At 63.5% G+C, this 112,987-nt stretch carries 110 protein-coding genes, 1 tRNA gene, 2 pseudogenes and 1 riboswitch (2 of these 114 cut by a window edge); of the genes and pseudogenes, 46 read left to right on the forward strand and 67 right to left on the reverse strand.

All coding sequences use genetic code 11. The features are described 5' to 3' along the window. The 4 genes from iolE to IG197_RS21675 all read left to right on the forward strand — a co-directional run. Window positions 1-10, forward strand: the end of a protein-coding gene (gene iolE, locus IG197_RS21660) for a myo-inosose-2 dehydratase (protein ID WP_182575638.1). The gene continues 908 nt to the left of window position 1, outside the view; the window shows 10 of its 918 coding nt (coding positions 909-918); the start codon falls outside the window, past its left edge; the stop codon is at window positions 8-10. A gap of 148 nt (window positions 11-158) precedes the next feature. Further along, window positions 159-362 carry a hypothetical protein gene (locus IG197_RS21665; RefSeq protein ID WP_067958695.1) on the forward strand — a complete coding sequence of 68 codons (204 nt, stop codon included), beginning with the start codon at window positions 159-161 and terminating at the stop codon, window positions 360-362. A 4-nt stretch (window positions 363-366) separates the two neighbouring features. Continuing rightward, on the forward strand, window positions 367-1,179 hold the full coding sequence (gene iolB / locus IG197_RS21670) for a 5-deoxy-glucuronate isomerase (protein ID WP_154386433.1): 813 nt from the start codon (window positions 367-369) through the stop codon (window positions 1,177-1,179). A gap of 43 nt (window positions 1,180-1,222) precedes the next feature. Then, window positions 1,223-2,029, forward strand: a complete 807-nt coding sequence (locus IG197_RS21675) for a 3-methyl-2-oxobutanoate hydroxymethyltransferase (protein WP_192314932.1) — start codon at window positions 1,223-1,225, stop codon at window positions 2,027-2,029. Between the two features lie 37 nt (window positions 2,030-2,066). Here IG197_RS21675 and IG197_RS21680 read toward each other — a convergent pair whose 3' ends face one another. From IG197_RS21680 to IG197_RS21700, 5 genes are all read right to left on the reverse strand, one after another. After that, the gene (locus IG197_RS21680; RefSeq protein WP_192314934.1) at window positions 2,067-3,689 is read right to left on the reverse strand and encodes a GNAT family N-acetyltransferase; all 1,623 of its coding nucleotides are present in this window, start codon (window positions 3,687-3,689) and stop codon (window positions 2,067-2,069) included. Window positions 3,690-3,724: 35 nt separating this feature from the next. Next, complete coding sequence (locus IG197_RS21685) at window positions 3,725-5,068, reverse strand: HlyD family type I secretion periplasmic adaptor subunit (protein WP_192314936.1); 1,344 nt, start codon at window positions 5,066-5,068, stop codon at window positions 3,725-3,727. 12 nt (window positions 5,069-5,080) lie between these two features. Then, window positions 5,081-7,672, reverse strand: a complete 2,592-nt coding sequence (locus IG197_RS21690) for a type I secretion system permease/ATPase (protein WP_192314938.1) — start codon at window positions 7,670-7,672, stop codon at window positions 5,081-5,083. A gap of 21 nt (window positions 7,673-7,693) precedes the next feature. Further along, window positions 7,694-9,739: a type I secretion protein gene (locus tag IG197_RS21695; RefSeq protein ID WP_192314940.1), complete on the reverse strand. Its 2,046-nt coding sequence runs from the start codon at window positions 9,737-9,739 to the stop codon at window positions 7,694-7,696. Between the two features lie 141 nt (window positions 9,740-9,880). Further along, on the reverse strand, window positions 9,881-11,683 hold the full coding sequence (locus IG197_RS21700) for a hypothetical protein (RefSeq protein WP_192314942.1): 1,803 nt from the start codon (window positions 11,681-11,683) through the stop codon (window positions 9,881-9,883). A 709-nt stretch (window positions 11,684-12,392) separates the two neighbouring features. Here IG197_RS21700 and IG197_RS21705 point away from each other — a divergent pair. Beyond that, window positions 12,393-13,208, forward strand: coding sequence for a response regulator transcription factor (locus tag IG197_RS21705; protein WP_192314944.1), 816 nt, complete (start codon window positions 12,393-12,395; stop codon window positions 13,206-13,208). 7 nt (window positions 13,209-13,215) lie between these two features. Then, the gene (locus IG197_RS21710) at window positions 13,216-13,698 is read left to right on the forward strand and encodes a hypothetical protein (protein WP_067958723.1); all 483 of its coding nucleotides are present in this window, start codon (window positions 13,216-13,218) and stop codon (window positions 13,696-13,698) included. A gap of 15 nt (window positions 13,699-13,713) precedes the next feature. Here IG197_RS21710 and IG197_RS21715 read toward each other — a convergent pair whose 3' ends face one another. The 3 genes from IG197_RS21715 to IG197_RS21725 form a co-directional block, all read right to left on the reverse strand. Next, window positions 13,714-14,271 (reverse strand): transglutaminase-like cysteine peptidase, encoded by a 558-nt coding sequence (locus IG197_RS21715; protein WP_192314945.1) that lies wholly within the window; start codon window positions 14,269-14,271, stop codon window positions 13,714-13,716. A gap of 275 nt (window positions 14,272-14,546) precedes the next feature. Next, window positions 14,547-15,209 carry a hypothetical protein gene (locus tag IG197_RS21720; protein ID WP_192314947.1) on the reverse strand — a complete coding sequence of 221 codons (663 nt, stop codon included), beginning with the start codon at window positions 15,207-15,209 and terminating at the stop codon, window positions 14,547-14,549. A gap of 74 nt (window positions 15,210-15,283) precedes the next feature. Further along, window positions 15,284-16,870: an ABC transporter substrate-binding protein gene (locus IG197_RS21725; RefSeq protein WP_192314949.1), complete on the reverse strand. Its 1,587-nt coding sequence runs from the start codon at window positions 16,868-16,870 to the stop codon at window positions 15,284-15,286. A 289-nt stretch (window positions 16,871-17,159) separates the two neighbouring features. Here IG197_RS21725 and IG197_RS21730 point away from each other — a divergent pair, with 289 nt between their 5' ends. After that, window positions 17,160-18,083, forward strand: a complete 924-nt coding sequence (locus IG197_RS21730) for a sulfurtransferase (RefSeq protein WP_192314951.1) — start codon at window positions 17,160-17,162, stop codon at window positions 18,081-18,083. Window positions 18,084-18,188: 105 nt separating this feature from the next. Beyond that, a complete protein-coding gene (locus IG197_RS21735; RefSeq protein WP_192314953.1) occupies window positions 18,189-19,400 on the forward strand; it encodes a YeeE/YedE family protein in 1,212 nt (403 codons plus the stop codon). A gap of 67 nt (window positions 19,401-19,467) precedes the next feature. On the opposite strand, the gene IG197_RS21740 is transcribed toward IG197_RS21735, so the two are convergent. After that, a complete protein-coding gene (locus tag IG197_RS21740; RefSeq protein ID WP_192314955.1) occupies window positions 19,468-19,707 on the reverse strand; it encodes a hypothetical protein in 240 nt (79 codons plus the stop codon). Window positions 19,708-19,728: 21 nt separating this feature from the next. Between IG197_RS21740 and IG197_RS21745 the strand changes: the two genes are divergently transcribed. Then, window positions 19,729-20,337, forward strand: coding sequence for a hypothetical protein (locus IG197_RS21745; protein ID WP_067966218.1), 609 nt, complete (start codon window positions 19,729-19,731; stop codon window positions 20,335-20,337). Window positions 20,338-20,397: 60 nt separating this feature from the next. Here the strand turns inward: IG197_RS21745 and IG197_RS21750 are convergent, their stop codons facing one another. The 3 genes from IG197_RS21750 to IG197_RS21760 form a co-directional block, all read right to left on the reverse strand. Then, the gene (locus IG197_RS21750; RefSeq protein ID WP_192314957.1) at window positions 20,398-21,501 is read right to left on the reverse strand and encodes a serine hydrolase; all 1,104 of its coding nucleotides are present in this window, start codon (window positions 21,499-21,501) and stop codon (window positions 20,398-20,400) included. Window positions 21,502-21,528: 27 nt separating this feature from the next. Beyond that, entirely contained in the window at window positions 21,529-23,127 is a 1,599-nt protein-coding gene (locus tag IG197_RS21755) for an ABC transporter substrate-binding protein (protein ID WP_067958742.1), read from the reverse strand. Between the two features lie 79 nt (window positions 23,128-23,206). Further along, entirely contained in the window at window positions 23,207-24,355 is a 1,149-nt protein-coding gene (locus tag IG197_RS21760) for an FAD-binding oxidoreductase (protein WP_192314958.1), read from the reverse strand. Window positions 24,356-24,475: 120 nt separating this feature from the next. Here IG197_RS21760 and IG197_RS21765 point away from each other — a divergent pair, with 120 nt between their 5' ends. After that, entirely contained in the window at window positions 24,476-25,099 is a 624-nt protein-coding gene (locus IG197_RS21765) for a helix-turn-helix domain-containing protein (RefSeq protein ID WP_067966221.1), read from the forward strand. A 45-nt stretch (window positions 25,100-25,144) separates the two neighbouring features. Here IG197_RS21765 and IG197_RS21770 read toward each other — a convergent pair whose 3' ends face one another. The 6 genes from IG197_RS21770 to phnC all read right to left on the reverse strand — a co-directional run bounded on the left by IG197_RS21770 (window position 25,145) and on the right by phnC (window position 31,361). Then, window positions 25,145-26,281 carry an alpha-D-ribose 1-methylphosphonate 5-triphosphate diphosphatase gene (locus tag IG197_RS21770; RefSeq protein ID WP_192314960.1) on the reverse strand — a complete coding sequence of 379 codons (1,137 nt, stop codon included), beginning with the start codon at window positions 26,279-26,281 and terminating at the stop codon, window positions 25,145-25,147. 1 nt (window position 26,282) lies between these two features. Beyond that, window positions 26,283-26,990, reverse strand: coding sequence for a DUF1045 domain-containing protein (locus IG197_RS21775; protein WP_067958747.1), 708 nt, complete (start codon window positions 26,988-26,990; stop codon window positions 26,283-26,285). 99 nt (window positions 26,991-27,089) lie between these two features. After that, on the reverse strand, window positions 27,090-28,481 hold the full coding sequence (gene phnE / locus IG197_RS21780; RefSeq protein ID WP_067958756.1) for a phosphonate ABC transporter, permease protein PhnE: 1,392 nt from the start codon (window positions 28,479-28,481) through the stop codon (window positions 27,090-27,092). Window positions 28,482-28,485: 4 nt separating this feature from the next. Beyond that, on the reverse strand, window positions 28,486-29,439 hold the full coding sequence (gene phnE / locus IG197_RS21785; protein ID WP_246765214.1) for a phosphonate ABC transporter, permease protein PhnE: 954 nt from the start codon (window positions 29,437-29,439) through the stop codon (window positions 28,486-28,488). A gap of 76 nt (window positions 29,440-29,515) precedes the next feature. Next, a complete protein-coding gene (gene phnD, locus IG197_RS21790; protein WP_067966223.1) occupies window positions 29,516-30,427 on the reverse strand; it encodes a phosphonate ABC transporter substrate-binding protein in 912 nt (303 codons plus the stop codon). A gap of 91 nt (window positions 30,428-30,518) precedes the next feature. Further along, the gene (gene phnC / locus IG197_RS21795; protein WP_192314962.1) at window positions 30,519-31,361 is read right to left on the reverse strand and encodes a phosphonate ABC transporter ATP-binding protein; all 843 of its coding nucleotides are present in this window, start codon (window positions 31,359-31,361) and stop codon (window positions 30,519-30,521) included. Window positions 31,362-31,640: 279 nt separating this feature from the next. On the opposite strand from phnC, the gene IG197_RS21800 reads away from it, so the two are divergent. After that, entirely contained in the window at window positions 31,641-31,985 is a 345-nt protein-coding gene (locus tag IG197_RS21800) for a GFA family protein (RefSeq protein ID WP_192314964.1), read from the forward strand. 76 nt (window positions 31,986-32,061) lie between these two features. Here IG197_RS21800 and IG197_RS21805 read toward each other — a convergent pair whose 3' ends face one another. Then, window positions 32,062-32,400: a helix-turn-helix domain-containing protein gene (locus tag IG197_RS21805; RefSeq protein ID WP_192314965.1), complete on the reverse strand. Its 339-nt coding sequence runs from the start codon at window positions 32,398-32,400 to the stop codon at window positions 32,062-32,064. A gap of 146 nt (window positions 32,401-32,546) precedes the next feature. Here IG197_RS21805 and IG197_RS21810 point away from each other — a divergent pair, with 146 nt between their 5' ends. The 5 genes and pseudogenes from IG197_RS21810 (at window position 32,547) to IG197_RS36845 (ending at window position 36,509) form a co-directional block, all read left to right on the forward strand. Next, window positions 32,547-33,440 (forward strand): NAD(P)-dependent oxidoreductase, encoded by an 894-nt coding sequence (locus IG197_RS21810; RefSeq protein WP_192314967.1) that lies wholly within the window; start codon window positions 32,547-32,549, stop codon window positions 33,438-33,440. Then, window positions 33,433-33,846, forward strand: a complete 414-nt coding sequence (locus IG197_RS21815) for a GFA family protein (RefSeq protein ID WP_192314969.1) — start codon at window positions 33,433-33,435, stop codon at window positions 33,844-33,846. Before IG197_RS21810 ends, IG197_RS21815 begins: the two co-directional genes overlap by 8 nt. Window positions 33,847-34,100: 254 nt before the next feature. Next, window positions 34,101-35,123, forward strand: a complete 1,023-nt coding sequence (locus IG197_RS21820) for a Tim44 domain-containing protein (RefSeq protein WP_192314971.1) — start codon at window positions 34,101-34,103, stop codon at window positions 35,121-35,123. A 183-nt stretch (window positions 35,124-35,306) separates the two neighbouring features. Further along, window positions 35,307-36,040 (forward strand): annotated as a pseudogene (locus IG197_RS36840) (sodium/glutamate symporter). Between the two features lie 100 nt (window positions 36,041-36,140). After that, window positions 36,141-36,509 carry a sodium/glutamate symporter gene (locus IG197_RS36845; RefSeq protein WP_371746478.1) on the forward strand — a complete coding sequence of 123 codons (369 nt, stop codon included), beginning with the start codon at window positions 36,141-36,143 and terminating at the stop codon, window positions 36,507-36,509. Window positions 36,510-36,598: 89 nt separating this feature from the next. On the opposite strand, the gene IG197_RS21830 is transcribed toward IG197_RS36845, so the two are convergent. The 7 genes from IG197_RS21830 to phnG form a co-directional block, all read right to left on the reverse strand. Then, on the reverse strand, window positions 36,599-37,216 hold the full coding sequence (locus tag IG197_RS21830; RefSeq protein WP_192314973.1) for a DapH/DapD/GlmU-related protein: 618 nt from the start codon (window positions 37,214-37,216) through the stop codon (window positions 36,599-36,601). Beyond that, window positions 37,213-37,920, reverse strand: coding sequence for a phosphonate C-P lyase system protein PhnL (gene phnL, locus IG197_RS21835; protein WP_192314974.1), 708 nt, complete (start codon window positions 37,918-37,920; stop codon window positions 37,213-37,215). The genes IG197_RS21830 and phnL overlap by 4 nt, the downstream gene beginning before the upstream one ends. A 67-nt stretch (window positions 37,921-37,987) precedes the next feature. Beyond that, window positions 37,988-38,764, reverse strand: coding sequence for a phosphonate C-P lyase system protein PhnK (gene phnK, locus IG197_RS21840; RefSeq protein WP_192314975.1), 777 nt, complete (start codon window positions 38,762-38,764; stop codon window positions 37,988-37,990). Then, complete coding sequence (locus IG197_RS21845) at window positions 38,761-39,654, reverse strand: alpha-D-ribose 1-methylphosphonate 5-phosphate C-P-lyase PhnJ (RefSeq protein ID WP_192314976.1); 894 nt, start codon at window positions 39,652-39,654, stop codon at window positions 38,761-38,763. Before IG197_RS21845 ends, phnK begins: the two co-directional genes overlap by 4 nt. Further along, window positions 39,651-40,760 carry a carbon-phosphorus lyase complex subunit PhnI gene (locus IG197_RS21850; RefSeq protein WP_192314977.1) on the reverse strand — a complete coding sequence of 370 codons (1,110 nt, stop codon included), beginning with the start codon at window positions 40,758-40,760 and terminating at the stop codon, window positions 39,651-39,653. Before IG197_RS21850 ends, IG197_RS21845 begins: the two co-directional genes overlap by 4 nt. Window position 40,761: 1 nt before the next feature. Then, the gene (phnH, locus tag IG197_RS21855; protein WP_371746479.1) at window positions 40,762-41,367 is read right to left on the reverse strand and encodes a phosphonate C-P lyase system protein PhnH; all 606 of its coding nucleotides are present in this window, start codon (window positions 41,365-41,367) and stop codon (window positions 40,762-40,764) included. Then, window positions 41,367-41,831 carry a phosphonate C-P lyase system protein PhnG gene (phnG, locus tag IG197_RS21860; RefSeq protein WP_192314978.1) on the reverse strand — a complete coding sequence of 155 codons (465 nt, stop codon included), beginning with the start codon at window positions 41,829-41,831 and terminating at the stop codon, window positions 41,367-41,369. The genes phnH and phnG overlap by 1 nt, the downstream gene beginning before the upstream one ends. A gap of 88 nt (window positions 41,832-41,919) precedes the next feature. Here phnG and phnF point away from each other — a divergent pair, with 88 nt between their 5' ends. From phnF to IG197_RS21910, 10 genes are all read left to right on the forward strand, one after another. Continuing rightward, window positions 41,920-42,705, forward strand: coding sequence for a phosphonate metabolism transcriptional regulator PhnF (gene phnF / locus IG197_RS21865; protein ID WP_154386853.1), 786 nt, complete (start codon window positions 41,920-41,922; stop codon window positions 42,703-42,705). Window positions 42,706-43,124: 419 nt separating this feature from the next. Next, entirely contained in the window at window positions 43,125-44,234 is a 1,110-nt protein-coding gene (locus IG197_RS21870) for an extracellular solute-binding protein (protein WP_192314979.1), read from the forward strand. Window positions 44,235-44,478: 244 nt separating this feature from the next. Beyond that, the gene (locus tag IG197_RS21875) at window positions 44,479-45,468 is read left to right on the forward strand and encodes an ABC transporter permease (protein WP_192314980.1); all 990 of its coding nucleotides are present in this window, start codon (window positions 44,479-44,481) and stop codon (window positions 45,466-45,468) included. Then, entirely contained in the window at window positions 45,468-46,262 is a 795-nt protein-coding gene (locus IG197_RS21880; RefSeq protein ID WP_067958813.1) for an ABC transporter permease, read from the forward strand. Before IG197_RS21875 ends, IG197_RS21880 begins: the two co-directional genes overlap by 1 nt. Then, window positions 46,262-47,347, forward strand: a complete 1,086-nt coding sequence (locus tag IG197_RS21885) for an ABC transporter ATP-binding protein (protein WP_067958817.1) — start codon at window positions 46,262-46,264, stop codon at window positions 47,345-47,347. Before IG197_RS21880 ends, IG197_RS21885 begins: the two co-directional genes overlap by 1 nt. A gap of 110 nt (window positions 47,348-47,457) precedes the next feature. After that, on the forward strand, window positions 47,458-48,957 hold the full coding sequence (locus tag IG197_RS21890; RefSeq protein ID WP_192314981.1) for an NAD(P)-binding domain-containing protein: 1,500 nt from the start codon (window positions 47,458-47,460) through the stop codon (window positions 48,955-48,957). Between the two features lie 10 nt (window positions 48,958-48,967). Further along, on the forward strand, window positions 48,968-49,468 hold the full coding sequence (locus tag IG197_RS21895; protein WP_067958823.1) for a CMD domain-containing protein: 501 nt from the start codon (window positions 48,968-48,970) through the stop codon (window positions 49,466-49,468). Further along, entirely contained in the window at window positions 49,465-50,040 is a 576-nt protein-coding gene (locus IG197_RS21900) for a peroxidase-related enzyme (RefSeq protein ID WP_067958829.1), read from the forward strand. Before IG197_RS21895 ends, IG197_RS21900 begins: the two co-directional genes overlap by 4 nt. A 30-nt stretch (window positions 50,041-50,070) precedes the next feature. After that, window positions 50,071-50,685: a helix-turn-helix domain-containing protein gene (locus IG197_RS21905; RefSeq protein ID WP_067958831.1), complete on the forward strand. Its 615-nt coding sequence runs from the start codon at window positions 50,071-50,073 to the stop codon at window positions 50,683-50,685. A gap of 70 nt (window positions 50,686-50,755) precedes the next feature. Then, window positions 50,756-51,835: an NAD/NADP-dependent octopine/nopaline dehydrogenase family protein gene (locus tag IG197_RS21910; RefSeq protein ID WP_192314982.1), complete on the forward strand. Its 1,080-nt coding sequence runs from the start codon at window positions 50,756-50,758 to the stop codon at window positions 51,833-51,835. A gap of 93 nt (window positions 51,836-51,928) precedes the next feature. Here IG197_RS21910 and IG197_RS21915 read toward each other — a convergent pair whose 3' ends face one another. Further along, window positions 51,929-52,810 (reverse strand): LysR family transcriptional regulator, encoded by an 882-nt coding sequence (locus IG197_RS21915; RefSeq protein ID WP_067958837.1) that lies wholly within the window; start codon window positions 52,808-52,810, stop codon window positions 51,929-51,931. A gap of 205 nt (window positions 52,811-53,015) precedes the next feature. Between IG197_RS21915 and IG197_RS21920 the strand changes: the two genes are divergently transcribed. The 4 genes from IG197_RS21920 (at window position 53,016) to IG197_RS21935 (ending at window position 60,049) form a co-directional block, all read left to right on the forward strand. Further along, the gene (locus IG197_RS21920) at window positions 53,016-55,454 is read left to right on the forward strand and encodes a penicillin-binding protein 1A (RefSeq protein WP_192314984.1); all 2,439 of its coding nucleotides are present in this window, start codon (window positions 53,016-53,018) and stop codon (window positions 55,452-55,454) included. Window positions 55,455-55,503: 49 nt separating this feature from the next. Beyond that, window positions 55,504-57,126, forward strand: a complete 1,623-nt coding sequence (locus tag IG197_RS21925) for a penicillin-binding protein 2 (RefSeq protein WP_192314985.1) — start codon at window positions 55,504-55,506, stop codon at window positions 57,124-57,126. Window positions 57,127-57,223: 97 nt separating this feature from the next. Next, window positions 57,224-58,840 (forward strand): pilus assembly protein, encoded by a 1,617-nt coding sequence (locus tag IG197_RS21930; protein WP_192314986.1) that lies wholly within the window; start codon window positions 57,224-57,226, stop codon window positions 58,838-58,840. 282 nt (window positions 58,841-59,122) lie between these two features. Beyond that, window positions 59,123-60,049 (forward strand): LysR family transcriptional regulator, encoded by a 927-nt coding sequence (locus tag IG197_RS21935; RefSeq protein WP_192314988.1) that lies wholly within the window; start codon window positions 59,123-59,125, stop codon window positions 60,047-60,049. Between the two features lie 181 nt (window positions 60,050-60,230). Here IG197_RS21935 and ugpC read toward each other — a convergent pair whose 3' ends face one another. The 5 genes from ugpC to IG197_RS21960 all read right to left on the reverse strand — a co-directional run bounded on the left by ugpC (window position 60,231) and on the right by IG197_RS21960 (window position 65,121). Next, a complete protein-coding gene (ugpC, locus tag IG197_RS21940; protein ID WP_192314990.1) occupies window positions 60,231-61,370 on the reverse strand; it encodes a sn-glycerol-3-phosphate ABC transporter ATP-binding protein UgpC in 1,140 nt (379 codons plus the stop codon). 12 nt (window positions 61,371-61,382) lie between these two features. Then, on the reverse strand, window positions 61,383-62,279 hold the full coding sequence (gene ugpE, locus IG197_RS21945; RefSeq protein WP_192314992.1) for a sn-glycerol-3-phosphate ABC transporter permease UgpE: 897 nt from the start codon (window positions 62,277-62,279) through the stop codon (window positions 61,383-61,385). 14 nt (window positions 62,280-62,293) lie between these two features. Continuing rightward, a complete protein-coding gene (locus tag IG197_RS21950) occupies window positions 62,294-63,178 on the reverse strand; it encodes a carbohydrate ABC transporter permease (RefSeq protein ID WP_067958858.1) in 885 nt (294 codons plus the stop codon). A 76-nt stretch (window positions 63,179-63,254) separates the two neighbouring features. After that, a complete protein-coding gene (locus IG197_RS21955) occupies window positions 63,255-64,586 on the reverse strand; it encodes an extracellular solute-binding protein (protein WP_192314993.1) in 1,332 nt (443 codons plus the stop codon). A gap of 160 nt (window positions 64,587-64,746) precedes the next feature. Beyond that, window positions 64,747-65,121 (reverse strand): hypothetical protein, encoded by a 375-nt coding sequence (locus IG197_RS21960; RefSeq protein ID WP_067958864.1) that lies wholly within the window; start codon window positions 65,119-65,121, stop codon window positions 64,747-64,749. A gap of 195 nt (window positions 65,122-65,316) precedes the next feature. On the opposite strand from IG197_RS21960, the gene IG197_RS21965 reads away from it, so the two are divergent. Further along, on the forward strand, window positions 65,317-66,246 hold the full coding sequence (locus tag IG197_RS21965; protein WP_192314994.1) for a sugar phosphate isomerase/epimerase: 930 nt from the start codon (window positions 65,317-65,319) through the stop codon (window positions 66,244-66,246). A 168-nt stretch (window positions 66,247-66,414) separates the two neighbouring features. Here the strand turns inward: IG197_RS21965 and IG197_RS21970 are convergent. After that, a tRNA-Met gene (locus tag IG197_RS21970) sits at window positions 66,415-66,491 on the reverse strand. 285 nt (window positions 66,492-66,776) lie between these two features. Here IG197_RS21970 and IG197_RS21975 point away from each other — a divergent pair. Further along, window positions 66,777-67,730 carry a Gfo/Idh/MocA family protein gene (locus IG197_RS21975; protein ID WP_192314995.1) on the forward strand — a complete coding sequence of 318 codons (954 nt, stop codon included), beginning with the start codon at window positions 66,777-66,779 and terminating at the stop codon, window positions 67,728-67,730. Window positions 67,731-67,791: 61 nt separating this feature from the next. Here the strand turns inward: IG197_RS21975 and IG197_RS21980 are convergent, their stop codons facing one another. The 3 genes from IG197_RS21980 to mnmA all read right to left on the reverse strand — a co-directional run bounded on the left by IG197_RS21980 (window position 67,792) and on the right by mnmA (window position 69,776). Further along, a complete protein-coding gene (locus IG197_RS21980; protein WP_192319915.1) occupies window positions 67,792-68,166 on the reverse strand; it encodes a YkvA family protein in 375 nt (124 codons plus the stop codon). A 29-nt stretch (window positions 68,167-68,195) separates the two neighbouring features. Next, the gene (locus IG197_RS21985; protein WP_192314996.1) at window positions 68,196-68,468 is read right to left on the reverse strand and encodes a hypothetical protein; all 273 of its coding nucleotides are present in this window, start codon (window positions 68,466-68,468) and stop codon (window positions 68,196-68,198) included. A 117-nt stretch (window positions 68,469-68,585) separates the two neighbouring features. Then, the gene (gene mnmA, locus IG197_RS21990; RefSeq protein WP_192314997.1) at window positions 68,586-69,776 is read right to left on the reverse strand and encodes a tRNA 2-thiouridine(34) synthase MnmA; all 1,191 of its coding nucleotides are present in this window, start codon (window positions 69,774-69,776) and stop codon (window positions 68,586-68,588) included. Window positions 69,777-70,044: 268 nt separating this feature from the next. On the opposite strand from mnmA, the gene IG197_RS21995 reads away from it, so the two are divergent. Further along, a complete protein-coding gene (locus IG197_RS21995) occupies window positions 70,045-70,320 on the forward strand; it encodes a DUF1153 domain-containing protein (RefSeq protein ID WP_013529904.1) in 276 nt (91 codons plus the stop codon). 102 nt (window positions 70,321-70,422) lie between these two features. Here IG197_RS21995 and IG197_RS22000 read toward each other — a convergent pair whose 3' ends face one another. Then, window positions 70,423-70,890, reverse strand: coding sequence for a paraquat-inducible protein A (locus IG197_RS22000; RefSeq protein ID WP_192314998.1), 468 nt, complete (start codon window positions 70,888-70,890; stop codon window positions 70,423-70,425). Between the two features lie 90 nt (window positions 70,891-70,980). Next, complete coding sequence (locus tag IG197_RS22005; protein WP_192314999.1) at window positions 70,981-71,907, reverse strand: NADP-dependent oxidoreductase; 927 nt, start codon at window positions 71,905-71,907, stop codon at window positions 70,981-70,983. Window positions 71,908-71,984: 77 nt separating this feature from the next. Here IG197_RS22005 and IG197_RS22010 point away from each other — a divergent pair, with 77 nt between their 5' ends. Continuing rightward, window positions 71,985-72,413, forward strand: coding sequence for a winged helix-turn-helix transcriptional regulator (locus IG197_RS22010; RefSeq protein ID WP_371746481.1), 429 nt, complete (start codon window positions 71,985-71,987; stop codon window positions 72,411-72,413). A gap of 88 nt (window positions 72,414-72,501) precedes the next feature. Here the strand turns inward: IG197_RS22010 and IG197_RS22015 are convergent, their stop codons facing one another. Continuing rightward, a complete protein-coding gene (locus tag IG197_RS22015; protein ID WP_067959155.1) occupies window positions 72,502-72,879 on the reverse strand; it encodes a flagellar export protein FliJ in 378 nt (125 codons plus the stop codon). Between the two features lie 451 nt (window positions 72,880-73,330). On the opposite strand from IG197_RS22015, the gene ctrA reads away from it, so the two are divergent. Further along, on the forward strand, window positions 73,331-74,026 hold the full coding sequence (gene ctrA / locus IG197_RS22020; RefSeq protein WP_067959158.1) for a response regulator transcription factor CtrA: 696 nt from the start codon (window positions 73,331-73,333) through the stop codon (window positions 74,024-74,026). A 99-nt stretch (window positions 74,027-74,125) separates the two neighbouring features. Here ctrA and IG197_RS22025 read toward each other — a convergent pair whose 3' ends face one another. Then, window positions 74,126-74,494, reverse strand: coding sequence for a response regulator (locus IG197_RS22025; protein WP_067959161.1), 369 nt, complete (start codon window positions 74,492-74,494; stop codon window positions 74,126-74,128). A gap of 213 nt (window positions 74,495-74,707) precedes the next feature. Beyond that, window positions 74,708-75,337 (reverse strand): histidine phosphotransferase ChpT, encoded by a 630-nt coding sequence (gene chpT, locus IG197_RS22030; RefSeq protein WP_067966240.1) that lies wholly within the window; start codon window positions 75,335-75,337, stop codon window positions 74,708-74,710. Between the two features lie 344 nt (window positions 75,338-75,681). Here chpT and IG197_RS22035 point away from each other — a divergent pair, with 344 nt between their 5' ends. Both IG197_RS22035 and IG197_RS22040 read left to right on the forward strand, forming a co-directional pair. Further along, complete coding sequence (locus IG197_RS22035; RefSeq protein WP_067959164.1) at window positions 75,682-76,263, forward strand: DUF1134 domain-containing protein; 582 nt, start codon at window positions 75,682-75,684, stop codon at window positions 76,261-76,263. Window positions 76,264-76,368: 105 nt separating this feature from the next. After that, window positions 76,369-77,511: a hypothetical protein gene (locus tag IG197_RS22040; RefSeq protein WP_192315000.1), complete on the forward strand. Its 1,143-nt coding sequence runs from the start codon at window positions 76,369-76,371 to the stop codon at window positions 77,509-77,511. Window positions 77,512-77,513: 2 nt separating this feature from the next. Here IG197_RS22040 and IG197_RS22045 read toward each other — a convergent pair whose 3' ends face one another. From IG197_RS22045 to IG197_RS22065, 5 genes are all read right to left on the reverse strand, one after another. Beyond that, window positions 77,514-78,317, reverse strand: coding sequence for an RNA methyltransferase (locus IG197_RS22045; RefSeq protein WP_192315002.1), 804 nt, complete (start codon window positions 78,315-78,317; stop codon window positions 77,514-77,516). Window positions 78,318-78,379: 62 nt separating this feature from the next. After that, complete coding sequence (locus IG197_RS22050) at window positions 78,380-78,676, reverse strand: helix-turn-helix transcriptional regulator (RefSeq protein ID WP_109575469.1); 297 nt, start codon at window positions 78,674-78,676, stop codon at window positions 78,380-78,382. 130 nt (window positions 78,677-78,806) lie between these two features. Next, the gene (locus IG197_RS22055) at window positions 78,807-79,571 is read right to left on the reverse strand and encodes a HugZ family protein (RefSeq protein ID WP_185910341.1); all 765 of its coding nucleotides are present in this window, start codon (window positions 79,569-79,571) and stop codon (window positions 78,807-78,809) included. A 146-nt stretch (window positions 79,572-79,717) separates the two neighbouring features. Then, complete coding sequence (locus tag IG197_RS22060) at window positions 79,718-80,479, reverse strand: 3-hydroxyacyl-CoA dehydrogenase (RefSeq protein ID WP_192315004.1); 762 nt, start codon at window positions 80,477-80,479, stop codon at window positions 79,718-79,720. 66 nt (window positions 80,480-80,545) lie between these two features. Further along, entirely contained in the window at window positions 80,546-81,082 is a 537-nt protein-coding gene (locus tag IG197_RS22065) for a GNAT family N-acetyltransferase (RefSeq protein WP_067959181.1), read from the reverse strand. A 273-nt stretch (window positions 81,083-81,355) separates the two neighbouring features. On the opposite strand from IG197_RS22065, the gene IG197_RS22070 reads away from it, so the two are divergent. Beyond that, window positions 81,356-82,345, forward strand: coding sequence for a glutathione S-transferase family protein (locus IG197_RS22070; protein ID WP_192315005.1), 990 nt, complete (start codon window positions 81,356-81,358; stop codon window positions 82,343-82,345). 285 nt (window positions 82,346-82,630) lie between these two features. Here the strand turns inward: IG197_RS22070 and IG197_RS22075 are convergent, their stop codons facing one another. Next, window positions 82,631-83,125 carry an NUDIX domain-containing protein gene (locus tag IG197_RS22075; protein ID WP_192315007.1) on the reverse strand — a complete coding sequence of 165 codons (495 nt, stop codon included), beginning with the start codon at window positions 83,123-83,125 and terminating at the stop codon, window positions 82,631-82,633. A 53-nt stretch (window positions 83,126-83,178) separates the two neighbouring features. Here IG197_RS22075 and IG197_RS22080 point away from each other — a divergent pair, with 53 nt between their 5' ends. Continuing rightward, on the forward strand, window positions 83,179-84,114 hold the full coding sequence (locus IG197_RS22080; RefSeq protein ID WP_192315009.1) for a metallophosphoesterase: 936 nt from the start codon (window positions 83,179-83,181) through the stop codon (window positions 84,112-84,114). Here IG197_RS22080 and IG197_RS22085 read toward each other — a convergent pair. The 9 genes and pseudogenes from IG197_RS22085 to IG197_RS36850 all read right to left on the reverse strand — a co-directional run. Then, window positions 84,104-84,706 (reverse strand): hypothetical protein, encoded by a 603-nt coding sequence (locus IG197_RS22085; protein ID WP_067959191.1) that lies wholly within the window; start codon window positions 84,704-84,706, stop codon window positions 84,104-84,106. The two genes, IG197_RS22080 and IG197_RS22085, sit on opposite strands and share 11 nt — an antisense overlap. Window positions 84,707-84,860: 154 nt before the next feature. After that, window positions 84,861-85,661 (reverse strand): alpha/beta fold hydrolase, encoded by an 801-nt coding sequence (locus tag IG197_RS22090; RefSeq protein ID WP_192315011.1) that lies wholly within the window; start codon window positions 85,659-85,661, stop codon window positions 84,861-84,863. 130 nt (window positions 85,662-85,791) lie between these two features. Further along, window positions 85,792-87,561 (reverse strand): M48 family metallopeptidase, encoded by a 1,770-nt coding sequence (locus tag IG197_RS22095; RefSeq protein ID WP_192315013.1) that lies wholly within the window; start codon window positions 87,559-87,561, stop codon window positions 85,792-85,794. A 136-nt stretch (window positions 87,562-87,697) separates the two neighbouring features. Beyond that, entirely contained in the window at window positions 87,698-89,365 is a 1,668-nt protein-coding gene (gene leuA / locus IG197_RS22100) for a 2-isopropylmalate synthase (protein ID WP_192319917.1), read from the reverse strand. A 387-nt stretch (window positions 89,366-89,752) separates the two neighbouring features. After that, the gene (locus tag IG197_RS22105; protein WP_067959199.1) at window positions 89,753-90,055 is read right to left on the reverse strand and encodes a hypothetical protein; all 303 of its coding nucleotides are present in this window, start codon (window positions 90,053-90,055) and stop codon (window positions 89,753-89,755) included. A gap of 83 nt (window positions 90,056-90,138) precedes the next feature. Beyond that, window positions 90,139-91,221, reverse strand: a complete 1,083-nt coding sequence (locus tag IG197_RS22110) for an AbrB family transcriptional regulator (protein WP_192315014.1) — start codon at window positions 91,219-91,221, stop codon at window positions 90,139-90,141. 62 nt (window positions 91,222-91,283) lie between these two features. Beyond that, entirely contained in the window at window positions 91,284-91,970 is a 687-nt protein-coding gene (locus IG197_RS22115) for a Stf0 family sulfotransferase (protein WP_192315016.1), read from the reverse strand. A gap of 54 nt (window positions 91,971-92,024) precedes the next feature. Further along, on the reverse strand, window positions 92,025-92,711 hold the full coding sequence (locus tag IG197_RS36270; protein WP_246765215.1) for a hypothetical protein: 687 nt from the start codon (window positions 92,709-92,711) through the stop codon (window positions 92,025-92,027). Between the two features lie 204 nt (window positions 92,712-92,915). After that, window positions 92,916-93,287, reverse strand: a pseudogene (locus IG197_RS36850) (glycosyltransferase family 4 protein); the annotation flags it as partial. Window positions 93,288-93,334: 47 nt separating this feature from the next. On the opposite strand from IG197_RS36850, the gene IG197_RS22125 reads away from it, so the two are divergent. From IG197_RS22125 to IG197_RS22140, 4 genes are all read left to right on the forward strand, one after another. Beyond that, a complete protein-coding gene (locus IG197_RS22125) occupies window positions 93,335-94,054 on the forward strand; it encodes a hypothetical protein (protein ID WP_192315020.1) in 720 nt (239 codons plus the stop codon). Window positions 94,055-94,184: 130 nt separating this feature from the next. Further along, a complete protein-coding gene (locus IG197_RS22130; protein ID WP_192315022.1) occupies window positions 94,185-95,171 on the forward strand; it encodes a tripartite tricarboxylate transporter substrate binding protein in 987 nt (328 codons plus the stop codon). 559 nt (window positions 95,172-95,730) lie between these two features. Then, a complete protein-coding gene (locus IG197_RS22135) occupies window positions 95,731-96,873 on the forward strand; it encodes a multicopper oxidase domain-containing protein (protein ID WP_371746482.1) in 1,143 nt (380 codons plus the stop codon). Continuing rightward, window positions 96,870-98,075: a ZIP family metal transporter gene (locus tag IG197_RS22140; RefSeq protein ID WP_192315026.1), complete on the forward strand. Its 1,206-nt coding sequence runs from the start codon at window positions 96,870-96,872 to the stop codon at window positions 98,073-98,075. Before IG197_RS22135 ends, IG197_RS22140 begins: the two co-directional genes overlap by 4 nt. A 5-nt stretch (window positions 98,076-98,080) precedes the next feature. Here IG197_RS22140 and IG197_RS22145 read toward each other — a convergent pair whose 3' ends face one another. From IG197_RS22145 to IG197_RS22185, 9 genes are all read right to left on the reverse strand, one after another. Continuing rightward, window positions 98,081-98,386, reverse strand: coding sequence for a putative quinol monooxygenase (locus IG197_RS22145; RefSeq protein ID WP_192315028.1), 306 nt, complete (start codon window positions 98,384-98,386; stop codon window positions 98,081-98,083). 129 nt (window positions 98,387-98,515) lie between these two features. Continuing rightward, the gene (locus IG197_RS22150) at window positions 98,516-99,472 is read right to left on the reverse strand and encodes a cation diffusion facilitator family transporter (protein WP_182575821.1); all 957 of its coding nucleotides are present in this window, start codon (window positions 99,470-99,472) and stop codon (window positions 98,516-98,518) included. A gap of 68 nt (window positions 99,473-99,540) precedes the next feature. Then, complete coding sequence (locus IG197_RS22155; RefSeq protein ID WP_192315030.1) at window positions 99,541-101,730, reverse strand: anthranilate synthase; 2,190 nt, start codon at window positions 101,728-101,730, stop codon at window positions 99,541-99,543. Between the two features lie 243 nt (window positions 101,731-101,973). Further along, on the reverse strand, window positions 101,974-102,981 hold the full coding sequence (locus IG197_RS22160) for an iron ABC transporter permease (RefSeq protein WP_192315031.1): 1,008 nt from the start codon (window positions 102,979-102,981) through the stop codon (window positions 101,974-101,976). A gap of 54 nt (window positions 102,982-103,035) precedes the next feature. Continuing rightward, a complete protein-coding gene (locus IG197_RS22165; protein ID WP_192315032.1) occupies window positions 103,036-103,980 on the reverse strand; it encodes an ABC transporter substrate-binding protein in 945 nt (314 codons plus the stop codon). Between the two features lie 16 nt (window positions 103,981-103,996). Continuing rightward, window positions 103,997-104,812 (reverse strand): ABC transporter ATP-binding protein, encoded by an 816-nt coding sequence (locus tag IG197_RS22170; RefSeq protein ID WP_192315033.1) that lies wholly within the window; start codon window positions 104,810-104,812, stop codon window positions 103,997-103,999. A 107-nt stretch (window positions 104,813-104,919) separates the two neighbouring features. Beyond that, window positions 104,920-105,130, reverse strand: a riboswitch (cobalamin riboswitch). A gap of 32 nt (window positions 105,131-105,162) precedes the next feature. After that, on the reverse strand, window positions 105,163-106,329 hold the full coding sequence (locus IG197_RS22175) for an MFS transporter (protein WP_192315034.1): 1,167 nt from the start codon (window positions 106,327-106,329) through the stop codon (window positions 105,163-105,165). A gap of 133 nt (window positions 106,330-106,462) precedes the next feature. After that, window positions 106,463-106,633, reverse strand: a complete 171-nt coding sequence (locus tag IG197_RS22180) for a hypothetical protein (RefSeq protein ID WP_183194950.1) — start codon at window positions 106,631-106,633, stop codon at window positions 106,463-106,465. A 101-nt stretch (window positions 106,634-106,734) separates the two neighbouring features. Further along, complete coding sequence (locus IG197_RS22185) at window positions 106,735-109,164, reverse strand: membrane-bound PQQ-dependent dehydrogenase, glucose/quinate/shikimate family (protein WP_192315035.1); 2,430 nt, start codon at window positions 109,162-109,164, stop codon at window positions 106,735-106,737. Between the two features lie 179 nt (window positions 109,165-109,343). Here IG197_RS22185 and IG197_RS22190 point away from each other — a divergent pair, with 179 nt between their 5' ends. Continuing rightward, entirely contained in the window at window positions 109,344-109,796 is a 453-nt protein-coding gene (locus IG197_RS22190) for a MarR family winged helix-turn-helix transcriptional regulator (protein WP_067959237.1), read from the forward strand. Between the two features lie 200 nt (window positions 109,797-109,996). After that, complete coding sequence (locus tag IG197_RS22195) at window positions 109,997-110,764, forward strand: isocitrate lyase/phosphoenolpyruvate mutase family protein (protein WP_192315036.1); 768 nt, start codon at window positions 109,997-109,999, stop codon at window positions 110,762-110,764. Window positions 110,765-110,807: 43 nt separating this feature from the next. Here IG197_RS22195 and IG197_RS22200 read toward each other — a convergent pair whose 3' ends face one another. Both IG197_RS22200 and IG197_RS22205 read right to left on the reverse strand, forming a co-directional pair. Then, window positions 110,808-112,190, reverse strand: coding sequence for an FAD-containing oxidoreductase (locus IG197_RS22200; protein ID WP_192315037.1), 1,383 nt, complete (start codon window positions 112,188-112,190; stop codon window positions 110,808-110,810). Next, complete coding sequence (locus IG197_RS22205; protein WP_192315038.1) at window positions 112,187-112,648, reverse strand: DUF4126 domain-containing protein; 462 nt, start codon at window positions 112,646-112,648, stop codon at window positions 112,187-112,189. Before IG197_RS22205 ends, IG197_RS22200 begins: the two co-directional genes overlap by 4 nt. Window positions 112,649-112,799: 151 nt before the next feature. Here IG197_RS22205 and IG197_RS22210 point away from each other — a divergent pair, with 151 nt between their 5' ends. Then, window positions 112,800-112,987 carry the start of a sugar O-acetyltransferase gene (locus IG197_RS22210; RefSeq protein ID WP_192315039.1) on the forward strand. Its footprint extends 367 nt past the window's final position, so only the first 188 of its 555 coding nucleotides appear in the window; the start codon lies at window positions 112,800-112,802; the stop codon falls past the right edge of the window.

Genomic DNA, 112,987 nt, shown 5'->3' on the forward strand with positions numbered 1-112,987 from the left:
CGCCGCATGACCCCGAAAGTCGGCGTCGATTTGTCGGGATGGCTGCCTCCATCACGGCGTCCTTTGCGGGGCTCCGACGCGCGGCGCGTAGTGCTTGAGCGTCGCGCGGGGGCCGGCTACCATCCGCAGAAATTGATCGGCGAGGCAACACGCAATTGATGAACGACCAGAACCATCCGTTCCTTCGCCCGTTGTGGAGGCGCATAGCGCTGGTCGGCTTCTGCGCCGCCTGGTCGATCTTCGAGTTTGCCACCGGATCCGCATTCTGGGGCACGCTCGCGGGTGGCATGGCTGCGCTCGGTGCCTACCAGTTCCTCATCGCCTACAAGCCTGGCGACGACGCCGCCACCGACAAGGAGTGACGAGATGTCGAGACTGCTGATCAAGCCGAAGCACGGCACCGGGCGCGTCACGCACGTCACGCCTGAATCCGCCGGCTGGACTTATGTCGGTTTCGACCTGCACAAGCTGGAACCCGGCGATACCTTCGGCGACTGGACGGCCGACCGCGAAACCTGCCTGGTGCTGGTTTCGGGAAAGGCGCATGTGCGGGTCGGCGAGGACGATCTCGGCATGCTCGGCGAGCGCATGTCGCCCTTCGAAGGCAAGCCCTGGTCGGTCTATGTGCCGGCTGGCGGCGACTGGTCGGTCAGGGCCGACACGAATGTCGAGCTCGCCGTCTGCACGGCTCCCGGCCTCGGCGGAAACCTGCCGGTACGGGTGATCGGTCCCGACGACGTCAAGCAGGAAACGCGCGGCAAGGGCACCAACACACGCTACGTCACCAACATTCTGCCCGAAGGCGATCCGGCGGATTCGCTGTTGGTGGTCGAGGTCATCACACCAGGCGGCCACACCTCGAGCTATCCGCCGCACAAGCACGACGAGGACAATCTCCCCGCTGAATCACTGCTGGAGGAGACCTATTACCATCGGCTCAACCCGCCGCAGGGTTTTGCCTTCCAGCGCGTCTACACCGAGTTCAACGATGCCGGGCATCGCGAGATCGACGAGGCGATGGCAGTGGAGGATGGTGACGTGACGCTGGTGCCCAAGGGCTATCACCCTTGCGCTGCCTGCCACGGCTACGACCTTTATTATCTCAATGTCATGGCGGGGCCGAAGCGGACCTGGAAGTTCCACAACGCCAAAGAGCACGAGTGGCTTCTGAAGGCCTGAGGCGTCAGAAAGCCCAATATATTCCAGGAGCGAGGACGAAACGATGGCACGCAACAGGCCAACGGTCGCGGATCTGCGCGCGTTGAAAGGCAAGAGGCAACTGTCGAAGCTGCGGGTGACGTCGCTGGAGGAGGCGGAGGCGGCCGAGCGCGCCGGCATCGACCTGTTGTCCGTCACCTATGCGCTGATGCTCGACCCGCGCTTCCGCGATGCGGCCCCAACATGTTTTGCCGTGCCCGGCGACGAGTACGGCATGATGGGGGCGACATCAGACGAGATCCTGCGCACGGCGGTGAAGCTCAAGGCGGCGAGCGCCGATGCGGTCTACTGCTCGGCGAGCGACCGGACCATCCGCCGGCTGGCGGACGAACATATCCCGGTCTGCGGCCATGTCGGGCTGATCCCGACGCATTCGACCTGGACGGGCGGCTTCAAGGCGGTCGGCAAGACGGCAGAAACGGCCGAGCTCGTCTGGCGGCAGGTCAAGGCGCTGGAGCAGGCGGGCGCTTTTGCAGCCGAGATCGAGGTGGTGCCGGCCGAAGTGGCGAGCGCGATCTCCAGGCGCAGCTCGCTGGTGCTGATCTCGATGGGCGCCGGTGCGGGCTGCGATGCGCAATACCTGTTTGCAGAGGACGTGCTCGGGCTCAATCGCGGCCATTATCCGCGCCACGCCAAGGTGTATCGCAACCTCGCGGCTGAGTATGACCGCATCCAGCAGGAGCGGATTGCGGCGTTCAAAGAATATGCCGGCGACATTGCCAGCGGCGCCTATCCGGCGGCGAACCATATGGTCGGCATCGACGCCGGAGAGATGCGCAAGTTCGAGGATTTTCTGAGCGGGCAGGCCTAGGCCTGCCCGCTCCGGAAGGCGGTTCGCATATCGGCGTCTAAAGCGCCGTACTCAGAACGCGCGTCACCGACTTCCGATCCGGATTGAGCATGATGTAGCTCGGCCGGCTTTCAAGTTTCAGCCGCTTGAGCATGATCCTGGTCTTGGCCAGCAGCGTGTCGTCGCGCGAGGCGGCTTCAAGCTTGTGCTCCAATGCTTCCAACGTTTCGATGGCGTTCTCGATGCGGTCGAGTGCTGCGAGGCTCTTGGCGAGCGAGAATTCGGCGCCGGCGAAATCGGGTGAGAGTGACAGCACCTTGCGGAAGGCTTCCGCCGCTTCGATGTGCCGGGACAGCGCCTGCAGCTCCATGCCAAGCCTGAGCCAGGCCTTGGCCGATGTCGGCACCGAATTGGCGAGCGTCTGGTAGTGGACCAACGCCTCGCGGTGTTCGCCCTTGGCCGACAAAAGCTGGCCGATGCCGTATAGCGCGCGGGGATGAGTGGCGTCGGTGGCGAGGATCTGGCGGTACCCGTTTTCCGCCCGTTCCAGCTGCCCCTGCTGATGCAAACGCGTGACCTCGGCGAAGATGCCGTTGAGCGACCGGGTATCGAGGCGATCACCGTTGTTGCGTCCGCTCTTTGTGTAGATCTGGGCGCAGTTGATCTTGCTCTCGGTCACACCGAAGGCGAATTTGTAGGGCTCGTCGCCGCGCAAGAAATCATAGGTGGTGAGGCCGTTCTCGATCGCCAGCTTGATGCAGTGGCCGTGCAGTATCAGGCCGGTGGGGACGGAGGTGACGGCCTCGTCTCGGCCGGCCATGAAAAACAGCAACGCCTTCTTGACCGGATCGACGAAGATGGCGAGCCCACCCAGCGGCCGGTCGCCCTGCCACAGGACCGGCAGGTAAAGCGTGCCGTTTCGGAAACTGTCCCGTAGCACGCGGCGATTGTTGTGCAGGATGGCGGCGAGCCGGTCGCCCTTGCGGGCGCCCCATTTTATCCGCCAAAGGTCGAGCAGCGTGTCGATGTCGCGCTCATAGGTGTCGGCATCGGCGCGGGTGATGCGCAGTTCCCCCGCATCGACCTTGCGCAGGAAGCGCCGCAGCTTCTGCCTGGTGTTCGTGCTGAGCACATTGTCGAGATAGCCGTCGAATGTGTCGGGCAAGGCGGCCGCGAAGCAGCGGCAGTTGTCGACATTGTCGGCGGCATTGACGCGGCTGAACTCGCGCATGGCAAAGATGTCGCGCGAGAACTGGCCGATGAAGGCAAAGACGCGCTCGCGCGACATGCGCAGGTTTTCGAGATTGAGCCGCGCCCAGCCCATCTGGGCAACGTGGCGGCCGAAGGCCTTCAACGCCATTTCGGCATGGACGGGATCACAGATGGCGCCGGTGTAGTCGGCGGCATTGTTGCCGGCCATGCTGATCTCGTTGAAGAATAGTCCGGTCTTGCCGCTCATGCGGGTGCGCATGCGCAACGGCATGAGCGCGACATAGGGCGATCCCGGATTGCCGAGGCGAGCGGCAAGCACGAACCAGGCGCCCTTGTAGAAACGCATGTAGGGCACCAGCCAAGCCCAGGAGACGAAGAACTGCGCCTCCGGATCGGCCTTGTACAGGCGCTCCCAGTCCTGCCGCATCTTGGCCAGCGTTTCAACATCGGTAATGACGTCGACCTGCATCTATGTCCCCCTCGATGACATGGTTTCCCCTTCGCTCAACGTTCCATGAAGGCGCGCGACATGCTGTCGGCAATCGGCTTGGTCAGATAGCGGAAGAAGGTCCGCTCCTCGGTCTGGACCAGCACCTCGGCGGGCATGCCGGGCGTCGGCGAGAAGCCATGGACGCGCGAGATCTGGTCCGCCGACAGGCTGACGCGAGCGACATAGACTTCGCGTGCGACGGGACCCGACGTGTCCGGCAGCGCGTCGGCGGAGACGTAGATCACCTCGCCTTCGAGCACCGGCGTGGTGCGCCGGTTAAGCGCGGTAAGCTGTACCGTTGCCTTCTGGCCGACACGGACACTGTCAATGTCGGTACGGGAGATCAGCGTCTCGATGACGAGCGGCACGTCCGACGGCAGGATCTCGACGATCGGCTTGCCGCTTTCGATGACGCCGCCTGATGTGTGGTAATACATGCGCACGATGGTGCCGGCGACCGGGGCGTTGATCGTCACGCGGCTGAGGATGCTCTTGGCCTGGCGAAGCTGCTCGCGGATCGTATCGAGGTCACCCTCCAGGTTCTGCAACTGCTCGAGTGCAGCCTGCTTGTAGGCTTCTTCTGCCTGTTTGATTTGCTGGTCGAGCTTGATGACCTCGGCGCCGATCTCGGAAACCTGAGCGGCAAGGCGGCCGATCTGCCCCTCGGCATCGGCCATGGCGCGCTGGATCGCCTTGATTTCAGTAGCCCGGAGCAGACCCTTGTCGAGCAACTTCTTCTTGCCTGCATATTCTTCCTGCATGAGCGTCAATTGTCGACGCACGGCAGCCAGTTGTTCGTCGTAGCCGCCCGATCGATAGACATAGGCGGCAATGTTCTGCTTCAGCAGGCCGATCTCGCTTTGCAACTTGCTGCGTGCGGCGTCAAAGGTCAGTTGCTGACCGTCTACGATCGGCTTGATCTCGGGGTCATCGAGGTTGTCGGTGACGCTCTTTGGAAACGAGATGTTCGCCGCTCCACTGATCTCGGCATTCAGCCGCGCGGCGATGGCATCGAGGCGAACCTGACGCAGGAAGAGCTGACGCTCGCTGGCTTCGGCTGCTGTTTCATCGAGGCGGACGAGAGGCTGATCGTAGGTGACGACGTCACCTTCGCTAACCAGCAGTTCCTTGATGATGCCGCCTTCCAGATGCTGCACGATCTTGTTCTGGCCGGCGGCGACGAACGAACCCTGGGCGATGATGGCGGCAGCGAGCGGAGCCGTGAGAGCCCAGGTGCCGAAGCCGCCAAAAGTGAGCGCTATGAGCAGGAGGCCGATCTTTGTCTGCTTGCCGATCGAGCGCGGTACGTCGGCGTACCATTCGAGGTCATGGACCTTGACGATTGCCGTATCGCTCATGACTTTGTCCCCTTACGGAATCTGATGGCCGAACGAGCCGCCCTCGATGCTCAACCCGCGCTGGGCAAGTGCCTGGAGCACGTCCTGTCGCTTGCCGAACAGGGCCACCGTGCCGTTGACCAGCAACAGAATCTTGTCGACGCTCTGCAGAAGTGCCGGACGCTGCGTGATGGTGATGACGGTGATCTTGTTGTCCTTGGCGTGCTGCAGTGCACGGGCAAGTGCCACGTCGCCGGCGGCGTCGAGGTTCGAGTTTGGCTCGTCCAGCACGACCATGCGCGGGTTGCCGAAGAAGGCGCGGGCGAGCGCGATACGCTGCTTCTGGCCGCCGGAAAGCGGTGCGCCGTCGGCTGCGACGAAGGTCTCGTAGCCATGCGGCAAGGTGGCGATCATCTCATGCACGTCGGCGAGCATGGCCGCCTGGTAGATATCGGCGTCGCTGGCATCCTCGCGCATGCGGGCAATGTTGGCCTTGATCGTGGCAGGGAACAGCTGAACGTCCTGCGGCAGATAGCCGATGTTCTCGCCGAATTGGCGCTGGTCCCAGTTGCGCAGGTCCATCAGGTCGAGGCGCACATTACCCGAAGTCGGCAAGATCGAGCCGACAAGCATCTTGCCGAGCGTGGTCTTGCCTGCGCCCGAATTGCCGATGATCGCAAGGGAGTCGCCCGGGGCCAGGGCAAAGGTGATGCCGTTGAGCACGACCCGCTTGGTGCCCTGGGGCACGAACAGCAGGCGTTCGACGTCGAGGCGGCCTTCCGGCCGCGGCAGGTTCAGCCGTTCGAAATTGAGCGGCGAGGTCTGCAGCAGGCTGGCGATGCGGCCATAGGCGGCGCGCGATTGTACGACCTGGTTCCAGCCTTCGATGGCACCCTCGATAGGGCCGAGAGCGCGGCCGGCGATGATCGACGCGGCGATGACCATGCCGCCGCTGAGATGGCCATCCAGGGCGAGATGCGCACCCCAGCCGAGCATTGCGACTTGCGTCAGCAACCGCACTGCCTTGGATGTTGCGGCGAAGGCGATGTTGCGGTCCTGTGCGAGGACTTGCGCCCTGAGCGAGCCGGCCGTGTCCTTGCCCCAGATGCGCACGGCTTCCGGGATCATGGCGAGCGCGTTGATGATCTGCGAATTCCGCGACATCGAGTCGAGATGCAGGTTGGCCTTGCTCTGGAACGAATTGGCTTCGCTGAAGGAGGCAGCCGTCGAGCGCTGGTTGATGATGGTGATAACGAGCAGCAGCAACGCCGATGTGACGACGATGAAGCCGAGATGCGGATGAACAAGAAACACGGCAAGCACGAACAATGGGGCAAGTGGGGCATCCAGCAGGGACAGCAAGGTGCCCGAAACGAGGAATGAGCGCAGTTGTCCGAGGTCGCTGAGCGTCTGGTATTCACGACCGTTGCTGTGCAGCGCGGCGCGCGCCGCGGCACTCAGGATCGGTGCGCCGAGTTGTGCGGCCACCTCGACGGCGGTCCGCATCAGGATGAAACGACGGATCGCGTCGAACATCGCCTGAAGGATCACGGCGCCGACGATCACGATCGTCAGCATGACCAGAGTGTCAACCGAACGGCTGGTCAGCACGCGATCGGATATCTGGAACAGATAGAGCGGGATTGCGAGCACGAGCACGTTGCTGGCCAGCGTGAACAACATGACGATCAGCAGGTTGCGCTTGACGACGTTGAGGCCGCTCTTCAGCGAGGCAGAGAAGTCGATCGGGCCAAGGCGCTTGTGGAAGACGCCGCCGCCGCCGCCACCGCCACCGCCGCCGCCACCGCCGCTGTCGATGTCGCCGCCGTTCGGGCCTTTGGCTTCAGGCAGTTTTTCCTTCGGCTTGATCGGGCCGTTGTCGGCGTCGATCACCTTGCCAACCGGCATCGAGGTGTCCTTCATCTCGGTCTTGGCTGGTCCCTGCGGCTCGCTTACGCGCATCTCGGGGCGAGGGGCAGCCGATGCCGTCGTGGCGGCCGGCTTCGGCGCCTCGACGGGCGCTGGCCTGGCCTGAGGCGCCTCGGCATCGGGCTGGGGCGCGGCAATGGGTTCCTCCGGAGCCGCACGCTGAGCCTGTTGCGGCGGCGTGCCGGGCGCTGTTTCGGCGGGGGCAGACGCTGGGGGGCGTTGAGCCGTAGCGCTCCGCTCCGGAGGTATGATCGAGGGCTCTGATGGCCTATGGGATGGCTGGTGCGCGGTTGCCGGCCTGGGGCTCGGCTGCGCGGATTGAGGAGCCTGCGCCGGCTTGGAGCTTGCCTGCTGAGATGGCGCAGCGGGCGCCGCGTTGGGAGCAGCCTGCGGAGACTGCGGCGCTGGCACCTGGGCCTTCGGCACCGGACGTTCTGAGGGAGGCGCAGGTTCAACCGGGGCGGCCTTGGCGTCCAGCTTGTCGCCGGCAGCGGCGTGCAAATCGTCGACAACCTTGTTGATGTAGCGTTCCAGCCTGTCGAGTGCTTGCTCCTGGGGAGCTACTGCACTCGACAACCGCGCCTGAGGCAAGGGCTTGGGCTCCGATGTCCGCAGAACTGCCGGCGAACTGTCCTGGTTGTCGCCTTCATCAGGCAAACTATGAAAACCACTCCAGCCTTCACGGTCGTCAGTCATCTTGTGCCCCTCTCATTCTGCTCAGCCCAGCATGTGCTGCATGACGTCGGCCGATCCGGAATCGGCGGCTTGCGGTGCGATGTTGGTGCCTTGAGAAGCGTCGCCGGTGTCGTCGCCATTGCTGTCATCGAGGAAAGCCACGGCTTCGTTGACGAGTGTGTCCGGATCCTGCCCGCCCAGATCCGGCTCGCTCGACACGAGGTTGGCCTGAATCAGGATCTCGTCGGAGTAGCTGTCGCCGCCGACATAGATCTTGGACGCACCATCTACGTCGACGATGGTGGCATCGTTGACCAACTGGTTGCCGCCGGTGGTGATCGTCCATTCCGCATCGGGATTGGCGACCATCTCGTTCATGGCAAGCGCTACCTGGTCGCTGTCGCCCACCACGGTCGTCTGCTTGATGTATTGCAGATTGTATATGTCGCCCGAGATGTAGAGTACGCGCAGCACGCCGATGCCTGCGAAGGCGGCGTCCTGAAGAATGGACGTCGGCAGTTCCTTGTTGCCGGCAGCGAGATCAGCCGAGGCGGTGTCATACCCATCCGGCAGCGGCTCGCAGGTGCCTGCACCGACATTGACGATGCTCGCCTGGTTCCACAGCAGGTTTCCGCCCGTCGAGGCGGAACCTTCGCCAGTCGTCTCGAAGCCGTCGACGGCACCGATCATGTCGTTGTCGATCAGCAAGTTGAGCTGGTGAATGATGCTGGCGTCGTAGACGTTGCCACCAACTATGATGAGGTCGTAGTAGCTGCCGAGTTCGTACAGGCTGAGGCCATTGAAGGCGGTGTTGTCGCCGGTCGAAACGACCGACTGTACACCGGACGAGGAAGCGATGATGACGTCATTGTCCATGACGAATGCGTATTGCTCGATCCAATTCATCATGAGCAGGTCGCCCGAAATTTCGGTGACCACGTAGTAGGCCGGGAAACTGGGCGGCGCGTCGGGAGTCGCGTCGGCTTCTCCTGCCGAAGGATCGATGTGCTTGAACATCGCGATGTTGAAGCTCTGGTTGTCGCCACCAGGATCAAACGGCCAACCGCCGACCGCAGAGCCGACGCTGTCGACATCGCATGTGCCGTTGATCTGCACGATGGCGTTCAACGAGATGTGGTCGCCAATCACGGCCATGACCTCTGCCGAGACCCATTCGTTGACCACGACAGCGTTGTTGATGACTGTGTTGCCGCCGGCCGTTATCTCGACGCTCGGGTTCACCGTGCCGTCGCCCCAGCCGTCCATGAATTCGCTGGAGTCTGGGGGCGTATCTGTGTCTAGCGGGCCGTCAGGGCCGCCTTCGTCCTCATCTTCGTTGTCGTCCTTGAGGAAATTGACATAGTCTTCCATGTCGGGGACGTCGGCTTCATCGACAAGCTGGCCATTAAAGTAGGTGCCTTCGAGTGCGTCGCCCTTTGTGGTGAAAACATCCGCGTTGCCATGACCATCGCCACTGAAGCCGGTAAGCCGCGCCTGGGCGGTGGTCACGAAGGTGGCCATTTCTTCGGTCGTGCCTGGAAGCGTCAGGTCGTCGATCGGCGACAGGTCGGCCGCAGCCTGTTGCAACTCGTCGAGCGAACTGTTGTCCAGTGCCGCCGGGGTGAATTTCAACCCGCTGCCGCCAAAGCCGACATAATCGTTGTCGGACAGCCGGATTTCCTGATTGACGATAGCGGCCAAATCGCCGGGCGGCTCAATCTGAGGCAGGACGACACCGCCCGATCCGACCGTAGTGCCATCGGGAATGCGCGTGAAATTGTGAAGGAACGGTCCGTCGGGAATCTCTATGTCCGGAGGGGTGAAGGCAACCTTCGACCAGACGGTGACCTGCTCGATCTCGGGCCTCAGCCCCAGATACGGTATGTGAGGATCGAAGTCCTTGAGGGTATGGGAGGCATCGACCTTGATGGCGACAGTCTGCGGGTCCGGAAGCTCTTCTTCGGCCTGTTGGCTCGCCTTGAACCCGTCATAGGCCTGCTTCTGTCGCGCTTCCTCGACGTTTGTCTCGAACAGCCCGACGAAATGGGCGATCGCTTCAGAAACCTTGTCCAAGTAAACGGAATTCATCTGCCTAGCCTCCGCCCTTTGCGAACGGAACAGCAGTGCCTAGGCGCTGCCGCCGGTCACGTTTGAAGACTGCGCGGAAAACTCCGCGCAGTCCGTTTCGTTTGGCTGTTGGTCGCAAATCATTCGACCGGCGCCAGGCGATCAGGCGTTGTCGTCTTCGCCTGTCAGCGTCTCGGTGAAGTTGCCGCCGACAACGGTCATGTCGACCGTATTGCCTTGCAGGTTGGCACCCATCACGATCTGCTGGTTGAAGGCGCTGGTGTCAATGATGGCGTCGGCGCTGGCGAAGCTTTCACCAGTGACATAGCCGTCGTCGGAATTGCCGGAGCCCCAGTTGCCGCCCGCGCCACCTGCGCCACCGGCTCCACCAGTTGCTGCGCCGACCGTGCCGCCGCCGCCGCCGCCGCCAGCCCAGGCTGCGCCGCCAGTCGCATTGCCGCCAGTACCGTCAGCCCAGGCACCGCTCAGCGCGTTGCCGCCGTCGCCGTCGCCATAGGCCCATGCGCCACCGCTGGTGCTTGCGCCACCTGTTGCTGCGCCTGCGGTCGCCGAACCACCGGTCCCTGCGCCGCCACCGCCGCCGCCGCCGCCATTGCCTTCACCGGAGCCTTCGCCATAGCCTGCGCCGAAGCCGGCACCGAAGCCTGCGCTGAGTGCATCGCCGGTATCGCCCTTGGCGTCGCCGCCATTGGCGTTGGCGTCGCCACTGTCGGCGTCTGCCTTGCCGGAATCGGCGTCGCCGCCGCGGCCGGTGTCGGAGTTGGCGTTGCCGCCGTCTCCCTTGGCGTCGCCGCCTTCACCGAAGTTCAGGACCGGGATGATCGGCACGAATGCGTCGATGCCGTCGCCAGCGTCGCCCTTGGCGTCGCCGCCTTCGGTATCGTCGATGTCGCCACCGCTACCTGCGTCTGCCTTGCCGGAATCGGCATTGGCGTCGCCGCTGTCGGCCTTGGCGTTGCCGCCGTCACCCTTGGCATCGCCCGAGTCAGCTTCGCTCGCGCCGACGCCAAGTCCAGCACCCAGGCCGAGACCGAGACCGAGACCGAGGCCGGTACCACCGTCGCCACCCCTGCCGCCGTCGCCCTTGCCGCCGTCAGCGTCGGTGTCGGCGCTGCCGCCCTTGCTGTCGCCGCTGTCGGCCTTGGTGTCACCCTTGGCGTCGCCGCCCAAGGCTGCGCTGAGCGCCAGGCCACCTTCGCCCTTGCCGCCATCGGCTTCGCCGCCCTTGGCGTTGCCACCGTCGCCGCCGTCGGCTTCGCCGCCCTTGGCATCGCCGCCGCCGCCGCCGCCGCCGTCGGCATTGATGCCTTCTTCAGCGGATGCGTGGCCGCCCTTGGCGTCGAAGTCTTGCTTGAAGTAGCCGTCGTTCTTGACGGTCGCTTCTTCAAGCTTGTCGTTGTCGACCATGTCGGCGGTCTGGGTGATGACGAATGCGTTGCTGTTGGCGCCCATCGCGCCGGTCAAGACGTCCTTGAAGCTGATATCGTCGCCCGGATTGTAGTTGACGTCGCCGTCCTTGCTGAAGAGCACGTCGCCCTTAACGTTGCCGTCGATGTCGGCGAAATCATTGTCTTCCTTGTAGTCGCCGAGACGGCCGTCGAGCTCGACATCAACGTCGACGTCTACCTCGACCTTGGTCTCGTTCTTGTTCTCGTTGGTGTTCTCGTTCTTGGATTCGTTCTTGTTCTCGTTTTCGTTCTTGTTCTCGGACTCGTTCTTGTTTTCGTTCTCGTTCTTGGATTCGTTCTCGTTTTCGTTCTTGGATTCGTTCTCGTTCTTATTCTCGGACTCGTTTTCGTTCTTGTTCTCGTTGTCGGACTCGTTTTCGTTCTTGTTTTCGTTTTCGTTCTTGTTTTCGTTCTCGCTGTCGCCGCCCAAATCAATGTCGTTGCCGACGAATTGCAGGCCAAACGCGTTGAGATTGTTGCTGTTACGATCAGACATCGTCTTGTCCTCGGTTGGGACCGCGATCACTTGACCGTTTTCATCTCTAACACGGTCTCGGGTTCACGCGGACGGTTGAGTTTTCGATGGAGAAACGAAGGGTTGCCTGGCTTAGGGGACTGATAGCCGGGTGCCCTGAACTCATTCTGGTCGGTGGAAACCCTCCCCTTGCTGGCGGGGTGGGAGACTTGGATTCTCACAATGTCGTGAACGCAAGGCCGCTACAGCTGGCCCAAATCGCGACTTATTGCGGATTCTCAAGCACCCACGCCCATGTTGCTTGAACCAACAAAGTCTGTGGCCGTGACCCCGAAATTGTAAGCTGACAGTTCGCGCTAGGCTGTTTGGGCGGGCGGCCCAAGAACTCGCGATAGCGATCTAGCCTTTGCAGCCGAGAATCGGCGGGAAATATTTGAGCTATTGCAATCACTGTACAATTACGTGTCGTCGATCTGGGAAACGGCCAAGTTCCGGCTGCTTGTTGCGGATGAAAAAACGCAGCGTTGATCGCTCGATCGGGCAGGTCAGCTTAGGCCGAAGGGCTAGCTCGCGCGGCGGTCCAATTGACCGGATGGGCTACATCAGCGCCCTCGATAGCTCAACTTGGATATACCGAACCGTTAACAAGACGTATATGCTATTAACTAATGCTCCCCTTAGGCGGCAATGGGGGAAGAAATAGCTTTGTGAACATTGGGTGGGAGACCTCATGTACCGAGTGGCTATTCCCAGCGCACGCCGCGCTAACGGAGCAGATGGCTCCGCACAGAAGACCTGCAAGACGTTGCTGATCGTCGCTCCGGCCGATTTCGTGTCGGAGAGCCTGATTTTCGCAATCGAACGCGAATTTCACTGGATCACTGTCGAGCAGGTGCCGACGCTTGCCGATGCGTGCGTCGGCTTCGAGGCTCCGGTTTCGCTGATCCTGGTCGAAGCCAAGCAACTGCCGCAGGTCGCTGCCCAGTCCGAACGGCTGGCGCTTCTGCACCCCTCGGCACAGGTCATGCTGATCCAGGAAGACGGCAGGCAGGAGGTTTCGATCCGTGATGTCGTCACGGCACGGAACGTTCGTGGTGTTCTGCCGATGAACCTGAAGCTTGACGTCTGGCTGTCGGTGGTGCGCCTGGTGTTGCGCGGCGGCGAGTATTTCCCGCTGTCCTTGTTCGAGCCGATCGTCGAACGACGCCGCGCCGGAGTGCTCGGACCGATCGCCAATCTTGAAGCCCCGTCACCGAAGGCGCCCGTCGCGCAGGACGGCGAAACCGACGATTTCGACGAACTCACGGAGCGCGAGCTGCAGATCCTGGCGATGGTTGCACGCGGCCTGCAGAACAAGCTGATCGCCGCGGCGCTCGGGCTGTCCGAGCATACGGTGAAGATCCACCTGCACAACATCATCACCAAGCTTGGCGCGCACAATCGCACCGAGGCGGCGGCGGTCTATCACAAGCGGCGCGACAGCGGCGGCGATCGTCGCGTCAGCAGCGATGGCGTCGTGCCGCACGCTCAGCATACCTTGTCATGAGCGTGCGATGCCGCGTTTCCAGGACGTGCTGCTTACCGTTGGCCAGCTGAACTACACCTGGACCAACACCGAAAGCCTGCTCATCTATCTGATCGCCGGTCTTGCCAAGGTCGACAAGGAAACGGCGATCATCATCTTCCTCACTCTTAATACGACGCGTGCGCGCCTTGATCTCGTTGAGCGCCTCGCAAAGATGGCGAAGACACCGCAGGCCTGCCGCGACGCCGTGCTGTCGGTGGCCGACCAACTGACCCACCAGGGCAAGCTGCGCAACAAATACAGCCACTGCATCTATTCTTTCGACGAGACCGGCACGCGCGCCAGCACCCAGCTGATGCGCATCTTCGACAGCAAGGACAGCGTCCGCTACGGCAAGAACGAGGAGCTGGACGACAACGAGATGCATCGCATCTCGGCCTCGATCGAGGCGATCAGGGACATCAACCGGCAGATCTGGAAGATCGTCGAGGAAAATCAGTTCCCGCACTGAGCGGGCTGGGCATCCTCAAACGCCGATCCGCGTCCACCTTCCGCTTTCCGACTGCGACTGCCGCGCAAAGTAGCGGTAGGGCGTGCTTTTCCAGTTCCTGATGGCGCCGGTGCGGTTGTCCAGGATGAGGTCGCCGCTGTCGGTGCGGACCGTCAGCACCGTGTGTCCGGTGCCGCCATAGGTGGCGACGGTCAACAGAAGCGTGGATGCCGGCCAGCCGAGCTTGCGCAACTCGTTCTTCTTGAGAATGGCGATGTCCTCGCAGTCGCCCACCGATGTCGGCAGCCGCCAGTCGTCGTCACGTCCTGTCGTGGCGATGTCCTCGCGCTGCCGGATGCGCTGGTTGACCGAGGCATTGACCCGCTTGAGGTCGTTCATGCGCGCCTCGGTCAGCGCCATCACCTTGGTCTTGCCGGCGGTGCTGCATAGTCCCGGTTGTCTAGTGCAAAAGGTATTTGCTGCCGGCGGGGCAAAGGCATAGCCGACCGTACTCATGCTTGATCCGGAGGTGGCGGACTTGCTGCAGCCAGCCGAAAGCAAGGCGAACGCAACGAGCGCCGCGAACTTGTGCATGTGCTGTTCCCCTCTCAATGGGTACTAGCAGACAGCATATTAGAGCTAGATAAATCAACCCATGCGGGCGGCCTTTGCACCGATTTCAAAAGGTTGTATGCTTAACAAAGTGTTTCCGATGATCGGAACGCGTGATCATAGCGCCAGTTTGGGGACGGGCGCGTTTTTTCCCTCAGGAGGAAGAAATGACGACGTACCCAACCTGCGTGCGCAGGATTCACACGATTCTGCTGGTTTCCTCGGCTCTTGCGGCGGTCAGTTTTGTTTTCCCCGCATCAGCCCAGAGCAACATCCGGCCACGCATGACGGCCGCGCAATGCCAGCCACTTTCCCAAAGCAATTATGAAATGTGCTGCATCGCGCTCAATCGCAGCAGCATCATGTCGGCTGACGAACTGGCGCAATGCCCACCACTGACCACGTCGCTGATCGCGGCCGTATTGGCCGGTAGCGAGAATGACGGCGATGACGGCGGCACCGGAAGCGACGGTGATGGCGGTGGTGATGGCGACGGCGACGGCGACGGCGACGGTGATGGCGACGGCGACGGTGATGGCGACGGCGACGGTGATGGCGACGGCGACGGCGACGGTGATGGTGATGGCGACGGCGGCGGTGGCGGCGGTGGCGGCGGTGGCGGCGGTGGCGGCGGCGGCGGCGGTGGCGGCGGCGGCGGTGGCGGCGGTGGCGGCGGCGGCGGCGGTGGCGGCGGCGGCGGCGGCGGTGGCGGCGGCGGCGGCGGCGGCGGTGGCGGCGGTGGCGGCGGCGGCAGCGAAGATGGCGATACTGGTGGCGGCGGTGCCGGTGGAGCCGGTGGCGGCTCGGGCGGCGGTGCCGGTGGAGCCGGTGGCGGCTCGGGCGGCGGTGCCGGTGGAGCCGGTGGCGGCTCGGGTGGCGGTGCCGGTGGCTGAGCCTGACCGAACCTGATCGGGCAACATGCTGGAGATCCCGGGCGGCGGCAGCCGCCCGGTTTATTGTTGGATGCAGCGGATATAGCCCCGGCTGGGGCCGTTTATTTGGATACCGCCCAATAGCGGTCGTCGGCAAAGGTCGTGCCCATCATCAGGCCCTTGACCCGCGCGCTGACGCCGACCTTGCGCACTTCCTGGAACATCATGATGAAGGGGGAGGTGTCCGTATGCACCTTCTGGATCGCCTCATACATGGCCTTGCGCTTGGCCGTGTCCTGCTCGCGCACCGCAGCCATGGCATCGGGCGAAAGCCGGCCGGCGTTCCAGCCGAAGCGGTCGGCCAGGCTGTCGGAGCCGTCGGGAGCATCCTGTTTGTTGACGGCGAAGGCCTTGGCGTTGGAGTGCGGGTCGGGATAGTCCGGCCCCCATAGCCCAAGCCAGATGTCGAGGTCGTGGTTGCGGTAGCGCTCGAGCCATTCGCGGCCGCCGATCACCTGCAGATTGAGATGGACGCCCGCCTGCGCCATGGTGGCCTGGATTGCCTTGGCGAAATCGGTGAAGGGTTGGGTGTCCCACACCACCATGTCGAGCGAGAACTCGCCGCTGACCCCGCCTTCGGCCAGCACCGCCTTCGCCTTTTCGACGTTGAAGCTGAACGGCGTATAGGCGATGGCGCCGAGGAAGCCGTTGGGCACCAGCGTCTGGTGCACTTCCATGGTGCCGCGTGAAATGGTGTCGACGATGCCCTGGTAGTCGACGAGGTACTTCATCGCCTCGACCACCTTGGGATTGGCGAGATACTGGTTCCTGACGTTCAGGCCCATGTAATAGATGTTGCCCGAGCGACCATGGACGATGGACAGCTTCGGGTTGTTGGTGAGCGTGTCGAAATCGTTGGGCCCGAGCCGGTTTGCGATGTCGATCTCGTCGGTTTCGAGCAGCCAGCGCTGGGCCGAGCTTTCGGCGACATGGCGGATGAGCACATGCTCGACCTTGGCCGGCTCGCCCCAATAATTGTCATTGCGGGTCAGCAGGATCGACTCCCTCGGTTGCCATTTGCTGAGCGCAAACGGCCCCGATCCTGCGGAGTTCTGTGCCTTCAGCCAGCCATTGCCATAGTCGCCGTTTACTTCCTGCGCCTTGACGATCTTGCTGTCGACGATTGCGCCCATGTAGGACGACAGGCAGTAGAACAGGAAACTCGGCGAATAGGTTTCGGCAAGGGTGATGACCAGGGTCTGGTCGTCCAGCGCCCTGATGCGGTCGTCGACATTGTCAGGCGAAAAGCCGAACTGGCCGATGATGAAGGCCGAGCGCGACTTGAGGTGAATGACCCGCCTCAGTGAGAATTCGGCGTCCCACGCCGTCACCGGATTGCCCGAGGCAAAGCGCGCCTTCGGGTTCATCTTGAAGGTAAAGGTCTTGCCGTCGGGCGAAATCGCCCAGCTTTCGGCGAGCAGGCCCCTGATGCGGGTCGGGTCGTCGACGTCGAAGGTGAGCAGCGACTGGTAGATCTGACTGCTGGTCAGCACGCCGCCGACCTCGCCGACCTCGCCCGGGTCAAGGGTCACGACGTCGTCGATGGCATCGGCGACAACAAGCGTATCGTCAGGCGTATGGGCGAACGCAACCGAAACGGCGAGCGCCATCCCCAACATCGCCGCAACCATCGCCTTGAACAAACGCATGCCTCTTGTCCCCTCATGAGCCGTTGCTGCGGCCCAAATCATCGGCTCGGCGGCGTCGATCAGAAAGTCGTCGTAATAGGCCGATTTGTGAAGGGGTTATATTCTTTTGCTCGCATATGAACATGCGGCATGATGCATGGAATTGTTTCCCAATTTTATCCAAGTTTCGCGTATTCTGTTTCGAAATCCCCGCCGCTTTGGGTCTCGGATGGCGTGTTCATGCCGCGATTCCGGATTACTGTTGCTCTCAATGTCTGTTTTTGGAATCGTTTTCTCCTGGAGTTGTCCTATGCGCTTTTCTCTGTTGGCTGCAGTCGTTACTGCCGGGTTGGCTTTTGCCACCGGCGCGCAGGCCGAACGCCTGACCGACAAGCCGCTTGTCGACGCCGCCTGGCTCAAGTCCAACCTCGGCAACAAGAGCCTCATCGTGATCGACGTGCGCGATGCCGCCAAGGATGGCGCCAACCCCTACGCCAAGGGCCACGTGCCCGGTGCCGTCAGCGCTCCCTATTCGACGGTCGGCTGGCGGGCCGAGGTGAATGGCGTTCCCGGGATGCTGCCGCCGCTCGAGACCATCACCAAAACCATCGGCGACCTTGGCGTCAGCAATGACAGCCATGTCGTCATCGTACCGAATGGCACCGACTCCTCGGAATTCGGCGGCGCCACCCGCGTCTACTGGACCTTCAAGGTGCTCGGCCATGACGCCGTGTCGATCCTCGACGGCGGCGCCCGCGCCTGGGAAGCCGCCGGCGGCGAACTGGCAACCGATGTCACCAAGCCCGCGGCGGTCGCCTTCACGGGCGAGCTGAAGAAGGAGCTTCTGGCCACGACCGCCGATGTCGAAAAGGCACGCGCCGAAGGCATCAAACTGATCGACGGTCGCCCGGCCGTGCAGTTCAAGGGCGAGGCGAAGAGCCCTGTCGTCCGTGTTGCCGGCACCATTCCCGGCTCGAAGAATCTCGAAAACAGCAAGCTCTATGACGCGGAAAAGGCGTCCTTTGCGTCGAAGGAAGCGGTTGGAAGCCTGTCGCAGTCCGTTGGCCTGGCCAAGGACGAGCAGAACATCGCCTTCTGCAACACCGGCCACTGGGCGTCGGTGGTGTGGTTCGGCCTGAGCGAGGTCGAGGGCAACAAGAACACCAAGATGTATGATGGCTCGATGGCCGAATGGGCCGCCGATCCGGCACGCCCCGTGCAGCCCGGCAACTGATCGCCAGAGGGCAGGGCCGACATGACGATGTCCGGGAGCGATCCTGGACATCTTCGTTTGCAGCGGCCACGCCTACACTTCCAGAATGTCCCGGACTGATCTGAAATGACTGAGATAAATGCCACCGCGCCGGCACCTGTCGCTGGCGTCAACCTCGACAAGGGACCTGTCGTCTTTGTCGGGCTTGCCTTGATCCTCGGCGGGCTCGCCATCGGCCAGGTGATCGACACGCGCCAGGCGGTGCTGTTTGTGATCGGCGGCCTGCTTGGGCTGACGCTCTACCACGCCTCCTTCGGCTTCACTGGCGGCTGGCGCCGCTTCGTCGTCGAGAAGCGTGGCAATGCCATCCGCGCCCAGATGCTGATGATCGCCGCGGCAGCGGTCGTCTTCATTCCGCTTTTGTCGCTCGGCAGCTTCAACGGCCAGGCGCTCGTCGGCGCCTTCGCGCCGGTCGGCGTGTCGGTGCTGGTGGGTGCCGCGATGTTCGGTCTCGGCATGCAACTCGGCGGCGGCTGCGGCTCGGGCACTTTGTTCACCGTCGGCGGCGGCAGTTCGCGCATGCTGGTGACGCTGATCTTCTTCATCGTCGGCGCTGTCATCGGCACGGCGCATCTGCCGTGGTGGCTGGCGCTGCCGTCGCTGCCCGAGATCAGTCTCGGCAAAACACTTGGCGTGACGGGCGGAGTGATCGTTACACTTGTCGGCCTGGCGGCCGTCGCCGGCCTCACCGTGCTGGTCGAGCGTCGTGCCCATGGCGCCATCGAGACGGCAAAACCCGCGCCACGCCAGGGCTTGGGCCGCTTGCTGCACGGTCCGTGGCCGCTGATCGGGGCAGGGCTTCTGCTCGCCGGGCTCAACGTCGCGACGCTGGTCACTGCCGGCCATCCGTGGTCGGTGACCTTCGGCTTTGGCCTGTGGGGCGCCAAGGTGGCGCAGGCGGTCGGCGTGCCGGTCGAGACCTGGGCGTTCTGGACCTGGCCCGGGCCGGCCAAGGCGCTGGGCTCCAGCGTGCTCGCCGACATCACCTCGGTGATGAATTTCGGCATCATCCTGGGAGCCGCGCTGGCCGCAGGCTTCGCCGGCAAGTTCGCGCCCAAGGTGCATGTGCCTTTCGCCTCGTTCCTGGCGGCGGCCATCGGCGGCGTGCTGATGGGCTATGGCGCGCGGCTGTCCTTTGGCTGCAATGTCGGTGCGCTGTTTTCCGGCATCGCCTCGGGCAGTGTGCATGGCTGGCTGTGGTTCGCCTCGGCCTTTGTCGGCAGCCTCGGCGGTGTCGCTCTACGTCCGCTCTTCGGTCTCGATGGGTTCAAGAAATGAGCGCGCGCAACACTCTGCTGTTCGGCACGGCCTTCCTCGCCGCCACCTCGGCCGTCGCCGTCGACCATTACCGCTTTGCCGTGCCGAAGGCTGCACCCGCTGCCGCCGCGCCGGCAACGCCCTGCGCCGCCGGTAACCCGTGCGCTGCAAGCTCGCCTTGTGCCGCAGCTTCGCCTTGCTCGGCGGCACCCGCTCCGGCGGCCGTCGCCCCTTGCGGCGCTGCCTCGCCCTGCGCGGCAGCTCCCGCATCTCCATGCGCTGCCGCTCCCGCAGCCTCGCCTTGCGCGGCCCAGCCGCAATAGGCCAAGCTGCGGCCCGGAGGCCAAGGATGGACGAGGTGAGAGTGGAGGCGGCGCGACAGGCGCTGTTTTGCGAGCAGGTGCTGGCGAAATCCAGCAGCAACGTGCTGCTCGAGACGCTGCGCGAGGCCAAGTCGGTGGCCGCCTGGGAGCATTTTCCCCAAGGCGACGTGTTCGACGCTGAGACGGGTGCGCAGTGGTATTACCACAGCCACCCGCCACAGGAGGGGCAGGCCGAACACGGTCATTTCCATTGCTTCGTCAGGCCGGAAGGCGCCAACGGGCCGATCCACCACGTGGTGGCGGTCGGCGTCGACGCCTATGGCCGGCTGCTGCGTCTGTTCACCGTCAATCAATGGGTCGTCGGCGACAACTGGTTGGAAGCCGAGGCGACGATCGCGCTCTTGCCGCGCTTCGACCTGCATTTTGCCCGGCCGTCCTACCTGGTCAATCGCTGGCTGAGTGCCGTGCTGGCGCTCTATGGCGAGGAGATCAGGGCGCTGATCCGCGAGCGCGACCGCGTACTGGCCGCGCATCATCAGGCGAATGGCGCTCCAGCGCGCGACGACCGCGCGCTGGAGGTGACGTCCGAACTCGGCGTTGACCTTCGCCAGATGGCCGCCGGCCTGGGCGTCTGAACGCATTGGAACTGCGCGTCGTGCTTTCCTGAAATCGGTCCCGATTTCGGGGCCGGTGCGCTATCGCCTGAGGATGATCCTGATGGCCTGGTCGAACACGGTGTGCATGCTGCTGGCATAGAAGGACAGGCGGTTGCCCGAGCCGGCATTGCAGGCCATGGCCACCGTCAGGCCGGACCTGGGCTCGTGCTGCATGACGGCGACGTAGCCCGGAATGCTGCCTTGGTGGCCGAAGAACGGGCGGTCAGCGTAGCTGCTCTGGAACAAGCCGGCACCTGTCTCGCGCATCCGGGTTCCGGGAAAGCTGACTTCTGCGCGGTTCTCGCTCATTTCGCGGAACAGCGGTGCCGGCAGGAGGCTGCCGTCAAACAGCCCGCGCATGAAGACCACCATGTCACTCGGCGTCGACACCATGTCGCCGCAGCCATAGGCGCCGGAAAAGGGAAAGCTGTCCGAGGAGTCCTGCAAATCGTCGGAATAGGGCAGCACGCCGTCCATGCGCCACATCTCGCCGCCGTCGGCCAGCGTCGCGCTGGCACCTGTCACAGGCTTCGGACGATGATAGTAGCCGCGCACGATGCGCCCGGACGGAAAACTTTCGGTCGCCGGCGACCATGTGTCCTCGAGGCCGAGCGGTCCGAGGACCTTTTCGCGGAGATAGGCGCCGAGCGACAGGCCGGATGCCGCTTCGATCAGCATGCCGGCCAACACATAGCCGGTGTTGTTGTAGACCGCCGGGCCGCTGGGTGCGGTCTGCCCGCCGACGTTGAAGGCGAGCTCGACCAGTTGGGCCGGCGTCCAGGTCCGACTCGGGTCCATCGGGATGTCGTATTCGAACTCCGGCAAGCCGCCGCGATGGTTGATCAACTGGCGCACCGACACCTCGCCCGATCGCGGCAGGTCGGGGAACCAGGCTGAAATCGGCGCGCCGAGATCGACCTTGCCGTCCTCGGCGAGCTTCATCAGCGCCGCCGCGACGAAGGTCTTGGTGCAACTGCCGATCTTGAACAGCTGGTCCGGTGTGACGGGCAGGTTGAGCTGCTTGTCCGATACGCCCGCGGTGACGGCAACGACCTCGCCGTCGCCACGCGCGAAGGCGAGGGAGGCGCCTACCGCGCCCTCGGCGCGGTAGGTTTCGAGCAGACGGTTCAGGTCTTCGCGCATGACTGTCTGCTTTCTCCGTTGCTTGCCTTACTCGGCGACGTCGACGGCGGCGAAATTCTGCCGGCCGAACGGATCCATCACATAGTTGAGCACGCTCTTGCGCACCGGGATCGAGACCACCGAATGGGCGATCGGCGCTTCAGGCACCTCTGCCTTCAGGATCGCCTGAGCGGCGCGGTAGATCTCGGCGCGCTTCTCCGGATCTGATGTGACGCGGCCGGCAGCGAGCAGCTTGTCGAACTCGGGATTGCACCAGCGCGAACGGTTCGAGCCACCCTTCACACCGTCGCAGGCAAAAGAGAAGGACAGCATGTTGTCGGGATCACCGTTGTCGCTCGAACCGCCGAGCAGATAGGCGTCGTGCTCGCCCTTGCCGGTCCGGGTCAGGTATTCGCCCCACTCGAAGGTGACGACCTCCGACTTGACGCCGACAGCCGCCCAGTCGGCCTGGATCATTTCGGCCATGCGGCGGGCATTGGGGTTATAGGGGCGCGACACCGGCATGGCCCAAAGCTTGATGTTGGTGCCGGCGTCGAGGCCTGCTTCCTGCAGCAGCTTCTTGGCGCCTTCCGGATCGTAGTCGATCGCGGCGTCGGTGACCGCACCCAGTTGCATCGGCGGCACCATGCTGCCGGCCAGGCTGCCGGCGCCCTGATAGACCGCTTCGACGATGGCCTGGCGGTTGATCGCCTTGGCAAGCGCTGTGCGCACGCGCACGTCGCCGAGCGGCTTGTGCTCGGTGTTGAAGCCGACAGAGCCGATGTTCTGGCCCGGCTGGCTGAGGATATCGATCTCGGGATTGTCCTTGATCTCGGCAAGTGCTGCGGCCGGCGGCGGGGCGGCGACTTGGCACTCATTGGCCTTGATGCGGGTGACGCGGACCACAGGCTCCGGCGTGATGGCGAAAATCAGCGTGTCGATCTTGGGCGCGCCGTTCCAGTAGTCCTTGTTGGCGACGTAACGGATCTGGGCGTCCTGCTGGTAGGCCTGCAGGATGAATGGGCCGGTGCCAACCGGGCGCTGGTCGATGATTTCGGGCGTACCGGCGGCGACCATCTTTTCGGTCTGCTCGAGCGACAGGATCGAGAGGTAGTCGAGCGCGACCCCGGCGAGGAAGGTGACGTTGGCTTCGGTCAGGGTGAAGCGCACCGTGTAGTCGTCGACTTTCTCGATGCTCTTGATCATCGAGCCCATGCCGAGGCCGAAGAAGTACTCGTAAGATGCGTTCGACAGCTTGTGATAGGGGTTCGCGGTGTCGCGCTGGCGTTCGAAGGTGTAGAGCACGTCGTCGGCGTTGAACTCGCGCGATGGCGTGAAGGTGTCGTTGGAATGGAACTTCACGCCCTTGCGGAGATGGAAGGTGTAGACCTTGCCGTCTTCGGAGACGTCCCATTTCTCTGCCAGGGCAGGTCCGACTTCGGTGGTGCCCGGCTTGAATTCGACGAGGCGGTTGAAGATCGTCTTGGCGGCCGCATCCATGGTGGAGTCCGCCACCGTCAGCATCGGGTTGAAGGTCTCGGGGCTGGCCTCCGAGCAATAGACAAGTGTCTTGGCGTAGGCCTGGCCGCCGAACATCATGGTCGAGGCGACAAGCGCCGAACGCAGAAACATGCCAGAAGAAGTCATTGTTATCGCTCCCTTTATGGTTGGTTGTGGCGCGCAGCGGTTCTCCTCCCACAGCGCCGAGATGCTTGCTGCCTGAGGTCTACGTGCCCACGGCGCTGATGCCGTTCGCCTGCACGAAACGGTCCGGCGCGAGCGCGCCATAGGTTACGCCGAGTTCGACGAGATCATCAGGCAACGGCTCGCCGCGCATCAGTGCCGATCCCAAACGGGCCAGTGTCAACGACACCTGGAAGCCGTAGCCGCCTTGGCCGCCGAGCCAGAAGAAGCCGGGCAGGCGCGGGTCGAAGCCGACGACCGGCGTGCGGTCTGGCGCAAAGGTTCGCAAGCCGGCCCAGGGCGTCGACGGCCGGCCGACATCGAGGCCGGTCGCTTCCTCGATGTTGTAGGCGGCGGTGGCGACGTCGATGTCCTCGGGATAGGCGTCGCAGGGTTCTGTGTCGGCCTCGTCGGCGAGTGAGCCGATCAGGCGGCTTGCATCAGGCTTGAAATAGAAGCGCTCGTGCAGGTCGACGACGAGCGGCCATTTGCGCACATCGACGCCGGCGGGCGGGTCGAACAGGAAGGCGGTGCGCCGCTTGGGCATGAAGCCGAGGCCGGACAGGCCGGCACGGCCGGCGATGACGTCGACCCAGGCGCCTGCCGCGTTGACGACGATGTCGCCGTCGTGGATGCCCGACGCCGTGACGACGCGGAAGCCTTCCGGCGTGCGCTTGATTTCGAGCACATCAGCGCCGGTAACGATCTTGCCGCCCGATACCTTCAGTGCCGAGGCCTGGGCCTGGACCATCTTGCCGGTGTCGATGTCGACGGCACCCGGTTCGTAGACGGCACCGCAGGTCCGCTCCGGCGCGATCAGCGGCACCAGCTCGCTAACGTCCCGAGGCGACAGCCGCCGCACTGATGGCACCAGTGCCTGGTACTCTGCAGCGAGCTTGTCGATGGCATCGTCGTCGTCGGGGCCGCCGAAATGCAGGGCGCCACGGACATGCTCGATGAAGCCGCCATCGATGATGGCCTGCCGGCTTGCCACCGACAGGGCGCGGACCAGCGTGTTGCCGTAGGTTTCGGTGAACAGGGCAGCGGAGCGCCCGCTGGCGTGGTAGCCGAGCTGGGATTCGCGTTCGATCACCGTCACCTCGGCCCATTGCTGGACTGCGGCTGCGAGCGAAAGGCCGGCAATGCCGCCGCCAATGACGATAACTCTGGGGGGGTGGGACGTAGAATGCATGGCCATTCGTAAAATCATTTTCTGATCTGGTCAATAATTAGCGGATAGGAAAAATATGGGTGAATCTTGCGACAAGGAAGGAGTTGGACTAGCTAACATAGTCAGGTGATGGAGATGCCAATGTCCGAACAGCCGAATCTCGGCGACTGCCTGCGCAACCTGAGACGGCAACATGGCTGGACGCTTCAGGACGTCAGCCACCTCACCGGCGTCGCGGTGTCGACGTTGTCAAAAGTCGAGAACGACCAGATGTCGCTGACCTACGACAAGCTGCTGCAGATATGCGGCGGGCTCGGCATCCATGTCACCGAACTGTTGAGTGGCGATTCAAAGCAGCCCGCGGCGCGTACGCGCCGGTCGGTGACGTCGAAGAGCACGACGCTGCGCCAGCTGACGCGCAACTACGACTATTATTATCTCGCCACCGATCTGGTGCGAAAGCGGATGGTGCCGATTCTGGCCGATGCACGGGCGCGCACACTCGAGCAGTTCGGTCCGCTGACCAGCCATGCCGGCGAGGAGTTCCTGATCGTGCTGAAAGGCGAGATCGAGGTCCACACCGAGCAATATGCGCCGGTGCGGCTCAAGGCTGGCGAAAGCGTCTATATCGACAGCACCATGGGCCACGCCTACCTCTCGGTCGGCGAGGGCGATGCGGAAATGCTGTGCGTCTGCTCCGGCGACGAGCCCGATATGGAGCAGACCCTGATCGGCCTCAATGAGGAAGAGAAGGTCGGCGCCTAGGGCGTCTTGCTGGAAGTTGCAAAACGCGCCAGTTCCTGGAGTGGCTTAGGCGACGCGGCGGCCTTCGCGCCAGACGGTGCGCACGACCGGCACATGCTCGTCGACCCGCACTCGCACCAGATCGCCACGGCGCCCGGCTTCGACGACGCCGCGGTCGGTCAGGCCGACGGCGTCTGCCGGGTTCTTCGACACCATCGCCATCGCTTGCGGCAACGAGATGCCGTCGACGACTTCACCGAGGAAGAAGGCCGACTGGATCAGGCTGAAGGGGATGTAGTCCGACGACAGGATGTCGAGCAGGCCATGTTCGGCAAGGGCGCGGGCCGAGACGTTGCCGGAATGCGAGGCTCCCCGCATGACGTTGGGTGCGCCCATCAGCACGCCGAGGCCGGCCCCCTTCGAGGCGTTGGCGGCTTCGAGCGTGGTCGGAAATTCGGCGACGCGGATGCCCTGCGCGATCGCCTCATCGACATGGGCCGATGTGGCGTCGTCATGGCTCGCCAGCACGATGCCGCGCGCGTGGCAGGCAGCTGAGATCGCCTGCCGGTTCGGCGCCGAATTGCGGGCGGAATCGCCCATGCGCTTGTCGCAGAATGTCTGGAACTCGACGTCGTTCAGCTTGAGCTTGCGCTGGTAGTAGTAAGCGTAGGTTTCGAGGTTGACGAACTGGCGCTGGCCGGGCGCGTGGTCCATCAGCGAGGCCAGCTTGACGCGGTCGTCGCCGTCGAAGACGGCAAAGCTGTCCTGGCAGTCGCCGGCGGAGACTTCGCAGCGCAGGTGGATGAAGTGATCGGCGCGGACGCGGTCGGCGCGCACGCTGTCTTCGATCGCATCGGCAAGCAGGCGCATGTCGGCGGCCGTCATGTCGGCATCCTCGTCCATGCCGACGCGCAGCGCGTCGAAGACGGTGGTGATGCCGGCCGACGCCACCTGTGCGTCATGGGCGAGCACGGCGGCAATCGGGTTCCAGCGCACGCGCGGTCGCGGCGCGTAGTGGCCTTCGAGGTGGTCGGTGTGAAGCTCGACGAGGCCGGGAATGACGTAGTCGCCGGCCATGTCCTCGCCGATGGCGCTCGGGCCGGTCGAAATCTCTGTTATCCTGCCGTCACGGACGACGATCGAGCCGTCGATCACCTCGTCGGCCAGGACGATGCGGGCATTCTTCAGGACAAGGTCGGTCATCTCAGGCGGTCTTTCTTTCAGCTTGCTTGCCCAGTGCGCGATAGGTCCGCACTTCGAACGGCGCACCCGGAGACGGCTCGACGAACACGGCCAGGCCATCCACCGGCACCGGCTTGTCGAGTGTGTCGCCCAGGCATTCCTCGATTGCGACGCGCACGCGCGCGGCTTCTTCGGCCGCGATGCGGCCGGTCAGGGTCATGTGGAAACGGAAGGTGTCGAAAACGTAAGGGTAGCCCCACTGGCTGAGGTTGCGGCATTCCCTCGGCGACAGCGCATCGGGGTTGCGGCGGGCAATCTCGGCGTCGCTCAACGGTGCGCGGAATGGTTCGAACGCCATCACCACATCGCCGGCGAAGCGGTCGAGCTCAGGCAGCGGCTCCGCCGGCACGAGGGCGAAGAAGCCGTCGATCTGGGCGAGTTTCAGGCGTGGTATGTCGAACGGCACGGTGGCATTTGCAAAGGCGTCGACCGCATCGATGAGGCCAACCTCGGTCATGCCGTCGGCGAGGCGGAACGGTGCCTTGAGCGTGGCATGGAAGCCGTAGCGCCGGGCTGCCGCCGTATGGAACGCAACCTCCGCGGCCGACAGCGCGCCAAACGCCTTTGCTGCCGTGACTGCGCCGCCAAACGCATCGCGCCCGAGCCAGCCGGCCGCGATGCGGCACAGCGGATCATCGTGCTCAGGCGTGAAATAGATGGCATAGCGCATGGAAAGGTTCCTGGAAGGCCGTGCGATAGATGATTTGCGTGACAGTTTGACGAAGTAGTGGCCGACTTTGCTGCCTTTGCAAGGGCCGGCCACATTTGTTCAGTGACTGGCCTTGTTGCCGATCAGGCGTTGGCGCAATGCAGTCGAGATGTTGTCGAAGATGAACACCACGACAAGGATCAGCAGCACCATATAGGCGACGTTTTCCCAGTCGGAATTGGTGCGCATCGCTTCCCACAGCTTGAGGCCGATGCCGCCGGCGCCAACGGCGCCGATGATGGTGGCCGAACGGGTGTTCGATTCCCAGAAATAGAGCGACTGGCTGATCAGCACCGGCAGTACCTGGGGCACGACGCCGTAGCGCTGGACTGAAACAGGCGAAGCGCCGACCGAACGCATGCCTTCGCGCTGCTTGTCGTCGATGTTTTCCAGCGCCTCGGAGTAGAGCTTGCCGAAGGTGCCGGTGTCGGTGAAGAAGATCGCCGAGATGCCGGCGATCGGGCCGGGGCCGAAGGCGCGGGTGAAGAACAGTGCCCAGATCAGCATGTCAACCGAACGCAGGAAGTCGAAGAAACGCTTGGCGACCTGGTTGACCAGGCGGTTCTGGGTGATGTTGCGGGCTGCCAGGAAGGCCAGCGGGAAGGCGAGCAGGCTGGCGAACAGCGTGCCGACGAAGGCCATGACGATGGTCTGCAGCATCTTGATCCAGACATCGCCATGCTGCCATTCGGAGTTGTTGACAATATTGTTCCAGGCAAGTGCTGCGTTCGAAGTCTTCGGGTCGATACGTTCGCCTGACAAGACCAGCGACACGATCTCACCGGTCGACTTGCCCCAATAGGGCGAATGGCCGTCGAAGAAGAAGTTTTCCCAGCCGAAGAAGCGATGACGGACGTTGACGTCGTCGGCGTCGATCTGAGCACTGCCGGCAAATCCGAAATCGACGGTGATCTTTTCGCCCGGCTTTTTCTGGGTCGCCCAGGACGGAAGTTCGCCTGTAACAGTGATGCTCTTTGCCGGTACGATGGCGATATCAAGCGTCTCGCCGCCGTTTGTCACGACGACACTGGTCGGGGTGACCTCGATGCGGTCGCTGCCGTCGATCTCGACGGTCACGCGGCTGGCCGACGCCTTGTTGGCCGAAGCGGTCGAAGCAGTTGCCGATGGCTGCTCGAAGCTCAGCCACTGCGGATGCCGGTCGGCGCGGTAGGCCGAAAACCGGGGGTAGCTGATGTCGAGGCGGTCGTCCTTGAAGTCGATCTGCGGCCGCACCTCGTAGGAAACCCAGTCGGCGAGGTAGGTGCCGGCGATGCCCCAGTTGCCGCCGGCAAGCACGGCACCGACGGCGAAGAACCACCAGGCGAAGGCGAGATAGGCGACAAGGCCCAGACCAACAGCCCAGCCGGTCAGGGCCTTGCGCCAGGAGCCGGCGAAAACGTCGGGATGGCGCTCGGAGATCGCCTGCATGTCGGTCAGGGAAAGGGTGGTCATGATCTTAGTCCCCACGGCCGAAGGCGAAGGCCTGTTCGCCAACCAGTCTCTTGCGCAGCCAGGCCGAGAACTGGTCGACCGCTACGATGGTGCAGAACAGGAGGATGATGATGGCGATGGTCTTGGCTTCGTGGTTGCGGCTGATCGACAAGCGTAGTGCTTCGCCGATGCCGCCGCCGCCGACAGCGCCGATGATGGTCGAGGCGCGGACATTGATCTCGAGGCGCAGCAGGCCGTAGCTCAGGAAATTGGGCATCACTTGCGGCACGATGCCGAACCAGACACGCTCGGGCCAGTTGCCGCCGACGGCGCGCAGGCCTTCGTCGGCCTTCATGTCGGCATTCTCGACCACCTCGAAGAACATCTTTCCGAGCGCGCCTATAGTGTGCAGCGACACCGCGATGATCGCCGGTATCGCGCCCATCGACAGGATGGCGAGGAAGAAGCCGGCGATGACGATCTCGGGGAAGGCGCGCAGGATTTCGAGGAAGCGGCGGACGAAAAAGCGCAGCCAGCGCTGGGTGACGAGGTTGGAAGCCGCCAGGAAGCAGAGCAGGAAGCCGACGGCGAAACCGATCAGCGTCGAGACCAGCGCGATGTTGATCGTCTCCAGCATCTTGTAGACGTATTCGGGCATGTAGACCGAGCCGAACAGATACATCCGGCCTTCGGGGTAATCGAATTTCAGGCTGCCGTCGGCATAGGGCGAAGGCAGGTCGAACATGGCGCGCCAGACCTCGAGGCCGTCGCGCGGGATCAGCTGGTCTACGAAATCGAAGAAATGCGGCAGCCGGTCGAAGAACTTGCCGGCGTTGCTGTCATTGGCGAACCAGAGCGATCCGGACAGCGCGATGAAGAGGAAGAACAGGCCACCCGCCGTATAGAGGCGGCGGCGACTGGCGAGTTCGCGCCAGTGCTGCTCGACCGCGAGGCCGGCTTCCGAGAGGGGCATTGTCATTGGGGTTCCGTCCGATCCCGGATAAAAAGGGACGCGCCGCGATTGCTGCGCGGCGCGTCCGAGTTGCCTTCGGGGCTTAGCTGCCGATCTGCGCCTTACGGGCGTCGATCACAGGCTGGTAGAATTCCGGGGTGACTTCGGTGAAGCCCTTGAAGTCGCCGCCCTGGATGGCAGCGAAGCAGGCCGGATCTGTCTCCGGCAGCTTGACCATGTAGTCCTTGAACTTGCTCTTGATGTCTGCGTCGAGCGATGTGCGCACGACGATCGGGCCGTTCGGGATAAGCGGCGACTTCCAGACTTCGACCAAGTCGTCCATGTCGAGGATGCCCTTGTCGACCATCTTCTTCAGGTTGCCCGAGGTGTAGCCATCCTTGAACTCGCCGACGCCCGAACCAAAGGTCGTGCCGGCGTCGAAGGTGCCCTTGAGCACTTCGAGGACGAGGTTCTCATGGCCGCCGCCGAAGCCGGTCTCGGCGACGAAGTCCTTGACGGCGACGCCGCCGAGGTCCTTCGGCAACGAGGTGACCGGGATCAGGTAGCCCGAGGTCGAGTCAGGATCGGCGAAGCCGAGCTTCTTGCCCTTGAGGTCTTCGAGCTTGGTGATGCCCGAGTCCTTCTTGGCGACCATGATCGAGTAGTAGCCGGTGGCGCCGTCGGTCTGGACGGTGGTCAGGATCGGCTCGACCGCGTCCTTGTTCTGCAGGTAGATCTTGGCGTAACCCGAAGCGCCGAGTTCGGCGTAGTCGAGCGTGCCGCCGAGCAGTCCCTGGATGGTGCCGTCATAGTCGGCGGCCGGGAACAGCGACACCTTCTCGACGCCGATGGCCTTGGGCAGCTGGTCGACGAGGCACTGGAAGTTGCGCAGGCGGTCGGCTTCGTTTTCGCCGCCGATCAGGCCGATGCGGAATTCCTTGAGGTCGGCGGCATTGGCCGAACCGATCGCCAGCACGGCGAGCGAAGCGGCACCCAGAAGTGCTTTCTTGAACATCACAGTTCTCCAGTTTGGCCCAGCACCTTGCCGGGTCATTGCAGTTGATGATTACCGGCCTTTGACGTGGGCGAGACGAACGCGAGCAGCCTCAGGCCGGGGCGTAGGCCGGTTCGAGAGGTGCGGCGGATACGGGAACCCTGACCTTGACCGGGCGGATGCTGGTCGAGGTGATGGCTTCGGAAATTTCAGTGCCGTCGGCGTCGGCACCGTAGACGAGGCGCACGGCCTCGATGGTGAGGTCTTCGGGCGCGCCGTCGAACACGACAGCGCCGCCCTGCATGCCGATGATGCGGTTGCAGTAGGTGCGTGCGGTGTCGAGCGTGTGCAGATTGGTGATGACGGTGATGCCGTCGCGCAGGTTGATGTCGCGCAGCGCGTCCATCACGACCTTGGCGTTGAGCGGGTCCAGCGAGGCGATCGGCTCGTCGGCGAGGATCAGCTTGGGCTCCTGCATCAGGGCACGTGCAATGGCGACGCGCTGCTGCTGGCCACCGGACAGGGTTCCAGCCGGCTGGAGGGCGGTGCGGGCGATGTCGAGGCGCTCAAGCGCGGCGATCGCCCGGATGCGCTCCTCACGCGAGAAGATCGAAAGCAGGTTGAGCGCGGTCGAACGGTGGTTGAGGCGACCGAGCAGGACGTTGGTCAGCACGTCGAGACGCGGGACCAGGTTGAACTGCTGGAAGATCATGGCGCAGTCGCGCTGCCAGCGGCGCAACTGGGTGCCACGCAGCGACGACACTTCGGTGCCGTCGAAGACGATCGAGCCCTGGCTCGGATCGATCAGGCGGTTGATCGTCTTGAGCAGGGTCGACTTGCCGGCACCGGAGCGGCCGATGATGCCGACCATCTGGCCCGGCTGGATCTGGAGGTTGACGCTATTGACGGCGACATTCTTGCCGAAGCGGCGCGTCACGTTGCGGATTTCGAGCATCTTGGCTTCCCTGTCCCGGCGGGCTTTTTCGCCCTTGTCTGCGATGGGCCTAGACCCGGGACGTGAAGCTGCAATGTCGGGACCGTGTCAGTTTTGTTACGATGCACAGGCCGGTCAGCGAAAAACGCGGCTTTTGCAGCCAAAAACCGCTGTTTTGGGAATCCCACAGCTCATTGGGCGCAGCGCCAGATGCGGTAGCGGCCGTTTTCTGAGGCGATTGCCAGGCCTGTGGATGGGGGCTAAGTCTCGCTCGCAATTCAAATGCGAGGGGGAGAAGGTATGGCCAAAGGTAGCTGCCACTGCGGCAATGTCTCGTTCGAGGTCGAGGGCGAGCCGGAAAGTGCAATCGAATGCAACTGCTCGCATTGCAGTCGCAAGGGCTACCTGCTGTGGTTCGTGCCGCGCGACAAGCTGACCGTGACGCCGCCGCCGGAGCGTCTTGCCACCTACAAGTTCAACAAACACGTCGTCGACCACATGTTCTGTGTGAACTGCGGCTGTGCGCCGTTCGGCATGGGTGTCAGCCCGAGCGGAGAGAAGACCGCGGCGATCAATGTACGCTGCATCGAAGAGATCGATCTGACGATACTCAAGCGCATCCCGTTCGACGGTCGCAGCCGCTGAAGCCTTCGGCGGAGCGGCAAATCGTCCTGCAATCAAGCGTTGGCGCGGTCTCCTGCCTGCTTGATCGCTGCCTGCGTCAGGCTACTTGCCGCTGATCTTTCCATGTCTCGTGCTGCTTGCCCCATGCTGACATCGCAGTCACGGCATCGTTCAGGCTGAAGCCTAATGGCGTGATGGAGTATTCCACGCGTGGCGGCACCTGGTCATAGGCGTGCCGGCTGATCAGCCCGTCAGCCTCCATCTGCCGTAATTGCTGCGTGAGCACCTTCTCGCTGATGCCAGGCAGCAGCCGGCGCAATTCCGCAAAGCGGTGGGGCCGCAGGTGCAGTTCCCACAACAAAGGGGTTTTCCATTTCCCGCCGATAGCCTGCATCGCGGTGGCAAAACCGCAGCTGTCGGGTTCCTTGCGCCTCATTTGGCAGCTCCTGTCATGAACTCAGTAGCTTACTTCAAGGTGCGTACTTCACAACGCGGTGACAGTACATATGTTCGGACCGAGCGCGCGCCAAACATAAACCAGCCCCTGGTTGAGAGGGGCATTCGCTTGTCGGAGAAATCGTCGTGAAATCAAATGTCTGCGTGCTCGGTGCGGGCCGCATGGGCTCGTCTATTGCCAGAACATTGCTCGACCGGGGTTACCCAACATCGGTCTGGAACCGGACTGCTGCAAAGTGCGAAGCCTTGGCTGCGCTGGGAGCGAGGGTCGCATCTTCGGTGGAGGATGGTGTCAGGGTGGCCGATGTCGTGATCATCAATGTTCTGGACTATGTGGCCAGCGAGGCTTTGCTGAGGTCTGACAACGTCCCTGCGACGTTGGCCGGCAAAGCCGTCGTACAGCTCACCTCCGGCTCGCCGCGTCTGGCCCGGGAAGAAGCGCGCTGGGCAGAGGCGCTTGGTGCCTGCTATCTGGACGGAGCAATCATGGCGACTCCGGATTTCATCGGCAAACCCGAGGCGACCTTGCTTTATTCCGGCTCCCGCGAGATCTACGACAAGCACAAGCTGCTGCTTTTCGCGCTCGGCGGCGGCACGAGTTATGTCGGCGAAGTGCCCGGGCAAGCCTCTGCGCTCGACACCGCCTTGCTCACCCAGATGTGGGGCGGGCTCTTCGGCGCGCTCCAGGGCATGGCTGTCGCCGAGGCCGAGGGTCTCGATCTGGAGACGTTCAGGAGCCTTCTCACGGCGTTCAAGCCAGTTGTCGATGCCGCGCTGTTCGACGTGGTCGACAGGACAAAGGCGCGTCGCTTTGCCGGCGACGACGCAACGCTCGCGTCATTGGGCGCCCACTACAGCGCCTTCCAGCACCTGCTCGAAGCATGTGAGGAGCGAGGGCTCGACGCGTCCATGCCGCGCGCCATGGACGCGATCTTCCAACGGGCGCTTTCGCTCGGGAGTGGGGTCGACGATTTTGCATCGCTTTCCCCGTTGCTTCGAAGGGAGCCGGCGAATGCATAGCGGTGAGACGAGGCGAACCGCGACCTGCTCATGCCGAGGCGTCGAGCTTGTCCTCACTGGGGAGCCGCGGCGTGTCTATGCGTGCAGTTGCACGGAGTGCCAGAGATGCACTGGGGCGGCGTTCTCATACCGGGCTATCTATGCGGATTCCGCTGTCGTCGGCCAGAAAGGCGAGACCAGATCCTGGCGGCGAACCGGCTCGTCAGGACAATGGTTAGAGCAAACATTCTGCGTCATGTGCGGATCGGTGGTATTCATGCGAGCAGAACGGCTGATAGGTGCGTTGTCGGTATCGGTTGGCTGCCTGGAGGACCAGGATTTCCTGGCACCGACAATGCTCCATTGGCCCAACAGAAAGCATAAATGGCTTTGCCTGGAAGGCGTTGGCGAAGCAGCCACGCCATGAACGGTCGGATCGCGAAAGGTAGCGTGATAACAAGCCCCCGCTGCGCTGATCGCATCCCGCGTTTGACCGGCGCAACCGCAAAGCGCCTCTGCGGAGCCACAAATGATGGCCTGATCTGCAGCTAAAACCATTGTAAATCAATGTTTTGGCGAATTTCGGCAAGAATCTGCCAAAACTTGACGTTCAAACCCTGACACTACAGTTGTTAGTCATTATATGAGGGTCGACATTACCGCTCTACGAGGGAACTGCCGATGACGATGTCCAGAACGACCCGCTTTGCCACACTGTTCGCAGGGTTGTTCCTTGCATTCTCCATGGTCGCCGTCGACCAGGCCGATGCGCGTCGCGGCGGCAGCTTCGGCAGCAGGGGAGCGCGCACATTCCAGTCGGCACCGCCGACCCGCACCGCGCCGCAGCCGGCAGCGCCAGTCGAACGCTCGATGACGCCGACCACCGGCCAGGCGACCAACCCGGCCACCAATGCCGCACGTCCGGCCGCTGCCGCCCAGCAGCGTCCCGGCTTCATGGGCGGCTTCGGCGGCGCAATGATCGGCGGCCTGCTGATGGGCGGTTTGCTCGGCATGATGATGGGCCAGGGTTTTGGCGGTCTCGCGGGCATGTTCGGCATGCTGATGCAGATACTGCTGATCGGCGGCGCCATCTGGCTCGCTTTGCGCTTCTTCCGCTCGCGCCAGGTGCAGAATTCCGGTCCGGCGATGGCTGGAGCCGGTGCCGGAGGCGGCAACTTCAACTATCGTGATGCGGCACCTGCTGGAACCGGCAAGGCCAATGGCGGCAGCCGCTCGTTCACCATCCCGAGCATCGGCGGCAGCCGCACTGAGGCAGTGCTGCAGCAGCCGGTGAGCAAGGACATCACCGTATCGGGCGAAGATCTCGACACCTTCCAGCGCATGCTGACCGAGGTGCAGGAAGCGTTTGGCCGCGAGGACCACAAGGCGCTGCGCCGCCTGGTGACGCCGGAGATGGTGTCGTATCTCTCGGAAGAACTGGCCGACAACGCCCAGAACGGTGTGCGCAACGACGTGACCGACGTCCAGCTCTTGCAGGCCGACATCGCCGAAAGCTGGAACGAAGGCGACCGCGACTATGCCACGGCGGCTATGAACTATTCGTCGATCGACGTGACCCGCAACCGCACGACGGGCGAAGTGGTAGACGGCGACGAAAACGAGCCGACCGAGACGACCGAACTCTGGACCTTCGTGCGCCAGAACGGCGGCGCCTGGCAGCTGTCGGCGATCCAGGAAGCCTGAGCCGACCCCCTGATTCTAGCGCCCGCAGTTGTCCCTAGCAGGGGATGGCTGCGGGCGTTTTGATTCTTGCGGTAGCCGCAAAGCGCGCCGTTGGCCCCACTGCAATTCCGATTGCTCTCGAATCCATTCTAGGCAAGGTTGCGAGTCGGAAGGTCGGTGTTTCCACGCGATGCCAGGATGGCCATGGCCGACAATACTCTCGTCTCGCCGGACTTCCTGACGCTGACGCTCGGAATCGTCGTTTACTTCGTCGGCGTGATCCTGAACCGCCGCATCGCTTTCCTGCGCAACTACAACATTCCCGAACCGGTCACCGGTGGGTTTCTGGCTGCCGGAGCCATCGGGATACTCCATGGACTGACCGGCCTGCAGGTCATCTTCGAGATGGCGACCCGCGACAAGCTGCTGGTCATCTTCTTTGCCACCGTGGGCGTCAATGCGCGGTTGTCCGACTTGCGCACGGGCGGGCGGACATTGTTCGTACTGGCCGTACTGACCGCCGTCTTTGTCTTCGTGCAAAACATCGTCGGCATGGCCGGCGCCGGGCTTTTCGGGTTGCCGTCATCGGCGGGGCTGATCATGGGTCGATATCTCTCGTCGGCGGACATGGCACGACCATCGCCTGGGCGCCGACGATCGCCAACGAGCACGGCTTTCCTACGGCCGTCGAAGTGGGCATCGCGGCCGCGACGATGGGGCTCATACTGGCGAGTGTGCTGGGCGGGCCGGTGGCGAAGTTTCTCATTGCGCGCGGCAAGCTCAACGCTGTGCCACAAAGCTCCGTTGTCGAGGAGTCCGCCGAATCCGTTGCCGCGCCGATCGATACGGCCAACTTCATGCAGGCGCTGCTGCTGGTCCAATATCGCCGTGATCCTCGGCTATCTGGTTCACGGGACGATGCTTCACATGGGCATTAAGCTGCCGCTGTTCGTGCCGTGCCTGCTCATGGGCATCGTTTTGTCCAACACCGTGCCGCTCGCCTTTCCAAGCCTGACATAGCCGGCGCGCACGCCGGCGATGACGCTGATCTCGGAATATTCGCTGTCGGTGTTCATTGCCATATCGCTGATGAGCATGCATCTGTGGACCCTGTCGGGTATAGCCGGGCCGCTGCTCGTGGTCGTCGTCGTCCAGGCATTCGTCGTCATCGCCTATGTCTGGATCGTGCTGTTCCCGCTGCTTGGTCGGGACTACCAGTCGGCTGTTCTCAGCGCCGGCTTTGTCGGCCTGTCGCTGGGCGCGACGCCAACGGCGGTCGCCAACATGACGGCCGTGGCCAGGCACTATGGACCTTCGCCAAACGCCTTCATCATCCTGCCGCTGGTTTCCGCCTTCTTTGTCGACCTGATCAACGTGTTGGCGATCCCGTTCTTCCTGGCGTGGTGAAGCGGCTCACAAGCCGCGCGTCCAGCTGGACGCGGGCCATAACACTTCGAATCCGTGCATGATTCCGGGCGAAAATCGGTTTTCGGGCACTAGCCGCTGTGCTTCTCCAGGAATTCCTCTGCCGACAGGTTGCGGAAGTCGTCGAGCGCAACACGCAGCCTGGCGTGATCCCAGTCCCACCATGCGAGCGCCTGGAAGCGGTCCGCCGTCTTGCGGTCGAAGCGCTCGCGCAGCGGTTTGGCCGGCACGCCGGCGACGATGGTGTAAGGTGCGACATCCTTGGTGACGACCGCGCCTGAGCCGACCGCCGCACCGTCGCCGACGGTAACGCCCGGCAGCACCGTCGAGCCGTGGCCAAGCCAGGTGTCGTGGCCGATGGTCACCGCGTTCGACCGGCGCCATTCGAAGAACTCGGTCTCGTGGCTGGCATCTTCCCAATAGTCCGAGGCGCGGTAGGTGAAATGATGCAGCGTCGGCCGCCAGGTCGGATGGTTGGTGGCGTTGCAGCGCACGCTTGCTGCGATGTTGGAGAATTTGCCGACCGTCGTGCACCACAGGCTGCAGTCCTGCATGACGTAGGAGTAGTCGCCGAGCGAACTTTCGCTGATGCGGGTGCGCTCTGAGACTTCGGTCCAGCGGCCGAGCGTCGACTGCGTCACCTCGGCCGATGGGTGGACGTAAGGCTGTTCGGACAGCTTGCGGCTCATGCTGCAACCTTTCCGGCGGCAAATGTGGTGACGTCAATGATGCGGTCGGCGACCGCCTCGCGCACGTCGGCGTCGTGGAAGATGCCGAGCAGGGCCACACCCTTCAGCTTCTTCTCCTCAATCAGTCCGATCACCACCTCGCGGTTGGTGGCGTCGAGCGATGCCGTCGGCTCGTCGAGCAGGAGCACCGGATGGTCGGTGATGAAGCCACGGGCGATGTTGACGCGCTGCTGCTCGCCGCCGGAGAAGGTGGCGGGCGGCAGGCTCCACAGACGTTCCGGCAGGTTCAGCCGGCCGAGCAGTTCCGAGGCGCGGGCATGAGCCTCGGAGCGTTCGGTGCCGCGGGCGACCAGCGGCTCGGCGACGACGCCGAGTGCCGAGACGCGCGGAACGGTGCGCAGGAACTGGCTGACATAGCCGATGGTGTCGCGGCGCACTGCCAGCACCGTGCGCGGGTTGGCGGTGGCGAGGTCGACAAGCTGGCCATGGTGATCGACGATGATCTGACCCTGGTCGACGCTGTAGTTGCCATAGACCATCTTCAGGATCGAGCTCTTGCCGGCGCCAGAGGGGCCGCCGAGCACGGCGCATTCGCCAGCCCGGATCGAGAACGAGACGTTGGCGACCACCGGCAGGCGGATGCCGCCGCGCAGGTGCATCGTGAAGGCCTTGGCGACCTCGGAGACGATGAGTGGGGTGGCCATGTTTACAACCCTTTCCTTGTGAGCATGATCTTGTCCGAAAACCGGGAGCCACTTTTCGGGATCATGCTCAGACCTGCAGGATGGAGGAGACGAGGAGCTGGGTGTAGGGCGCGCGCGGATCATCGAGCACACGGTCGGTGAGGCCGGCTTCGACGACATGGCCGTCCTTCATCACCATCATGCGCTGCGACAGCAGCCGGGCGACGGCGAGGTCATGCGTGACCACGATGGCCGCCAGCCCGAGATCGGTGACCAGTCCGCGCAACAGATCGAGCAGGCGCGCCTGCACCGACACGTCGAGCCCGCCGGTCGGCTCGTCCATGAACACCAGCCGCGGGCCGGTAACGAGGTTGCGGGCGATCTGCAGGCGCTGGCGCATGCCGCCCGAGAAAGCGCGGGGTTCGTCGTCGATGCGCTCCTCGTCGATCTCGACGCGGCCGAGCCAATCGACTGCAGTAGCGCGAATGTTGCCATAGTGGCGGTCACCGATGGCCATCAGCCGTTCGCCCACATTGGCGCCGGCCGACACCGTCATGCGCAGCCCGTCGGCCGGGTTCTGATGAACAAAGCCCCAGTCGGTGCGCATCAGGAAGCGGCGCTCGGCCTCGCTCATGCGGTAGAGGTCGCGCCACTGGCCGTCGCGCATGCGGTAGCTCGCAGTGCCCGACGTCGGCAGCAGCCGCGTCGACAGGCAGTTGAGCAAGGTGGTCTTGCCCGAGCCGGATTCACCGACGATGGCCAGCACCTCGCCCGGCCAGAGGTCGAAGGAGATGTCCTCGCAGCCGATGCGCGAACCGTAATATTTGGACAGCGCCGTAACGCGCAGAAGCGGTTCATCGGTCATTGGGCAGGCTCCAGGATATCGGGCGAGAGGTGGCCGCGATGGCCGCAGGCCTGGCGCGTCTCGCAATGGTCGGTGTCGGAACAGACGAACATGTGCCCGCCCTTGTCATCGAGGATGACCTCGTCGAGATAGACCTGCGCGGCCCCGCAGAGCGCACAGGGCTGGTCGAAGGTCTGGATCTCGAAGGGATGGTCCTCGAAATCGAGGCTGACCACCCTGGTGAAGGGCGGCACGGCATAGATACGCTTCTCGCGGCCAGCGCCGAACAGCTGGAGCGCGGGCGACATGTGCATCTTGGGATTGTCGAACTTCGGTGTCGGCGAGGGGTCCATGACGTAGCGGCCCTCGACCTTGACCGGATAGGCATAAGTCGTGGCGATGCGGCCGTGCCTGGCGATGTCCTCGTAGAGCTTGACGTGCATCAGCCCGTATTCCTCGAGCGCGTGCATCTTCCGTGTCTCGGTCTCTCGCGGTTCGAGGAAGCGCAGCGGCTCGGGGATCGGAACCTGGTAGACCAGCGTCTGGCCCTCGGTCAGCGGATATTCCGGGATACGGTGACGGGTCTGGATGATCGTCGCCTTCGCCGTCTCGGTGGTCACTGCGACATCGGCGACCTTCTGGAAGAAGGCGCGGATCGAGACGGCATTGGTCGTGTCGTCGGCGCCCTGGTCGATGACCTTGAGCACGTCCTCAGGACCGATGATCGCGGCGGTCACCTGCACGCCGCCGGTGCCCCACCCATAGGGCATCGGCATTTCGCGGCTGGCGAACGGCACCTGGTAGCCGGGAATGGCAATGCCCTTGAGGATCGCCCTGCGGATCATCCGCTTGGTCTGCTCATCGAGATAGGCGAAGTTGTAGGTTGCGATGTCTGTTTCAGGCGTGCTCATTCCGCCGCCTCCCGCTGTTCGGTTCCGTTGGTCTGGTTGCGCTTCTCATGCTCGCCGCGCATGCGGCGGACGAGGTCGAGTTCGGCCTGGAAGTCGACATAATGCGGCAGCTTCAGGTGTTCGACGAAGCCGGTCGCCTGGACGTTGTCGGAATGCGAGACGACGAACTCTTCGTCCTGTGCCGGTGCGGTGATGTCCTCGCCCAGTTCGCCGGCGCGGAGCGCCCGGTCACATAGCGACATGGCCATGGCCTTGCGCTCCGACTGGCCGAAGACCAGCCCGTAGCCGCGGGTGAACTGCGGTGGCGCCTTGGCCGAGCCCTTGAACTGGTTGACCATCTGGCACTCGGTTACGCGGATGCGGCCGAGGCTTATGGGGAAGGGCAGTTCAGGAACGTCGAGCTCGAGCTCGACCTCGCCGATGCGGACCTCGCCGACGAAGGGATGGCTGCGGCCATAGCCGCGCTGCGTCGAGTATCCGAGCGCCAAAAGAAAACCCTCGTCGCCGCGCGACAGCGCCTGCAGGCGGATGTCGCGCTCCATCGGAAACTCGAGCGGCTCGCGGGTGATGTCACCCGTGAGGTGGTCCTCGGGCAGCTCGCCGTCGGCCTCGATCAGCCCTTCATGGGCGAGGATCTCGGACACACGCGCCATACGCTGGCCGTCGCCTTCGCGCTGCTCGGGAGTAGCCACTTCGGCATCGGTGGCGAGTTCCGGGTCGAGCAGGCGATGGGTGTAGTCGAAGGTCGCGCCGAGCAGCTGGCCGCCGGGCAGGTCCTTGTAGGTCGCCGAGACACGGCGCTCGACCTGCATGGCAGCCGTGTCGATCGGCCTCGTGTAGCCGAAGCGCGGCAAGGTGGTGCGATAGGCGCGGACGAGGAAGATCGCCTCGATCAGGTCGCCGCGCGACTGCATGATGGCGAGCGCGGCAAGCTCACGGTCATAGAGCGAGCCTTCCGACATGACGCGGTCGACGCCGAGCGCCAACTGTTCGACGATCTGCTCGATGCGCAGCGACGGCACCGAGCGGTCACCGCGGCGGCGGTCGGCGAGAAGGCGATGGGCGTTGGCGATGGCGGCTTCGCCGCCTTTGACAGCAACATACATATCAGGCCTCCATCGTTTTGATGCGGACAGTGCGGGGCAGGCAGGCGACCGCTCCGGGCGCCGCCAGGATCACATCGACGCCGCGCGGGAAGCGGGCGCCGTTCTGCTTCCACTGCTCGACGAAATGGCGCGGCAGAGGCGTCGGCGCGATGCTGTCAGTGGTCTCGATGCCGGGGCCCTCGAGATGCAGAGGTGCACCATCGGTCAGGCTGTCGACCTGCAGGATCAGTGTCGTCGAGCGATCGGGATATTCCTGCGTTCCTTGCGCAAAGTTTTCGAGCGAGATCAGGTTGGCCGGGTTGGCGACAAGGGTGAAATGCGCGTCGGCCGGTGTCGCGGCCAGCGGCGCGCCGGTGTGGAAGCCGAGCCAGGACTTTGCCGCCGAGACCTGCAGCCCGGCATCGAGCCAGAGCGGAGTGTCGTGGTCGCACAAGGTCAACGCCACCGCACCCGCGGTGGCCGCCAGCGGTGCAGGCGGCTGTGCCAGGCCAGCTACCCGCTGGACCGTCCCGGGACGCGCCATGGCGTCCATGACGGCGCGGAAAACCGTCTGGGCATTAAAAACCGGGTTGGCAAAGCCGCCGTCAATCACATCCATCTGATCCATCAGTCCTCTCCGCGCACCATGGTGAAAAAGTCGACCTTGGTCGCTGCCGTCTCGGCACGACTGGTCGCATCGGCTTCGGCTTGTGCGGCACGCAACGGTGCGATGACCTTCTCTTCGATGTCGGCGCGGCGGTCGGCATTCTGCCAGAGGGCATCGGTGATGGCCGAAAGGCGGGCCTTCTCCTTGTCGCGGCCGAGGGCATAGGAATGGCCGATCTCGCCGCCTGGCAAACGCACCGTGGCGCGAGTCACCGTCGCCTCGCCGAAGTTGAACGGCGCGCCGCCGCCGCCGATACGGCCGCGAACCGACACGAGGCCGGTCTCGGGTCCGCGCAGCATCTCGGCTTCGCCAGAAATGCCTGCCGCCGCGCACAGCCGCTTCAATTCGTCCACTGGTGCCAGCGAAAGCGCTGCCATGGCCGCCTTGCGCGCCGTCTCCAGTTCTCTTTCCTGCCGTCGGTCCATCTCTTTCGCGCCGCTCCATTTCGAATTTGTCTATTGTTCTATACAATCGAACAACTTACAATGGGCTTGTAGCGAGGCTCCGTGACGGATGCATGACAAGTCGCAAACTGGGACGGTGGATTTGAGCGGGCAGGGACGGGAACAGGCGGTGACACGCAAGAGCGGGGTGGCGCTGTGGCGCCAGATCGCCGACCAGATCAGGCAGGCGATATCGGCTGGAACTCTGGGCGCCGATGGCAAGCTGCCGCCCGAAATGATCCTGTCCGAACGCTTCGGCGTCAATCGCCATACCTTGCGCAGCGCCATTGCCGCGCTTGTCCAGGAAGGTGTGTTGCGCGCCGAGCAGGGGCGCGGCACTTTCGTCGAGAGCCGCCAGAAGCTCTCCTACCCAATTTCGGCGCGGACGCGCTTTTCCACAGGGCTGCGCGAGCAGACACGCGAGCGCCGCAGCATCCTCCTGGCCGACGCCATAGAGCCTGCCCTCAGCCGTGTCGCCGAAGCCCTGGGGCTTGCGCCGGATGCGCCGGTGCTCCGGCTGGAAACGCTGAGCGAGGCCGACGGCCGGCCGGTGTCGCGCGCGACGAGCTGGTTCGACGCCGAGCGCTTCCCCGACTTCGCACGGGTCTACGCCGAGACCGCGTCGATCACGCTCGCTTTCCAGCATTTTGGAATCGAGGACTATTTCCGCAAGTCGACACTGGTTTCGGCGCGCCATGCCGATGCCGCCGACCTGACCGATCTCAAGCTGTCCGCCGGCGCCATCGTACTCGTCGCCAGGGCGATCAACGTCGACACCGCAGGCGTGTCGGTCCAGTACGCTGAAACCCGCTTTGTCGCCGACAGGGTCGAGCTCAGCGTCTCGACGGAGGCCTGAGGTTCCAACTATTTGCCGCGGCCGCCAAGGCGCATGGCGGTTCATCTCAGCGTATCGTCGATTCCTGGCGTTTGGATGCGATTCCCATGGCCGTGCTTAGTTGGCTGCCAGCGCAAACCTATGCGGGGTCTGCTGGCTGCATATGTTGGTGGGCAAACAAGATTCTTTCTAACAATGCTTGACATTTGTCCGGTTTAGAGAAAAATTCCAGTTTAGTGGAATTTGCGGACGGAATGTCGGAATTCAGGACTGGCTTGGTGGAGGACTTTGCGCCAGTTCATTAGTAGTCTGTAAAACACCGCTGAGAATACCTCTTCGCCGGCTTGTCGGTCGCGCAGTCCTTTCGACTGCGTGAGGGCGGGTTTTATTGCGCGGCGAAAGCCGTGCGCGTGATCGATATTATCCAAATGGGGAACATAATGAACAATATTCTGGTACCGAACCGCCGTACGGCGCTGAAGATGCTTGGTGGTGGCGCCGCAGCCCTTGCGATGCCCGCCGTCTTCCGCCCGACCCCCGGCTGGGCCGCGAACGGCGTGCTCAACATCACCACCTACGACAAGTTCCTGCCGCAGGAATTCCTCGACAAGTTCCAGAAGGACAGCGGGATTCAGGTCAACATCCGGCTGACCGACGACCAGGGCAAGCAGTACAATCTGCTCACCGCCGAGGGCGCAAGTCCTTCGACCGACATCGTCACCGTCGCCGGCCATCGTTATTCGCAGTTCATCAGCTCGAAGCTGCTGCAGCCGCTCGACACCGGCAAGATTCCGAACTGGAAGAACCTCAACCCGGCCTACCAGAACGCTGCCTGGGCGCGCGTCGACGACAATCTCTGGGGCCTGCCGATCCTCGCCGGCTATGAGGGGCTCGCCCGCAATGTCGACTATGTGAAGGAAGCGCCGAGCTGGGAGATCATGTTCGACCCGCAGTACAAGGGGCAGACCTCCTATATCGTCAGCGATTTCATGACCATCGTCATGCAGTATCTCGGCCATGACGGCGACTTCGTCAGCTATGTCGACAAGGCCGACGTGGCGCAGAAGGCGACCAACGAAGCGCGCGATTTCCTGATCAAGCACAAGGACATGGTGCGCAAGTACTATGACGCCGGCTCGGAAGTGCAGCAGATGTTCATCAACGAGGACATTTATCTCGGCCATTCCTGGTCGGGTCCGGCTGCCAAGCTGATCATGGACGGTCATCCGATCCAGCTGTCGGTGCCGAAGGAAGGCACGTTCGGCTTCTGCTATACGCTCAACGTCGTCAACAACGCGCCCAACGCCGAGAACGCCTACAAGCTGCTCGACGCCGTGCTGGCAAGCCCGGAGGTGGGTGCCGCAATGACCCGCCAGTCGGGCTACAGCTCGACGATCAACGGCGTCGCCGACCTGCTCAACGACCGCGAAAAGCTTGCCTCGACGCTGCCGCAGGAAGAGCTTGAGCGCATCGTCTTCTTCTCATCGGTCAATCGCGACATGAAGAACGAGATGATCGACCGGGCGACCGCTGAGGTCAAAGCGGCCTGACGAGGCGAAAGCCTCGCACGGCCCATCGCCTGTCCCGGAGCGCTGCGACGATCTCCGGGACAGGCTGCCGGCCTGTCATGTGCATGACCCTCGAAAATCGGGCACGATTTTGGAGTGGGCTCATGCACCGGTTCAGAGAGTTACAGCGTTCTGAGCGAGGCGCTGTAGTCCCACAACGCGCGATGACTGACCTGCCGGCAGTGCCTGGCGGTACAAGTTGGGCTGCGCCAACCGAGATTGTTTGATGGTGAGTAGCAACACGACAGCCGGCTATGAGGCAGGGCGCGGCGACGCGCCGGTGCCCAAATATTCGACCGGCATCGCCAAGGTGGTCAATTCCGCGCTCTACCGGCATACGCTGGGGGCCGCGGTCGAGTCCCGGATCGGCCGGATCATCCTTCTGGCCGGGGTGCCGCTGGTCTGGCTGATCATGCTGCATGTCGGGCCGATCTATCAGATGCTGAAGATCAGCCTGATGTCCCACTACCCGGTGCTGCCGGGTGTGGAATCGCACTTCACCCTGGACAACTACGCGATCTTCTTCAAGGAATCGCTCTACTTCACGCCGCTGATCAAGAGCTTCATCTTCGCCACGGCAGCGACGGCGGTGACGCTGGTTGTGGTCTACCCGGTGGCCTATTACGTCGCCAAGGTCGTCAAGCCGGAGGGCCGTTCCAAGGCGCTGCTGTTGCTGCTGGTGCCGTTCTGGGCCGGTGAGTTGATCCGCACCTTCTCGGTGATCATGCTTCTTGCCAACCGCGGCGCGGTCAACGTGCTCTTGCGCGAGATCGGCCTGATCGACCGGCCGATCCCGATGCTCTACACCTCGTTCTCGCTCGGCTTCGGCCTGGTTTACCTGATCTGCCTCTACATGCTTTTGCCGCTCTACTCGGCGATAGAGAAGATCCCCGGACAATATCTGGATGCGGCTGCCGATCTGGGCGCCGGTCCGTTCACCCGCTTCCGCCGGATCATCCTGCCGCTGTCCAAGGACGGCATCGTCTCGGGCTGCTCGCTGGTGTTCCTGACCTGCATCGGCGTCTTCGCGACCCCGATGCTGCTCGGCGGACCCAACACAGTGCTGTTTCCTGAAACCATCAGCGGATTTTTCCACGGCGCCAGCGACAAGTGGCCGGTCGGCGCCGCCTTTGCTCTGATCATGCTGGTCACCGCCTTGGTCACCGCAGGCATCTTCATGCGCCTCGTCGGCGGCAAGAAAAGGAGTGCATTCTGATGCGCAACATGTTTGCAGACGCTCCGCGCACGTCGCTGACGGCGATTTACTGGGCCTTCCTGCTTTACCTGCTCCTGCCGCTCACGCTGATGATGGCGATGAGCTTCAAGGACGCCAACTTCGTCGCCTTCCCGATCGGCGATTGGACCCTCGACTGGTATGCCAAGGTGATGCAGGACAAGCAGTTCCTGGAAGCCTGCCTGTACTCGGTGATGATTGCCGCCGCCTCGACGCTCGCCGCAACCACGCTCGGTACCTGGATCGCCATGCTGATCGTCGCCGAAGGCATCAAGGGTCAGGTCATCATCTTCGCGCTCGCCTGCCTTCCGGCTGTCGTGCCAGGCATGATCTCGGCCATCTCGCTGCGCATCTTCATCTCGACAATCGACATGCCGACGGGAACCGCGGCCATCATCCTCGGCCACACGGTGCATGCAGTGCCCTTCGTGGTGGTGATGGCGCTGACCCGCCTGCGCTCGATGCCGGGCAATCTCGTCGATGCCGCGCGTGACCTCGGTGCCGACAGCATCGTTGCCTTCTTCCGCGTCACGCTGCCCTATCTCGGGCCGGCGCTTGTCGGCGGCATGATCTTCTGCGTGCTTCTGTCGATCGACGACTTCGTGCGCACCTTCTTCCTGGGAGGCTATCGTCCGACCCTTCCCATGCTGATCTTCGCCAAGGTGCAGGGCGGCATGTCTCCTGAAATCAACGCAATGGCGACACTCGTCCTGGTGGTTACCGCCGCCGTCGGACTTTACGCCGAATACATGACCCGCCGCGCGAGGACCCGCTGATGCAACCCGTCGTCCAGTTCGACAATGTCACCAAGAGCTACGGCAAGCATGTTGCCGTCGAGAACCTGAACCTCAGCATCGAGGCGGGCAAGTTCGTCACGCTGCTCGGCCCGTCCGGCTGCGGCAAGTCGACTTCGCTGCGCATGCTCGGCGGCTTCGAGACGCCGAACTCCGGCCGCATCCTGCTCGGCGGCAAGGACGTGACGCGCGTGCCGCCCAACAAGCGCAACGTCAACATCGTGTTTCAGGACTACGCGTTGTTTCCGCATATGAGCATTGCCAAGAACATTGCCTTCGGCCTCGAGCTCAAGGGGTTTGACAACCAGCACATCCACCGCCGCGTCTCGGAGCTGCTCGAGCTTGTCCAGCTGCAGGATTATGCCAAGCGGTTGCCGTCGGAGCTGTCGGGCGGCCAGCGCCAGCGCGTCGCGCTGATGCGCGCCTTGGCTCCCGATCCGGAGGTGCTGCTGCTCGACGAGCCGCTGTCGGCGCTCGACGCCAAGCTGCGCCAGCAGATGCAGATCGAGCTCAAGTCGATCCAGGAAAAGACCGGCAAGACCTTCATGTTCGTGACCCACGACCAGGAAGAGGCGCTGACCATGTCCGACACGATCGTGGTCATGAACAAGGGCCGCATCGAGCAGATGGGTGACCCGAACACGCTTTATGGCCGTCCAGGCTCTGTGTTCGTCGCCAACTTCATCGGCGAGACCAATCTTTTGCGCAGCACAGTCGTCGGCACCGAAGGTGACCAGGCAGCGCTGAACTGGAACGGCGTCACCATCAAGGCAGCACAGGGCGGGCTTACGCCAAAGGCCGGTGACCACCTCTATGTCGTGCTGCGTCCCGAGGCGATCCACTGCTCGGCCGCCGAGCCGGAGAGTGGCAACCGCATCAAGGGCAAGATCCGCCAGCGCGTGTTCAAGGGCAACCACACCTCGCTTTCGGTCGAGGTCGGCGACGGGACCATGCTCAATGCGCTGGTCCATCCCGCCGACGTCAGCCAGCTCAATGGCGAGGAAATCTGGGTCGGCTGGAAGCCAGAGACGACGACGGTCATCCCCGACCGCCACGCGCACAACTGAGACGACAAATAGGCGACAAGGGCGGCCCGCGTCGAGAACCGGTGCGGGCCGACAGCAGGCAGGGCAGGACATGCGACATGACGAATTCGACCGGACACCAGGGGCGACCTATGGCGTTTGACGTACAAGCGCCGTTGCAAGCGGCCGCCGCCGGCCTCGCCGAGCTCGAACAGCGTGTTCGCGACGAGCTGGCCTGCCTGTGCTACCCGCCGTCGAACTGGGTGGTGCCGACATCAGCCGAGGGGGAAGAAAAGGTCCATGACGTCGTCGTCATTGGCGGCGGCATGTGCGGCCTGGTCGCGAGTTTCGCCCTCTTCGGTGCCGGCATCCAGAACATCCGCATCTTCGACCGCAGCCCGACGGGCTTTGAGGGGCCGTGGCTGACTTATGCCCGGATGGAGACGCTGCGCTCGCCCAAGCAGTTGACCGGCCCGGCCTATGGCATGGCGTCGCTGACCTTTCGTGCATGGTATGTCGCCCAGTTCGGCAACGATACCTGGGCTGAACTCGACAAGATCCCCCGGCCGATGTGGATGGAGTATCTGCGCTGGTACCGCAAGGTGCTCGACCTGCCGGTCGAGAACGGCGTCGAGGTCAAGACGATCGTGCCGGAAGGCGAATTGATGCGGCTGACGCTGTCGGGCGAGGGCGCTCGGGAAAAATCGGTGCTGACCCGCAAGGTGGTGATGGCGACCGGCCGTGACGGCATGGGCCATCCAAGCATTCCGGGTTTTGTCGACGGCTTGCCGCGAAACTATTGGGCGCATTCCTCCGATGCAATCGACTTCGCTGCCCTGCGCGGCAAGCGCGTGGTCGTTGTCGGCGTCGGCGCATCTGCCGTCGACAATGCCGCTGAGGCGCTGGAGGCAGGAGCGGCGGAAGTCCGCCATCTCATCCGCCGCAAGCAGATGCCCTGTATCAACAAGCTGATGGGCATCGGCTCGTTCGGCTTCACCGCTGCCTTCCCGCAGCTCGGCGATGCCCGGCGCTGGCAGATCATGAACTATTCGCTGCGCACCCAGACGCCAGCGCCGCGTGGCTCGACGATGCGTGTCAGCCGGCATCCCAACGCCTGGTTCCATTTCGATGCGGCGGTCGAGAAGGCCGAGCTCGACGGCGACGAGATCGTCATCTCGACCTCGCAGGGCAAGGCGGTCCGCGGCGACTTCCTGATCCTCGGCACTGGCTTCGGCGTCGATCCGCTGGCGCGCAAGGAGCTCGACGGTTACGCCGACAAGATCCTGCTGTGGCAGGACCGCTTCACGCCACCTGAAGGCCAGGAAAACACCGAGCTTGGCAACTACCCCTATCTTGCCAACGACTTCACCTTTCTCGAACGCGAGCCGGGACAGGCACCGTGGCTGGCCAACATCCACAGCTTCAACTCCGGGGCGGCCGCCAGCCTTGGCAAGATGAGCGGCGACATACCGGGCATCAGCGAAGGTGCGGCGTGGCTGGCGCGCGAGATCGCCGCAAAGCTCTACAGCGAGAATTTCGGCCAGTACTGGCAGCGCCTGCTCGACTACGACACGCCCGAACTGCGCGGTGACGAGTGGACGGCATCGCCCTTGCCGGACGAAGCGCCGGCAGCGGCCCGCAAGCAGGCATAAGAGGAACGGCATGACTGACACCATAGACGTGATCGCCGCGATCGTCGGCATAGCGCCGGGCAGCGAACTGGCGGCGGTCGTCGCCGGCCGCGCCGACATCATGGCGCTGACCCAGCAGACGCATGATGCGGCGCTGACGCCCGCTGAACCCGGCGGTCTCACCCATGCCGAGCGCGCAGCCCTGGCCTGCCGCATCGCCAAGATCAACGACGCCGGCGATTTCGAGGCGCATTTCGAAACCCTGCTCGACAGCTCGGGCGCCTCAGGCGACACCGCGCGCATTGCCGACATCTGGTTCGACGGCGGCGGCGACATCAGGCTCAAGGCCCTGATCCGCCATGTCGATCTCGTGGCACATGCGCCCAAGGATGCGACGCGCCGCGATATCGAACTGCTGCAGGAAGCCGGGCTAACCGACGCCGACATCGTGCGCCTGTCCGAGCTCGTCGCTTTCGTCAGCTATCAGATCAGGGTTGCCGCCGGGCTGCGGCTGATGCGGGGACTGGCATGAGCAAGGTCGTTCACGAATTCACCACCGCGGTCCCCGAGTGGAAGCCATACGTCAAGCCGCTCGATCTCGCGGATGCCACTCCGGCACAGCTCGAGGCGCTGAAGATCACGCCGTCCAACACCAAGGTGTCGGACTACGTGCTGGTGCTGGCCCATGACGTCGAGACGCTGACTCACCGCTCGCCGCTGTTCAACGGGGTGATGTACAACAAGGGCGGCCTGTCGCGCGCCGAGCGCGAGATCGGCGCCGTCGGCGCGTCGATCGTCAACCGCTGCATCTACTGTGCGGCGGTGCATGCCAGCCGCTACAACCAGCTGGCCAAGGACGAGACCGTCATTGCGGCGATCTTCGCCGACGGTGTCGAAGCGGTAATTTCGCCGCGGCTGAAGGCGATCCTCGACTTTTCGGTCAAGCTGTCGAAATGCCCCTCGGACGCCGATGCGTCCGACATGCAGGCGCTTGTCGACGCCGGTCTCGGCAAGGACGAGATCCTCGACCTGATCCTGTCGTCGTCGCTGTTCGGCTGGGCCAACCGGCTGATGCACACGCTTGGAGAACCGCTCGCCGAATAGTTGCCCGTGGCGTCGGAATGGAGAATCGGAATGAACATACATTCGGTCAATCCGCCGGAAATCGGGCCGCGCCTGCAGGCATATCGCAAGCAGCAGAACCTGACGCTTGCCGACCTCGCGACCAGATCGGGCGTCTCGCGCTCGATGCTGTCGGAGATCGAGCGCGGCAACGCCAACCCGACCTATGGCACGCTGTGGCATCTCACCCGCGCGCTCAACATCGACCTCAACAGCCTGATCAGCGGCGCCAGCGAGGAGCGTGGCGACCGCATCGACCTGCAGCCGGAGAACTTGACGCCGACCATCCGCAGCGCCGACGGCAGCTGCACGCTGCAGATCCTGTCGCCGGCCGGCATGGTGCCGCTGATCGAATGGTATCTGTTGAGCTTCGAGCTCAAGGGCAAGCTGATCAGCGATCCCCACGGCACAGGCACGATCGAGCATCTGCACTGCACCGAAGGCGAGATCGTGGTGCGCAGCGCCGGCAACGAGATGATCGTCCGCGCCGGCGAGACGGCGCGCTATGCGGCCGACGTCGCACACTCGCTGACCAGTGTTGGCCCGGCCGGTGCACGGGCTTTCCTGGTGGTGGCATCGGGGGAGGTCGGCAGCAGCACGACCCGGGCGTTGATTCGCCCGAAATGAACGACCCCGGTGCGCCCGCAATGGGAGCGCCGGGGCTGAAATGAATTTGATCCAAAAGGGAATGTTGAAAATGAAGGTAGGTATTGTCGGCGCGGGTTCGATCGCCTTTGGCACGGCGGTGTTTCTGGAACAGCAGGGCCACAAGGCAACGCTGTGGTCGCCGTCGGGCGAGCGCACCAAGGCGCTGGCCAAGGGCGAAGCTCTGGTTGCCCAGGGCGCCGTCGAAGGCACCTTCCATCCGGCTGCTGCTCCGAGCGCCGAAGCGCTCGTCGCCGGCGCCGAAGCGATCGTAATCGCGCTGCCGGCCTATGGCCACAAGGTCGTTCTCGACGCCATCGCGCCTTACGTCAGGGCCGACCAGACCGTCATCATCAGCTCGCACGCATCCTTCGGCGCGCTTTATCTGTCGCGCCTGCTGGCTGCGCGCGGTGTCGTCGCGCCTGTTGTAGGCTGGGGCACGACTGTCGTATCCGGTCGCCAGCTCAGCCCGACGCTGGTCAACGTCAACACCGTGCGCAAGAAGGTCGATCTCGCCACCGTTCCGGCATCGCGCAGCGCCGACGGCCTTGCCGTCTGCCAGACGCTGTTCGGCGACCGCTTCGTCGACCGCGGCAGCCTGATGGCGATCGCGCTGTCCAACCTCAACCCGCAGAACCACATGGGCATCGCGCTCGGCAACATGACGCGCATGGAGCGCGGTGAAACCTGGAGCCAGGGCCAGAACGTGACGCCGAATGTCGGCCGTCTCCTCGAGCAGCTCGACGAGGAACGCATCGCCATTGCCACCAAGCTCGGCCTCGAAGTGCGCAACATCTTCCAGCACTTCCACCTGTCTTTCCACGTGCCGATGAGCTCGATCTCTGAGATGAACCAGGAGATGCACGAGGCCGGCAATGGCGGCCAGGGCCCGACCACTGCCGACAGCCGCTATGTTACCGAAGACGTGCCTTTCGGCTTGGTCATGACCGCCAAGATCGGCCGTCTGGCAGGCTACCCCGCCGAGCTGCACGAAGCCGGCGTGCGCATCTTCTCGGCCATGTATGGCCGCGACTTTACTGCCGAGAACGACCTGCTGACCGCGCTCGACCTCGACGCCATGTCGCTGGCCGAGCTCAACGGCCTTTGCCGTGACGGATATGCGGTAGCTTAAGGTCTGGGTACCGCAGGCGCGGCGCTCCTGGCGGGTCGCTGCGCCGCTTTCTTGTCGCTCCGGCGGCAGCTGGCCGCTGCCTCGGGGTAAGGGTCAGGCTGCGCCCGGAGCGCCGAACTGCTGCAGCAACCAGTTCTCGAAGGCCTGCATTCCAGCTGTCACCGGGTGGGATTTCAACCGGGTGAGCCAGTAGTCGCCGGTTGAAACCGTTGTCTCGAACGGCTGGACGAGGCGGCCGTCGTCGAGATTGCGCTCGAACATGTTGATCGGCACCAGGGCTACGCCGACGCCGCGGGCTGCAGCCTCGGCAAGGGCCAGCGACGAATCGAACATCATACCGCGCAACACCGGCTGCGGCGCACCTGCCGCCTCGAACCAGCGCGTCCATTCGTCGGCGCGATAGGAGCGCAACAGCTCGACGCGCGCGAGGTCCGCCGGCTGTGTCAGCCGCGCCGCCATCACGGGCGAGCAGACCGGCGACAATGGCGAGGCAATCAGCTGCATCGCCTCGGTTCCACGCCATGAGCCGTCGCCAAAGCGGATCGCCAGGTCGAGACCGTCGCCGGCGAGGTCGACACGGTTGTTGTTGGTCATGATCCTGAGGTCGAGATAGGGGTGCGCCTGGTGGAACGCCGGCAGTCGTTCCATCAGCCAGCCGACGGCGAAGGTCGCGACCACGCCGACAGTCACCACTTCGTGGAAGTGCCCCTCCTCGAACCGGCTCATCGTCGCGGTGACGCGCCGGAAGGCGTCCGTCAGCACAGGCGCCAGGGCCGCGCCCTCGTCGGTCAGCGCCAGTCCCCTCGGCAGCCGACGGAACAGTTTCACCCCGAGCAGGTCCTCGAGCGACTTCACGTGATGGCTGACTGCGGTCTGCGACACGAACAGCTCCATGCCGGCCCGGGTGAAGCTGCAATGGCGCGCCGAAGCCTCGAAGGCTCGCAGCGCGTTCAGCGGCAATTGCGACGTTTCCACGTGGTTTTGATCCTATGCCCATATTTTTCTCATGGGTAACCAAAATATTGAGTGTTTGTCGAGGTCACGGGATTTTGCCAGTTTGCGGCCGTTATCGAACAAGACCTGCAGGTTATGACCTGTTCGCGGGCTGGGGTGGAGCCTGTGAGCTGTAGTCGTTCGCCCATTTTCCTGGGGCCTGCTTCCAACTGACAAGCTGCCCATCATGAAATTCATCAGCCATCTGTTCTCATTCCTCGTCCTCACCGGGCTTGCGGCCGCCTGCAGCCTGGCTTTGCTGGTCGCCGACATCACCAGGGATCTGCCCGACTACCGCGAACTGGCGGATTGGGAGCCGGCTGTCATGACCCGGGTCTATGCCTATGATGGCGCATTGCTTGCGGAATATGCGCGCGAGCGGCGGCTTTTCCTGCCGATCGCCGCCGTGCCCGATCGTGTCCGGCAGGCGTTCCTGTCGGCGGAAGACAAGGGCTTCTACAGCCATTCCGGCATCGACATTGCCGGGCTCGTCAACGCGGTCTGGGCCAACATGGCCAACTTCGGTTCTGGTCAGCGCATGATCGGCGGATCGACGATCACCCAGCAGATCGCCAAGAATCTCTTGCTCTCCTCGGACCGCACGCTGGAACGCAAGGTCCGCGAGGCGGTACTGTCCGTTCGCATCGAACGCGCCTTTTCCAAGGACGAGATCCTCGAGCTCTATTTCAACGACGTCTATTTCGGGCTCGGCGCCTATGGCATCGCCGAGGCGGCACTGACCTATTTCGACAAGCCGGTTGGCGATCTTTCGGTTGCGGAGGCGGCATATCTTGCCGCGCTGCCCAAGGGACCGAACAACTACAATCCCTATCTCAACGCCGGGCGAGCCGTCGAACGACGCAACTGGGTGATCGGCCAGATGCTGCGCAACGGATTTGTCGACCGGAATGAAGCGCGCGCTGCGGCGGCCTTGCCGCTCGGTACGAAGACGCGCGCACCGAACCTGCTGGTTGCTGATGCCAGTTACTTCACCGAGGCGGTGCGCAGACAGATCGCGGAGCAATATGGCGACGCTGCGCTCTACACCGCCGGCCTCGCCGTGCGCACGACGCTCGATCCCAAGCTGCAGGCAGCAGCGGTCAGAGCGCTGCGGCGGGGGCTCGTCAACTATGATCAGGGCAGGGGTTTTCGCGGACCGGTGACCCGCATCGCGACCGATGGCGATTGGCAACAAGCACTTGATGGCATCGTGCCACTGGCCGACGTGCCGGAATGGCGCCTGGCGGTTGTGCTCGGCGCGGCCGACGAGGGCATCAGGATTGGCCTTCGCCAGGCTTCAGGCAGCCGGCAGGCTCAAGAAATCGCCCACATCAGCACCCAGTCGATGCGCTGGGCACTGAGGCGCCCAAAGGCGGGCAAGACATCGGCAGGCGCGCTTGCGGCCGGGGATGTCGTTTATGTTGAGAAGCAGCACGACGGCTATGTACTGCGGCAGGTGCCGGAAGTGCAGGGCGCGCTCGTCTCGATGGATCCGCACACCGGCCGGGTGCTGGCGAGCGTCGGCGGGTTCTCCTTTGCCCAGTCGGAGTTCAACCGCGCCACGCAGGCCTATCGGCAGCCGGGATCGGCGTTCAAGCCCTTCGTCTATGCCGCGGCCCTCGACATCGGCTACACGCCGGCAGCACTGGTGATGGACCAGCCGATCGCACTTCCCGATGGTGCGGGGCGGGTCTGGAGACCGAAGAACTATGACGGCCGCTTCAGCGGTCCCTCGACCTTGCGCACCGGGCTCGAACGAAGCCGCAACCTGATGACGGTGCGTCTCGCGCGCCATGTCGGCATGGATGTGGTGGCGCAATACGGCCAGAGCTTCGGCATCTATGACAAGCTCAAGCCCTACCTGCCGATGTCGCTCGGTGCTGGCGAGACCACGCTGATGCGCCTGGTTTCGGCCTATGCTGTCATCGCCAACGGCGGCAAATCGGTGCAGCCGTCGATGATCGACCGTGTCCAGGACCGTCGCGGCAAGACCATCTTCCGCCACGACGGCCGGGACTGCGACGCCTGCAATGTCGAGGCATGGCAGGACCAGCCGGAACCTGAACTGCGTGACGTCAGCGAACACGTGCTCGACCCGATGACTGCCTACCAGATCACCTCGATGATGCGTGGCGTTGTCGAGCGTGGCACCGCAACCAGCGTATCGGCGCTCGGCGTGCCGGTCGCGGGCAAGACCGGAACCACCAATGACGAGAAGGACGTCTGGTTCGTCGGCTTCACGCCCAACGTCGTCACCGGCGTGTTCCTGGGCTACGACACGCCGAAGCCGATGGGATATGGCGAATCCGGCGGTGGGCTGGCGGCACCCGTCTTCATCGACTTCATGAAGGTTGCCCTCGAGGGCAAGCTGGCTGCCGAGTTTCCTGTGCCCGAAGGGATGACATTCGAAAGCGTCGACCGACGTACGGGAAGGCGCGTCGCTGCCGGCACTCCGGACTCGATTCGTGAAGCCTTCAAGCCTGGCACCTCGCCCTGCATCGGCGACTGCCCTGTCATCGACGGTTTTGAAGCGTCTGACATCGTCACGACGACGGTTCCTGCCATTGGCGGCATTTCGCCCGCGCTGCGCGACAGGCTCCTCAACAGTACCGGCGGGCTCTACTGAGATGCAGAGGCGTGGCGCGAGAAATGCCGGAGGCCGCATCCGGCTTGTCATGGCGGCGTTTGCCCTCTTGTTCGCAGCCATCGGCGGACGACTGGTGCAGCTCGGCCTGGCCGGCAACGAGCGACCGGCCTATGCCTTCAGGGGGGTGGCCAATGCCAGGCCGCAGATCCTGGACCGCAATGGCGTGCTTTTGGCAACCGACCTGCCGAGCGCGTCTGTCTATGCCGAGCCGCGCTACGTGCCCGATGTCGACGAGACAGTCGAAAAACTGGTGGCCATCTTTCCAGACCTCGATGCGCGCCAGTTGCATCAGCGGCTGAAAAGCGATGCCGCCTTCGCCTGGCTCAAGCGTCAGGTAACGCCGGCGCAGAAACAGGCTCTGTGGAACGCCGGGCTTCCGGCCATCGGGCTCCGCCCGGAGAAGCGTCGCATCTATCCCAACGGTCCGTTGGCCGCTCATGTGCTCGGCGCAGTCGATCTCGACAACATAGGCATCTCGGGTATCGAGAAGTGGATCGACGGTCAGGGTCTGCAGGAGCTCAATCTCGCCGGCATGGCCGGCGATGCCAGGCAGCTGGAGCCGGTAGCTCTGACGATCGATGTCCGCGTCCAGCACGCCCTTGCCGACGAAACCCTCAAGGCGATGGCACGCTTCAAGGCCAAGGCAGGTGCCGGCCTGCTGCTCGACGTCGACAATGGCGAGGTGCTGGCGCTGGCCTCGTTTCCCGATTTCGACCCCAACGTGCCCATCGATGCGCTGAAGCCCGAGCGGCTCAACCGCATCAGTGCCGGCGCGTTCGAAATGGGCTCGACATTCAAGGCGCTGACAACTGCGATGGCGCTCGATTCCGGACAGTTCACGCTGAAGTCGGTCATCGATGCGCGCAAGCCGCTGCAGTTCGGGCGGCAGATGATCCACGATTATCGCGGCAAGTACCGCATGCTGACCATCCCGGAGGTCTTCATCTACTCCTCAAACATATCGACGGCGAGGATTGCCATGACCTTGGGCGGTGAAGCGCAGCGGGCCTACCTCACGCGCTTCGGCCTGATGTCGCGACTGCGCACCGAACTGCCGGAGAGCGCCGCCCCGATCCTGCCGCGAAGCTGGAGCGATGTGACGACGGCAACCGTCTCGTTCGGTCATGGCATTGCGGTGACGCCATTGCAGGCAAGCATGGGCATCGCAGCGCTGGTCAATGGCGGCCGCCTGATCACCCCGACCTTCATCAAGGGCGCCCCGGTCGCCGGCCGCGTCGTCGGCTCGGGGCTCGTCTCGCCTGCCACGGCGGACGCCATGCGTTACCTGCTGCGCTACAACGCCGAGGTCGGTTCCGCCAGGAACGGAGCCGTCGCAGGCTATCTCGTTGGTGGCAAGACGGGCACGGCGGAGAAGGTCGTCAACGGCCGATACGTCGAGGACCTTGTGATGACCTCGTTCATGGCCGTGGTTCCGGCCGACAAGCCGAGATACCTTTTGCTGACGATCCTGGATGAACCCAAGGGTCTGCCCGAGACATACGGCTTCAGGACTTCAGGGTGGAATGCCGTTCCCCTTGGCGGCGCCATCCTCCGGCGCGTCCTGCCGATGCTTGGTTTGCAGCCGCAGTCCTTGGGGACTGGCGTGGCCTATCGTGACGGCAAGGAAATTGACGCTGCGGGAGACCTCTGAGTGCCATGCAGGCCATCTTGCGGTTGTATGAAATCCGCTAAACTCAATTTAAATTGTTTGTATGCAAAAGCCTCTGCGGGATTTCGGGGAGGCTGTCGTGCTCAAACGCTTCTGGCTGTCGAGAAGCGGTAATTTCGCGATGATGTTCGCGATCTTGCTGCCTGTGCTGTTGGCCGCCGTCGGCTTCGCGCTCGATATCGCCAATCTGATGAAGGCCAGATCGGACCTGCAGAACGCGCTCGATTCTGCGGTGCTGGCGGCGTCGCGACTGAGCGATCAGACCGGCACTCGCCAGGCCACATTCGACGCCTTCTTTGCCGCCAACGTTGCCAACAAGCCGGCGCTGGTCAACGCCAAGGCCAAGCTCGTCGTTGAGCAGACTGTCAACGAAATAAAGACCACCGCCACCGCTGATTCCAACATCAAGTTGAACTTCTCCTTCATCTTCGGACAGAGCTCGGCCGTCGCCGCCACGGCCAATGCGTTTGAATCGAATTCCAAGCTCGAAGTCGCGCTGGTGCTCGACAACACCGGCTCGATGGGCGCGGCCAACATGGCGGCGCTGATCGAGGGCTCCAAGGAGATCATCAGGACCTTGCAAAAGGTCAAGGCCGACCGGCCTGAGCGCCAGATTCGGGCAGCACTGGTGCCGTTCGTGACTGCCGTGAACATCAAGAGCGAGGAGGGTTTCAGTCAGTCGTGGATCGACATGCGGACGCAAGTGCCGGTCGATGAACCATCCTGGAACGGCAAGAATTTCGACAATCTCGATCCCAAGAACCGCGTCGGCCATTGGGCATTGTTCCAGGCGCTCAAGGATAACTGGAAGAGCGGCCCGACCGGTGAATGGAAGGGTTGCGTCGAAGCCCGCAGTGGCAGCTATGCGCTTGACGATACGCCGCCCGACCTGAGCATTCCGGAAACCTTGTTCGTACCCTACTTTGCGCCCGACGAGCCGGGCGACGCAGTCAGGACCGGCAACAACGGCAACAAGTACAACAACAGCTATCTGAACGAGACGGTCGGCAAGGGCGAAACAGACCGGGTCAAGCAAAAATCCCGGGACAAATATTCGAGGAAGTCGGTTCGGGACGGTTCTATTCTCAAAGAAACTCCCAACGACACCAACGGCCCGAATTATGGCTGCGCGACGCCTGTGGTCCCGTTGACCGAGGACCTCGCCAAGATTGGCGGCGATCCGGTCAAGAAGACCAAGGGCGAGCTCGACAACATGAACTTCTGGTACGGTTCGGGGACCAACGTGTCCGAGGGCCTCGCCTGGGGGTATCGCGTGCTTTCGCCGGGCGCGCCGTTCACCGAGGGCGATGCCTTCAAGGCGCCCGATACCACCAAGGTTGTCGTCGTCTTCACCGACGGCGAAAACAACGTCTTCGGCGCGTCTTCGGAAGCCATCAACAAGTCGGACTACGGCGCCTACAGTTACCTCGACACGGGGCGCATGGGCTCGACCAGTCGTAGCGGTGCGCTCAGCAAGGTCAACGAGGCGACGAAGACCGTTTGTGCCGATTTGAAGAAGCAGGATGTCGTCGTCTACACGGTGGTGCTGGGTGCCGACACCCCGGCCAATCGCGATCTCTACAGCACCTGCGCGACGGGTCCGGGCTACTACTTCCCAACCAAGAACATCGCCGAGCTGAAGGCGGCGTTCCAGACCATCGCGAACTCGATCTCGCCGCTGCTGATCACCCATTGAGACTGCTCGATCATGCGATGGGACAAGCCGTCGGGCGTTAGAAAAAGTCGGCCCAATGGCGCGGCCGATCAGGCTTGTGCGGCTGGCCGATGTCGCGCTGGAGATAACTCGGGAGTGAAGACGGGCGACCATGGCGGCGAAAGCGCCGCAACACGCGCCTGACTGTATCAGAGATCTTCTTCATAGAAACGACCGGCAGCTGTTTCATAGCTCTCCACGATTTGCATGCCGCCATGCGTCGGGTACAATGAAGTACCGTCACTCTTGGCATGAAGGAATTTCATGCAACAGAGCTCCCGCCTGCCGCCGCTGCAGACGCTCCGCGCCATGGCAGCGGTGGCGCGCACACGCAGCTTCACCAAAGCGGGCGAGGAGCTCGGGCTGACCCAGACGGCCATCAGCCATCAGATCGCGCAGCTCGAAGCCTGGCTGGGCACGCCGCTGTTCGTGCGCAGCAGGAAGGGTGTCGAGCTGACAGTCCTGGCCGACAAGGCGATACCTGATATCGTCGCGGCGCTGTCGGCGCTGGAGGCGGTGCTGGAGAGGGCGCGCCCGAGCCTCCGGAGCGAACAGCTCAGCATCTCGACGACACCGGAATTCGCCAGCCAGTGGTTGCAGCCGCGGCTCGGCGGCTTCTGCGTCGCCCACCCAGAGATCGACGTCAGCGTGACCATCGAATACCGGCGCGCCCGCTTCGACATCGACAAAATCGGCGTTGCGATCTGGCTGGCGGGGACACTGCCGGGCACCGAAGCCTTCCGCCTTACCGAGGACTACGAATTCGCCGTCTCGTCACCGGCCGTTGCCAGGGCTCTGCCCAGTCGCCAGGCACTGCGCGCGGCACCCTTGCTGCGCTATGAAGGCGCCCGGCACACGGTGCTGGATTGGGAGCGCTGGCATGGGCAGATCTACGACGGGAAGGGGCAGTTTCCTGCTGTCGACGGCGTGGAGGGACCGTTCGATTTTCAGGCCGGGCCGAGCTTCCCGACATTCTCCGACATGATCGCGGCGTGCCGGCAGGATGCTGGGCTGGCGTTGGTACGGTCCTCGCTTGTCGCCGACGACCTCGCCGCGGGGCGGCTGGTCAAATGCTTCGACGAGATCATCCCGTCGGACCTGCAGTACCACCTGGTGACGTCGCCGGCACAAAGGCGAAGCCCAGGCGTGATCGCCTTCAGGAAATGGATCATCCAGCAGATGACGGGCTAGCAGGAAGGTCTGCTTCGCCGGCCGCATGCCGTCTCAAAGTGAGGAACCGGTAGCGGAAGTTGGATACGCGCATCCGTAAGTCCAAGCAAAAAGGGCCTGGCGAGAGGGGGCCGGGGCCGGCCTCACAGAGGCACAAGTCAAGCCAATGGCTTGGGCTCAATGGCTTCGTCGTTCTCACCTGTCAGGCGGGCATCAGCATCGGTCGCTCGGCAACGATGTCGGACGCGGCGTCCAGCGAAACTTCAGGGCTCTTTTCGCCGCTCAACCGGCGGCCGCTGCGCTGGTCGAACAGCTGGAGATGCTGCGGCACGACCCGGAACGACAGCGGCTCTCCCGCCTTGCGCCGGCTGCTGCCGACGATGTGGGCGATGACGATCGACTTCGCCACCGTACCGTGGACCAGTTGGGCGGCGCCGAGTTCTTCCGAGAATTCGTAGGTTCCCGACAGTCCGCCCGAGCCGAGTTCCACTGCCTCGGCGCGGAAGCCGGCGGTGATCGGCCCAGGAACCGCCGCGGGCCAGCGGCCACGGTCATAGGCCAGTTCCTGCCCGTCCTCGAGCGTGATGATACCCTTGGCCGGATCGATGGTGCCGGGCAGCAGGTTGAGACCGGGCGTGCCGATGAAGCCGGCGACATAGGTTGTCGCCGGGCGCTGGTAGATTTCCACAGGCGCGCCGACCTGCTCGATGACGCCCTTGTTCATGACAACGATGCGGTCGGCCAAGGTCATCGCCTCGATCTGGTCGTGGGTGACGAACAGGGTGGTTGCGCCCAGGCGCTGGTGCAGCTTGCGGATCTCGACGCGCATCGCCACGCGCAGCCGCGCGTCAAGGTTCGACAGCGGTTCGTCGTAGAGGAACACCTTGGGTTCGCGGATCATCGCCCGGCCCATGGCCACGCGCTGGCGCTGGCCACCGGACAGCTGGCCCGGCTTGCGGTCAAGGAACTCGCCAAGGCCGAGCGATGTCGCCACCGCCTTCACACGCTCGCGGCGGTCGGCCTTCGAGATACCGGCGATCTTGAGCGCGTAGCCGATGTTGTCAGCGACCGTCATGTGGGGATAGAGCGCGTAGTTCTGGAACACCATGGCGCAGCCGCGTTCGCGCGGCTCGAGCTTGTTGACGATCTTGCCCGCGATCGAGATTTCCCCGTCGGAGATCGCTTCAAGTCCGGCGACCATACGCAGCAGCGTGGACTTGCCGCAACCGGACGGGCCGAGGATGACGACCAGCTCTCCGCTGGAGATGTCTAGGTCGATGCCGTGCACGACCTCGTTCTTGCCGTAGGTCTTGCGCACGCCGCGAATGGCGATCTGGGCCATGGTCTGGTCTCCTTACTTGTCGGTCTGGATGAGGCCACGCACGAACCAGCGCTGCAGAAGAATGGTCACCAGCACCGGCGGGGCCAGGACGATCAGGTTGGCCGCCATGGCGATGTTCCAGACCGGCGGCTCGCCAAACAACGGACCGGGCACGACCTTCTGCAACTGCATGGTGGCGGTGGCGTAGTTCTGGTGGTCGGTGACGACGAGCAGCGGCCAGAGATATTGGTTCCAAGACCACACGAACATGATGGTGGCGAGCGCTGCCATGTTGGTTCGCGACAGTGGCAACAGCACCTCGAAGAAGAAGCGTACCGGGCCTGCGCCGTCCATCTTGGCGGCTTCGGTCAACTCGTCGGGCACGGTGAGGAAGAACTGGCGGTAGAGGAACGTGCCGGTGGCGGTGGCAATCAGCGGCAGGATCAGACCCGAATAGGAGTTGAGCAGGTTCCACTCCGGCAGATTGACCCTGATGCCGACGAAATCGAGCATCGACTGGAACGGCCTCAGCGCATCGGCTGCAACCGCGTAGGTCGGCACGATGCGCACCTCTAGCGGCAGCATCAGGGTGATGAAGATCAGCCAGAAGAAAACCATGCGCAGGCGGTAGTTGAAGTAGACGATCGAGAAGGCCGAGATCGCCGAGATGGAGATCTTGCCGATGGTGACGCCGCCTGCGACGATCAGCGAATTCAGCATCACCCGGTCGAAGTTACCCCGCTCCCAGGCGGCGGACAGATTCTCGAACAGGTGGCCGCCGGGCCAGAGCGGCATCGGCACCTGGTTGACGGTGTGAAAGTCGTGGCTCGCCGCCACGAACACGATCCACAGCGGGATCAGCAGTGCGACCAGGCTGAAGATCAGCAGCGCGTGGGTGGCGAAGTCGAGGATGGGAGTACGTTCGATCACGGTTGGCGCTCCGGTCAGCTGTAGTGGATGCGCCGCTCGACGTAGCGGAACTGGATGACAGTGAGGGCGATGACCAGCAGCATCAGCACGATCGACTGGGCGGCAGCGAGCGAGTAGTCCTTGCCCTGAAAGCCGTCGGCATAGATCTTGTAGACCATCAGGTCGGTCGCGCGGGCCGGGCCGCCGCCGGTGGTGATGTCGACGATGCCGAAGCTGTCGACGAAGCTGTCGGTGATGTTGATGACGATCAGGAAGAACAGCGTCGGCGCGATCAGCGGCAATTGCACGTCGCGCATACGGCGCATCACGCCGGCGCCGTCCATGGCGCAGGCCTCGATCACCGAGCGCGGTATCGACTGGAGTGCGGCCAGGAAGAAAATGAAGTTGTAGCCGACCATCTTCCAGCTCTGGGCAAAGACAATCAGGGCAAAGGCGTCATAGCCATCGAGCGCCGGATTCCAGATGTCGGGAAAGACCCGGTTGATGGCCGAGACGAAGCCCGCATCCGGCGAGAAGATGAAGCGGAAGGCAAGGCCGACGGCGGGTGCTGCCAGCGCGTAGGGCAGGAAGAAGGTGAACTTGTAGACCTGGTGTCCGGGCAACCGTCTGTCGACGAACAGCGCGAGGATAACGGCGATGACCAACGACAGCGCGGTGGCTATGCCGGCAAAGGCGAGCGATATCCGCACCGAGCTCCAATATTTGGGATCGGCGAAGACGGTCTGGAAATTGAGCAGGCCGACCCAGTCGTTGCTGCCGCCGAATGGCGGCTCGAGTGTGACCGCCCAGTAGAGCGCCTCGCCCGAAGGCCAGTAGAAGAAGACGAAGATGAGCAGCATCTGCGGCGCGATGAAGGCTGCCGCCAGCCACAGGTTGGAGAAAGTGGCGCGCTTTTCCAAGCAACGTCTCCCGGTCCGCTATGCTGAAAAATGGGCGCCGCGGAGAGCGGCGCCCGACTGGTCCCGAGCCTGAGGATCAGGGCAGGGCAGCGCCCTTGTAGGTCTGCTCGTAGCGGCGCAGGATCTGGTTGCCGCGTTCGACGGCCGCGTCGATGGCCGTCTGCATGTCCTTCTGGCCGGTGAAGGCGGCCTCGAGTTCGGCGCGGACTTCGGCGCGGATCGAGGTGAAGTTGCCGAGGCGGATGCCGCGCGACAGCGGGCCGACGTCGGAAGCGGTCAGCGAGGCGATGGCGACCTCACGGCCGGTATGCTTGGGGTCGCTGTAGAAGCCTTCCTGCTTGAGCAGGTCGAATCCCTTGGTGGTAACAGGGATGTAGCCGGTGTTCTCGGCGATGTACTTCTCGCCGGTGTCGGCAGCCGTCACATATTTCAGGAATGCGGCGGCAGCTTCGTATTCCTTATCCGTCTTGCCCTGCATCAGCCACAGCGAGGCGCCGCCGACCAGCGAGTTGGTGCGCTTGGTGGTGTCGATCACCGGCAGCATCGCCACGTCCCAGTTGAGACCGGCGACCTGGGTGTTCTTGACCGTGCCGTGGTTGGCGATCGAGGTGATTGTCGAGGCGCAGCTGCCGTCGGCGAAGGATTGCACAAGGTTCTTGCCCACCTGGGTGGTCTGGATCTTGGCGTAGCCGGCGTCGAGCCAGCTCTTGAAGTCCTTCATGTGGTCGACGAAGGCGGTCTTGTTGAAGACCAGCTCGGCGCCGAGGCCGCCGTAACCGTTGTCCATCGAGGCAACGGGGAGGTTGTTGGTGGCGGAGAACTGCTCGAGGTTCATCCAGGTGTCGAAGTCGAAGGCGAAGCCACACTCGACACCGGCGGCCTTCATGGCCTTGAGGTCCTCGCCGAGCTCGGCCCAGGTATGGGGGGCGCTGGTCTTGTTGATCTTCGCCCAGGCATCCTTGTTCCAGTAGAACACGGCCGTCGACGAATTGTAGGGGAACGACCACATGTCGCCGCCGGAGGTGGCGTAATAGTTGGCGATGCCGGGGAAATAGCCCTTCCAGTCGATGTCGAGCTTGTGCTCCTCGGTGAACTTGTTGGCCGGATAGATGGCGCCCGACAGCATGAAGTTGACGGTACCAGCGTCATATATCTGGACGATGGTCGGCTGCTGCTTGGCGCGATAAGCGGCGATCGTGTTCTGCTCGGCCTTGTCGTAGCCGCCCTGACCGGTGCAGACCGCCTCGTACTTGTCCTGCGATTCATTGAACAGCTGGCAGTGCTTGGCTACGACCTCACCGAGGTCGCCGGTCAGGCCGTACCAGAAATCGAACTTGGTGCGCTCGGCCGCACCGGCGGCCGTCGCAATGGCGCTTGCCGCAGTTGCAAGCAGGAACAGTCGTTTCATCCGTCGTCTCCCTCAGGAAGCTGGTGCGAGCACAATGCTCGCTGCAGCCCGTACCCTGACGGGATGACAGGCACGTCTTGATCCGGTGACAGAATGACGACAATCAACGACAGCGTGGAATGGCGGCCGCGCAGCTGCTCTCATCCAAGAACGCAGTCTGTCAGACGCCGGCTTCCCTGACCTCGAAGACGTTGCCGCCGCTGGTCTCGAAGCGGCCGGCCGCGCCGCGCTGGAGCGAGTAGCATTTCTCCTGGCCGGAGCGGAAATCGCCCCAGACGGTACAGAGCTGGTCGCCGCGCACCATCCAGCGGCCGCTATCGCCGGCCCGCTTCGGCGCATCGATGCTGATCTCGGCGCGGCCGTCGGGCAAAAGCATCATCTGGCCACTGAACCAGCCGCCCTGTTCCCACCACGAGATCGAACGGCCGACGAGTTCGCTGCGGATTTCGCCCGAACTGAGCTCGCCCGCGAGAGCGGCCGACATCGGCGGAAACGCGGCCGACAGCATCAACAGCACCTGCAGGAAGCGTCGCATCGCGGTACCCGTTCATGACGTTGCGATGACGATTCAATGACATTTGCCGGCCAATGTCCATGGCCGATGGCGCCCGTGCACTGTCAGCAAAGCGTCACGCTCACGCAAAACGGCTGACACGTAGCCGGACCAGTCTGCCCACGGTTTTCACCCGAGGGGCGATGCCCCGCCATTCTCCAAGACGAGGAACAGACCATGCTTGCCAAAGGCACCGCCGGCACCGGCATTTCAGCGCACAAGCGCGCCGACGACCTTTCCGACTTCAGCGACGAGCTCGACATGATTGAAGCCTTGGGCGTCGAGTCGATCGAGCTGCCCACATATGACATGGACCTCGTGGTCGGTGGCAGGATCCGCAGGCCGCAGCTCGAGGCGCTGAAGCGCGCCACTGCCGGCCGCGACGTCGGCTTCTCGGTACATGGCCCGCTGGCGATCAACTTCATGGACGAGGCATTTCGCTTGCCGCGCCACCTCGAGGTGCTCGAGGCCTCGCTTGAAATAGCGGCTGAGGTCGGCGCCGAAAACTATGTCATGCACTCCGGCCTGACACCGCTGCAGCAGGGCCATGGCATCGAGGCCGCCTATGGCCGCCAGCGCGAATGGCTGGCCAAGGCTGGCGAGATCGCCCGCCAGCACGGCCTTTTTCTCTGCGTCGAGACGCTGTTTGCAGGCTATGACGGCAAGATCCATGCTTCGTCGCCGTCGCGCCTCGCCCGCGAACTGGAGGCCATCGCCCACCCCAATGTCGTCGCGACCCTCGACTTCAGCCACGCCTATCTCAAGCTCGACTTCGACGGCCGCCGCGATGATTTCGTCGGGGAGATCAAGGCGCTGGCGCCGTATGCCCGCCATCTCCACATGCATGACAGCTTCGGCCGCCAGGACGACATCTGGATGTTTACCGAGGGTGAGCGCCTCGCCTACGGCCATGGCGACCTGCACCTGCCGGTCGGTTGGGGCGACATCCCCTGGGAAACGCTGATGGCCGAATGCAGCTTCCCGGAGGGCGTGCTGTTCAATATCGAGCTCAAGCAACGCTACTGGTACGCCGCTCAGGAAACCGTCGATGCGACCAAGGCGCTGGCCGACAAGGCCCAGGTCATCGGTCAGGCCAGCGCCGCCTGATCGAGCGTCCAACATCCATCTCTGCGGCGCCGAGCTTCCCGGCGCCGCGCATCAATGAGGCGCGTCTGGCAGACAGCAAAATGCCTCAACGACGACGAGCGCTCGTGGGGACGAACCCCGAAAGCGGCATCTGCTACGCCGGCTGCATGCTGTCTTGAGGTGAGGAAGTGGTAGCGGGAAGTGGATTCGAACCACCGACCCCAGGATTATGATTCCCGTGCTCTAACCAACTGAGCTATCCCGCCAGGGTTGGAGAAGGCCCGAAATCACTGTCTCTGTGAGAGGCAGGCGTCGATGCGTTCGCCAAGGTTGGGCGGATATAATGTCTCGATGGCGAGCCTGTCAAGCAGTGAGATCGGGCGTTTCAGGATAAATGTCTGACGCATCGGCTGACCCTTGGGCAGCTCGCGGAAAGCGCCATTCCACCGCCTTCGCGGACGCGCCGGGCGCTTATGGCGCAACGCGCGGGGTTGAGTTGGCGAGGTGCCGGGACTATGTCTGCCGGCATAATTCTCCTTGGAAAGAGCCTGATGAAACCGCGTATTGCAGTCCTTGGATGCGGCTATTGGGGCGGTAACCACATCCGCACCCTGAAGTCGCTTGGCGCCCTCCATGCCGTTTCCGACGTCGATTCGGCGCGGGCCGAACGCTTTGCCGGCGAACATGGCTGCATCGCGCTGACCCCAGACGAATTGTTCGCCCGCGACGATGTTGATGCGATCGTCATGGCGTTGCCGCCGCAGTTCCACGCCGACTTTGCCGTGCGTGCCGTCGAGGCCGGCAAGGACGTGCTCGTCGAAAAGCCGATCGCGCTAACCGTGCCTGATGCCGAGCGCGCCGTGAAGGCCGCGCGCGACAATGGCCGTGTCTTCATGACTGGCCACGTGCTGCGTTTTCACCCGGCCTTCGAAGGGCTCAAGGCGCTTGTCGACAAGGGCGAGCTCGGCGATGTCGGCTACATCCACTCGCACCGTCTCGGTCTCGGCAAGTTCCACGCCGAGAACGACGCGCTGTGGGATCTGGCGCCGCATGATTTGTCGATGATCCTGGCGATCACCGGCACGGCGCCGATCGAGGTGCGCGGCGAGGGGGCTGCCGTGCTCAACCACCTCAGCGATTTCGCCCATCTGCACATGCGCTTCCCCAACGGCCTGCGCGGGCACCTGTTCGCCTCGCGGCTCAACCCTTACCGCGAGCGCCGGCTGACCGTCGTCGGCACCAAGGGCATGGCGGTGTTCGACGACGTCGAGCCGCAGGAGCGCAAGCTTGCGCTCTATCGCCACGCCGTGTGGCAGGACGAGGGGCAGTGGACGTCGACGATGAACGAGCCGACCTACATTCCGATCGAGAACGCCATGCCGCTGACGCGCGAGCTCGAGCACTTCATCCACTGCATCCAGACGCGGGAAGAGCCACGCACCGGCGCCGAGGAAGCGCTTGGCGTGCTCAGGATTCTCACGGCAGGCACGGTCACGCACGACTGACCTTGTGGGAGTAAGGGAGTAGGTCAACAAAGGGTTGCGCGCCATTGGCGCAGTCTGTCCCTTACTCCCTTCGCAGCAGCCACCAGCCGACAAGCGCAAGCGCTGCCAGCCACACCACGATGACGAAGGCGAGGCCGGCCATGCTGCGCGGCCTGGCGGTGATTTCGGTTGCCTCGGCACGGAAGCGAGCCATCAGTTCGGCCGGAATCATGCGGATCACCAGCCAGATGCCCAGGGGCACGATCAGCAGGTCGTCGAGATAGCCGAGCACCGGCACGAAGTCGGGAATGAGATCGACAGGGCTAAGCGCATAGGCGGCGACGCAGGCAGCTGCCACGCGGGCGTGCCACGGCGTCAGGGGGCTGCGCGCCGCAAGATAGAGCGCCACGACATCGCGCTTCAGAAGCCGCGCCCAGCGCTTGGCTGCTTCCAGCATGCCGCCGGGCTGGTTGCCGGACTGAATGGTCATTCTGTGACCGCCCACCACGTAACAAACAAGATGGAAAGCACGGCGATCACGGCGAGGCACTCAAAGTAGGCGGAGACATACGACTGGATGACCGGTCCGTCGGCGCGAGAACGGAATCCGCTCATCAGTTTGGGTGGCGTGAGTTTATGCATCGTGGCGATCGCGCCAACGATGCTGGCGAAACTCAGGATCCGGCCGGGCACATCGGTTGAGATCGTGTCGCTCAGCATCTTCCCTGCGATTAGGGTACCTATGGCGATGCCGATCACGATCAGCTTGGGAAGCCAAGGCACCTCGCGGCTAAAAAAGCGAGATAGGCCGCGAATACCATGCAGGTGAGCCTGTTTGCCCAGCGTTTCAGATACGCCAGCGCCATCGAGTTGGGCTCATTCCGCCGCGATCGAACCCGGCGTTGCAGCCAGCCGCGACAGCATCGCCTCGGCGTCGGCATGGCGCTCGGAACGCTCGATGAAGCCGCCGCCGAAGACGCGCGCCTCGTTGCCTTCGTCTGAATAGAGCACGCAGGCCTGGCCCGGTGCTATGCCCGACTCGCCGTCGACAAGCTCGACCCAGGTGGCGCCGCCCTTGTGATGCAGTACGACGGGGCGGGGGGGGCGCGACGAGCGCACCTTGGCATAAAGCTCGAGTCCGCCAGCCGGCACCGCCGAGAGGGCGCCGTCGCCGAGCCAGTTCATGCCGCGCAGGAAGATCTTGTGCGTCTCCAGCGCCTCGCGCGGGCCGACGACGACGCGCGCGCGCTCGGCGTCGATATGGACGACATAAAGCGGCTCGCCCGAGGCGATGCCGATGCCGCGGCGCTGGCCGATGGTATAGCGCAGGATGCCTTCATGGCGGCCAAGCACGCGGCCGTCGATATGGACGATGTCGCCGGGATTGGCGGCCGAGGGCCTGAGCTTGGCGATGATGTCGGAATACTTGCCTTGCGGCACGAAGCAGATGTCCTGGCTGTCCTGCTTGGCGGCAACCGTCAGGCCCATGCGCTCGGCAGCGGCGCGGACGTCGGGCTTGGACATGCCACCGAGGGGAAAGCGCAGATAGTCGATCTGCTCCTGGGTGGTGGCGAACAGGAAATAGCTCTGGTCGCGGTCGGCGTCGACCGGGCGGTACAGCGCGCGATGGGCGCCGTTCTGCTTTGAGCGGATGTAGTGGCCGGTGGCGAGCGCATCGGCGCCGAGCTCGCGCGCGGTGGCAAGCAGATCGGCGAACTTGACGGTCTGGTTGCACGACACGCAAGGGATCGGCGTCTCGCCGGCGACATAGCTTTCGGCAAACGGGTCGATGACGGCCTTACGGAAGCGCTCTTCATAGTCGAGCACGTAATGCGGAATGCCGAGCGTCTCGGAGACGCGGCGGGCGTCGGCGATGTCCTGGCCGGCGCAGCAGGAGCCGGCGCGGTGGGTTGCGGCACCATGATCGTAGAGCTGCAGCGTGACGCCGACGACGTCATAGCCTTCCTGTTTCAGCAGGCCGGCCACGACTGAAGAATCGACACCGCCCGACATGGCAACAACCACGCGGGTGTCTTCTGGGCGTCCGGGCAGGTCCAGGCTGTTCATCGGGATTGCGTTCCGCTGTCTTTAGGTCGGCTGCATGCCAATGGCTGCAATATAGGTCAAGCCTCATCGCAGTGCCACCCGAAGCGCGCTGGCCCACCTTTTTCGGCGAGAAACCAGCCAACTGGGCAGGTGGTTAAATTGCGGATTGAGAGTCTAACGTTCTGTTCACGTTCGTTACTTAGCTCTTAGTGTACGCTTAGGCAATTTTTAAAGCTGTGGCGCTAGTGTGACAGGTGATTGGGTCTTTGAGTTTTTAGTAGAGAGTACGATGACCGATCTGGTTAGACCGCGTGTCAAATATGTTATCGGGCCGGACGGCAGCCCGCTTACGATTGCCGATCTGCCCCCGACCAACACGCGCCGGTGGGTTATCCGCCGCAAGGCGGAAGTGGTCGCCGCGGTCAGGGGAGGACTGCTCAGTCTTGACGAAGCGTGCCAACGCTACAAGTTGACGACCGAGGAGTTCTTGTCCTGGCAGGCTTCCATTGACGAATACGGCCTTGCCGGCCTGCGCACCACGCGCATCCAGCAATACCGCCACTGACACCGGCCGTTGCGGCCAACCAACAGAAAAGGGTGCGGCTTGCCGCACCCTTTTTGCTTTCGGGCTGAGCTTTCCCCGAATTGCTACCTGAAACGCATTGCCTCAGTGAGCTGCCTGTGCGCTGTCCCGTGGCTTCCTCTTTATGACGGTTGAAGCGGTTGCAGTCAGCATCACCGATGCCGCGAAGAACCACAGACCAGGTTTGGTGAAGGCCGTGGCGAGGCCTGATGTCTTGGCGGCGAAGACCACCAGCGCGACGAGGATGACGTCGAGCATCGACCAGTTGGACAGGGCCCGAAACCAGCCGGGAATGCTGACGGCGCCGGCTGCCTGGCCATAGGCCGCATTGTGCAGCAGGCCGAGCTTCATCGCGGGAAAGGCCACCGAAAACATGGCGACGACAATCGCCAGCAGCCAATCGCCACCACGCCACAATGCTGCGATCATGCCGATCAACGAAGGTTCATCGGCGAAGAAATACAGTCGATCGACATGAATCAGCGGCAACACGATGCCGAGCGCGAAGCAGATCGAAGCTGCAAACAGGATCAATGGCAAAAGCGTGTGCATCGGCAAGCTATAGCGAAAGTCCGGATGATGGAGAAGCCGGGCAGCATTTGCGCTGCCCGGCCCGTTGCTGCAGAATTTCGAGCGTGGCTCTCAGAGCGCCAGCACGACTTTGCCCTTGGGTCTGGTCGCCAGGAAGGCATGCGCGGCACCGGCCTGGTCGAGCGGGAAGCTCCTGGCGACATGGACCTTGAGTTTGCCGGTTTCCGTCAGTTTCGCCAGTTCCTTCAGGCCATCGCCATCCGGCCGGACCGAGATGCGTTCGACCCTGATGCCACGTGATGCAGCCTCTGCTGCGGCCTTGTCGCTGAGGCCGAGCAGCACGACGAGCGTGCCGCCGTCCTTCAGCGACTTCAGCGACTTCTCAGGATGATCGCCGCCGAGCGCCTCAAAGACGAGATCGACAGGGCCGGCTTTGGCGACGAAATCGTCCGAGGTGTAGTCGATCACCTCGTCGGCACCGAGGGAGCGGACGAAATCGACCTTGTCGGGGCTCACGGTGGCAATGACATAAGCGCCCCGCGCCTTGGCGATCTGCACGGCCAGGTGGCCGACGCCGCCGGCGGCCGCCTGGATCAGGACACGGTCGTTGGCCTTGAGCTTGCCCGCTGTCACCAGGCCTTGCCAGGCCGTCAGGCCGGCGAGGGGGAGGGCGGCTGCCGTGACATGGTCGAGCGCCTCGGGCTTGTGCACGACCTCGCTTGCCGGGGCGACGGCCAGTTCGGCATAGGTGCCGGCCTGGGCCGGGAAGCGCGGCATGCCGAAGACCTCGTCGCCTGCTGCAAAGCCGTTGGCGCCGGCGCCAACCGCTTCGACAGTGCCTGACAGGTCCCAGCCGAGCACGAAGGGCGGCTCGCCAAGAAGGGGGTAGAACCCGCCGCGCACGGCGGCATCGACCGGATTGACGCCGGCAGCCTTGATGCGGATCAGCACTTCGCCGGGCTTGGGCTGCGGTGTCGGCTGTTCGGCGAGTTCGAGCACTTCAGGTCCGCCGACAGTGTTCTGGGTAATGGCACGCATGGGAATGTCCTCCTTGGGTGGATGCATGTGCCACTATCATTTGGATAGTATCATTCAGTTGTCTAGAATGTACCTCAATGATATATAGGTACCCCATGGATAGTGATTGCGCCCCCGACACGCCGTTCGGCTATGACGCCTTCCGACGCGAATGCATGTCGCACACCGTGCTCGAGATGCTGGCGAGCAAATGGGTCTATCTGGTCGTCGGTGCCTTGAAGCCGGGCCGGCGGCGCTATGGCGAGCTGCAGCGCAAGGTAGAGGGCATCACGCCCAAGATGCTGACGCAGACACTGCGTATTCTGGAGCGCGACGGGCTGGTGCGGCGGGAGATCTTCCCGGTCATACCGCCGCGCGTCGAGTACGAGCTGACCGATCTCGGCCGTAACCTCGCCGATCTGCTCAACCAGATCCGTGTCTGGGCGGAGCGCCATGCGCCCGAAATTCGTGATTCGCGTGCCCAATCATTGGCTGCCGAAGGAGAGCCGGCCGAACTCAGGACCTAGCGGGGGCCTTGGGCCGAGCGGATGGCTCGAGGCGCCAAACGGCTCGCTGCCGCGCGAGCAGCGGCAAAGTGCGGGAGAAATTGACTTTTTAGCCGATCATCGCGCTGCGACCGGTGCCGTCGGCGTCGCGGGTGTTGCGGTCGCGCGACTCCAGAGCCTCCGCCTTGGACAGCTCCGCTTCAGCTTCGGCGAGTAAGGATTCGGCAGCGGCGCGCTGTTGCGCCAGGTCATGCTGGGAGTTTTTCAGGTTGTCACGTCGTTGCCGCGCGGCCTTGGCGAAGGTCGGATAGGCGAAATGATTGAGATCGGTGATCCCCGCCTTCTTTTCCTCGGCGACGATCTGCAGTTCGAGCTCGCTGGCCATGCGGTCGAACTCGGCGATCATCGAATCAAGCTGCATCAGTTGGCGGCGCTTTTCGTTCACCTGAAACTGCTTGAGCCTGACCAGGTTCTCACGTGACTTCATGACCCGATACTCCCGAACACCGAAAAACGCACTTCTACTCGCCTACTTCGGCCCAAATGGACCGTGCCGCGCCGGAACCGGTTCTGAACTCCCGACTATGGAAAACAAACTTTTAAAGTTTTTGTCCGTCGGTAACCATTCGTTTACGGGCATCGTTAATCATACCCATCGAGACTTAAAGCCCGGTAAAGATTCTGGTTTTCGCCGTGAATGTGATCGGGTCGTGTCCGGAGTCGCTTAGGCAACCTTGTTAATGCAGCGCGTTAAGATGTTGACCGTGTGATTCATGATTGGATTCAAGAGGGTGTATGCGCCGGTTAAAATTTCTGATATGGTCTTCCATACGAAATTAGGTTTTGTTAACCATTCGATGGCAGCCTCCGATTCAGTAGCACTGGGCCGGTATGGATTAGACCGAGAAGACGTTCCGGCAGCAGAAAAGGGGATTTGAATGCGCGTTCTGCTGATAGAAGACGACAGTGCAACCGCACAGAGCATCGAACTGATGCTCAAATCGGAAAGCTTCAACGTCTACACGACCGATCTCGGCGAAGAAGGCGTCGATCTCGGCAAGCTTTATGACTACGACATCATCCTTCTCGACCTGAACCTGCCCGACATGTCGGGTTACGAGGTTCTGCGTACTTTGCGCCTGTCCAAGGTCAAGACGCCGATCCTGATCCTCTCCGGTATGGCCGGTATCGAGGACAAGGTGCGCGGCCTGGGCTTCGGCGCCGATGACTACATGACCAAGCCGTTCCACAAGGACGAGCTGGTGGCACGCATTCACGCCATCGTCCGCCGTTCGAAGGGCCACGCCCAGTCGGTCATCATCACCGGCGACCTGATCGTCAATCTCGACGCCAAGACGGTCGAAGTCGGTGGCCAGCGCGTGCACTTGACCGGCAAGGAATACCAGATGCTGGAGCTGCTCTCGCTGCGCAAGGGCACCACGCTGACCAAGGAAATGTTCCTCAATCACCTTTATGGTGGCATGGACGAGCCCGAACTGAAGATCATCGACGTCTTCATTTGCAAGCTACGCAAGAAGCTCGACGCTGCATCCGGTGGCCAGAACTTCATCGAAACTGTCTGGGGCCGCGGCTATGTGCTGCGTGAGCCGGAAGAACTTCGCGAAATTGCCTGATTTAATCTGGATACTTCAGTCAAAACCCGGCCTTCGTGCCGGGTTTTCTTTTTTCTGGGCACAGTTTCTCGCGAGGAGTCTGTCGTGCCAGGAGCGAAATCAGGCTGCGACGTCGAAGGCGCGAAAGCGGTCGAGCAGTTGCGGCCTGGTGAACGGCTTCAGAAGATAGCCCTGCGCGCCGGCACGCTTGGCGCGCATGATGGCGCCGATGTCGACCTCGGTCAGGCAGATGGCGATCTGCGGCTTGACACGGCCTTCGATGGCGCGGACACGGCGGATGAAGTCTGTGGTGCTCATGTCCTCGAGCCCGCCGTCGACGACGATGATGTCGGGCATGTCGTAGGCGCACATATCCAGCCCCTCGGCGCCGGATGCCGCCTCGACGACGACCATCTCGGAGCTGTTGAGGATGCGTTTGGCGACTTTGCGGATGACGCTCGAATCATCGACGAACAGGCAACGCTTCATATCCCGGTCCTTTTTGCGGGAGCCGGACGCGTCAGTCGCGCCGGATGCAACGTGACCTTAGCTGGGCGGCGTAAAGAAGCCGAAAACCCGAATGGTAAAATTCTTGGAAACTTCGGCGCGTGCGGTCGCGCCCAAGCGCGCGCACGCTGTCACGAGACCGTTGCCACCAGGCGATGACGACAATGCTTCGACAATACTGAAACGTCGTGCCGATTATTCGGCAGTGAGCAGGATCTCTTCCGGCGTGGCGTGGATCGAGATCGTCATGCCGGCTTCGCGCGCCAGCAGCAGCGTGTAGTAGGGCTGCACCGAATGGGCGTCGATCGGCTCGTCAGGCTTGTGGCCGGAGTGCAGTTCGAGGAATTTTGGCGGCACACGCAACATCGGGCCGCTGGCCGACAGGATGAATTTCGGCGCCGTCTCGACGGCTTCCAGCGTCACGCTGAGCTTGCCGCCGCGCGGTATCGCCGCATGGGCGACGAGCAAAAGGTTGAGCAGCAGCTTGACCTTGTTCTTGGGCAGCAGTGCGCGCCCGCCACTCCAGGTCAGTTCCGGCTTCTCGTTCTTGAGGAAGGCGGTCGCAACCGATTCCGCGTCGCCGGTGTCGATCAGCATGCCGGCCGAGCCGGCAGCACCAAAGGCGATGCGGGCGAACTGCAGCCGCGCCGAGGCGTTGCGGGCGCTGGTACGGATGAGGCGCATCGCGTCCTCGTCGGCGCCGCCCTCGTCGAGCAGTTCGAGGCCATTGTTGATGGCGCCGACCGGCGAGATGATGTCGTGGCAGACGCGGCTGCACAGCAGCGCTGCGAGGTCAGGGGCGGAAAGCGTCAACAACTCGGCCATGAACGGCATCCCTCGGGCAAAAAATGACTTGAACCACGATCTGGCGGCCACGAAGCCCGACAGTACGAATCAGGGCTGGCCTTACAGTACTCTTGGTTACACAGCGCCGCCTCATGCGGCAAGAAACAGCCGGTAACGCTTGCGCGAAATGGTGGCTTTTCTGCGCAACTCCGGGCTTTTTAACGCCCGGTCGTGCCTTCGATCCGCCATCTTCGTAGGTCAGTTTAATGGTTGAAAAAGGATTACGGCATAGTTTGCCGAAGTTGGACCAGCCAGCCGCCATCAAGAGTAGCAGCGGGTCCGGGGCGTCGAGAAAGTGTGCTCCCTGACGGAGATTTGGAAGCATGATTTCCCGATTCTATGGCCGGACTTTTGCCCGGCTTGTTGCCGCGATGTTCGTCCTTGTCGGCGTTCTGGCATTTTCGACATCTGCGTCTCGCGCGCAGCAATATACCTCGCAGGAGATCCTTGATTCCGGCCATCGCTTCTTTGGCTCGACGTCTGGCGGTCTCGCCAGCGTGGTCGAGAAGGTTTTCGCGTCCTATGGCCTGCCGAACGGCTACGTGCTTGGCGAAGAGGGATCGGGTGCCTTTGTCGGCGGCCTGACCTATGGCGAGGGCACGCTCTACACCAAGAATGCCGGCGACCATAAGGTGTTCTGGCAGGGGCCGTCGCTGGGCTGGGATTTCGGCGGGCAGGGCTCGCGCACGATGATCCTGGTCTACAACCTGGACGACGTGAACAACCTCTATGACCGTTATGGCGGCGTCGCGGGTTCGGCCTATGTCGTTGCCGGCGTTGGCTTCAACGTCCTCAAGCGCGGCAACATTTTGCTCGTGCCCGTGCGTACCGGTGTCGGCGCGCGACTGGGCGTCAATCTTGGCTACCTGAAGTTGACCCAGCAGCCGACCTGGAATCCGTTCTGATTGTGTGAAGAACGGGTCGATTGGGCGCCATTTTGTTGCGGCGGTGCTGGATTCCTGCCATGGGAACATGGCAAACTCGCGCGTATCCGTAACGGGTAAAGTGCCTTGGTCCAGTCGATCCTCTTTTTCGTTCTTGGCTTCCTGACCGCCGGCTTTGTGGTGCTGCTGATTGCGCCGTCGGTCTGGCGGCGTGCCGTTTCGGTCACCCGCCAGCGGGTCGAAGCCAAGCTTCCGATGACCCTCGATGAAATCCGCGCCGACAAGGACAGTCTGCGCGCCGAGCACGCCATGGCGCTGCGCAAAGTCGAGGTTCAGCTCAAATCGGCGCAGGAAAAGCTCCTGACGCAGGCCGTCGAGCTTAGCCGGAGCCGTGAGGCGCAAAAGGCCCACGTCACCGACCATGCCGACAAGGATCGCACTGTCAGCGAACTGGAAGCCGCGCGCGGCAGCCTTAGAGAGGACATCGCCAAGCGCGACGAACAGATCAAGGCTCTTGCCGCCCAGCTCGTCGAAGCCGAAAGCATGCTGGAGAAGCGGGCACAGGAGATCGAGGAGATTGGCAGGCTGTATGACGAGGCCAGCCTGTCCTCGAGCAACCGCCAGATCGAGCTGGTCAGCCGCGAAAGCGAGATTGGCAAGCTCTCCGACGACATGTCGGCGCTGCGCAGCCAGCGCAAGGACACCGACAAGCGTGTCGTCGAACTCGAAGCCGACAACAAGGCCGTGCGCGAGGCGCTCCTGGCGGAAACCAAGCGCGCTGTCGAACTGGACAAGAGGTTGCAGCAGATGGTGTCTTCACTCAGTGACCGCGACGAGAAGCTGGAGCGGCGCGAGGCGGAGCTCGGCCGGTTGCGCGAAACCGAACTCGCCCGCGTGCGCGAGCAGCTGAAGGGCCCGCAGTCCGCGCCGGAAACGGCAGTGGTCAATGGCACGGCGCAGGCGATGGAGCGGGAGCGCCTGGAAGGGCGGCTGACCACGCTGACGCGCGAGAACAAGCGGCTGAAGGGCGAGTTGTCGAAGGCAGGACGCACCAAGTCGTCGCCAAGCGAGGATTCGCAGCTGCGCGAGCAGATGCACGAACTGGCCGCCGAAGTCGTGGCGCTCACCGCTCGGCTCGAGGGCGCTGACTCGCCGATTGCCAAGGCGCTTGCCGAATCCGGTGAGGCCCGTACGCCCGTCGATGCGCCAGCCGTGATCAGCCTTGCCGATCGCGTCCGGGCGCTGCAGAAACCTGTCCCCGCCGAATAGGCCTATTCTGATGCTTCGGTGAAGTGATGCAGCGCGATCGCCGATGCGGCCGCGACATTCAGGCTGTCGAAACCAGGCGCCATCCGGATCTTTGCCGTCGTCAGTCTTCTCAGCAGCGGCTCGGGCAAACCTTCGCCTTCGGTGCCGAGGTACAGCGCCAGCCGGGCGGGGCGCCTGATGTCCCTGATGTCGGCCTTGCCCGCGGGCGACAGCGCCAGCTGTTCGAAGCTGTGGCGGGTAAATGCGTCGGCAAGCTCGCCGGCCGTGCCGCCTATGGCGAAGGGCACCTTGAGCGCTGCACCGACTGAGACCCTGATTGCCTTGCGGTAGAGCGGGTCGCAGCAGGTCTGGTCGAGCAGCACCGCGTCGGCACCAAAAGCTGCCGCGTTGCGGAAGATCGAGCCGATATTGTCGTGGTTGGAGATCCCCACCGGCACCGCCACCAGCGCGCGTTCGGGCAGGGCGGCAAGCACGTCGTCGACTGAAGCCGTCGCTCCCTTGCGGCCGATGGCCAGGATGCCGCGATGCATGTGGAAGCCTGCAATGGCGTCCATGACGGCGCCCGAGGCGACGTAGACCGGCATGGCTTCGGGAGCAAGGGCGAGGGTCTCGCTCATGCCGGCGAGGCGGTTTTCGAGCACCAGCACCGAATCCGCGTCGAAGCGCCGCGCTGCAAACAGCACGTTGAGAACGACCTTGCCCTCGGCGATGAAACGCCCTTCGCGACCGACCAGATCGCGCTCGCGGATGTCGAGATAGGGGGCCACGCGCGGGTCGGCCGGGTCGTCGATGCGGATGATGTTCATGGTAGCTTCATAGCGGAGGGCAGTCCGCTATGGGAGCCTGGAAAGGCTTTGTCAGCTGAAGATCAGGCGTCCTCGAAGATGCCTTCCAGCGTGCCGAGCAGCTTGCGCACGGCTTCGGACTTGCAGGTGTAGTAGATCATCTGCCGGTCGCGACGTGTCTCGACCAGTTCCTCGTTGCGCAAGCGGGCCAGGTGCTGCGACAGCGCCGACTGGCTCAATGACACCTTTTCGGCAATCGCGCCGACCGACATTTCCGTGTCGAGCAGATGGCTCATGATCATCAGCCGCTTTTCATTGCCCATAAGTGTGAGCAAGGAAGCAGCAGCTTCCGCATTGGCCGTCAGTTTTTTCGGTTTCATGGGTACCCCGTGTATCAGTCATGCTTTCCGGCGTCATGGGGGCAACAACGACGGATTACCAAACCAGATGATCAATGGAATCAGCGATCAATCTGGCTAAAATAGGACAAATCAGCTTTCGCTGAAAAAATCAAGACTTCGCTGCGCGACCTTCTTTTGCCATTTCCACAAGGCTTCGCCTGAGATCGGCGGCCTCGGCAAGTAACGCAGGGAAAAGCACGCGTGCGGTCTCGTCGCCAGCGGCCAGATCCATGCCTTCAGGATCGAAGCCGCTGAGCACCCAGCCCTTGTCGTCGAGCCGGCCATAATGGGTGGCATAGATCGTGGTCGCTTCGGTGTGATCCGAATTCATGTGGTCGAGAGCCGACTGTTCGGCTGCCGCGATCGCGTCCACCGCGGGGCCGGCGAGCAGCAGGTCGTCGCGGCTCAACAGATAGGCCTTGCCGAAGCCGCCATTGAGGTTGGCGCGCTCGAGTTCCAGCCGAAAGACGGTAAAGTCGGTGAGGCCGATGTAGAGCTTGGCCTTGGGATTGCGGTTGACGTAGCGACGTTCGGCGCGGGCGTACTCCGGCGTGCCGCGTTCCAGCTTGCGCGCCCGGCAGAACAGCGTGATGCGCGGATGGGCGAGGGGATCACCCTTGCCGACCTCTCCGACCAAAAGCGAACAGACGGGATTGGCGACGATGCCCTTGGTGTGAGCGGACAAGCCTGAGATCAGGATCAGCGGCGTGCCGTCGACGTCGGTTGCGGTGCCGACCCGGCTGGCGAGTGGCGAGCCGGTTTCCGGCTCGATGACGGCAAGCGCACCATGGCGGGCCTTGCGCATCAGCGAACGCGCGAGCGCTGTCGCTTCCGCGGTGGTCTCCAGAAACACGTCCTTCTTGCGCTCTTCCACTGCTTCACCATCAAATATGACTAATTCAATCTACTTATCCAAGGTGGGCAGGCTTTGGCAAGGGGGTCGTTTCGCCACAAGCAAAACAGCCCCGGAAGCTTGCGCTGCCGGGGCTGCAGGATAGCCGATCCTGGGACGGCTGGCGCCTATTTCGGCGCCATGCGAATGGCACCGTCGAGGCGAATGGTCTCGCCATTGATCATTTGGTTCTCGACGATGTGCAATGCCAGCGCACCATATTCCGACGGTTCGCCCAGACGTGGCGGGAACGGAACGGCGGCACCCAACGAGTCTTGCACCTCCTGCGGCATCGCCGCCATCATCGGCGTCTTGAAGATGCCGGGCGCGATGGTGGCGACACGGATGCCCGAACGCGAGAGATCGCGGGCGATCGGCAGCGTCATGCCGACGACGCCGCCCTTGGAGGCGGAGTAGGCGGCCTGACCGATCTGGCCGTCATAGGCGGCGACCGAGGCGGTGTTGATGATGACGCCGCGCTCGCCGCCGGCCAGCGGTTCGAGCTTGGAGGCTGCGTCGGCAAACAGCCGGATCATGTTGAAGGAGCCGATCAGGTTGACCTCGATCACCTGGCGGAAGACGCTGAGCGGATGCGGACCGTCCTTGCCGACAGTCTTCACGCCGACGGCGATGCCGGCGCAGTTGACCAGGATACGGGCCGTGCCGAGCTTGGCTTCCACTTCGGCAAATGCCGTGACAGCGCTTTCTTCATTGCTGACATCGCAGCGCACGGCGACACCGCCGATGTCGGCGGCGACCTTCTCTGCGCGTTCGAGGCTGAGATCGAAGATCGCGACCTTGGCGCCGTTGGCAGCGAGTGCGCGCGCGGTGGCTTCGCCAAGGCCGGAGCCGGCGCCGGTGACCACTGCAATCTGCCCGTTTGGATTCATGTCAGCCTGTCCTCTTCTGCTGTTACTGAATTAGCAAGATGGGCGGCACGGGCAAGTCATCGGCGGCTAGGCCGGCTCGGTCGTGCGTTGCGGTGTCTTGGCCAGGTTGGCGTGGCAGACCTCGCCCGTCAATTCGGCAACCGCGCCCGGCACGATCTCATGCGCCAAGAGGCGGTTAAGGTCGACCGGCCGTGGCATCTCGATCTGACCGCGCGGAATGCGCACGAAACCGAGCGGGCCGTAATAAGGCTCGTCGCCTACGAGTATGACGGCGGGTTCGCTGGATTTTTCCGCTGCTGCGAGCGCCATGGCGACCAGCTTGCGGCCGATGCCCATGTTCTTGAAGTCGGGGCGCACGGCAAGCGGGCCCAACATCTGTGCCCGGCCGGCGCCGGCGGCGATTGGCGTCATCCTGACCGAGGCGATGACCTGGCCACCATGCATGGCGACGAAGGACAGCGAGCGGTCGTGCGGACCGCCTTCGCGGATCTTGTAGGCCGCGCGTGTGAACCGACCCGGGCCAAAGGCCTCGGCGTTGATTTCATCGATTTCGAGATCGTGCGCCGGAGCTTCCGGCATGTAGGTGACGTCGGCGAGGGTCATGTTTTTTGCAATCCGGTACCGTGGGATGAGGTGCCGCGGGGCATGCCGCAGCAGTCGCAAGTCAGCGCTTCAAGCGCGTGCGCTCATTCGTCGTCGGTCGACCCGGATATTTGCAAAGCAATGTGACATCGAAATGCCCGCTACCATCATTTTCGGCGCCCGTCCATCGTGCATTTGGCCGATGTGCGTCCTGCGTTGACAATCCGTTCAGCGAGTTGCGCTTCGGCTTCGGTCGCCGGGCACCTACATCGTGGCAAACGAAAGGATTTCACGATGGGATTGCTGGTTGAAGGCAAATGGCAGGATCGCTGGTACGACACCAAGTCGACAGGCGGCAAATTCGTGCGCTCGCATTCGCAATGGCGCGATTTCGTCACCGTCGACGGCATGCCGGCGGCAGGCCGGACACGTGGCTTCAAGGCCGAATCGGGGCGCTACCACCTCTATGTTTCGCTCGCCTGTCCCTGGGCGCACCGGACGCTGATTTTCCGCGCGCTGAAGAAGCTAGAAGACATCATCTCGGTGTCGGTCGTCCATCACTACATGGGCGAGAATGGCTGGACGTTCCGCAGTGATGACGGCGCCACTGGCGACACCCTCTACGGCCTCGAATACCTGCACCAGATCTACACCATGGCCGATCCGACCTATTCGGGCCGCGTCACAGTGCCGGTGCTGTGGGATAAGAAGGAAAAGACGATCGTTTCCAACGAGTCGTCCGAGATCATCCGGATGCTGAACCAGGCTTTCGACGCCTGGGGCGACGCCGCGGTCGACTTTTACCCCGAAGCGCTGCGCGGCGAGATCGATGCGGTCAACGAGCTTGTCTATCCCTCGATCAACAACGGCGTCTACCGCGCCGGTTTCGCCACCAGCCAGACCGCCTATGAGGAGGCATTCAACGAACTGTTCGCCGCGCTCGACACGCTGGAAGACCGCCTCTCACGCCAGCGCTATCTCGTCGGCAACACCCTGACCGAGGCCGACTGGCGGCTGTTCACGACGCTGGTGCGCTTCGACCCGGTCTATGTCGGACACTTCAAGACCAATCTGCGCCGGATCGCCGACTACCCGAACCTGTCGAACTACCTGCGCGACCTCTACCAGGTGCAAGGCGTCGCCGAGACGGTGAACATGCTGCACATCAAGGCGCATTATTACGGCAGCCACACCGGCATCAACCCGACCGGTATCATCCCGCTTGGGCCGGAGATCGACCTCGACGCGCCGCACAACCGGGGGAAGTTGCTGAAGGCGGCTTGAGCTGCCTGCGCTGAGTGCCAAGCCTTCATGGTGCGCCTGTCGAACCATGAGGGCGTGGAGCGCGTCAGGGTAGTCGGGGTCGAATGCTCAGATACAGACCTTTCGATTCATGCTCGGATGCCAACACCATCAGCCGCTGGTCGTCTGGAGAGCGGAAGTCGGCCGGAACTCGACGCAACTGCCGGGAAGGCGACCAATCGGGTGGAGGCTTCATGGTTGGCAACGACCAGAATTCGCATTGCCGTCTCTCCACCCAGTGCTTGCGCGAAGAACAGCATCCCTCTCTCACCAATAGGGCGATGCTTCCTTGCCCTCGAACACCTCGGCAATCCGCCGCCGCGTCGCCGGCGTCATGCCCTCCGGCAACGCGTCGAGCGGGAAAAATCCTGCCTCGGCGATCTCGTGGTCGGGTTGCTTCGGCCTGTCCTGCCGGAAGGCCTCGATCAGGTAGAAGCCGACATGATCCCGCTTTGTCGCCTGCTTGTTGAGGTGGATCGACCTGAGGATGGGCGGCGCGGTGAGGACGATGTTGCCTTCCTCCTCCAGTTCACGCGCCAGCGACTCGACAAAGGTCTCGCCGATCTCGATGCCGCCACCCGGCAGCTGCCAGCCGGGCACGTAGGTGTGGCGGATCAGGAAGACCGAGTTGGTGGCGGTGTCGTGGACGAGGCCGCGCACGCCGAGCGTCATCGGCCGCCGCAGCAGGAAATAGAAGTGGAACAGCCTTCCGCGCAGCCGCGCCCATGGATCCTGGCGAGGGGAAGTGACGACATTGCTCATCAGGCATGCCGCCATGGGTGGAAAGCTTGGAACGTGTGACCTAAAAGGAAACGATGTTCAGGCTTGCGCATATTTCCGACGTCCATCTTGGTCCGCTTCCGGATGTAACCTATCGCGACCTCGCCTCCAAGCGCATGGTCGGCTACGTCAATTGGCAGCGGAACCGCCGTCGGCATCACCATGACGGCATTGTCGATGCCATCGTCGCCGACCTCAAGGTGCAGGCGCCCAACCACCTCGCGGTAACAGGCGATCTGGTCAATCTGGCGCTCGATGGCGAAATCGCGCTGGCGCGGCTGTGGCTCGAAACGCTGGGCGAACCAGCCGATGTCTCGGTCGTGCCGGGCAATCATGATGCCTATGTGCCCGGGGCCTTCGACAAGGCCTGCCATGCCTGGGCGCCGTGGATGCATGGCGACGGCGTGCATGGCGCGATCAGTTCGACGAGCTTTCCCTATCTGCGCGTGCGGCAGGGTGTTGCGCTGATTGGTGTGTCGACGGCGCGCGCGACGGCTCCCTTCATGGCCAGCGGCTTCTTTCGCGAAGGGCAGGCAGAGCGGCTGGGCAGGGTCCTCGACGAAACAGGCAAGCGCGGCCTTTTCCGGGCGATCATGATCCACCATCCGCCCGTTCGCGGCGCTGTGGGCCAGCACAAGCGCCTGTTCGGCATCGGCAAGTTCCAAAAGCTGGTCAGACGACATGGCGCCGAGCTGGTGCTTCATGGCCATTCGCATCTGCCGACGCTGCACTGGATCGACGGGCGCGACGGGGCCGTGCCTGTTGTCGGCGTTGCCGCGGCAGGCCAAGCGGCGGGAGGACACAAGCCGGCGGCGCAGTTCAACCTGCTCGACATCTCCGGCCAGTCCGGGGACTGGAATGTCAGGCTTACCCGTCGTGGTCTGTCCGGACTGGCTATGCCATCGGCCGAGATCGGAACCTTCGATCTGAGCGCAGCGGTTCCGCGCTCGGCTGCATTGGTCAGGGAATGATGCCGGTGGCAGCGAGGCGCAGCCAGTAAAGCACCGCCATGACGGCGATGCCGATGGCAGCACCGGCAACAAGCAGGCCAAAACCCGCCATGATGCCCGGCAGGGCTGGCCTGTGCCGCAGCGGTGGCTCGGCATCAGCCACTGGCCCCCTGGCGAAGCCTGCAAGCGCCGGTTCCGCACCACCCTCCATCATCTGCTGGCGCTCGACGATTCGTTCGGCGATATAGCGCGTCACCTGGTCGGCGATGCGCTTGGCGTCGGTGGATTCGGCCAATACGACACGGCCGACACGGGTGTCGCGGACGAAGCGGAAGGTGCGGCGGTCGCGGCCGAGGCCGACATGGCTCACTGCGTCGATCCACAGCCTGGGCTGCAGCCCCGAAGAGATAACGAAATCGAAGTTGTCAATGTCTTTGGGTACGTCGGCGAAAACCGGCTCAAGCTCGGCGGCAAGCAGCTCAAGCCGCATGCGGTGGGCATCGCGCAGGTCGACGACCACGTCGCTGCGGTCGGCATTGGCGTTCTTGACGTCGCGGATGGCGTCCGCCAGCGGGTGCGCCTGCTTCAGTGCGGTCGCCCTGTCGTCGCTCATCGCCTGTTGCCCCGGATCATGTTTAAGCAACCGTTAACATAGCTACGATCGCGGCGGAATTGTAACCTGCGTGAACTCATTTTCGCTGGCCGCCGAGGAGCTGAAAACGGTTGCCCTGCAGGTGCTTAGAAGCGGCAACGCATCACCTGGCAGATCAGCTGTCGCAGGCGGGAACGTCTGGCCGACGACGCTGGCGTCGGCGGACCATGCGGCTGACGATGTCGGCTACGAGCGCCGGCGTCTCCTCCGGCAGCATGTGACCAATTTCCAGCACATGGTGGATGAGGAAGCCCGAAGGCAGCGCGTCGGCATGGCTGTAGGGCAGCACGGCATCGTCCGTGCCCCATACCACCATCACCGGCATCGCCAGCGTTGCCAGGTTTTCGCGTGGGATCACGCCTTGTTTGTCTTCGGCGGTCATCGCCGCGGCAAAGGCGATGAGCTTTTCCGTCTGGCCGGGTCGGTTGCGCATCTCGGCAAGATCGCGGACCGTAGTTTCCGGAACGGTGCTGTCGGGGCTCGACATTTCGGCGAGGCAGGCGCGGATTTCTTCGGCGCAGGCGGCAGCCGCATAGCGCCTGAGCAGCGGGCCGTTGATCTCAGGGCCGTAGCCGCCCGGTGCAAGCAATGTCAGCGAGGCGACCCGTTCGGGATCGAACAGTGCTGCCAGCGTCGCCACCGCACCGCCCATCGAATGGCCGACGAAATGGGCGCGGTCTATGCCACGCGCCGCCAGATCGGCCAGAACGGCAGTTGCCGCCACCTTGGCGGAACCGGCCTTGGGATAGTCGAGCGACAGCCCGTGTCCCGGCAGGTCATAGGCGATTGTGATGCATGCGCCATCTAGGTGGGCAACGACGTCGTTCCAGACACCGCCAATTCCGCCGAAACCGTGCAGCAGGACGACTACATTCTTGCCGCTTCCCCGAACGGCGGCATGGATGGGGTAATTCATTTTTGCTCAAAAGGTCGGATAGAAATTCACGAAAAGTTGTAAACTGAAAGTAGCAAGTTGTAAAACAACGTATGAGCGTCAAACGCGCAAATTTATTATGCAGAAAATACGCCTGAGAGCTTGCGAGGGCTCAGGTCTGATGGCCGAGGCCGGCGGCGCGCAGCGCCTTGGTCAACGCCTTTGTCAATTCCGCCGGGTATTTGCCCTTGGTGAAGGTGGCTGCCGGGTCATTCGCGAAAACCGGGTAGCGCGCCGCAATCTCCTTTGACAGTTCGGACGCCTGCTTGGTGTCGCCGACGAAGTTGGCGGCGATCAGGCGCGCTGCCACGTAATGCGGTTTCTTGTTCGTCGCCAGCGCGCTTGCCGCGCGGGCCGCGGCGTAGCGGTTGCCGAGCATGAATTCGCCCAGAAACAAGCCGTAGTCCCACCAGCCCGGATGCGCGCTGGCGCTTTCGACGGCGCGCTTCATGATCGGCACGCCGTCGCTGTAGCTGCCGCCGAGAATGAGCGCATAGCCATAGGATGCCGCCATGGTCAGGTCGTAAGTGTTGAGCTCGTAGGCCTTGCGCATCCACCTGATGGACTCGGTGCGATCGCCGGTCCGCGTCTGCAGATAGCCATAGGCGCGATGGGCGTAGGGGCTGGTCGAGCCCATCTGAACGGCGCTGTGGGCGAGCGCGTAGGCGCCCTCGGTCGTCGCATTGGGCGGGTAGGGATAGTTGTCGGTGACCGCTTCCAACTGCAGCGAGGCCAACTCGGCGTAGACGACAGGCGACTTGGCGCTGCGCTTGGAGAGGTCGTCCATGCACTGATAGGCGGCGCGGTGCTTGGTGGCGTTCTGGTCCATGTAATAGGCACCGCTGAGCAGCAGGCAGGCCGTCAGTCCGCGCTGCAGTCCATTCTGCTCGATGAAACTGTAGATCATGCCGGAAGCCGGGATGGCCGAAGAGACGATGTCGGCGATGCGATCGTCGATGACATCAGGGCTGATCTCCTGCGGCGAGAGCACGCGCGACAAGAGGATGCGGCCGCTGGCCATGTGCTGCAGCTCGACCAGCACCGATCCGGCGCTTGGGCCGGTATCGACGGTGAAGTCGAAATCGGTGGCGTCGGCGCGCCTGACCGTATCGGACCGTTCGCGGGCTATCAGGTCGATGGTGTCGAAGCCGGACAGTGCCGTGCGCAGCACCGTTGCCACGCGCGCCGTCTGTCCGCCCTCGGAACTCGAATGGATGTGCACGGCCGGCAGCTGGTCGACAGTGTCGTTGATGCTCGAAGTGGCACCGCGGAAGTTGTTCAGCCCGGCAACCTCGAAGCCGATCGGGCCGCCGATGTTGCGGAAGACAAGGATGCCGAGCATGACGATGACCAGCGCCATAGCCGCCCAGAAGTAGCGCAACTGCCGCTTGACGCTGGTGCCGGAGTAGGCCGGGTCGGCCTGAGCCTCCTCGGCATGATGCGGCTCGTTCTCGGCAAGGCCTGATTCGACCCGGGCCAGCACCGCAGTCGAACCGTTGTGCTGTGCATCGGCGGGGCGAGGGGACGCTGTGGGAAACGCGGCGAGCGCCTCATAGGTCGGGACATAGCTCCCGCGCGGGATGCCGATGCGGATCGGATCGTTGCTGCCCTCGGCGGCATAATAATGTGCCAGAAGCTCGCGCAGGCGTCCTGCCTGAACACGGACGACGGCATCGGTCGCCGAATCGAACTCAGCGTCCTTGCCGAAGACGTCGACCGCGATGGCAAATCCCTTCAATCGCTCGGCTTCGCCGGCGAGCTCACGTTCGACAATATAGCGCAGCAGCTTGCGTGCCCGGTCGGACCGGCCAAAGGTCTCGCTGGCAACAAGCCGCTCAAGCGCTTCGCGCACTGCGGGGGCAGCAGGCGTGGAGGCAACCAAGTGTCGACCCTTTTCCAACCGGTACGAACGGCCTGATCATAGTCGGCTGGCGTCAGTGTACAAGCGCGCTCAGCAACGATGCACAAATGCCCCGCCCGTTATCCACGGGCGAGGCTTCTGCGGACTGCAGTTAGACTTATCTCGACACGATTCGGTTGGCTGCGGAAACCACAGCCTCAAGTGAAGCGGCGACGATATTCGTGTTGATGCCGGCGCCGAAGAGGCGCCCGGCCGGATGTTCGACTTCCATGTAGCAGATGGCGGAGGCGTTCGATCCGCGCTGGATCGAGTGCTCGGAATAGTCGAGCACCGACAGATCTATGCCGATGTGGCGCGAAAGCGCGTCGACGAAGCCGTCGATCGGGCCGTTGCCGGTGCCCTTGATGACGATTTCCTTGCCATTGTCGAGGATGGTCGCCTCGACGACCCGGCGGCCTTTCACCTCGGTGTCGGGGAAGGTCTGGTGATCGACGAACTTCATCCGGGCGCCCGGCTGGTCGACATAGCGCTCGAGGAAGCGTTCATGGATTCGCTTCGGCGACACTTCCTTGCCTTCGCTGTCGGTGATCTGCTGGATGTCCTGGCTGAATTCGACCTGCAGCGAGCGCGGCAGGTTGAGGCCGTAGTCGGCCTGCAGCACATAGGCGATGCCGCCCTTGCCGGACTGCGAGTTGATGCGGATGATCGCCTCGTAGCTGCGGCCGACGTCCTGAGGGTCGATCGGCAGGTAGGGCACTTCCCACAATGGTTTGTTGGCGACCTTGATCGCCTTCATGCCCTTGTTGATGGCGTCCTGGTGCGAGCCGGAAAAGGCGGTGTAGACCAGTTCGCCGACATAGGGGTGGCGCTCCGGAATGACCATCTGGTTCGAATATTCGTAGACCTGCTTGATCCGCTCGATGTCCGAGCAGTCGAGCATCGGGTCGACGCCTTGCGTGAACATGTTGAGCGCCAGTGTCACGACGTCGACGTTGCCGGTGCGCTCACCATTGCCGAACAGCGTGCCTTCGACACGGTCGGCGCCCGCCATCAGGCCGAGTTCGGTGGCGGCGATGCCGGTGCCACGGTCGTTGTGCGGGTGCAGCGAGATGATCAGGTTTTCGCGATTGTCGAGGTTGCGGCACATCCATTCGATCTGGTCGGCATAGATGTTGGGCGTTGCCATCTCGACGGTCGAGGGCAGGTTGATGATCAGCTTGTTGTCGGGCGTAGGCTTGACGATCTCGGCGACTGCATTGCAGATCTCCAGTGCGACTTCGAGTTCGGTGCCGGTGAAGCTTTCCGGCGAGTACTGGAAGCGATAGCCGCCGCCGGCCTTGGCGGCCATGTCGGTGATCATCTTGGCAGCGTCGGTGGCGATCTGCTTGATGCCCTGGACATCCTTGGCGAACACCACGCGGCGCTGCAACTCACTGGTCGAGTTGTAGAAATGCACAATCGGCTTGTGTGCACCTTCGAGCGCCTCGAAGGTGCGGGTGATCAGTTCCGGGCGGCATTGGACGAGAACCTGCAGCGACACGTCGTCGGCGACATTGCCTTCCTCGATGCACCAGCGGGCAAAATCGAAGTCGGTCTGCGACGCCGAGGGGAAGCCGATCTCGATTTCCTTGAAACCCATGTCGAGCAGCAGCTGGAACATGCGCGCCTTGCGGTCGTGGCCCATCGGATCGACGAGCGACTGGTTGCCGTCGCGCAGGTCGACCGAGCACCAGATCGGCGCCTTGTCGATGGTTCTGGACGGCCAGGTCCGGTCGGGCAGGTCGATCTTGTGGTAGGGCTGGTACTTAATGGCGGCGGACGGCATGCCAGCACTTCGGCCGGAAGCGGGAGTGGTCTTGCTCATTGTCGGTCTCGTTCTCTTGGCCGCCATGCACGACAACGCGCGCATGCTTCAGCGGTCTTAAATCAGAAGTTCGGTTCTGTTGTGAAGAGCAAAGGAGCATATGCCTCGGCGGCAATTCGACCGCCGGACGCTCCCTTAACGAGCCCGGCGATCGCCGATAAGGCCGAGAAGAAGAAGAGCCGAGGAAAGGGCGCGCAGTGTCTCGCCCGCAAAAGCGGCCGGACGGGAGATTTCGTTGATCTTGCGCGACGACATGGCGCTCTCTTACAGGAGGCGCATGGACCGCGCAAGCCCGCCCGGCACGTGCGCGGTGCTGTATCCGGCCTTTCTGACGCAGCAGCTTCCGGATCAGGCCTTGTGCAGGCGCAGCGGGCTGACCTTCTCGCGCGTGATGATGCCCTTCGCCTCGAGATCGAGCTGCACCGCCTTGGTCCACCAGCCCGACTTGGCGCCGTCGGGATAGAGCTGCTCGGGCAGGCGGCCGCGCACGCATTCCTGCATTTCGGCGACGGTCATTCCAGGTGATTTCGCCGGCAGTACCTCAAGGATCGCCTGCTTCATCGCCTGGTACATGGCAGCATCTGCCGGCTTGGCCTGTCCGGGATGGTTGACGTTCTCGATGATGATTTTCGCTGGGGTATGAGATTCCATGTCTGCTCTCCTTCCTCGTCTGACGATCAAAGGACGAAAGCAGACGGCCCGATCCTACAGGGGCGAGGCCTTTTTTCGGCCGCTCAGTCCTTGATCGCGCGAGCCACCAGCCGCGCCAGCGCCGGGCCAAACACCAGCACGATCAGAAAGCGCAGCATCTGCAGCGTCAAGACGAAGGACAGGTCGACGTCCTTGGAGGCGGCGGCGATGATGGCGATGGAATCCATGCCGCCGGGGCTGGTCGCGAGGTAGGCGGTCAGTGGGTCGACACCGAGGATGAGGTGCAGGCCAAAGGCCAGCGCGCCGCAAAAGGCCATCAGGGCGGCGATGGAGCCGACCACCTGAGGCAGGGCGCGTGCGGCGTGGCGCAGGATAGGCCGGGTGAAGTTGAGCCCGATCGACCAGCCGATCAGCGTGTAGCCGATGGCCAGTAGCCATTCCGGCAGTTGCAGCTCGACGCCGAAGCCGAGATGGACGACCGCACCAACCAGCATCGCGCCGACGAAATAGGGCGAGGGGATGCGCAGGAGGTAGCCGAGTGTTCCGCCGACGATGGCAACGCCGATCATGGCGCCAAAGGCCGGCCAGACGATCGATGGAAACCAGGCGATGCCAGGCGCTTCGACCTCCGCCGTGTCGACCCAGAGCCGGGCGATGACCGCGGCTGCGATCGAGACCATGATGACGCGCAGATATTGCATGAAGGCGACCAGCCGCGCGTCGGCGCCGAAGGCGTCGGCCATCAGCACCATGGCGGTGGCGGCCCCCGGTGCCGAACCCCAGACGGCGGTGGTGCCGGGCAGCACCTTGAGCCGCGAGATGAACCAGCCGAGGAAGCTGCTCGCGGCGACGGTGGCGATTGCCGCACTCAGGAACAGCGGCCATTCGGCGGCGAAGGTGACGAAGATGCCAGTCGAAATCGAACTGGCAACGAGGCAGCCGATCAGCGCTTGCGCCGAGACGAACAGCGGCCTTGGCACCCGCACAGTGGCACCGTTGCTGCCAAGCAAGATGGCAACCAGCATCGGCCCGACGAGCAAGGCCGCCGGCAGATGCACCAGCTCGAACAGGCAGGCAAGCAGAACCGAGCAGACCAGCAGCAAGGCCCACTGTGTCAGAGGCTTCTTGTCGGTGAGCGGAGCGGCGGGCTGGGGGGCGGGCTTCATGCCCCGTCTTAGACCCATTCGGTCGGATGTGTCAGCCCCGCCGGGCGAAGCATTCAGGGAGCTTACAGGTGATCGACGACATTCGGGTCGTGGCGCTCGGCAAGAAACCGCCGTCGCCAGCTTTCGGTGACGCCATCGCGCTGGATTCGAACGCCGACAAGGCCCGGAGCGATCGTCGGACGCCCGGCGAGCTCTACCAACGACGCGACGCTGTCGACGGCCGCCTGCGGCATTGCTGTGATGTCCTCATAGGTCAACCTGAGCGGCGCGATATCGTTGCGTGCGAAATAGACCTCCCAGCGCGCATATTCGTTGGCGACCGCAGTGAGGCACCAGGCGATGTTGTCTGCATGGTATTCAGCTTGGGACTGGGCCGGTTGAGTGTGCCGGAACTGTCCCGTCTGCTTGGCTCGTGCCCATGAAATGGCTTGGCCCAGCAGGTCGCGCCGTTTGAGGAAGACAAACTTCAACTTCGGCAGATGCTCGGTCCATCGGACCTTGTCGCTTATCCAGTCATGCTGGTGTGCGAACAGCTTGAGGCCATAGATGCCGTTGGCGGTGGCGCCCATGGAGAGGATGCGCTTCAGCTGCTTGCCTGGATCGTCGGGATAGCTCGGGTCGTCAAAATAGCGACGTCCGGGTCCATTGAAATACTCGAGCGGACTGCCAAGCAGTCCAGTGCTCGCCAGATTCTGGCAGAGGAAATTGCTGCCTGATCTTGGTGCCGTGCAGATCGCGTAGCCGCGCATGGTCGTCTCTTCATTGCCGATGTTGAAACCAGCGTATGCCGATTCGACGACAATCTACTTCCGCAGGGACTTGGGCAGGAAGGCCTGCTTGAGTCGGCGTGCCAATTGCCAGCTGGTGTCTCGTTGGGCGTCGAGCGCAGCGTTGATTTGGGCCAGCCCGGCACCTATTTCCGACAACAGCCGAAACTGAGCGCCCTCGAGCCGCGCGGTTTGCTGGGCCAACCTGGTGGTAAAGGCCGCGAACACCTCGGCGCTTACGCCTTCGGGTGCTGTCGGCTGGGGCGGCTCGTCATAGATGCCGAGCTCTCTGGCAATGGATTTCCATTTGCGTTCCGTCGGGCTTACCGCCAGTTCCTCCACCCACCGGGCACTTGCCAGCGCAATCTCGTCGGCCGACGGTGCGTCGCGGTCGATTGCGCGGCGATAGATCTCCAGATGCCGGGCGACGAAATTTTCGGCACTGGCCGTCCTGCGCAAATCGTCGGTGACGCTGCTCGCGTCGTCGGCATCGTATTGCGTGATTGCCTCGCCCAGCCGTTCAACGGTGACCTGTTGGGTCAGGATGCTGGCGCCGAAGTTCCTGGGCTGCCAGGCGGGCAGGGTGGTGGTCGTCAGCATGCCGGCAAAACCACGATCGTCGCATACGACGACTGCGCAACCCGTGGCGGCCGCTTCGAGCGCCATGCGGGCTGTCGCAAAGACCAGATCATAGTCTTTCAGGACCGTCTCGATGTCGGCCACGAAACGGTTGGTTGCGGGTCCAAGTTCCTCAAGCTCGATGCCGGCATTTTCGCAGGCTTTGCAAACTGCCGCACGATGGCCGCGGTTCTTTGTCAGAAGAAGCGCCTTTCGCGGCGTTGCAGGCAGCGGGCCGCGTCGCTGGAAGCGGTCGAGGTCAACGGCATTCAGAACGATGGAAAGCCGATCGGTCGCGACGCCTACTTCCCTGCACTTTGCCGCGCAGCTTTCGTCGACTGCGATCACCTCGCGAATCTGCGGATGCGGCAGGGGCGCTTCGACGTCAAAAAGGGAGCTGTGGCAGGAGTAGACGACAGGAACGCCAGGAAAACGCGTCATGGCGACAAGGCAAGGCGTCAGATGCTGGCCATGGATGACGTCGGGCCGCTCGGTCAGCTGCTCGGCGCGGTCGACGACACTGAAGCCGCGCCTGCGCAGGCTGAGTGCCTGTTCGCCGAGCGACGTTGCAAAGAGCAGAGGCTGATGGCCAGTACGCCGCAAGCCGTCTGCCAGCAATTCGGCAACATTCTCTGAGCCCGAATAATTCTTGACGAACAGGTTGGTTATGAGCACACGCACTTTAGCACCTTGGTATATGTCGCGGCCCGAACGGACTGGACGAGATCATGACGGCGATTCTGATTTTAGCTCATCCGGGGCATGAGCTGCGGATCTTTCACTGGATGGAGCAAGCCCGTCCGATTGTGCATATATTGACGGACGGTTCGGGCGGAAATCAATCGTCGCGTACCGACCATTCCAGGGAGACGCTGCTTGCCGCGGGAGCGACGACTGGCTCGGTATTCGGTCAGATGCCGGACAAGGAATGGTACGCGGCAATCCTGGCTGGTAACGCTGCGCCCTTCATCGAAGCTTCGAAAGCCATGCTGGACTCCGTTGCCGTGGCAGCAGCTGTCACTGTCGTTGCCGATGCCGTCGATGGCTACAATCCTGTCCACGACCTGACCGGAGCAATCGGTGCTGCGGTGGCTGCGCGGCTTAGGGCGGCCGGGGCTGCCGTAACGCATCTGGTATCGGCGGCGGTTCCGGGCGTTGCCGGGGCTCGCCATCTGGAGCTGCCGCTCGATGCCGCGGCCAGGGAGCGTAAAATGGCCGCGGTGCATGCTTATGCACCGCTTGCCGAGGAGGCGCGGCGGATAGCTGAGGAGGCACCTGAAGCGTTCGGGCGCGAGGTGCTGATGCGCCAGGACTTCGACTGGCCGGATGATTTCGAGCCGCATTGGGAGAAGTTCGCCAAGGAGCGTGTCGCCTCCGGCCGCTACTCCAATCCGATCACCTACCGGGATCACGTACGGCCCATTGCGCAGGCAATCCTGGGTCTGTAGGCATCCTCATCGAAGCAGCCTCACGCCCCTTACCTCCAACGTCGCATTGACAGCGTAGGTAAAGTTCATACGCTCGCCGCTCCACGCGGTCGGCAACGAGGTGCCACCGCCAAAAGGGAGGTGCGTACCGATGACGAAATTCACCCGCCGCATGACATTGGCCCTCGGGCTTTCTGCTGCTTCGCTGCTGGCCTTGGCGCCGCAGGCCATAGCCCAGAAATTCCCGGACCGGACAGTGACCCTGGTGGTGCCGTTTGCCGCCGGCGGCTCGACCGACGTCGTCGCCCGCATCATCGCGCAGAAAATGTCGGACGATCTCGGCCAGCAGGTCATTGTCGAGAATGTCGCGGGTGCCGGCGGCAACATCGGCGCCGACCGTGTCGCCCGCGCCGAACCGGATGGCTACACCATCCTGATGGGCACGGTTGCCACGCACGCGCTCAACCCGCTCATCCTCAAGACCAAGCCCTACGATCCGGAGAAGGATTTTACCCCTGTCTCGCTGCTTGTCGTCGTGCCCAATGTGCTCGTCGTCAACCCGCAGCTGCCGGTCAACAACGTGCAGGAGCTGATCGCGCTGTTGAAGGCCGAGCCCGACAAATATGCCTATGCCTCGTCAGGCAACGGCACGCCGCTGCATCTTTCGGGCGAACTGTTCAAGGCAATGGCCGGCGTCAGCATCCAGCACATTCCCTACAAGGGTGCTGGTCCGGCGCTGAACGACGTCGTCGGCAACCAGGTGCCGATCATGTTCGACAATCTGCCGTCCTCGTCCTCGCATATCAAGGGCGGCACGCTGAAGGCGCTGGGCGTCACCACGGCCGAGCGGGCGCCGTCCTTCCCCGACGTACCGACAATCGCCGAAGCCGGCGTGCCGGGCTATGAGACCTATACCTGGAACGCGCTGTTTGCGCCCGCAGGCACGCCGAAGGAGGTTGTCGATCGCCTGAATGCCTCGGCCAACAAGGCGATGACCGACCCGGCCGTCATCGAGAAGATGAACGGCTTCAGCGCCAAGATCGTCGGCTCGACGCCGGATGAGCTGGCTGCCCACGTCAAGGCCGAGCTGGCCAAGTGGGGGCCTGTCGTCAAGGACGCCAAGATCCAGATCGATTGACTTTTTTGGGCGGCGCGTCGCTTCGACGATCCGCCGCCCGATGTCGTCCGGACCTTTCCGTCACACGCTCGCATTTGAATCGAAGTGCGGGCGAAGGATCGGTGCCACCATCGTAGACGGCGCTGGCCGTCGTGCAGTTGTGACAACCGAAGTGCTTCAGTCGGGTATCGACGTCATCGGCATCGAGGCACAGCGCTGTCGTCCGCGAGCACTAAGAAGCGGATACCGGGGCTCAGAACAGATAATCCGTTCCGCGGCTTGCCCGGAATTTCTACGATCCTGATTCACTGCCGCTCTTCATATGACGGCGCATGTAGCGGATGTATCGCACACATCGTCCCTCTGTACGGCTGTGCTTCTCAACCGGTTGCGCCGCTAGGCTCGGGCATTTCTCTCCCGCATCCTCATCACCCGCAACTCGCCTCCTGGCCACCGGATTATTGAGTCATCGCGTCAGTTTAGGTCCATCGGCTATCAATCAGATTCAGCTTGTGCGCGGCCATTTGCAAGAGCATGATGCAAATCATTCGCATTTGCAAAATGACTCGGGATGGTTGAAATGCCGACATGGTTTGGGGAGCGGCTCAGCCGCAGGCTGGTGCTGGCAGGCGGCATCTGCACTGCGGGGGCAACGGCTGCGGGCGTCACCGCAGCGGTAGGGCAGGTGTCCCATGATGGCCATACGGCTGGTGCCGCTCGGCCGCCTTCGAGCAGGGACGCCTATCCGGCTCAGGCAGGTGACCATAGCGGCGCCCATGGCGCGATGGTCACCGTCGGCGAGGTCGACAGTGCCCGCAACGGCTTCGATCCGGCCAAGATGCTGACCGATTGGGATGTCGGCACGACATCAACCTTACCTGACGGGCGCACGCTCAGGACCTTCGAGGTCGTTGCCGAAGACAAGGAAATCGAGATCGCGCCAGGCGTGATGTTCCCGGCTTGGACCTACAATGGCCGCGTTCCCGGCCCGGCCCTGCGCGCCACCGAAGGCGAGCGCCTGCGCATCGTGTTCAAGAACTACGGCTCGCATCCGCATTCGATGCACTTCCACGGCATCCACGCCGCGCGCATGGACGGCGTGCCGGGTGCCGGCCTGATTAATCCCGGCGATGAGTTCATCTACGAGTTCGACGCGAAGCCGTTCGGCTGCCATCTCTATCATTGTCACGCGCTGCCGCTGAAGCGGCACATCCACAAGGGCATGTACGGCGCCTTCGTCATCGATCCCGATCCGGCGCGCCACCCTGAGCAGGCCGATGTCGCCCGTTCGCGGCTCTACGGCTCGCCGGAGAATGCCGGGTGGCAGGAATTCGTCATGGTGATGAATGCCTTCGACACCAACTTTGACGGCGAGAACGAGTTTTATGCCGTCAACACGGTGGCGCACACCTACATGAACACGCCGATCCGCATCGCCAGGAACAAACCGGTGCGAATCTACCTGATCAATGTCGTCGAGTTCGACCCGATCAATTCGTTTCACCTGCATGCCAATTTCTTCGATTATTTCGACCAGGGCACTACGTTGACGCCGACGCTGAAGACCGTCGACCTGATCACTCAGTGCCAGGCCCAGCGCGGCATCATCGAGTTCACTTTCGCCGAGCATGAGGCCGGTCTCTACATGTTCCATCCGCACCAGTCGGAGTTTACCGAGCTGGGCTGGGTCGGCATGTTCGACGTCGTGGAGGACGTGGCATGAGGGACGCGCCCTTTTCCGAGACCGAAGCCGAACTGCCGGGTTCTGCATCGCCACGTCGTGCGCTGTGGTGGATCATCCTGCCGCTGCTCGCCTTTGCTGCGGCCATTGCGGTTCTGGTTTCAACCAATCCGCTGGCGCGGTTCAACAACGGCACGCCACCGGTCGAGGACATTGCCTTCGAGCGCGTCATCCTCGGCAGCGACGGCATTCGCGTCCTGGTCCGCGCCGGCGGCTCGGAGCCGATGACGATCGCCCAGGTCCAGGTCGACGATGCCTATTGGCAATTCACCCAGGATCCACCAGGACCGTTGGCGCGAGGTTCTTCCGCCTGGATCCAGGTGCCGTTCCCCTGGGTGCTTGGCGAGGCGCATGCGATCAACCTGGTGACCAATACCGGTGCCACCTTCGCCCATGACATTCCGGTTGCGGTGGCAACACCCATTGCCACCAACTCCAGCCTGCTGTCGCAGGCGATCCTCGGCATCTTCGTCGGCGTCGTGCCGGTGACGATCGGCCTGATGTTCTATCCCGCCTTGCGCGGCGTCGGACGCAACGGCATGAACTTTCTCCTTGCCGTGACTGTCGGCCTGCTCGCTTTCCTGATGGTCGATGCCATCGGCGACGCCTTCGAGCTTGCGGCCGAATCGGCTGCAGTCTTTCAGGGCAACGCGATGGTGGTTCTGGCCGCTGCGGCGAGCTTCCTGATCCTGATGGGCATCGGTCGGCGCAACGGCGCGCCAAAGGGTTTGGCGCTCGCCACCTACATCGCCATCGGCATCGGCCTGCACAATTTCGGCGAGGGCTTGGCGATCGGCGCTGCGTTCGCGGCAGGTGCGGCCGGGCTTGGCACCTTCCTGGTGATCGGCTTCACCTTGCACAACGTAACCGAAGGCATCGGCATCGCCGCACCCATCCTGCGCGAGCGCATCGCGCTCTGGACCTTCGCCTGGTTGACGCTGCTGGCCGGCGGGCCGGCGGTGCTGGGCCTGTGGATCGGCAGCCTGGCGTTTGCGCCGCAATGGTCGGCACTGGCGCTTGCCATCGGCGCCGGCGCGATACTTCAGGTCATCGTCGAGGTGACAGCCATGATGCGCCGCCGCGAAGGGCCTGAGGGCGATGGCCTGTTCAGCCCGGCAGTCATGTCAGGCCTCGCTGCCGGCGCCGGCTTCATGTACCTCACCGCGATGCTGGTGAAGATCTAGAGGGGCTAGCCTCCGGACGAGTACAGCCCGAAGCCGCCAACCGGCTCGGTCTCGATGCTGGTGTCGAAGCCGGCGATGATCGGCATTGCCCGGGTAATCGCCGCCTTGACCTCGGGCAGTTGCAACGAGGCCTTGTGGCTTGCGCTGCTGTCCCAGACCTCGGATATCCAGATCGCGTCGGCGTCGGCTGGATCCCTGGCGATGACATAGCTCAGGCATCCCGGCATGGCACTGGTGCTTCCAAGCAGGATGCCGAGCAGTTCGTCGCGCTTGCCGGCCTGGGCCCGCATCTTCCCTATCAATCCGTACATCTCAGGACTCGCATCGCTTCGTTGCCCGGATTGTCCTTGCGAGGCAGCACTTGTCCAGCCTGACGGCCGAGGTCCGCGGTTCAAGCCGACATCATCCTGACAAACGGGCCAGAGTTCAGCAAAGGTAGCTCAGGCGAAGGGAACCGCCACCGTGCCCTTGGGCAGCTTGGCTTCGTCATCCGGCTCGACATGGATGATGATGCGCACGGAGGGAATTTCCTCCTTCAGCGCATCCTCGATGCGGTCGCAGATGACATGGCTTTCGCCGACGCTCATGTCGGCGTCGACGACGAGATGGAACTCGATGAAGGTGGCGCGGCCGGCAATGCGGGTCTTGAGGTCGTGAACCTCGATCGCGCCCTTGGAGTTGGCCGAGATGATGTCGCGGATGCGCATGTGGTCTTCCAGCTCGACGGCGCGGTCCATCAGCCCGTTCATCGACGAACTCATGACGTGCCAGCCCTGCCACAGGATGTTGAGCGCGACGATGACCGCCAGCACCGGGTCGAGGATCGTCCAGCCGGTGGTAATTGCGCCGACCAGGCCGACAAGCACGCCGGCCGACGTCACCACGTCGGTCATGATGTGATGGCCGTCTGCGACCATCGCCGGCGAGCGCTCTGCGCGGCCGACGCGGATCAGCATGGTGGCCCAGATCGCATTCACCACGGCGGCAATACCGTTGATGCCGAGGCCGAGCCAGGGCTGCTCGGGGTCCATCGGCGTGCCCCAGCTGCGCCAAACCTCGAACAGGATCAGCAAGGCCGCGACGATGATCAGCACGCCTTCGAGCACGGCCGAGAAGTACTCGGCCTTGTGGTGGCCGTGCTGGTGGTCGAGATCGGCGGGCTTGTGGCTGACCTTGATTGCCCAGAAGGCTGCCATCGCAGCAACCACGTTGACGATCGATTCCAGCGCGTCCGAATAGAGCGCCACCGAACCCGTCAGCCACCAGGCGACGAATTTCAGCCCCATCACGGCGCCGCCGATGATGATCGACCAGAAAGCCAGTCTTGCGACGCGCTTCTTGGCCGATGTCGGCTGGCTGCCGCTGGCTGAAAATCCCTTCGTTTCGGTCTGGACCATGATCTCGCTTGATGGCTGCTGCCCGCCCGCGGCCAAGCGGCCGCGAGAGGGGAGGTTGTCTATGTTGGCTAGGCCGCCTTGTCCTTGGCCTTGCGCGGCATGTGGGCTACCACGTTCTCGATCATGCGCATGCCGGCGTCATGGCCGAGCGTCATGATCGATTCGGGATGGAACTGCACCGCGGCGATCGGTTCTTTCTTGTGCTCGAACGCCATGATGACGCCGTCCTCAGTCTCCGCCGTGACGACAAAGTCGGAGGGCAGCCGCACCGGATCGGCAAAGATCGAGTGGTAGCGGCCGACGGTCACTTCCTTGGGCAGGCCGGAGAAGACGATGCCCGGCTTGGAGATGCGGATGCGCGATGGCTTGCCATGCATTGGCACCGCCAGCTGGCGCAACTCGCCGCCATAGGCTTCGGCCAGTGCCTGCAGGCCGAGGCAGACGCCGAAGATCGGCAGGTCGCGGTCCCTGGATTTCTTGATCGTTGCCGCCGTGTCGAAGTCCTTCGGCGTGCCGGGGCCGGGGGAGAGCACGACCAGGTCGGGCTTGATCCGGTCGAAGACTTCGTCCGGCACAGGCGAGCGTACGGTCGAGACGTCGGCGCCGGTCTGGCGGAAGTAGTTGGCCAGCGTGTGGACGAAGGAATCCTCGTGGTCGACGAGCAGGATCTTGACCCCTTCACCGACGCGCGCGGTGGCGCGCTCGGTGCCGGGAGCGTTGCCGGTCTTGGCGTCGCGGATGGCGGAGAGCATGGCTGAGGCCTTCAGTTCGGTTTCGGCTTCTTCTTCCTCGGGAACGGAATCGTAGAGCAAAGTGGCGCCCGCGCGCACCTCGCCGATGCCGTCCTGGATGCGGATGGTGCGCAGCGTCATGCCGGTGTTCAGGTCACCGTTGAAATGCACCATGCCGATCGCCCCGCCATACCAGGCGCGGGGGCTCTTCTCGTTCTGCTCGATGAAACGCATGGCCCACAGCTTGGGCGCGCCGGTGACCGTCACGGCCCAGGCGTGGCTGAGGAAGGCGTCGAAGGCATCCATGCCCTCGCGCAGGCGGCCCTCGATGTGGTCGACAGTGTGGATCAGCCGCGAATACATCTCGATCTGGCGGCGGCCGATGACGCGTACCGTGCCTGGCTCGCAAACCCTGGACTTGTCGTTGCGGTCGACATCAGAGCACATGGTAAGCTCGGATTCGTCCTTCTTCGAATTGAGCAGCTTCAGGATCTGCTCAGAGTCGGAGATGGCGTCGTCGCCACGCTTGATGGTGCCCGAGATCGGGCAGGTCTCGACGCGGCGGCCGTTGACGCGGACAAACATCTCCGGCGAGGCGCCGATCAGATACTCGCCTTCGCCGAGATTGATGAAGAACGAATAGGGTGAAGGGTTGATCGCCTTCAGCCGGCGCGAAATCTCCGACGGCACCGTCTCGCAGCGCTCGTAGAACATCTGGCCGGGCACGACCTCGAACAGGTCGCCGCGCTTGAAACTGTCCATCGCCCGGCGCACCAGTTGGGCATATTCGCCTGGCTCATGGTCGGCGCGTGGCGGAATGCGGTCGGACGCCTTGAACGGCTCGACGACGCTGTCCCGCGCGAGGCCCTCGGTCGAGAAACCCGCGCCGGAATAGTCGTAGCGATCGTGCCAGGCTTTGGCTGAATAATGGTCGACGACAAGGATCTCGTCGGGCAAAAACAGCACCAGGTCGCGCTGGCTGTCCTTGCGCACCAGTGTGTGCTCGACCGGGTCGAACTGGAAGGCGAGGTCGTAGCCGAAGGCGCCGTAGAGGCCAAGATTGCTGTCCTCGTCCGACTTGAACAAGGCAGTGATGGCGCGCAGCACGGTGAACACCGAAGGCACGCGCGACCGTTCTTCCTCGGTAAAGACGCGGCCGGGCGTCGCCACCTCGAGCGCGATCAGGCGCTTGGAGGTCTCGGTGATCGTCAGCTCATTGAGCGGCGCGAGCACGGCGCGGATCACCGGCAGCAGCACCTCGCCGCGGCCGTTCAGCGCCTCGATCTTCATTGCGCGTCCGCGTGCCGAGATTACCACCGGCGGGTCGATGATGGCGGTGTCCCAGCGGGTGTAACGGCCGGGATATTCGTAGTTGGAGGAGAACACCGCGCCGCGCCGGCTGTTGAGCCCGTCGAGATAGGTCTCGATCGCGCCGTGATAGGCGGTTTCGTGGCGCTGCCGGGTGATCGACACCCCGCCTGACGTCACGTAGCGCTCGGCGCCGTCTTCAAGCAATTCCAACGTCATTCCCGTCTCCATCTCTTGCAGTGGGAGCGTCCGGAGCCTGGTTCGAAAAAAGCAAATGGCCGCCCGGAAATCCCGTTGCGGCCATCACAATCTTCACGCGCACGCGCTTCAAGAGGCCGCTGTCAGCTGGCCCGCCACCAAATGTTCTGGAGCGAAGTCGTGTTCATGGCGGAATGCATAGCGGCGAATTCGGGGCCACGCAACCGGATTTGCGTCGTCTTGCATTGCATTACCAACTGACCCTCACTTTGTTGTCCGTCGCCGCATCAGGATGACGAAAGCAATGCCGCCGATCAGCCCGGTGACGATGCCGAGCGGCATGTCCTGCGGCGGCACGACCGTGCGTGCGGCCATGTCGGCGGCGATCAGGAAGATGGCGCCGACCAGCGCCGACAGCGGCAGCACGCGGCGATAGTCGCCACCGACGAAGAAGCGCACGATGTGCGGGATCATCAGGCCGACAAAGGCGATGACGCCGGAGTAGGCAACCGCACAGCCGGTCAGCAGCGCGCAGGCGACGAAGGCCTTGAGCCGGAAGCGCTGCGCCGGGATGCCGAGTGCGGTTGCGCTTTCGTCGCCCAACGTCATGGCGTTGAGGTTGCGGGTCTGCGTCATCAGCCAGACGCCGCACAGGACAAGGGCTGCCAGCGGATAGGGCAGATGGCTCCATTGCGCCAGCCCGAGCCCGCCAAGCATCCAGAAGATCGCGACATGGGCAGCCTTGGGGTCGCCGATGAAGATCAAGAGGTTGCCTGCGGCCGAGATGATGAAGCTCACCGCCACGCCGGCAAGGATCAGCTGGCCGGCCGACTGCGCCCGCGCCAGGTTGGCGATGGCAAGCACCAGTGCGGTTGCCGCCAGCGCGCCGGCAAAGGCGAAGACCGGTACGGTGACGGTGCCGAGCACCATGCCGGCATGGATCAGCGCCATGATCGCGCCGAAGGCCGCGCCCGACGAAATGCCGAGCAGATGCGGATCGGCGAGCGGATTGCGTGTCACCGACTGCAGGGCTCCCCCCACCAGCGCCAGCGAGGCGCCGACGATGGCGCCCAGGATGACGCGCGGCGCGCGCACGTCCCAGACGATATTCTCGCGTCCGCTCGACCAGACCGCCTCGACGCTTCCCGGTATCAGCTTGTTGGCAATGACGCCCCACACCGTTTCCAGTGGGATCGCCACCGGGCCGACGCCGACGGCAATGATCATGCCTATCACAAGCACCACGGCCAGCCCCGGTATCAGGGCCGGCATGGCGTGGATCAGGACGTGTCTTGGCCCTGTGACGAGGTGGCGATGCGACACGGCTCAGTCGGCCCGCATCGCGGCGGCCAGCCGCTTGATCGCCGCAATGTTGCGCGGTCCCGGCGTCGCCTCGTTGTATTCGAGCACGAAGAAGCGGTTGTTCTTCACTGCCTCGATGTCCTTGAAGGCCGGGTTGGTGCGCATGTAGTCGATCTTCTGCTCGGCAGTTACCTCACCGTAATTGACGATCACCACCATGTCGGGATTGCGCTCGATGACTGGCTCCCAGCCGATCTCGACCCAGCTCGACTCGACGTCGTCGACGATGTTCTTGCCGCCGGCTGCCTCGATAATGGCGGTCGGCATGGCGTAGCGTCCGGCGGTAAACGGCTTCTGCTCGCCGGAATCGTAGATGAACACGTTGACCGGCTTGTCGAGCTTGGGCAGCTCGGCCTGGAAGTCGGCGAGTGCCTTCTCATAGCCTGCCACCAGGACCTCCGCCTTCTCGCGCACACCAAAAATGGCGCCGAGATTGAGCAGGTCGGCATACATGTCCTGAAGCGACGACTTGTCCTTCTTCATGATGTGGATGCAGCTTTCGGTCAGCTCGTAGACAGCGATCTTGAAGGGCGCGAGCGTATCCGGGGTGACGTCGCCGCCGACCTTCATGCCGTAATTCCAGCCGGCGAAGAACAGGTCGGTGTCGGCGCCGAGCAGCACTTCCTTGCTGACGTATTGTGGGGCGAGTTCGGGCAGTTCGCCGACGCCCTTGCGCAAATCCTCGCTCAGCGTCTTCCAGCCGGAGATGCCGGAATAGCCGGCCATGTGGTCGGCGAGGCCGAGCGCCAGCATCATCTCGGTCAGGTTGACGTCGTGCGAGACGGCGCGCTTGGGCGCGGCCTCGAAGGTGACGTCGCGGTTGCAGCTCTTGACGGTGACGGGGAAGCCGCTGGCCATAGCTGTTGCGCAGGTGGCGAGCAGGGCGGCGGCGATGATGGGCAGGCGCATGGAGGCTCCTTGATGTTCAGCGTTCGAGGTGAAAGGAAAAGCGTGGACGACCGGTGACGGGGTGGTCGTCGAGGGTCGCTCCGACGGAAAAGCTGTCACGTATGCGATCGGGCGTCAGGATGTCGGCGGGCGCGCCGCAGGCAATGGCGCGGCCGCCGTCCATGACAAGCACGCGGTTGGCATGGGCCGAGGCGAGCGCCAAATCGTGCAGGGAAACGATGACGGTGCAGCCGAGATTGCCGAGCAGCTCCAGCACTTCGAGCTGGTGGCGGATGTCGAGGTGGTTGGTCGGTTCGTCGAGGATCAGAAGGTCGGGTCGCTGCACCAATGCCCGGGCGATCATCACGCGCTGCTTTTCGCCGCCCGACAGCGAGCAGAGGTCGCGCGCAGCGAGTGCGGTCAGGCCGAGGAGGGCAAGGGCTGCCTCGACTTGGTCGTAGTCGCGGTCGCTGGTGCCGAAACTCGTGACATGCGGGGTCAGGCCCAACTCGATGATTTCTGCGACGGTCAGGCCGAAGTCCGAGGCGCTTTCCTGAAGCACGGTCGCTATACGGCGGGCGCAGTCGCGCGGCTTCATCTTCCAGATGTCGGTGCCGTCGAGGCGGACAGTGCCCGAAGTCGGCTTGTGGTAGCGGTAGAGGCAGCGCAGCAGGCTCGACTTGCCGGCACCGTTGGGGCCGACGATGGCGAGCAACTCGCCCGGCGCAACCGCAAGGCTGATCGGCTCGAGGATCGGCTGCGAAGCACGAGGGCCCCAGCTGACGCCATCGAGTTCGAGCAGTGCCGGGGTGGTGCCTACAAGGCGGCTAGCGGCGTGGACGCGATCGAGCATACCCTGTCTCCGCGGTCGGGCGGAGGCAGCAGAACGATCCGGAAAGCGCGCCGGTACCGAAAAAGGCAGTCGCAACCATCATCATCTCCGCGGCACACCCCGGCCGGTTGAGTTAATCGGATGATGGCAGGTCTCCTGGCTTGCGGGTGATCGCGCCTCGGAGCCTTCCCGGCCTTTCGGCCAGTGGCATGTTTCCGAATTGCTATCCGCTCACAGTTGCGGGGGCAGCCACGGTTTCGCGTCGGGGACGTCTCACCGTGTTCCCATTTAACCTGCTGCCCGAACCGGATAGCAGGAACCATCGCTGTCGTGGCTACAGCAGCGACGGGTTGCTGACAATCGCTAAAGCGTCATGCCGCCTGCTGAATTGCGTCGCGGCGGTCGAGCGCGAAGGAAATGAGCGCGACGCTGAAGGCAGACAGCGCAATGGCCGCGCCGACGAAGGGCAGGTCGGCATAGCTCACGCCCATCGAAATCGCAGCACCACCGGCCCAGGCGCCGGCGGCGTTGCCGGCGTTGAAGGCGCCCTGGTTGAGGGTGGCCGCGAGGTTCGGTGCCTCCGAAGCGGTTTCGACGACGCGCATCTGCATCGGTGGCACGATGACGAAGGTGATGACGCCCCACATGAAGACGAGCAGGATCGCGGCGGGCGCCGAAGAGCTGAGTTCGGCGAAGGCGACGTGGATCGCCGCCATCACCACCAGCGCGCCGATGGCTGTGGGCATCAGCTTCCAGTCGGCCAGCTTGCCGCCGATGATGTTGCCGATCGTCATGCCGCCGCCGAACAGCAACAGCACCCAAGTGACCGATTCAACCGAGAGGCCGCTGACGTCGGTCAGGATCGGCTTGATGTAGGTGAAGACGGCAAACAGGCTGCCCGAGGCGAGCGCCGAGATGATCATGGCGAGCCATACCTGGAGCTTGCCCAGCACCTTGACCTCGCCTGATACCCCGCCCTTGCCGGGAGGGGCGACGCCCGCAGGGACCAGCCAGGCGATGGCCGCCACCGAGAGCAGGCCGATGACGACGACGGCAAAGAAGGTGGCGCGCCAGCCATAGGCTTCGCCGAGTGCCGTGCCGCCGGGAACGCCGAGGATGTTCGCCAATGTCAGGCCGGCAAACATCAACGCAATTGCGCTGGCGCGCTTGTTGGTTGGGACCAGGCTTGCCGCCACCACCGAGCCGATGCCGAAGAAGGCGCCGTGACCAAAGGCGGTGATGACGCGGGCGATCATCAGCGTCCAGTAAGTGGGGGCGATGGCGCAGAGCAGGTTGCCGAAGACGAACATCATGGCGAGCCCGATCAGCACCGGTTTGCGCGGCAGTTTCGCTGTGCCCACCGCGATGATCGGGGCGCCGACGACGACGCCGAGCGCGTAGCCGGTGACCAGAAGACCGGCGGCCGGGATCGACACGCCGAGGTCTGCGGCGACCTCCGGCAACAGGCCCATGATCACGAATTCGGTGGTGCCGATGCAAAAGGATGCAATGGCCAGAGCGAGGATCGGCAAGGGCATGGGCGGACTCAGGGGAGCTGAAACGATTTAGACGCACAATTTCCTCATGTCCGGCGCGGCACAAGCGACGTTGCCGCATTGCAGCAATGCACTTGGCGCATAGGAGAAGTGCGCAAGGCGCTAGCTGAGAGGATCAGGATTGCTGGGTGAGGTCGCGTCGGAGAAATTCGTAGAGCCGGTCGACTGCCGAATTGGCGGCCTGCGGGTTGCGCAATATGCCGATTTCCATCTCGGGCAGCGGCGGCAGGCCCTCGGCTTCGCCGATGACGCGCAGGCCGGGGGGCACGCTGCGCTGGGCGAGCACGGCTACTGGCGGGTACCCGTTCGTCGCACGGGTACCGCCCTTGCCGGCCAGAAATGAAAAGGGCGCCCGAGGCGCCCCTTCCGATGTCGATGCGCCCAGACTCAGTTCTGCCTGGGCAGCCTGTAGGCGACGATGTAGTCGCCGCGGTCAGGCGACTGGCGCGCCCCGCCGGCCGAGATGACCACATATTGCGTTCCGCTCTCATGCGAGACGAAGGTCATTGGCGTAGACTGGGCGCCGACAGGCAGCCGGCCCTTCCACAACTCATTGCCCGTCTCCACGTCGAGTGCACGCAGATAATAGTCCTGCGTGCCGGCGTAGAAGACGAGGCCGCCTGACGTCGCGATCGGACCGCCCAGCGTCGGCATGCCGATCGGGATCTGCAGGCCGGTTTTCATGCCAAGCGGACCGGTATCCTGCAGCGTGCCCGCCGGAACCTGCCAGGCGATCTGGCGGGTCTTGAGGTCGATGCCGGTGAAGGTGCCATAAGGTGGCTGGTGACAGGGAACGCCGAGCGGCGACATGAAGCCGTTCTTCAGCGCGCCATAGGGCGTGCCCTTCTGCTGCGACAGGCCGTCATGGGCTGCCGAGCCGCCATAATTGTCGGTCTCCTCGCGCGGCATCAGCTGGGCGAACTGCGGCATGCGGATGTCGTTGACGATCAGCAACCCCCGGGCCTCGTCGATCGCCGCACTGCCCCAGTTCATGCCGCCATAGTAGCCTGGAAAGATGATCGAACGCGTCAGGCCGGGAGGCGTGAATTCGCCCTCGTAGCGCATCTTCTTGAACTCGATGCGGCAGTAGAGCTGGTCGTAAGGCGTCGCACCCCACATCTTGGCCTCGGCGAACGGCTCCGCACCGATCGCCGGCATGCCGACCGAATAGGGCTGAGTCGGCGACAGGAAGTCCTCCGGCACGCCGCCGGTCTGCGGAACGGCGCGCTCCTCGACCTCGGCGATCGGCTTGCCGTCGCGGCGGTCGAGCATGAAGATCTGCCCGCGCTTGGTGATCTGGATCAGCGCCGGAACCGTGCCGCCCTTGCCATCCGGCACGTCGTAGAGCGCCGGCTGGGCGGGAACGTCATAGTCCCAGATGTCGTGATGCACGGTCTGGAACTTCCAGCGTTCGCGGCCGGTTGCAATGTCGAGGGCGACGACCGAGGCGGTATAGTCCTCGGCGGCCTTCGAGCGATGTGCGCCAAAGAAGTCGGGCGTGGCGTTGCCGGTCGGCAGGTAGACAAGGCCAAGGGCCTCGTCATAGGCCGGTGTCGACCAGACATTGGGCGTGCCGCGGGTGTAGCTTTCGCCTTCCGGCGGCAGCTTGGTGATGGCGGGGTTGCCGAGATCCCAGGCCCAGACCAGTTCGCCGGTGAGGGCGTTGAAGGCGCGTACGGCGCCGGAGGGTTCACCTGTCTCGACATTGTCCCACACCCAGCCGCCGACCATGATCAGGTCACGCGCCACGGTGGGGGCGGAGGTCTGGAAGTAGAAACCGTCCTTGATCTCGCCCATGCCGCTTTTGAGGTCGACGATGCCGCCATTGCCGAAATCCTGGCACAGCTCGCCGGTCTTGGCATCGAGCTGGATCAGGCGGGCGTCGATGGTGGTCATGACGATGCGGGCGGCGCAGGATGCCGCCGCAGCGGGCATGTCGGGCGTCGACGCTACGACGCTTGCGGGTGCCAGCGGGTCGGCGGAGGCTGCATTGGCCTCGCTCGGTGCCGAAGCCGGCTCGTAATAGCTGACGCCACGGCAACGCTGCCACAGCGGCGACTTGGCTTTCGGGTCGAATTTCCACTTCACTTCGCCCGTATCCGGGTTCAGCGCATGGACGATGTTGTTGGGCGAGCAGGTGTAGAGCGTGTCGTTGACGAAGAGCGGCGTGTTCTGGTCCTGCGCGGTCCCTGAGGGGATATCGCCCGATTGGAACGTCCAGGCAACCTCGAGCTTGTCGACATTGTCGCGGTTGATCTGGTCGATCGGGGCATAGCGTGTACCTGCCGGGGTGCGGCCATAGTGGCGCCAGTCGGTGGCGCTGGCGGCTGCCGGAGGAACGCTCGGCTTGGGCTCGGCAGAGGCGAGCGTATTGCTGATGATGCCATGTGGGGTGAAGCCGTAGAAGGCGGTAGCGACAAGTGCCGCGACCAGCAGGCCGGCAAGCGCGAACGGAGCCCGTTTGCCGGTGCGCGTCGGGAAGAGCGGGGCGAGCAACAGCGCCGGGATGGCGATCACTGCAGGTGCTACGAGGCGCGGCACCAGCGGCCAGAACTCAAGGCCCGATTCCCAGAGCGCCCAGGCAATCGTTGCCAAAAACACCAGGCCGTAGAGCCAGAGGCCCGCCCTGCGGCGCATGACGTAGAGAATGCCGGAGGCGATGACGCAGAGACCGGCGAGCGCGTAATACCAGGATCCGCCCAGGCCGATCAGCTGGACGCCGCCATAGACGAGCGGTGCCCCGATGACGACCAAGAGCAGGCCGAATAGAACCAGAAGCCAGCCGCCGCTGTCTCTGGGTGTCTGTTGTTCTGCCATGTCGATGTCTCGCGAAGATTGAACCGAAAATCAGCCGCCCGGGCGGGCGGTTTCGGACGCGATCGTCATGCCGGCGCTCTGCGGAGAACTCCTCGCCTCTACCTCCGCACAGACGTCGCGACCGTGTTCCGGCCGAGAATCTCATCGCATCCTAATAGATAATATGTTATCTTTCTCGAATGTCCAATGACGCATCCGACCGCGCCGGTTTCGGCCGGAGCCTGCTCTCCGTCGCCCGGCTTTGGCGCCACGCGGCGGACAGCGCGCTCGACGACTGCGGCCTGTCGCATGCCACCGCCATGCCGTTGCTGACGCTGTCGCGGCTGGGCGACAATATCCGCCAGGGCGTGATCGCCGACCATCTCGGTTTCGAAGGTCCGTCTCTGGTGCGCATCGTTGATCTGCTTGCAGCCGACGGCCTGATCACCCGCAGCGGCGATCCCGGTGACCGCCGTGCCAAGATTCTGTCCCTGACCGATGCCGGCCGCAGCCGCGTCGAGGAGATCGAGTTGATCCTCGAACGCCTGCGCACCGAGCTTCTGGCCGACGAGGACGCCGCGGAACTTAAGGTCGCGCTCGGTGTGCTTGTGCGTCTTGAACAGCGGCTGCTGGCAGCGGATCCGGACAGCTGAGGGTAGGGGTGGAAGGGTTCATCTATCTGGGCCGTAACCGTTGTTCGCCGGTCATGGCATGGCAACGCCGCGACGGTCCGACCCACGCAACGGTGATTACCCCTGTCTCTGGCAACTCACTTACCGCATTCTGCGCTATGGCCAAGCAGCGTCACGCTGCTAGGTTCCAGACCTTCAGTCATTCCAAGAGGCAGAATTCCATGACCAGCCAGATCGACAAGGCCCAGGCCTTCCATGCCCTGCATGTGAAGGGCGACCCTGTGGTGCTCTATAACATCTGGGATCCCGGCAGTGCGGCCATCGTCGCCAAGGCCGGTGCCAAGGCGATTGCGACAGGCAGCTGGCCGGTTGCTGCTGCCTTCGGTTTCGCCGATGGCGAAAAGATTCCGCTCGACCTGGCACTCTCCAACATCCGCCGCATCGTCGCCGCCACGGACCTGCCGGTCACGATGGACCTCGAGGGCGGCTATGGCGTCGAGCCCGAGGCTGTCGCAGCGACAGTGACGCGGGCGCTGGCGGAAGGGGTCATCGGCTTCAACTTCGAAGACCAGATCGTCGGCGGCAGCGGCCTGCACGACATCGCTGTCCAGGTGAAGCGCATCGCCGCGGCGGCCGACGCCGTCAAGGCGTCAGGCATCCCGGCCTTCATCAATGCCCGCACCGACATCTTCCTGAAGGCAAAGCCCGACGAGCACAGCGACGCGCTGGTCGACGCCGCGATCGAACGCGCCGAAGCCTACGCCAAGGCCGGCGCACATGGCTTCTTTGCGCCGGGCCTCGGCAACGAGGCGCTGATCGGCAGGCTCTGCAAGGCGGTCTCGCTGCCGGTCAACATCATCGCGCTCGCGCATGTGCCGCCAAAGGCGAAGCTGGCCGAGCTTGGCGTCGGCCGCATCAGCTATGGCCCGGTGCCGTACCGACAGATGGCGGAATGGCTGGAGGCCAAGGCGCGCGCGGCCTTCGAGTAAGCCAACCGGAACAGGCCCATTCCGTTGCCGGGATGGGCCGACCCTATGCCAGCGGCTTCAGCTCGATGGCAATCGTCGGCAGAAGCTCCGACACCGTCGGATGAATGTGTACCGCGCGCTGCAGCGTCTCGATCGGCGCCCTGGCATACATCAGGTCGAGTACGGCATGGATCGTCTCGTCGCCGCCAGTGCCGAGCACCGAAGCGCCGAGGATCTGCCTGGTGTCGGCGTCGACAAGGATTTTCATGAATCCTTGCGTCTCGCCTTTTTCGACGGCGCGGCCGACGCGCGTCATCGGCCTTTGGCCTGCCAGCACCTTGCGGTCGCTCTTGCGCGCTGCCGTCTCCGTCATGCCGGCGCGGCCAAGCGGCGGGTCGACATAGAGCGCATAGGCCTCGATGCGGTCCGAAACCTTGCGCGGGTCGTTGTCGAGCAGGTTGGCGGCGACGATCTCGAAATCGTTGTAGGCGGTGTGGGTGAAGGCGCCCTTGCCGTTGCAGTCGCCCATCGCCCAGATGTGCGGGACGTTGGTCCTGAGCTGGTCGTCGACCTCGATGTAGCCGCGCTTGTCGGTGGCCACGCCCGCTCTGTCGAGGCCGAGATCGTCGGTGTTGGGCTTGCGGCCGATGGCAAGCAGCACGTGGCTGCCCGTTACGGCACGGTCGCCTGAGGTGCAGTCGACGCCGACGGTCACGCCGTCGGGATGCCGGGCAAAGCTGATGCATTCGGCGTTCAGCCTGAGGGCGATGCCTTCATGTTCGAGTATGCCCCGCACTGCCTCCGAGACATCCTCGTCCTCGCGCGAGATCAGCCGCGGGCCCTTTTCCACCACGGTCACTTGCGCGCCGAAGCGGCGGAACATCTGGGCGAATTCCAGCCCGATATAGCTGCCGCCGACGACCACGAGATGGCGGGGCAGGAAATCCACCTCCATCATCGATGTGTTGGTCAAATATTCGATGTCGTTGACGCCGGGCATGTCCGGAATGTTGGCGCGGCCGCCGACATTGATGAAGATGCGCTCGCCATGGAGCAGTTCGTTGCCGACACGCACCTCATGCGGCCCCTCGAAACGGGCATGGCCGCGATAGAGCGTGCAGCCCTTCATGCCGCCGATCCAGTCTTCCAGCCCGCTGCGTGAATCGACCGTTACCTTGTCCTTGCGTGCCTTGACTGCCTTCATGTCGACCGAGACATCGCCTGTCGAAACGCCATAGTCGGCGCCGGTGCGAGCGAGATGGGCGGCATAGGCGCTCGCCACCATCGTCTTGGTCGGCTTGCAGCCGGTGTTGACGCAGGTGCCGCCGACCAGCTTGCGCTCGATCAGCGCCACCGTCTGACCCGCCGCCGTCAGGCGCCCTGCCAGCGGTGGCCCGGCCTGGCCGCAGCCGATGATGATGGCGTCGAATCTCTGCGCCACGCTCATACGACCATACTCACGACCAGCAGGGCGCCGAGTATCGCCACGGCATCCTCGATCAATGCCGCCGGCAAGTCATTGCCGAAGGAAGCCGCGAGACGGCCTCTGATTTCCGCGCCGCCGAGCGTGCCGAGGATCGCGCCGATGATGCCGGCAGCCAGCCCGCCAACAACGATCCCGCCAGCGGTGCCTATGACGGCGCCGGTCAGCGCGCCGATGACGATGCGGGTGCCAAATTGCACCGGCACCTTGCGGCTCGGTGTCGACGGCAACTGATCGGTGACCAATTCGACAATGGCCAGCAAGGTGAATATGGCGACCGCTATCCAGTGGCCCATGAAGCCGGCCCAGGTGCCGGCCAGCGGCAGCCAGCCGAGCCAGGCGCCCCAGGCGACTGCCGCCGGCGCGGTCATGGCCCTGAGGCCGGCAACAATGCCGATGAGAAGCGCGAGCAGGTAGATCATCCTTCGTCCCCCCGTGGATGTGTCTGGTCCGGAAGTGCACTTTGCCAGGAGGCTAGCACAGCCATCTGGTTTCGCCAGAGCCGCGAGGCTTCGACCTTTGCAGCATGGCCGGTTCTGTGGTTTGGCTGGATAAGCAGGAAGGACATTTGAGATGGCTCAGAGCGAACGCGAAAAGATGGCGGCCGGCGCCTGGTACAACTGCGTCGACGCCGAACTCGACGCACTCCGCGCAGTGGCGGCCGACGCCGTCTTCGAGCACCGCTCGCTACCGCCCGTAGAGCGCGGCGATATCGCGCCCCGGCTACGAACGTTGCTCGGCTCGGCGGGTGAGGGCGCTCG

Origin of the sequence: Aminobacter sp. SR38 (assembly GCF_014843375.1) — a bacterium.
In the GTDB taxonomy this organism is placed as follows: domain Bacteria; phylum Pseudomonadota; class Alphaproteobacteria; order Rhizobiales; family Rhizobiaceae; genus Aminobacter; species Aminobacter ciceronei.

Coding starts and splice junctions, on each gene's coding strand:
- IG197_RS22155 (WP_192315030.1), bottom strand. CDS start 101,730: ATGACGTTGGAATTGCTTGAAGACGGCGCCGAGCGCTACGTGACGTCA.
- IG197_RS21920 (WP_192314984.1), top strand. CDS start 53,016: ATGAAATTCATCAGCCATCTGTTCTCATTCCTCGTCCTCACCGGGCTT.
- IG197_RS21870 (WP_192314979.1), top strand. CDS start 43,125: ATGAACAATATTCTGGTACCGAACCGCCGTACGGCGCTGAAGATGCTT.
- phnK (WP_192314975.1), bottom strand. CDS start 38,764: ATGACCGATGAACCGCTTCTGCGCGTTACGGCGCTGTCCAAATATTAC.
- mnmA (WP_192314997.1), bottom strand. CDS start 69,776: ATGAACAGCCTGGACCTGCCCGGACGCCCAGAAGACACCCGCGTGGTT.
- IG197_RS22195 (WP_192315036.1), top strand. CDS start 109,997: ATGACCAGCCAGATCGACAAGGCCCAGGCCTTCCATGCCCTGCATGTG.
- IG197_RS22075 (WP_192315007.1), bottom strand. CDS start 83,125: ATGAGCAATGTCGTCACTTCCCCTCGCCAGGATCCATGGGCGCGGCTG.
- IG197_RS21720 (WP_192314947.1), bottom strand. CDS start 15,209: ATGTTGCCCGATCAGGTTCGGTCAGGCTCAGCCACCGGCACCGCCACC.
- IG197_RS22050 (WP_109575469.1), bottom strand. CDS start 78,676: ATGAAACCGAAAAAACTGACGGCCAATGCGGAAGCTGCTGCTTCCTTG.
- IG197_RS22110 (WP_192315014.1), bottom strand. CDS start 91,221: ATGAAGCCCGCCCCCCAGCCCGCCGCTCCGCTCACCGACAAGAAGCCT.
- IG197_RS21955 (WP_192314993.1), bottom strand. CDS start 64,586: ATGAAACGACTGTTCCTGCTTGCAACTGCGGCAAGCGCCATTGCGACG.
- IG197_RS21750 (WP_192314957.1), bottom strand. CDS start 21,501: ATGCGCGAAGACCTGAACCGTCTGCTCGAAACCTACCGCGCCGAGGGC.
- IG197_RS22045 (WP_192315002.1), bottom strand. CDS start 78,317: ATGAACATCATCCGCATCGACGACCCGGCCGACCCGCGCGTGGCCCCC.
- IG197_RS22160 (WP_192315031.1), bottom strand. CDS start 102,981: ATGCCGGCCCTGATACCGGGGCTGGCCGTGGTGCTTGTGATAGGCATG.
- IG197_RS22085 (WP_067959191.1), bottom strand. CDS start 84,706: ATGAGCGACGACAGGGCGACCGCACTGAAGCAGGCGCACCCGCTGGCG.
- IG197_RS21845 (WP_192314976.1), bottom strand. CDS start 39,654: ATGAGCACGCCTGAAACAGACATCGCAACCTACAACTTCGCCTATCTC.
- IG197_RS22035 (WP_067959164.1), top strand. CDS start 75,682: ATGATTTCCCGATTCTATGGCCGGACTTTTGCCCGGCTTGTTGCCGCG.
- IG197_RS21775 (WP_067958747.1), bottom strand. CDS start 26,990: ATGCGCTATGCCATCTATTTCACGCCTGAGCACGATGATCCGCTGTGC.
- IG197_RS21895 (WP_067958823.1), top strand. CDS start 48,968: ATGACTGACACCATAGACGTGATCGCCGCGATCGTCGGCATAGCGCCG.
- IG197_RS22135 (WP_371746482.1), top strand. CDS start 95,731: ATGCCGACATGGTTTGGGGAGCGGCTCAGCCGCAGGCTGGTGCTGGCA.
- IG197_RS21935 (WP_192314988.1), top strand. CDS start 59,123: ATGCAACAGAGCTCCCGCCTGCCGCCGCTGCAGACGCTCCGCGCCATG.
- IG197_RS22185 (WP_192315035.1), bottom strand. CDS start 109,164: ATGGCAGAACAACAGACACCCAGAGACAGCGGCGGCTGGCTTCTGGTT.
- iolB (WP_154386433.1), top strand. CDS start 367: ATGTCGAGACTGCTGATCAAGCCGAAGCACGGCACCGGGCGCGTCACG.
- IG197_RS21975 (WP_192314995.1), top strand. CDS start 66,777: ATGAAACCGCGTATTGCAGTCCTTGGATGCGGCTATTGGGGCGGTAAC.
- IG197_RS22200 (WP_192315037.1), bottom strand. CDS start 112,190: ATGAGCGTGGCGCAGAGATTCGACGCCATCATCATCGGCTGCGGCCAG.
- IG197_RS36845 (WP_371746478.1), top strand. CDS start 36,141: ATGACGCTGATCTCGGAATATTCGCTGTCGGTGTTCATTGCCATATCG.
- IG197_RS22170 (WP_192315033.1), bottom strand. CDS start 104,812: ATGCTCGATCGCGTCCACGCCGCTAGCCGCCTTGTAGGCACCACCCCG.
- IG197_RS21830 (WP_192314973.1), bottom strand. CDS start 37,216: ATGAGCCGCAAGCTGTCCGAACAGCCTTACGTCCACCCATCGGCCGAG.
- chpT (WP_067966240.1), bottom strand. CDS start 75,337: ATGGCCGAGTTGTTGACGCTTTCCGCCCCTGACCTCGCAGCGCTGCTG.
- IG197_RS21800 (WP_192314964.1), top strand. CDS start 31,641: ATGGCCAAAGGTAGCTGCCACTGCGGCAATGTCTCGTTCGAGGTCGAG.
- phnF (WP_154386853.1), top strand. CDS start 41,920: ATGCATGACAAGTCGCAAACTGGGACGGTGGATTTGAGCGGGCAGGGA.
- IG197_RS22145 (WP_192315028.1), bottom strand. CDS start 98,386: ATGTACGGATTGATAGGGAAGATGCGGGCCCAGGCCGGCAAGCGCGAC.
- IG197_RS22115 (WP_192315016.1), bottom strand. CDS start 91,970: ATGCGCGGCTACGCGATCTGCACGGCACCAAGATCAGGCAGCAATTTC.
- IG197_RS21850 (WP_192314977.1), bottom strand. CDS start 40,760: ATGTATGTTGCTGTCAAAGGCGGCGAAGCCGCCATCGCCAACGCCCAT.
- IG197_RS21695 (WP_192314940.1), bottom strand. CDS start 9,739: ATGAATTCCGTTTACTTGGACAAGGTTTCTGAAGCGATCGCCCATTTC.
- leuA (WP_192319917.1), bottom strand. CDS start 89,365: ATGCCGTCCGCCGCCATTAAGTACCAGCCCTACCACAAGATCGACCTG.
- IG197_RS21730 (WP_192314951.1), top strand. CDS start 17,160: ATGCGCTTTTCTCTGTTGGCTGCAGTCGTTACTGCCGGGTTGGCTTTT.
- IG197_RS21760 (WP_192314958.1), bottom strand. CDS start 24,355: ATGCATTCTACGTCCCACCCCCCCAGAGTTATCGTCATTGGCGGCGGC.
- phnC (WP_192314962.1), bottom strand. CDS start 31,361: ATGCTCGAAATCCGCAACGTGACGCGCCGCTTCGGCAAGAATGTCGCC.
- ugpC (WP_192314990.1), bottom strand. CDS start 61,370: ATGGCCCAGATCGCCATTCGCGGCGTGCGCAAGACCTACGGCAAGAAC.
- IG197_RS21980 (WP_192319915.1), bottom strand. CDS start 68,166: ATGCTGGAAGCAGCCAAGCGCTGGGCGCGGCTTCTGAAGCGCGATGTC.
- IG197_RS22090 (WP_192315011.1), bottom strand. CDS start 85,661: ATGAATTACCCCATCCATGCCGCCGTTCGGGGAAGCGGCAAGAATGTA.
- IG197_RS21925 (WP_192314985.1), top strand. CDS start 55,504: ATGGCGGCGTTTGCCCTCTTGTTCGCAGCCATCGGCGGACGACTGGTG.
- IG197_RS21885 (WP_067958817.1), top strand. CDS start 46,262: ATGCAACCCGTCGTCCAGTTCGACAATGTCACCAAGAGCTACGGCAAG.
- IG197_RS22205 (WP_192315038.1), bottom strand. CDS start 112,648: ATGATCTACCTGCTCGCGCTTCTCATCGGCATTGTTGCCGGCCTCAGG.
- IG197_RS21770 (WP_192314960.1), bottom strand. CDS start 26,281: ATGACCGACCTTGTCCTGAAGAATGCCCGCATCGTCCTGGCCGACGAG.
- IG197_RS22060 (WP_192315004.1), bottom strand. CDS start 80,479: ATGAATCCAAACGGGCAGATTGCAGTGGTCACCGGCGCCGGCTCCGGC.
- IG197_RS22140 (WP_192315026.1), top strand. CDS start 96,870: ATGAGGGACGCGCCCTTTTCCGAGACCGAAGCCGAACTGCCGGGTTCT.
- IG197_RS21700 (WP_192314942.1), bottom strand. CDS start 11,683: ATGTCTGATCGTAACAGCAACAATCTCAACGCGTTTGGCCTGCAATTC.
- IG197_RS21875 (WP_192314980.1), top strand. CDS start 44,479: ATGGTGAGTAGCAACACGACAGCCGGCTATGAGGCAGGGCGCGGCGAC.
- IG197_RS22175 (WP_192315034.1), bottom strand. CDS start 106,329: ATGCCCTTGCCGATCCTCGCTCTGGCCATTGCATCCTTTTGCATCGGC.
- IG197_RS21965 (WP_192314994.1), top strand. CDS start 65,317: ATGCTTGCCAAAGGCACCGCCGGCACCGGCATTTCAGCGCACAAGCGC.
- IG197_RS22010 (WP_371746481.1), top strand. CDS start 71,985: ATGATATATAGGTACCCCATGGATAGTGATTGCGCCCCCGACACGCCG.
- IG197_RS21680 (WP_192314934.1), bottom strand. CDS start 3,689: ATGCAGGTCGACGTCATTACCGATGTTGAAACGCTGGCCAAGATGCGG.
- IG197_RS22015 (WP_067959155.1), bottom strand. CDS start 72,879: ATGAAGTCACGTGAGAACCTGGTCAGGCTCAAGCAGTTTCAGGTGAAC.
- IG197_RS21665 (WP_067958695.1), top strand. CDS start 159: ATGAACGACCAGAACCATCCGTTCCTTCGCCCGTTGTGGAGGCGCATA.
- IG197_RS22065 (WP_067959181.1), bottom strand. CDS start 81,082: ATGACCCTCGCCGACGTCACCTACATGCCGGAAGCTCCGGCGCACGAT.
- IG197_RS21910 (WP_192314982.1), top strand. CDS start 50,756: ATGAAGGTAGGTATTGTCGGCGCGGGTTCGATCGCCTTTGGCACGGCG.
- IG197_RS21900 (WP_067958829.1), top strand. CDS start 49,465: ATGAGCAAGGTCGTTCACGAATTCACCACCGCGGTCCCCGAGTGGAAG.
- IG197_RS21735 (WP_192314953.1), top strand. CDS start 18,189: ATGACTGAGATAAATGCCACCGCGCCGGCACCTGTCGCTGGCGTCAAC.
- IG197_RS22125 (WP_192315020.1), top strand. CDS start 93,335: ATGACGGCGATTCTGATTTTAGCTCATCCGGGGCATGAGCTGCGGATC.
- phnE (WP_067958756.1), bottom strand. CDS start 28,481: ATGACCACCCTTTCCCTGACCGACATGCAGGCGATCTCCGAGCGCCAT.
- IG197_RS21755 (WP_067958742.1), bottom strand. CDS start 23,127: ATGACTTCTTCTGGCATGTTTCTGCGTTCGGCGCTTGTCGCCTCGACC.
- IG197_RS21715 (WP_192314945.1), bottom strand. CDS start 14,271: ATGCACAAGTTCGCGGCGCTCGTTGCGTTCGCCTTGCTTTCGGCTGGC.
- IG197_RS21805 (WP_192314965.1), bottom strand. CDS start 32,400: ATGAGGCGCAAGGAACCCGACAGCTGCGGTTTTGCCACCGCGATGCAG.
- IG197_RS22165 (WP_192315032.1), bottom strand. CDS start 103,980: ATGCGCCTGCCCATCATCGCCGCCGCCCTGCTCGCCACCTGCGCAACA.
- IG197_RS21690 (WP_192314938.1), bottom strand. CDS start 7,672: ATGACTGACGACCGTGAAGGCTGGAGTGGTTTTCATAGTTTGCCTGAT.
- phnH (WP_371746479.1), bottom strand. CDS start 41,367: ATGGATCAGATGGATGTGATTGACGGCGGCTTTGCCAACCCGGTTTTT.
- IG197_RS21890 (WP_192314981.1), top strand. CDS start 47,458: ATGGCGTTTGACGTACAAGCGCCGTTGCAAGCGGCCGCCGCCGGCCTC.
- IG197_RS21905 (WP_067958831.1), top strand. CDS start 50,071: ATGAACATACATTCGGTCAATCCGCCGGAAATCGGGCCGCGCCTGCAG.
- ctrA (WP_067959158.1), top strand. CDS start 73,331: ATGCGCGTTCTGCTGATAGAAGACGACAGTGCAACCGCACAGAGCATC.
- IG197_RS21995 (WP_013529904.1), top strand. CDS start 70,045: ATGACCGATCTGGTTAGACCGCGTGTCAAATATGTTATCGGGCCGGAC.
- IG197_RS22000 (WP_192314998.1), bottom strand. CDS start 70,890: ATGCACACGCTTTTGCCATTGATCCTGTTTGCAGCTTCGATCTGCTTC.
- IG197_RS21765 (WP_067966221.1), top strand. CDS start 24,476: ATGTCCGAACAGCCGAATCTCGGCGACTGCCTGCGCAACCTGAGACGG.
- phnG (WP_192314978.1), bottom strand. CDS start 41,831: ATGGACCGACGGCAGGAAAGAGAACTGGAGACGGCGCGCAAGGCGGCC.
- IG197_RS21820 (WP_192314971.1), top strand. CDS start 34,101: ATGACGATGTCCAGAACGACCCGCTTTGCCACACTGTTCGCAGGGTTG.
- IG197_RS21675 (WP_192314932.1), top strand. CDS start 1,223: ATGGCACGCAACAGGCCAACGGTCGCGGATCTGCGCGCGTTGAAAGGC.
- IG197_RS21880 (WP_067958813.1), top strand. CDS start 45,468: ATGCGCAACATGTTTGCAGACGCTCCGCGCACGTCGCTGACGGCGATT.
- IG197_RS22070 (WP_192315005.1), top strand. CDS start 81,356: ATGGGATTGCTGGTTGAAGGCAAATGGCAGGATCGCTGGTACGACACC.
- IG197_RS22080 (WP_192315009.1), top strand. CDS start 83,179: ATGTTCAGGCTTGCGCATATTTCCGACGTCCATCTTGGTCCGCTTCCG.
- IG197_RS22005 (WP_192314999.1), bottom strand. CDS start 71,907: ATGCGTGCCATTACCCAGAACACTGTCGGCGGACCTGAAGTGCTCGAA.
- IG197_RS22130 (WP_192315022.1), top strand. CDS start 94,185: ATGACGAAATTCACCCGCCGCATGACATTGGCCCTCGGGCTTTCTGCT.
- IG197_RS22150 (WP_182575821.1), bottom strand. CDS start 99,472: ATGGTCCAGACCGAAACGAAGGGATTTTCAGCCAGCGGCAGCCAGCCG.
- IG197_RS21745 (WP_067966218.1), top strand. CDS start 19,729: ATGGACGAGGTGAGAGTGGAGGCGGCGCGACAGGCGCTGTTTTGCGAG.
- phnE (WP_246765214.1), bottom strand. CDS start 29,439: ATGACAATGCCCCTCTCGGAAGCCGGCCTCGCGGTCGAGCAGCACTGG.
- IG197_RS21960 (WP_067958864.1), bottom strand. CDS start 65,121: ATGCGACGCTTCCTGCAGGTGCTGTTGATGCTGTCGGCCGCGTTTCCG.
- IG197_RS21705 (WP_192314944.1), top strand. CDS start 12,393: ATGTACCGAGTGGCTATTCCCAGCGCACGCCGCGCTAACGGAGCAGAT.
- IG197_RS22190 (WP_067959237.1), top strand. CDS start 109,344: ATGTCCAATGACGCATCCGACCGCGCCGGTTTCGGCCGGAGCCTGCTC.
- IG197_RS22025 (WP_067959161.1), bottom strand. CDS start 74,494: ATGAAGCGTTGCCTGTTCGTCGATGATTCGAGCGTCATCCGCAAAGTC.
- phnD (WP_067966223.1), bottom strand. CDS start 30,427: ATGTTCAAGAAAGCACTTCTGGGTGCCGCTTCGCTCGCCGTGCTGGCG.
- IG197_RS21815 (WP_192314969.1), top strand. CDS start 33,433: ATGCATAGCGGTGAGACGAGGCGAACCGCGACCTGCTCATGCCGAGGC.
- IG197_RS22105 (WP_067959199.1), bottom strand. CDS start 90,055: ATGGAATCTCATACCCCAGCGAAAATCATCATCGAGAACGTCAACCAT.
- phnL (WP_192314974.1), bottom strand. CDS start 37,920: ATGGCCACCCCACTCATCGTCTCCGAGGTCGCCAAGGCCTTCACGATG.
- IG197_RS21725 (WP_192314949.1), bottom strand. CDS start 16,870: ATGCGTTTGTTCAAGGCGATGGTTGCGGCGATGTTGGGGATGGCGCTC.
- IG197_RS21710 (WP_067958723.1), top strand. CDS start 13,216: ATGCCGCGTTTCCAGGACGTGCTGCTTACCGTTGGCCAGCTGAACTAC.
- IG197_RS21685 (WP_192314936.1), bottom strand. CDS start 5,068: ATGAGCGATACGGCAATCGTCAAGGTCCATGACCTCGAATGGTACGCC.